The 110,998-nt window shown below is 72.1% G+C and carries 114 protein-coding genes, 3 tRNA genes and 1 pseudogene (2 of these 118 only partly in view); 71 read left to right on the plus strand and 47 right to left on the minus strand.

What is annotated here, in order from left to right; all coding sequences use genetic code 11:
• A protein-coding gene (locus GA0070621_RS26365) for an N-6 DNA methylase (RefSeq protein ID WP_091200779.1) crosses the window boundary here: on the plus strand, positions 1-36 show its end. 1,914 nt of this gene lie to the left of the window's left edge; only the last 36 of its 1,950 coding nucleotides appear in the window; its start codon lies beyond the left edge, outside the window; the stop codon is at positions 34-36.
• Positions 37-198: 162 nt separating this feature from the next.
• Here the strand turns inward: GA0070621_RS26365 and GA0070621_RS26370 are convergent, their stop codons facing one another.
• Positions 199-1,095 carry an HNH endonuclease gene (locus tag GA0070621_RS26370; protein ID WP_167667421.1) on the minus strand — a complete coding sequence of 299 codons (897 nt, stop codon included), beginning with the start codon at positions 1,093-1,095 and terminating at the stop codon, positions 199-201.
• Positions 1,096-1,134: 39 nt separating this feature from the next.
• Positions 1,135-1,617, minus strand: coding sequence for a hypothetical protein (locus GA0070621_RS26375; protein WP_157740065.1), 483 nt, complete (start codon positions 1,615-1,617; stop codon positions 1,135-1,137).
• A 304-nt stretch (positions 1,618-1,921) separates the two neighbouring features.
• Here GA0070621_RS26375 and GA0070621_RS26380 point away from each other — a divergent pair, with 304 nt between their 5' ends.
• From GA0070621_RS26380 to GA0070621_RS26410, 8 genes are all read left to right on the plus strand, one after another.
• The gene (locus GA0070621_RS26380; RefSeq protein ID WP_157740067.1) at positions 1,922-3,346 is read left to right on the plus strand and encodes a TIGR02710 family CRISPR-associated CARF protein; all 1,425 of its coding nucleotides are present in this window, start codon (positions 1,922-1,924) and stop codon (positions 3,344-3,346) included.
• Positions 3,347-3,621: 275 nt separating this feature from the next.
• Positions 3,622-7,233: a DEAD/DEAH box helicase gene (locus tag GA0070621_RS26385; protein WP_167667424.1), complete on the plus strand. Its 3,612-nt coding sequence runs from the start codon at positions 3,622-3,624 to the stop codon at positions 7,231-7,233.
• Entirely contained in the window at positions 7,230-8,405 is a 1,176-nt protein-coding gene (locus GA0070621_RS26390; RefSeq protein WP_091200789.1) for a MarR family transcriptional regulator, read from the plus strand. The genes GA0070621_RS26385 and GA0070621_RS26390 overlap by 4 nt, the downstream gene beginning before the upstream one ends.
• On the plus strand, positions 8,398-9,942 hold the full coding sequence (locus GA0070621_RS26395) for a phospholipase D-like domain-containing protein (protein ID WP_167667426.1): 1,545 nt from the start codon (positions 8,398-8,400) through the stop codon (positions 9,940-9,942). The genes GA0070621_RS26390 and GA0070621_RS26395 overlap by 8 nt, the downstream gene beginning before the upstream one ends.
• Positions 9,943-10,042: 100 nt before the next feature.
• Positions 10,043-11,092, plus strand: a complete 1,050-nt coding sequence (locus tag GA0070621_RS26400; protein WP_157740071.1) for a hypothetical protein — start codon at positions 10,043-10,045, stop codon at positions 11,090-11,092.
• A gap of 455 nt (positions 11,093-11,547) precedes the next feature.
• Positions 11,548-11,635 (plus strand) — tRNA-Thr (locus GA0070621_RS29675).
• 454 nt (positions 11,636-12,089) lie between these two features.
• The gene (locus tag GA0070621_RS26405) at positions 12,090-12,326 is read left to right on the plus strand and encodes a hypothetical protein (RefSeq protein WP_157740072.1); all 237 of its coding nucleotides are present in this window, start codon (positions 12,090-12,092) and stop codon (positions 12,324-12,326) included.
• A gap of 2 nt (positions 12,327-12,328) precedes the next feature.
• A complete protein-coding gene (locus tag GA0070621_RS26410; protein WP_091200797.1) occupies positions 12,329-13,336 on the plus strand; it encodes an RNA polymerase subunit sigma-70 in 1,008 nt (335 codons plus the stop codon).
• A gap of 207 nt (positions 13,337-13,543) precedes the next feature.
• Here GA0070621_RS26410 and GA0070621_RS26415 read toward each other — a convergent pair whose 3' ends face one another.
• On the minus strand, positions 13,544-14,131 hold the full coding sequence (locus tag GA0070621_RS26415) for a dihydrofolate reductase family protein (RefSeq protein WP_167667429.1): 588 nt from the start codon (positions 14,129-14,131) through the stop codon (positions 13,544-13,546).
• Positions 14,132-14,467: 336 nt separating this feature from the next.
• Positions 14,468-14,614, minus strand: a complete 147-nt coding sequence (locus tag GA0070621_RS30205; RefSeq protein WP_167667431.1) for a hypothetical protein — start codon at positions 14,612-14,614, stop codon at positions 14,468-14,470.
• A 19-nt stretch (positions 14,615-14,633) separates the two neighbouring features.
• Between GA0070621_RS30205 and GA0070621_RS29680 the strand changes: the two genes are divergently transcribed.
• Together GA0070621_RS29680 and GA0070621_RS26420 are read left to right on the plus strand one after the other, a co-directional pair.
• Positions 14,634-14,921: a hypothetical protein gene (locus tag GA0070621_RS29680; RefSeq protein ID WP_157740073.1), complete on the plus strand. Its 288-nt coding sequence runs from the start codon at positions 14,634-14,636 to the stop codon at positions 14,919-14,921.
• A complete protein-coding gene (locus GA0070621_RS26420; protein WP_091200799.1) occupies positions 14,914-15,690 on the plus strand; it encodes an HAD-IIB family hydrolase in 777 nt (258 codons plus the stop codon). Before GA0070621_RS29680 ends, GA0070621_RS26420 begins: the two co-directional genes overlap by 8 nt.
• Positions 15,691-15,743: 53 nt before the next feature.
• Here the strand turns inward: GA0070621_RS26420 and GA0070621_RS26425 are convergent, their stop codons facing one another.
• Positions 15,744-16,592 (minus strand): SDR family oxidoreductase, encoded by an 849-nt coding sequence (locus GA0070621_RS26425; protein WP_091200801.1) that lies wholly within the window; start codon positions 16,590-16,592, stop codon positions 15,744-15,746.
• Between the two features lie 123 nt (positions 16,593-16,715).
• Between GA0070621_RS26425 and GA0070621_RS26430 the strand changes: the two genes are divergently transcribed.
• From GA0070621_RS26430 to GA0070621_RS26440, 3 genes are all read left to right on the plus strand, one after another.
• Positions 16,716-17,069 carry a winged helix-turn-helix transcriptional regulator gene (locus GA0070621_RS26430; RefSeq protein WP_091200803.1) on the plus strand — a complete coding sequence of 118 codons (354 nt, stop codon included), beginning with the start codon at positions 16,716-16,718 and terminating at the stop codon, positions 17,067-17,069.
• 126 nt (positions 17,070-17,195) lie between these two features.
• Complete coding sequence (locus GA0070621_RS26435) at positions 17,196-18,986, plus strand: adenylyl cyclase (protein ID WP_091200805.1); 1,791 nt, start codon at positions 17,196-17,198, stop codon at positions 18,984-18,986.
• Positions 18,987-19,180: 194 nt separating this feature from the next.
• Positions 19,181-20,089 carry a trypsin-like serine protease gene (locus GA0070621_RS26440; protein ID WP_091200807.1) on the plus strand — a complete coding sequence of 303 codons (909 nt, stop codon included), beginning with the start codon at positions 19,181-19,183 and terminating at the stop codon, positions 20,087-20,089.
• Positions 20,090-20,134: 45 nt separating this feature from the next.
• Here GA0070621_RS26440 and GA0070621_RS26445 read toward each other — a convergent pair whose 3' ends face one another.
• Together GA0070621_RS26445 and GA0070621_RS26450 are read right to left on the minus strand one after the other, a co-directional pair.
• Positions 20,135-20,728 carry a ClpP family protease gene (locus tag GA0070621_RS26445; protein WP_091200809.1) on the minus strand — a complete coding sequence of 198 codons (594 nt, stop codon included), beginning with the start codon at positions 20,726-20,728 and terminating at the stop codon, positions 20,135-20,137.
• Between the two features lie 133 nt (positions 20,729-20,861).
• Positions 20,862-21,446 (minus strand): helix-turn-helix domain-containing protein, encoded by a 585-nt coding sequence (locus GA0070621_RS26450; protein WP_091200811.1) that lies wholly within the window; start codon positions 21,444-21,446, stop codon positions 20,862-20,864.
• A 145-nt stretch (positions 21,447-21,591) separates the two neighbouring features.
• Here GA0070621_RS26450 and GA0070621_RS26455 point away from each other — a divergent pair, with 145 nt between their 5' ends.
• On the plus strand, positions 21,592-22,605 hold the full coding sequence (locus GA0070621_RS26455) for a potassium channel family protein (RefSeq protein WP_091200814.1): 1,014 nt from the start codon (positions 21,592-21,594) through the stop codon (positions 22,603-22,605).
• 46 nt (positions 22,606-22,651) lie between these two features.
• On the plus strand, positions 22,652-23,371 hold the full coding sequence (locus GA0070621_RS26460) for an alpha/beta fold hydrolase (protein WP_157740074.1): 720 nt from the start codon (positions 22,652-22,654) through the stop codon (positions 23,369-23,371).
• On the opposite strand, the gene GA0070621_RS26465 is transcribed toward GA0070621_RS26460, so the two are convergent.
• Both GA0070621_RS26465 and GA0070621_RS26470 read right to left on the minus strand, forming a co-directional pair.
• Positions 23,368-24,402, minus strand: coding sequence for a 2-oxoacid:ferredoxin oxidoreductase subunit beta (locus GA0070621_RS26465; RefSeq protein ID WP_091200818.1), 1,035 nt, complete (start codon positions 24,400-24,402; stop codon positions 23,368-23,370). The genes GA0070621_RS26460 and GA0070621_RS26465 overlap by 4 nt on opposite strands.
• Entirely contained in the window at positions 24,395-26,242 is a 1,848-nt protein-coding gene (locus tag GA0070621_RS26470; protein WP_091200821.1) for a 2-oxoacid:acceptor oxidoreductase subunit alpha, read from the minus strand. The genes GA0070621_RS26465 and GA0070621_RS26470 overlap by 8 nt, the downstream gene beginning before the upstream one ends.
• Positions 26,243-26,555: 313 nt before the next feature.
• On the opposite strand from GA0070621_RS26470, the gene ndhC reads away from it, so the two are divergent.
• The gene (gene ndhC / locus GA0070621_RS26475; protein ID WP_091200823.1) at positions 26,556-26,933 is read left to right on the plus strand and encodes an NADH-quinone oxidoreductase subunit A; all 378 of its coding nucleotides are present in this window, start codon (positions 26,556-26,558) and stop codon (positions 26,931-26,933) included.
• Between the two features lie 37 nt (positions 26,934-26,970).
• Here the strand turns inward: ndhC and folP are convergent, their stop codons facing one another.
• Positions 26,971-27,840, minus strand: coding sequence for a dihydropteroate synthase (gene folP, locus GA0070621_RS26480; RefSeq protein WP_091200825.1), 870 nt, complete (start codon positions 27,838-27,840; stop codon positions 26,971-26,973).
• A gap of 152 nt (positions 27,841-27,992) precedes the next feature.
• Here folP and GA0070621_RS26485 point away from each other — a divergent pair, with 152 nt between their 5' ends.
• The 4 genes from GA0070621_RS26485 (at position 27,993) to GA0070621_RS26500 (ending at position 30,502) form a co-directional block, all read left to right on the plus strand.
• A complete protein-coding gene (locus GA0070621_RS26485) occupies positions 27,993-28,697 on the plus strand; it encodes a DivIVA domain-containing protein (RefSeq protein WP_091200827.1) in 705 nt (234 codons plus the stop codon).
• The gene (locus GA0070621_RS26490; protein WP_091200828.1) at positions 28,694-29,188 is read left to right on the plus strand and encodes an SRPBCC family protein; all 495 of its coding nucleotides are present in this window, start codon (positions 28,694-28,696) and stop codon (positions 29,186-29,188) included. Before GA0070621_RS26485 ends, GA0070621_RS26490 begins: the two co-directional genes overlap by 4 nt.
• A 46-nt stretch (positions 29,189-29,234) precedes the next feature.
• Entirely contained in the window at positions 29,235-29,819 is a 585-nt protein-coding gene (locus GA0070621_RS26495; RefSeq protein WP_091202878.1) for a DNA-3-methyladenine glycosylase I, read from the plus strand.
• Positions 29,820-29,881: 62 nt separating this feature from the next.
• Positions 29,882-30,502 (plus strand): hypothetical protein, encoded by a 621-nt coding sequence (locus tag GA0070621_RS26500; RefSeq protein WP_091200830.1) that lies wholly within the window; start codon positions 29,882-29,884, stop codon positions 30,500-30,502.
• Between the two features lie 138 nt (positions 30,503-30,640).
• On the opposite strand, the gene GA0070621_RS26505 is transcribed toward GA0070621_RS26500, so the two are convergent.
• Both GA0070621_RS26505 and GA0070621_RS26510 read right to left on the minus strand, forming a co-directional pair.
• A complete protein-coding gene (locus GA0070621_RS26505) occupies positions 30,641-31,432 on the minus strand; it encodes an enoyl-CoA hydratase/isomerase family protein (RefSeq protein WP_091200832.1) in 792 nt (263 codons plus the stop codon).
• A 3-nt stretch (positions 31,433-31,435) separates the two neighbouring features.
• Positions 31,436-32,254 (minus strand): PaaX family transcriptional regulator, encoded by an 819-nt coding sequence (locus GA0070621_RS26510; protein ID WP_091200834.1) that lies wholly within the window; start codon positions 32,252-32,254, stop codon positions 31,436-31,438.
• A gap of 189 nt (positions 32,255-32,443) precedes the next feature.
• Here GA0070621_RS26510 and GA0070621_RS26515 point away from each other — a divergent pair, with 189 nt between their 5' ends.
• Positions 32,444-32,611 (plus strand): DUF3117 domain-containing protein, encoded by a 168-nt coding sequence (locus GA0070621_RS26515; RefSeq protein ID WP_013283866.1) that lies wholly within the window; start codon positions 32,444-32,446, stop codon positions 32,609-32,611.
• A gap of 143 nt (positions 32,612-32,754) precedes the next feature.
• Positions 32,755-34,215, plus strand: coding sequence for a leucyl aminopeptidase family protein (locus GA0070621_RS26520; protein ID WP_091200836.1), 1,461 nt, complete (start codon positions 32,755-32,757; stop codon positions 34,213-34,215).
• Positions 34,216-34,256: 41 nt separating this feature from the next.
• On the opposite strand, the gene GA0070621_RS26525 is transcribed toward GA0070621_RS26520, so the two are convergent.
• Positions 34,257-34,877: an O-methyltransferase gene (locus GA0070621_RS26525; protein WP_091200838.1), complete on the minus strand. Its 621-nt coding sequence runs from the start codon at positions 34,875-34,877 to the stop codon at positions 34,257-34,259.
• A gap of 247 nt (positions 34,878-35,124) precedes the next feature.
• Here GA0070621_RS26525 and GA0070621_RS26530 point away from each other — a divergent pair, with 247 nt between their 5' ends.
• Both GA0070621_RS26530 and GA0070621_RS26535 read left to right on the plus strand, forming a co-directional pair.
• A complete protein-coding gene (locus tag GA0070621_RS26530) occupies positions 35,125-36,441 on the plus strand; it encodes a S1C family serine protease (RefSeq protein ID WP_197674112.1) in 1,317 nt (438 codons plus the stop codon).
• Between the two features lie 72 nt (positions 36,442-36,513).
• Positions 36,514-36,942: a Sec-independent protein translocase family protein gene (locus GA0070621_RS26535; RefSeq protein ID WP_091200842.1), complete on the plus strand. Its 429-nt coding sequence runs from the start codon at positions 36,514-36,516 to the stop codon at positions 36,940-36,942.
• A 114-nt stretch (positions 36,943-37,056) separates the two neighbouring features.
• Here GA0070621_RS26535 and GA0070621_RS26540 read toward each other — a convergent pair whose 3' ends face one another.
• From GA0070621_RS26540 to GA0070621_RS26550, 3 genes are all read right to left on the minus strand, one after another.
• Positions 37,057-38,202 carry a P-loop NTPase gene (locus GA0070621_RS26540; protein ID WP_091200844.1) on the minus strand — a complete coding sequence of 382 codons (1,146 nt, stop codon included), beginning with the start codon at positions 38,200-38,202 and terminating at the stop codon, positions 37,057-37,059.
• Between the two features lie 175 nt (positions 38,203-38,377).
• Positions 38,378-38,989 carry a DUF1003 domain-containing protein gene (locus tag GA0070621_RS26545; protein WP_091200846.1) on the minus strand — a complete coding sequence of 204 codons (612 nt, stop codon included), beginning with the start codon at positions 38,987-38,989 and terminating at the stop codon, positions 38,378-38,380.
• Positions 38,982-40,268, minus strand: a complete 1,287-nt coding sequence (locus GA0070621_RS26550) for a magnesium transporter MgtE N-terminal domain-containing protein (protein WP_091200848.1) — start codon at positions 40,266-40,268, stop codon at positions 38,982-38,984. The genes GA0070621_RS26545 and GA0070621_RS26550 overlap by 8 nt, the downstream gene beginning before the upstream one ends.
• Before the next feature lie 32 nt (positions 40,269-40,300).
• Here GA0070621_RS26550 and GA0070621_RS26555 point away from each other — a divergent pair, with 32 nt between their 5' ends.
• Together GA0070621_RS26555 and GA0070621_RS26560 are read left to right on the plus strand one after the other, a co-directional pair.
• The gene (locus tag GA0070621_RS26555) at positions 40,301-41,170 is read left to right on the plus strand and encodes a PhzF family phenazine biosynthesis protein (protein ID WP_091200850.1); all 870 of its coding nucleotides are present in this window, start codon (positions 40,301-40,303) and stop codon (positions 41,168-41,170) included.
• 12 nt (positions 41,171-41,182) lie between these two features.
• Entirely contained in the window at positions 41,183-41,713 is a 531-nt protein-coding gene (locus GA0070621_RS26560) for a hypothetical protein (protein ID WP_091200853.1), read from the plus strand.
• Positions 41,714-41,774: 61 nt separating this feature from the next.
• On the opposite strand, the gene GA0070621_RS26565 is transcribed toward GA0070621_RS26560, so the two are convergent.
• Positions 41,775-42,479, minus strand: a complete 705-nt coding sequence (locus GA0070621_RS26565; RefSeq protein WP_091200856.1) for an HAD family hydrolase — start codon at positions 42,477-42,479, stop codon at positions 41,775-41,777.
• Between the two features lie 97 nt (positions 42,480-42,576).
• Between GA0070621_RS26565 and GA0070621_RS26570 the strand changes: the two genes are divergently transcribed.
• Both GA0070621_RS26570 and GA0070621_RS26575 read left to right on the plus strand, forming a co-directional pair.
• Complete coding sequence (locus GA0070621_RS26570) at positions 42,577-43,542, plus strand: DMT family transporter (RefSeq protein ID WP_407940318.1); 966 nt, start codon at positions 42,577-42,579, stop codon at positions 43,540-43,542.
• Between the two features lie 90 nt (positions 43,543-43,632).
• Positions 43,633-45,813, plus strand: a complete 2,181-nt coding sequence (locus GA0070621_RS26575) for an APC family permease (protein WP_091200860.1) — start codon at positions 43,633-43,635, stop codon at positions 45,811-45,813.
• A 28-nt stretch (positions 45,814-45,841) separates the two neighbouring features.
• Here the strand turns inward: GA0070621_RS26575 and GA0070621_RS26580 are convergent, their stop codons facing one another.
• A complete protein-coding gene (locus GA0070621_RS26580) occupies positions 45,842-46,663 on the minus strand; it encodes an SDR family NAD(P)-dependent oxidoreductase (protein WP_091200862.1) in 822 nt (273 codons plus the stop codon).
• A 128-nt stretch (positions 46,664-46,791) separates the two neighbouring features.
• Here GA0070621_RS26580 and GA0070621_RS26585 point away from each other — a divergent pair, with 128 nt between their 5' ends.
• On the plus strand, positions 46,792-47,748 hold the full coding sequence (locus tag GA0070621_RS26585; RefSeq protein ID WP_091200864.1) for an HpcH/HpaI aldolase/citrate lyase family protein: 957 nt from the start codon (positions 46,792-46,794) through the stop codon (positions 47,746-47,748).
• Between the two features lie 37 nt (positions 47,749-47,785).
• On the opposite strand, the gene GA0070621_RS26590 is transcribed toward GA0070621_RS26585, so the two are convergent.
• Complete coding sequence (locus GA0070621_RS26590) at positions 47,786-48,340, minus strand: DUF4190 domain-containing protein (RefSeq protein ID WP_091200866.1); 555 nt, start codon at positions 48,338-48,340, stop codon at positions 47,786-47,788.
• A 116-nt stretch (positions 48,341-48,456) separates the two neighbouring features.
• On the opposite strand from GA0070621_RS26590, the gene GA0070621_RS26595 reads away from it, so the two are divergent.
• Positions 48,457-49,347 carry an SDR family NAD(P)-dependent oxidoreductase gene (locus GA0070621_RS26595; RefSeq protein ID WP_091200868.1) on the plus strand — a complete coding sequence of 297 codons (891 nt, stop codon included), beginning with the start codon at positions 48,457-48,459 and terminating at the stop codon, positions 49,345-49,347.
• Positions 49,348-49,351: 4 nt separating this feature from the next.
• Here GA0070621_RS26595 and GA0070621_RS26600 read toward each other — a convergent pair whose 3' ends face one another.
• Positions 49,352-49,765: a DUF4190 domain-containing protein gene (locus GA0070621_RS26600; protein ID WP_091200870.1), complete on the minus strand. Its 414-nt coding sequence runs from the start codon at positions 49,763-49,765 to the stop codon at positions 49,352-49,354.
• A 177-nt stretch (positions 49,766-49,942) separates the two neighbouring features.
• On the opposite strand from GA0070621_RS26600, the gene GA0070621_RS26605 reads away from it, so the two are divergent.
• Positions 49,943-51,139: an acyl-CoA dehydrogenase family protein gene (locus GA0070621_RS26605; protein ID WP_091200873.1), complete on the plus strand. Its 1,197-nt coding sequence runs from the start codon at positions 49,943-49,945 to the stop codon at positions 51,137-51,139.
• A 12-nt stretch (positions 51,140-51,151) separates the two neighbouring features.
• Here the strand turns inward: GA0070621_RS26605 and GA0070621_RS26610 are convergent, their stop codons facing one another.
• The 3 genes from GA0070621_RS26610 to GA0070621_RS26620 all read right to left on the minus strand — a co-directional run bounded on the left by GA0070621_RS26610 (position 51,152) and on the right by GA0070621_RS26620 (position 53,516).
• Positions 51,152-51,904 carry a hypothetical protein gene (locus GA0070621_RS26610; RefSeq protein ID WP_157740075.1) on the minus strand — a complete coding sequence of 251 codons (753 nt, stop codon included), beginning with the start codon at positions 51,902-51,904 and terminating at the stop codon, positions 51,152-51,154.
• Positions 51,905-52,027: 123 nt separating this feature from the next.
• Positions 52,028-52,435: a CoA-binding protein gene (locus GA0070621_RS26615; RefSeq protein WP_091200877.1), complete on the minus strand. Its 408-nt coding sequence runs from the start codon at positions 52,433-52,435 to the stop codon at positions 52,028-52,030.
• A 37-nt stretch (positions 52,436-52,472) separates the two neighbouring features.
• The gene (locus tag GA0070621_RS26620; protein ID WP_091200879.1) at positions 52,473-53,516 is read right to left on the minus strand and encodes an Rv2578c family radical SAM protein; all 1,044 of its coding nucleotides are present in this window, start codon (positions 53,514-53,516) and stop codon (positions 52,473-52,475) included.
• A 91-nt stretch (positions 53,517-53,607) separates the two neighbouring features.
• Here GA0070621_RS26620 and GA0070621_RS26625 point away from each other — a divergent pair, with 91 nt between their 5' ends.
• Positions 53,608-54,027, plus strand: coding sequence for a thiol-disulfide oxidoreductase DCC family protein (locus tag GA0070621_RS26625; RefSeq protein ID WP_091200881.1), 420 nt, complete (start codon positions 53,608-53,610; stop codon positions 54,025-54,027).
• A gap of 91 nt (positions 54,028-54,118) precedes the next feature.
• On the opposite strand, the gene GA0070621_RS26630 is transcribed toward GA0070621_RS26625, so the two are convergent.
• From GA0070621_RS26630 to trxA, 3 genes are all read right to left on the minus strand, one after another.
• Positions 54,119-55,066 (minus strand): HTTM domain-containing protein, encoded by a 948-nt coding sequence (locus tag GA0070621_RS26630; protein WP_157740076.1) that lies wholly within the window; start codon positions 55,064-55,066, stop codon positions 54,119-54,121.
• Positions 55,063-55,503 carry a hypothetical protein gene (locus GA0070621_RS26635; RefSeq protein ID WP_091200883.1) on the minus strand — a complete coding sequence of 147 codons (441 nt, stop codon included), beginning with the start codon at positions 55,501-55,503 and terminating at the stop codon, positions 55,063-55,065. Before GA0070621_RS26635 ends, GA0070621_RS26630 begins: the two co-directional genes overlap by 4 nt.
• Before the next feature lie 166 nt (positions 55,504-55,669).
• Entirely contained in the window at positions 55,670-56,038 is a 369-nt protein-coding gene (trxA, locus tag GA0070621_RS26640; RefSeq protein WP_091200886.1) for a thioredoxin, read from the minus strand.
• A 545-nt stretch (positions 56,039-56,583) separates the two neighbouring features.
• Here trxA and GA0070621_RS26645 point away from each other — a divergent pair.
• The 11 genes from GA0070621_RS26645 to GA0070621_RS26690 all read left to right on the plus strand — a co-directional run bounded on the left by GA0070621_RS26645 (position 56,584) and on the right by GA0070621_RS26690 (position 65,052).
• The gene (locus tag GA0070621_RS26645) at positions 56,584-57,099 is read left to right on the plus strand and encodes a MaoC family dehydratase (protein WP_091200888.1); all 516 of its coding nucleotides are present in this window, start codon (positions 56,584-56,586) and stop codon (positions 57,097-57,099) included.
• Between the two features lie 170 nt (positions 57,100-57,269).
• Complete coding sequence (locus tag GA0070621_RS26650) at positions 57,270-57,758, plus strand: hypothetical protein (RefSeq protein WP_091200890.1); 489 nt, start codon at positions 57,270-57,272, stop codon at positions 57,756-57,758.
• Positions 57,759-57,804: 46 nt separating this feature from the next.
• Entirely contained in the window at positions 57,805-58,428 is a 624-nt protein-coding gene (locus tag GA0070621_RS26655) for a TrmH family RNA methyltransferase (RefSeq protein ID WP_091200891.1), read from the plus strand.
• A 63-nt stretch (positions 58,429-58,491) separates the two neighbouring features.
• Positions 58,492-59,190: a DUF6758 family protein gene (locus tag GA0070621_RS26660; protein ID WP_167667439.1), complete on the plus strand. Its 699-nt coding sequence runs from the start codon at positions 58,492-58,494 to the stop codon at positions 59,188-59,190.
• 116 nt (positions 59,191-59,306) lie between these two features.
• Positions 59,307-59,465 carry a hypothetical protein gene (locus GA0070621_RS30210; RefSeq protein ID WP_007455302.1) on the plus strand — a complete coding sequence of 53 codons (159 nt, stop codon included), beginning with the start codon at positions 59,307-59,309 and terminating at the stop codon, positions 59,463-59,465.
• A 6-nt stretch (positions 59,466-59,471) separates the two neighbouring features.
• Positions 59,472-60,347 carry a PH domain-containing protein gene (locus GA0070621_RS26665; protein ID WP_091200895.1) on the plus strand — a complete coding sequence of 292 codons (876 nt, stop codon included), beginning with the start codon at positions 59,472-59,474 and terminating at the stop codon, positions 60,345-60,347.
• Between the two features lie 103 nt (positions 60,348-60,450).
• Positions 60,451-61,116 (plus strand): SigE family RNA polymerase sigma factor, encoded by a 666-nt coding sequence (locus tag GA0070621_RS26670; protein ID WP_091200897.1) that lies wholly within the window; start codon positions 60,451-60,453, stop codon positions 61,114-61,116.
• A gap of 61 nt (positions 61,117-61,177) precedes the next feature.
• Positions 61,178-62,443, plus strand: a complete 1,266-nt coding sequence (locus GA0070621_RS26675; protein WP_091200899.1) for a hypothetical protein — start codon at positions 61,178-61,180, stop codon at positions 62,441-62,443.
• Between the two features lie 98 nt (positions 62,444-62,541).
• The gene (locus GA0070621_RS26680) at positions 62,542-63,408 is read left to right on the plus strand and encodes a PHP domain-containing protein (protein WP_091200901.1); all 867 of its coding nucleotides are present in this window, start codon (positions 62,542-62,544) and stop codon (positions 63,406-63,408) included.
• A 40-nt stretch (positions 63,409-63,448) separates the two neighbouring features.
• The gene (locus GA0070621_RS26685; protein WP_091200907.1) at positions 63,449-64,063 is read left to right on the plus strand and encodes a MarC family protein; all 615 of its coding nucleotides are present in this window, start codon (positions 63,449-63,451) and stop codon (positions 64,061-64,063) included.
• Positions 64,064-64,206: 143 nt separating this feature from the next.
• Positions 64,207-65,052 carry a RecB family exonuclease gene (locus GA0070621_RS26690; protein WP_231921104.1) on the plus strand — a complete coding sequence of 282 codons (846 nt, stop codon included), beginning with the start codon at positions 64,207-64,209 and terminating at the stop codon, positions 65,050-65,052.
• 4 nt (positions 65,053-65,056) lie between these two features.
• Here GA0070621_RS26690 and GA0070621_RS26695 read toward each other — a convergent pair whose 3' ends face one another.
• Positions 65,057-65,908 (minus strand): oxygenase MpaB family protein, encoded by an 852-nt coding sequence (locus GA0070621_RS26695; protein WP_091200911.1) that lies wholly within the window; start codon positions 65,906-65,908, stop codon positions 65,057-65,059.
• A 46-nt stretch (positions 65,909-65,954) separates the two neighbouring features.
• Positions 65,955-66,383: a Fur family transcriptional regulator gene (locus GA0070621_RS26700; protein ID WP_091200913.1), complete on the minus strand. Its 429-nt coding sequence runs from the start codon at positions 66,381-66,383 to the stop codon at positions 65,955-65,957.
• A gap of 173 nt (positions 66,384-66,556) precedes the next feature.
• Between GA0070621_RS26700 and GA0070621_RS26705 the strand changes: the two genes are divergently transcribed.
• Both GA0070621_RS26705 and GA0070621_RS26710 read left to right on the plus strand, forming a co-directional pair.
• Positions 66,557-67,039, plus strand: coding sequence for a DUF2231 domain-containing protein (locus tag GA0070621_RS26705; RefSeq protein WP_091202880.1), 483 nt, complete (start codon positions 66,557-66,559; stop codon positions 67,037-67,039).
• Between the two features lie 687 nt (positions 67,040-67,726).
• Positions 67,727-67,903 carry a hypothetical protein gene (locus tag GA0070621_RS26710; RefSeq protein ID WP_167667443.1) on the plus strand — a complete coding sequence of 59 codons (177 nt, stop codon included), beginning with the start codon at positions 67,727-67,729 and terminating at the stop codon, positions 67,901-67,903.
• Positions 67,904-67,913: 10 nt separating this feature from the next.
• Here GA0070621_RS26710 and GA0070621_RS26715 read toward each other — a convergent pair whose 3' ends face one another.
• From GA0070621_RS26715 to GA0070621_RS26725, 3 genes are all read right to left on the minus strand, one after another.
• On the minus strand, positions 67,914-68,381 hold the full coding sequence (locus GA0070621_RS26715; RefSeq protein WP_167667446.1) for a flagellar biosynthesis protein FlgA: 468 nt from the start codon (positions 68,379-68,381) through the stop codon (positions 67,914-67,916).
• Positions 68,382-68,692: 311 nt separating this feature from the next.
• Positions 68,693-69,034, minus strand: coding sequence for an FmdB family zinc ribbon protein (locus tag GA0070621_RS26720; RefSeq protein ID WP_091200919.1), 342 nt, complete (start codon positions 69,032-69,034; stop codon positions 68,693-68,695).
• 61 nt (positions 69,035-69,095) lie between these two features.
• Complete coding sequence (locus GA0070621_RS26725) at positions 69,096-69,761, minus strand: 5-formyltetrahydrofolate cyclo-ligase (RefSeq protein ID WP_091200921.1); 666 nt, start codon at positions 69,759-69,761, stop codon at positions 69,096-69,098.
• Positions 69,762-69,844: 83 nt separating this feature from the next.
• Between GA0070621_RS26725 and GA0070621_RS26730 the strand changes: the two genes are divergently transcribed.
• The 7 genes from GA0070621_RS26730 (at position 69,845) to GA0070621_RS26760 (ending at position 77,046) form a co-directional block, all read left to right on the plus strand.
• Positions 69,845-72,172 (plus strand): diguanylate cyclase, encoded by a 2,328-nt coding sequence (locus tag GA0070621_RS26730; RefSeq protein ID WP_167667448.1) that lies wholly within the window; start codon positions 69,845-69,847, stop codon positions 72,170-72,172.
• A 9-nt stretch (positions 72,173-72,181) separates the two neighbouring features.
• On the plus strand, positions 72,182-73,177 hold the full coding sequence (locus tag GA0070621_RS26735; protein ID WP_091200923.1) for a UTP--glucose-1-phosphate uridylyltransferase: 996 nt from the start codon (positions 72,182-72,184) through the stop codon (positions 73,175-73,177).
• Positions 73,174-74,487: a molybdopterin molybdotransferase MoeA gene (locus GA0070621_RS26740; RefSeq protein ID WP_091200925.1), complete on the plus strand. Its 1,314-nt coding sequence runs from the start codon at positions 73,174-73,176 to the stop codon at positions 74,485-74,487. The genes GA0070621_RS26735 and GA0070621_RS26740 overlap by 4 nt, the downstream gene beginning before the upstream one ends.
• A gap of 37 nt (positions 74,488-74,524) precedes the next feature.
• Complete coding sequence (locus GA0070621_RS26745) at positions 74,525-75,169, plus strand: GNAT family N-acetyltransferase (RefSeq protein ID WP_091200927.1); 645 nt, start codon at positions 74,525-74,527, stop codon at positions 75,167-75,169.
• Positions 75,170-75,353: 184 nt separating this feature from the next.
• Positions 75,354-76,139, plus strand: coding sequence for a divisome protein SepX/GlpR (gene sepX / locus GA0070621_RS26750; protein WP_091200928.1), 786 nt, complete (start codon positions 75,354-75,356; stop codon positions 76,137-76,139).
• A gap of 102 nt (positions 76,140-76,241) precedes the next feature.
• Complete coding sequence (locus GA0070621_RS26755; protein ID WP_091200930.1) at positions 76,242-76,802, plus strand: dihydrofolate reductase family protein; 561 nt, start codon at positions 76,242-76,244, stop codon at positions 76,800-76,802.
• A 170-nt stretch (positions 76,803-76,972) separates the two neighbouring features.
• Positions 76,973-77,046 (plus strand) — tRNA-Ala (locus tag GA0070621_RS26760).
• A gap of 65 nt (positions 77,047-77,111) precedes the next feature.
• Here the strand turns inward: GA0070621_RS26760 and GA0070621_RS26765 are convergent.
• The 3 genes from GA0070621_RS26765 to GA0070621_RS26775 all read right to left on the minus strand — a co-directional run bounded on the left by GA0070621_RS26765 (position 77,112) and on the right by GA0070621_RS26775 (position 79,057).
• On the minus strand, positions 77,112-77,306 hold the full coding sequence (locus GA0070621_RS26765) for a general stress protein CsbD (RefSeq protein WP_091200932.1): 195 nt from the start codon (positions 77,304-77,306) through the stop codon (positions 77,112-77,114).
• Between the two features lie 94 nt (positions 77,307-77,400).
• Positions 77,401-78,066 carry a hypothetical protein gene (locus GA0070621_RS26770; RefSeq protein ID WP_157740077.1) on the minus strand — a complete coding sequence of 222 codons (666 nt, stop codon included), beginning with the start codon at positions 78,064-78,066 and terminating at the stop codon, positions 77,401-77,403.
• A gap of 79 nt (positions 78,067-78,145) precedes the next feature.
• Positions 78,146-79,057, minus strand: coding sequence for a LysR family transcriptional regulator (locus GA0070621_RS26775; protein WP_167667450.1), 912 nt, complete (start codon positions 79,055-79,057; stop codon positions 78,146-78,148).
• Between the two features lie 71 nt (positions 79,058-79,128).
• Here GA0070621_RS26775 and GA0070621_RS26780 point away from each other — a divergent pair, with 71 nt between their 5' ends.
• Positions 79,129-80,292 carry a TDT family transporter gene (locus GA0070621_RS26780; RefSeq protein WP_091200936.1) on the plus strand — a complete coding sequence of 388 codons (1,164 nt, stop codon included), beginning with the start codon at positions 79,129-79,131 and terminating at the stop codon, positions 80,290-80,292.
• 118 nt (positions 80,293-80,410) lie between these two features.
• On the opposite strand, the gene GA0070621_RS26785 is transcribed toward GA0070621_RS26780, so the two are convergent.
• Both GA0070621_RS26785 and GA0070621_RS26790 read right to left on the minus strand, forming a co-directional pair.
• Entirely contained in the window at positions 80,411-80,917 is a 507-nt protein-coding gene (locus GA0070621_RS26785; RefSeq protein WP_157740078.1) for a YcnI family protein, read from the minus strand.
• A 321-nt stretch (positions 80,918-81,238) separates the two neighbouring features.
• Positions 81,239-81,895, minus strand: a complete 657-nt coding sequence (locus tag GA0070621_RS26790) for a 4'-phosphopantetheinyl transferase family protein (protein ID WP_091200940.1) — start codon at positions 81,893-81,895, stop codon at positions 81,239-81,241.
• A 199-nt stretch (positions 81,896-82,094) separates the two neighbouring features.
• On the opposite strand from GA0070621_RS26790, the gene GA0070621_RS26795 reads away from it, so the two are divergent.
• Entirely contained in the window at positions 82,095-82,364 is a 270-nt protein-coding gene (locus tag GA0070621_RS26795; RefSeq protein ID WP_091200942.1) for a hypothetical protein, read from the plus strand.
• Positions 82,365-82,417: 53 nt separating this feature from the next.
• Here the strand turns inward: GA0070621_RS26795 and GA0070621_RS26800 are convergent, their stop codons facing one another.
• The 3 genes from GA0070621_RS26800 to GA0070621_RS26810 all read right to left on the minus strand — a co-directional run bounded on the left by GA0070621_RS26800 (position 82,418) and on the right by GA0070621_RS26810 (position 86,547).
• Positions 82,418-83,191 (minus strand): peptidase, encoded by a 774-nt coding sequence (locus GA0070621_RS26800; RefSeq protein WP_091200944.1) that lies wholly within the window; start codon positions 83,189-83,191, stop codon positions 82,418-82,420.
• Between the two features lie 2 nt (positions 83,192-83,193).
• Complete coding sequence (locus GA0070621_RS26805; protein WP_091200946.1) at positions 83,194-84,474, minus strand: VWA domain-containing protein; 1,281 nt, start codon at positions 84,472-84,474, stop codon at positions 83,194-83,196.
• Positions 84,475-84,834: 360 nt separating this feature from the next.
• Entirely contained in the window at positions 84,835-86,547 is a 1,713-nt protein-coding gene (locus GA0070621_RS26810) for a dolichyl-phosphate-mannose--protein mannosyltransferase (RefSeq protein ID WP_091200948.1), read from the minus strand.
• A gap of 92 nt (positions 86,548-86,639) precedes the next feature.
• Here GA0070621_RS26810 and rsmI point away from each other — a divergent pair, with 92 nt between their 5' ends.
• Positions 86,640-87,479, plus strand: coding sequence for a 16S rRNA (cytidine(1402)-2'-O)-methyltransferase (rsmI, locus tag GA0070621_RS26815; protein ID WP_407940362.1), 840 nt, complete (start codon positions 86,640-86,642; stop codon positions 87,477-87,479).
• Positions 87,480-87,514: 35 nt separating this feature from the next.
• Here the strand turns inward: rsmI and GA0070621_RS26820 are convergent, their stop codons facing one another.
• Entirely contained in the window at positions 87,515-88,384 is an 870-nt protein-coding gene (locus GA0070621_RS26820; protein ID WP_231920972.1) for a hypothetical protein, read from the minus strand.
• A 138-nt stretch (positions 88,385-88,522) separates the two neighbouring features.
• On the opposite strand from GA0070621_RS26820, the gene metG reads away from it, so the two are divergent.
• Positions 88,523-90,325, plus strand: coding sequence for a methionine--tRNA ligase (gene metG / locus GA0070621_RS26825; RefSeq protein ID WP_091200952.1), 1,803 nt, complete (start codon positions 88,523-88,525; stop codon positions 90,323-90,325).
• Between the two features lie 51 nt (positions 90,326-90,376).
• Here metG and GA0070621_RS26830 read toward each other — a convergent pair whose 3' ends face one another.
• Entirely contained in the window at positions 90,377-91,228 is an 852-nt protein-coding gene (locus GA0070621_RS26830; RefSeq protein WP_091200954.1) for an alpha/beta fold hydrolase, read from the minus strand.
• Between the two features lie 61 nt (positions 91,229-91,289).
• On the minus strand, positions 91,290-92,513 hold the full coding sequence (locus GA0070621_RS26835) for a hypothetical protein (RefSeq protein WP_091202886.1): 1,224 nt from the start codon (positions 92,511-92,513) through the stop codon (positions 91,290-91,292).
• 82 nt (positions 92,514-92,595) lie between these two features.
• On the opposite strand from GA0070621_RS26835, the gene GA0070621_RS26840 reads away from it, so the two are divergent.
• The gene (locus GA0070621_RS26840) at positions 92,596-93,534 is read left to right on the plus strand and encodes a TatD family hydrolase (RefSeq protein ID WP_091202888.1); all 939 of its coding nucleotides are present in this window, start codon (positions 92,596-92,598) and stop codon (positions 93,532-93,534) included.
• Between the two features lie 54 nt (positions 93,535-93,588).
• On the opposite strand, the gene GA0070621_RS26845 is transcribed toward GA0070621_RS26840, so the two are convergent.
• Together GA0070621_RS26845 and GA0070621_RS26850 are read right to left on the minus strand one after the other, a co-directional pair.
• Positions 93,589-94,785 carry a hypothetical protein gene (locus GA0070621_RS26845; protein WP_091200956.1) on the minus strand — a complete coding sequence of 399 codons (1,197 nt, stop codon included), beginning with the start codon at positions 94,783-94,785 and terminating at the stop codon, positions 93,589-93,591.
• Positions 94,782-95,288 carry a SigE family RNA polymerase sigma factor gene (locus GA0070621_RS26850; RefSeq protein WP_091200958.1) on the minus strand — a complete coding sequence of 169 codons (507 nt, stop codon included), beginning with the start codon at positions 95,286-95,288 and terminating at the stop codon, positions 94,782-94,784. Before GA0070621_RS26850 ends, GA0070621_RS26845 begins: the two co-directional genes overlap by 4 nt.
• A gap of 117 nt (positions 95,289-95,405) precedes the next feature.
• Between GA0070621_RS26850 and rsmA the strand changes: the two genes are divergently transcribed.
• The 5 genes from rsmA to GA0070621_RS26875 all read left to right on the plus strand — a co-directional run bounded on the left by rsmA (position 95,406) and on the right by GA0070621_RS26875 (position 100,621).
• On the plus strand, positions 95,406-96,275 hold the full coding sequence (gene rsmA, locus GA0070621_RS26855) for a 16S rRNA (adenine(1518)-N(6)/adenine(1519)-N(6))-dimethyltransferase RsmA (RefSeq protein ID WP_091200960.1): 870 nt from the start codon (positions 95,406-95,408) through the stop codon (positions 96,273-96,275).
• A gap of 85 nt (positions 96,276-96,360) precedes the next feature.
• Entirely contained in the window at positions 96,361-97,314 is a 954-nt protein-coding gene (locus tag GA0070621_RS26860; protein ID WP_091200962.1) for a 4-(cytidine 5'-diphospho)-2-C-methyl-D-erythritol kinase, read from the plus strand.
• Positions 97,315-97,683: 369 nt separating this feature from the next.
• Positions 97,684-99,483 carry an ABC-F family ATP-binding cassette domain-containing protein gene (locus GA0070621_RS26865; protein ID WP_091200964.1) on the plus strand — a complete coding sequence of 600 codons (1,800 nt, stop codon included), beginning with the start codon at positions 97,684-97,686 and terminating at the stop codon, positions 99,481-99,483.
• Between the two features lie 95 nt (positions 99,484-99,578).
• Positions 99,579-100,034, plus strand: a complete 456-nt coding sequence (locus GA0070621_RS26870; protein WP_091200966.1) for a DUF4383 domain-containing protein — start codon at positions 99,579-99,581, stop codon at positions 100,032-100,034.
• Between the two features lie 113 nt (positions 100,035-100,147).
• Entirely contained in the window at positions 100,148-100,621 is a 474-nt protein-coding gene (locus tag GA0070621_RS26875; RefSeq protein WP_091200968.1) for a DUF4383 domain-containing protein, read from the plus strand.
• Positions 100,622-100,668: 47 nt separating this feature from the next.
• Here the strand turns inward: GA0070621_RS26875 and GA0070621_RS26880 are convergent, their stop codons facing one another.
• Positions 100,669-101,355 carry a TetR/AcrR family transcriptional regulator gene (locus tag GA0070621_RS26880; protein WP_157740104.1) on the minus strand — a complete coding sequence of 229 codons (687 nt, stop codon included), beginning with the start codon at positions 101,353-101,355 and terminating at the stop codon, positions 100,669-100,671.
• Between the two features lie 265 nt (positions 101,356-101,620).
• Positions 101,621-102,601: an acyl-CoA desaturase gene (locus tag GA0070621_RS26885; protein ID WP_091200972.1), complete on the minus strand. Its 981-nt coding sequence runs from the start codon at positions 102,599-102,601 to the stop codon at positions 101,621-101,623.
• 321 nt (positions 102,602-102,922) lie between these two features.
• Between GA0070621_RS26885 and GA0070621_RS26890 the strand changes: the two genes are divergently transcribed.
• The 8 genes and pseudogenes from GA0070621_RS26890 to GA0070621_RS26925 all read left to right on the plus strand — a co-directional run bounded on the left by GA0070621_RS26890 (position 102,923) and on the right by GA0070621_RS26925 (position 110,705).
• Positions 102,923-102,994 (plus strand) — tRNA-Gln (locus tag GA0070621_RS26890).
• Between the two features lie 105 nt (positions 102,995-103,099).
• A pseudogene (gene glmU, locus GA0070621_RS26895) lies at positions 103,100-104,635 on the plus strand (bifunctional UDP-N-acetylglucosamine diphosphorylase/glucosamine-1-phosphate N-acetyltransferase GlmU).
• A 54-nt stretch (positions 104,636-104,689) separates the two neighbouring features.
• The gene (locus GA0070621_RS26900) at positions 104,690-105,670 is read left to right on the plus strand and encodes a ribose-phosphate diphosphokinase (protein ID WP_091200974.1); all 981 of its coding nucleotides are present in this window, start codon (positions 104,690-104,692) and stop codon (positions 105,668-105,670) included.
• A gap of 296 nt (positions 105,671-105,966) precedes the next feature.
• Positions 105,967-106,662 (plus strand): 50S ribosomal protein L25/general stress protein Ctc, encoded by a 696-nt coding sequence (locus GA0070621_RS26905; RefSeq protein WP_091200976.1) that lies wholly within the window; start codon positions 105,967-105,969, stop codon positions 106,660-106,662.
• Positions 106,663-106,875: 213 nt separating this feature from the next.
• Entirely contained in the window at positions 106,876-107,466 is a 591-nt protein-coding gene (pth, locus tag GA0070621_RS26910) for an aminoacyl-tRNA hydrolase (RefSeq protein ID WP_091200978.1), read from the plus strand.
• A 100-nt stretch (positions 107,467-107,566) separates the two neighbouring features.
• Entirely contained in the window at positions 107,567-108,400 is an 834-nt protein-coding gene (locus tag GA0070621_RS26915) for an inositol monophosphatase family protein (RefSeq protein WP_091200980.1), read from the plus strand.
• A gap of 80 nt (positions 108,401-108,480) precedes the next feature.
• A complete protein-coding gene (cysD, locus tag GA0070621_RS26920; RefSeq protein WP_091200982.1) occupies positions 108,481-109,392 on the plus strand; it encodes a sulfate adenylyltransferase subunit CysD in 912 nt (303 codons plus the stop codon).
• Positions 109,392-110,705, plus strand: a complete 1,314-nt coding sequence (locus tag GA0070621_RS26925) for a sulfate adenylyltransferase subunit 1 (protein WP_091200984.1) — start codon at positions 109,392-109,394, stop codon at positions 110,703-110,705. The genes cysD and GA0070621_RS26925 overlap by 1 nt, the downstream gene beginning before the upstream one ends.
• A gap of 77 nt (positions 110,706-110,782) precedes the next feature.
• Here GA0070621_RS26925 and galK read toward each other — a convergent pair whose 3' ends face one another.
• Positions 110,783-110,998, minus strand: the 3' end of a protein-coding gene (galK, locus tag GA0070621_RS26930; protein ID WP_091200987.1) for a galactokinase. The gene runs 984 nt beyond the window's last position; the window shows 216 of its 1,200 coding nt (coding positions 985-1,200); the start codon falls outside the window, past its right edge; its stop codon occupies positions 110,783-110,785.

The raw sequence follows: 110,998 nt of genomic DNA on the forward strand, positions 1-110,998 counted from the left end.
CACGACCTGGGTTACGAGTGGCCCCGCGGTGGATGACCAATGCCCGCGGTCATTCACCGCGCGTCCACCGAGCAACCAGCGGCTCAAGAGGCGAGCAGCTCCAGCAGCGACGATGACAATGCGCCGGGACGGCGTGCCCGCTGTCAACACCGGCTCAGCCTCTTCAGGCGGAGCGAACTGGTACTGGCGAGCGGCCGGCTACGCCCGACGCCGACCGGCCTGTGGTGGCGGCTGGGGATGAACGGACGCCACGTCGCCGCGCACCGAAGCGTCGACCTGGAGTTGGTAGACCAGACGACCGGACGGCGCGGCCGTCGCTTCGCTCCACGATGACGATGCAGAGACGAACACCCGGCCTGCGAGGAGGAACCCCAGTAGCGGCCCAGTCTCCGACTGGAGCTCAGCCAACACCACAGACTCCTCCGTGATCGGGTCCCCCCAGTGCCGAAGCACGGTCAGTCCCAGCGCAATCGGACTGACCGGCACGTCCGCCTTGCGCTTCGCGTCGCGCACCGCGAGCAGTTCGGCCCGCAGCCGATCCGCTGGCTCGCCTTGGGGAACGCCGGCCTTGATACACAGCGCCAGATACATCGACTTGAGTAGGGCCAGGTGGCACCGATTCTGATCCGGTGGCGACACCTCCAGAGTCACATCACCGCCAGCCGCCAGGATCCCGCCGACGGCAGGATCGCAGCGCCCTTCAGGCAGGAAGATGAACTGTCCGTCGGATGTCCACCGTCTCAGCAGCCGGCTCGTCTGCCGCCTGCCGGCGACCGCGTCCGACTGGAAGGACGACGTCGACCAGGCTTCGTCGAACCAGTCGACCAGGTCGGCTTCCAGGAGAGTCCCGAAGCTATTGTTGCACCGGGCGCAGGTCCGGGTCATCCGCGTACCGCCGAGCCGCTGCGGTGGCACGTGCTCCTCCGTCGTCGCCGGGTCACCGCAGATGGGGCAGTCATCGAACATGCGCGGGCGCAGCACCTCGATCAGCCGCAGCGGCACCGTCTCCGTCGGCCCCGGCGGCTCGATCCCGAAGTCCAGCGGGCCGCCGCTCGCGCGATTCACCGACATTGCCTCGGGAGGCCGCTTACGCAAGGGAGCACCCCTGCCCCGACCAGGCAGCGTACGGGGGCATCACAGGACGGCGCCGATCACTGCGTTGATCTGGTCCAGCCCCTGCTGCGCGAGCTGACGCGCTTCCTCTGTCGCCGCCTCCCTTGCGATTGGGAACAGGAAGCCCTTGAGCATGGCGACGCCGCGACGAAGCTGGCCCGGCTCAGGCTGCTCCTGCTGCACCTCGACGAGCACCTCGTTGGCCGCAGCCTCGATGTCCTGCTGATCCCGCGGCGTCAGCCCGTAGCCGGGAAGCTGCTGGAGGATCGTCACAACCGCCTCCGCGAGCGGCTGGAACTCCGGTGAGACCTGCTCGGCAATGTTCTGCTGCTGCGTCACATCGCGGTTGCCCCACGCGAACTGGCCACCCTGAGAAGCGCCGTGGAATACCGGTCCGTGGTTGATCGTCGGGCCGTATCCCTTCTGGTCACGTAGGTAGTCCGCCACGTTGCCCTGCCAGTCGGTCGCGCAGTCGATGCCGTCAGTGGTGATCTCCGCCTGCACTGGACCGTGAAGCTGGTCGACCTCGGTCCCCTTGATCAGCCCCTTGGCGGACAGGTACTCGGCTGCATCTTGGATCTCAACGTCCGTGAATCGGGCACCCCCCCCAGAGCGATCCGTCGTCCTTGCCGAACTCCTCGCCCCTCTCCTCGCAAAGACGAAACGGCGCCGCCGAGTATGCACCACCCGCGCCCGTCCTCGCATAGACGACGGCGCTCCTCCTTCAGCCGCCGAGCTCGTACCTGTGATGCGCGCAGGGCTGTGCCATCTACGGCTTCGTCGATAGAGTTCCTCTCCGATGGGAAGCTTGGACGAGAAACACGCCCGCATGCGGCGGATCTTCCGTGGCGAGGAGAAGTACGGCGAGGGCACGTCGGCGGAGCAGGCTCAGGCCTTCCGGTTGGCCGAGATCTACGACGAAGCCGTCGAGGTCGCACGGACCAACTCCGCGGACGTCGAGCGGCCAGCAGTCGATCTGCTGATCAGCCTTTCTGGGTTCTCCCCGGAGACGACGTTGCTCGCCTTCGCGCTGACCCGGCCGGCAAGGATCTTGATCATCACGTCAGAGGGCACCCAGAAGACGATCGACGCAATCTGGGAGAAGCTCGCTGGCAAAATCAAGTTTTCCGAGGCCCGGCATGTGACCTGCGATCCCGTCGATCCGACCAGCATTTATGACATCGTACTGAAGGAGGTCCGCTCCCTGCTGACCGCTGGGCGGCCGCCGCACGTGATTATCGACATCACTGGCGGGAAGAAGGCGATGAGCGCTGGTGCGGCACTGGCCGCTTCCCAACTGGACCTTCCGATGTGCTACATCGACAGCACTTTCGACCCCGAGATTCGCCAGGCTCTTCCCGGTAGCGAACGGCTATGTGTACTGCCGAATCCGACGGCACTGTTCGGGGATAAGGACTTGACCGCCGCGATGGCCATGTTCCGCAGCGGCGTGTATTCCGGTGCTCATGCACTGTTCGAGAAGCTGAGCGAGTCGATCGCCGAGCCGACCCGGGTGCGGTTCCTGCGTGACCTCGCCGCTCTGTATGAGGCCTGGTGCAATCTCGATGTCGACGGATTGCCGGCGCTGATCGTTCGCGTTCGGGAGCATCTGCGTGAGAAACGGATGGCACTCGCGGCCCCCATCACGCAAAGGATCATGAAGCAACTTGAGTTCGCGGAGGCGCTCGCAGGCCGGGACGGACCGACGATGCTGCTCAACTTCTTCCTTCTAGGCGAGCACTATCGAGTCCAAGGCCGTCATGACTTCGCCGCGCTTCTCTACTACCGCAGCATTGAGAAGGCGTTCGAGGAACGGCTTTCCAGCGAGTTCGGGCTCGACCCGGTCGATCCCGACTACACCAAACTGGGGGATGTGGACGACCTGGCGGCCCGGTATGCCGTATTGACCACCGAGGTATATGGGGAACCGACACCCTCCCTACCCCGCAAGATCGCGCTGATGGATGCAATGCTCCTGCTGTGCCTGAAGGACGACGCGGTGTTGAAGCGAATTGGTTGGACGACACCGTCCTCGATCAGCAGCATGCGTGGTGTCGTTGACACCCGAAACCGGTCGGTTCTCGCCCATGGCACCGCATCGGTGTCAATGGAACAGAGTGTTCAGCTCAGCGGGCGGGCCCGTGCTCTGATGCGGTTCTTTTGGCAAGTTCACGAACCAAACCAAAATATCACTGAGCGTATCGAGACGCTACGGTTCGTTAGCGAGCTCTGATGGCACCGCCCTTACTCGAGCCTGATCAACCGAACACTGGCCACCCACCGCCCATGAGGGTCGCTGAACTCCTGCTGTCCACACAGCAGAGACTGGCTCTACCGGATGACACCACGCTGGATCAGGTGGTCGATGACATGGCCGGCGGAATCTGGATCGCTCGATACCTTTCGTCGGGACAGCGGGGTCCTCGGACCTACCGGCTCGGTGGCTCCCGATTCGAGGCCCGAGTCCGACGTCGGAAGGGTCAGTCGTCGGGTGCCTGGCTGGCCGAGGTGACGGCCATCGAGGTGACGTCCTCGATGCCTCGCCGGTATGACCGCATCGTGCCGGCCGTCGTCTCATTCGAGCCGAACTATCGCGAGCTCGCCTTCGACATGGAAGATCTCCTCAGACAGCTGGAACAGTGGCGCCAGATTCACCAGGGCCGCGTCGTTGCGCCCGCTTCCGAACAGCTCAAACGCACGGTCCACTTGGAATACGGCCGACTGAAGCGGCTCCTGGAGATCGTTGAGCAACGTCCAGAAGTCGCCGAACAAACCGTCTCGGGCGTCGTCCTCTCCGTCGAGGAGGGCCTCGACGGAGCGGACACTGTGGTTCTCGATGTCAAGCCCCCCACGGACCTGGCCGACTTCGACCGCCGCCGGGTGACGATCACGGCCTCGAACGGCGTCACGGTGAACACCAACGTCCAACGAATCCGCGCCGGGCGGATCGCGGTCCGGCAACCCGGTAACTGGTTGCCCAAGCGCGGGACCGAAGTGACCGTCAATCTCGTCAAACCATTCGGGATGCGACAGAACGCTCTTGCTCTCAAGAGCTTTCTCAATGGAGAGGTGGAGGGCTCCTGGGACGATTTGGCCCGCTTGTTGTGTCAGGCCCATGGCCTCACTGCCCAGGGACCGCTCGCGTTGCCCCAGCGGTTCTTCTGCGATGACAGTGACAGCAGCGTGCCCTTGAACGACGAGCAGCGGCGCGCTGTCGCCGGGGCGGTGTCGACCCCGCACGCGTTCCTGGTGCAGGGTCCGCCGGGAACTGGCAAGACCGAGGTCATCTGTGAAACCATCAGGCAATTGACCGCGCGGGGCGAGCGGGTGCTGCTCCTGGCGCCGACTCATGTCGCTGTCGACGAGGTGCTTGGCAGGATCGGGCACAAGCCCGGCGTCCGGCCGCTTCGCATCACCTGGGACGACGACCGGGTGCACGAGTCCGTCCGCGACTACCTCGAGCCCAATGTCGGCGCCGGTCTGAAGGGCCTCGTTGCCCGACCCGCCAAGGGTGCCCGCGACCCGCTGTGGGCCGCAGAGCTGATTCAGGTCGAAGAGCGCATCCAGGATGCCCGGCGAGCGATCTCCGCCATCGCAGACAAGCGCCGTCAGGCGATTGCCCTGGCCCACACGCGGGTCGCGCTCGCGGCGGCCGCCGAACGCCTCGACCTCAGCCGCTCCCGGGCCAGTCAGGAGTTGGGCACTCTGAATGAGGCGGCGAAGTTGGCGACAGCGCGTGTCGACGCTGCCGCTAGCACCCTGAGCCGAGCCGTTCGCACTCACGGTGACCTGCTCACGACGGCTCGTCCGATACTCGAGCCGCTGCCCCCGCTCGCGCGGAGCTGGCAGGCCGCAATGCGAGTAGCCTCGACCGCCGCGATCGCTCTCGACGCCGCGAACAAAGAACTTGACCGGGCAACAGGGCTGCTGAACCACAATGTGACAGAGGCGAGGAACGACGTAGCACGGGCCGGCCTGGATAACCACGCTGTGATGGCACGGCTGGAGGACGCGCTGGCTGAGTTGCGGCGGGCGCAGCTGGACCTGGACAACGCGGTCTCCCATCAAAACCAGCTCGGGCGGATGCTTACGGCAATGAATCTCGGTCGCGTCACTGCCGCTCGCCGCCGGGCGGACGAGGCAGAGGCAGCGGTCACCTACTGGCGGAACCGGTCACGCTCAGCCACGGACTGGCAGCGCGCGGCCGAACGTCACATGGCCGCTGTCGAGGCCAACCGCACCAACGATGTCGTGGCCGCACGCGAACGGGCCAGCAACGCTCGACAGCAGATGGATGCGGCTGTGCGGCAAAGCACCTTGCGATGGACCCGGCTCGCGGAGGCTGCCGGCGACGCTCAGCCTGCCATGACAGAGGTAGCTAACATGAACGAGAGGCGGAGAGTCGCTGCGTTTCTAGCCGGAACGGTTTCGGCTCTCCTCGCCGGGAAGCCGCCAGTAGGCGCGGACCATGGGACGCTGGCCGCGCTGGGATCGGTTGCTCAGATTGCCGGGCAGCTGTCACAGACAGTGACGGACCTCGTTGCGGCGCGCCGGGAGCAGCGATCCGCCCTGGAAGACCAGACCTGGTGCCAGCGGGAGCTGCAGGTGGGAAGAGACCGCATCGAGAGCTCTCTTGCCGCCGCTGAGCAGGATTTCACCGCGACCCAGAGCCGCTACGATGCCGCAGTCAAGCGAGTCGAGAAGATCAGCCAGATCCTTGCCGGGAGGTCCGAGGATCCAGCGGACCACAGCCGGGACATTGAGCAACTCGAGCGTCGCCTACACGTACTACAACGACTTCCGGCACTGCACCAGCGTTGGTACGAGTTGACCAGCGGCCAGTCCGACGACCTGCTCTTGGCCGACATCCGCGAGTCGCTGGTCCGAGCCGCGAACCTTGTGTGTGCCACCACCAAAGGAATCGTCGGACGAGGCAGCCAGGTCGTCCGGTACGCCGACTACGACACCCTAATCGTCGATGAGGCGAGCCGTGTGACCGAGAGCGAGTTCCTCATCGGCGCCACACGGGCGCGTCGGTGGATTCTCGTCGGCGACGAGCACCAACTGCCCCCGCATGTCGATCAGCGCGACGAGCATTTCCTGCACGCGCTGACCGCCCTGCATCGCTTCCACCGCGGCGCCGGTGAGAGCCTCGAAGCCTCCGTGCAATACCTGGCACAGGTCTGGGCCGAAGACGAGGAACTCCACAAGTTCCGAGCCGAGAGTGTGCTGGCCGTCGCGGAAGAGTTAAGTTCCAGCGGTTTGTGGGCCACGAGCTTCCGGGACCCTTTCGAATCGGCGTACCTTCGCGTCCAGTCATCCGGCAACCGAAACGATCCGGACCGGCAGGTCCTCACTGCCATGCTTCGCCACCTGGTGCAGAGCCTGTTCCAGCGGGTGGCTCCCCGGGTTCCCGCCGGCTTGCGGCAGGAGCTCGTCTGGCAGCGGCGCATGATCGAACCACTGGCCCGGATCGTTGCCCAACCGGTCTATAGAGGGCAATACCGGACACCGCCCGCCGCTGATCTCGCTGCGATCGGGCTGACTCCGCTGGTGCTCGCCGAGACGCTGACGCAACCGGTGACGTTCGTCGACACCAGCCACTTTCGGGACTGCGGCGACACGCCACAGGACCACGGCTTCGTCAACGAACGAGAGCAACACTTCGTGGAACGTGTCTGCCGCCTGTACAACGAAGATCTCGGGCGAAGTGGCTCCAAGCCCGTCACTGTCAGCGTTCTGGCGTTCTACCGGGCTCAGGCACAACAACTGTCGCGTCGGCTACGCAGACTGGACCTGCCACACCTTGAGTGGGAGGTCATCGATGTGATCGACCGTATTCAGGGCCAGCAGAGCGATCTGGTCATCATCAGCTTCACCAGGGCACACACCGGGCGGATCGGCCCAGGGTACGGCCAGTGGCTGCAAGACATCCGCCGCCTCAACGTCGCCTTCACCCGAGCACGTCGCGCCCTCGTGTTCGTCGGTCATGGCCCTACTCTCAGCGCGCTCGGTGCCCCCTCCGCCGACGCAGAGCCCAGTCCCGCGCGGATCTTCTACGAGAACCTCTTCAGCCTCGTCGACCAGGACGACGAATTCATGCGAGTTCGCCGGCTATGACGGTCCGCTTCCAGTTCCAGGCCGCACGGCAAACCGAAACCAAGGCAACCGTCGTCGTACAGGAATCGCTCATCGGTCTTGACGTTTGGCCGGATGTGCCGATGGTCCGCAAGTTCGAGGAGGACCTGACCGCAATCGACCGGCTGGTCCTCGAGGCGGCGATAGCCCTGGATCCCGTCCACGCTGCCGAAATCGAGGAGATCACCGGCATTCCGGCCGAAGCCGTGGACGGCATTATCAGTAGGCTTGTAAGCCTCGGCCTTCTCCAGACCGACGGGTACGGCGCGGTCGCGACGGACTATGCCCGGCCCGCACTGGACCAGGCGGCTGCGGTGAGACTGCGCCAGACTCCGGTCACGCTGCTGTACCTCGCGGACACCGACGAGATCGTGGCTCTTTCGTCCGCTGAGGGCCGGCGGGCACCGCGCCTGCACCATACGAAACCGGCCGGCTTCGTCGATGTTCCGCGAGGCGCCGGTCTGACCAGCCAGCACGATCTCATCGCCGAGCGCATCGCGGCACAAGCAATCCGAGGGCTCCCACAGGACATCGTCAGTCCGGTAGTCACCGAGACGCAAATCACCGACGTGTGTAAGCAGTACCGCTGCAGCGGACATGTGCGAGTTGGCTCCGACGGCACGTACCGCGCCTACCTCAAGATCGAAGTAGGGCGCTCCAAACGACTTAATCTGCAGATCCCGTACGCGAACCAGCTGGCCAGCCGGTGGGAGGACCTTGCCCAGCTGGCGGCTTCGGCCGCCGACGCGTGGGGACCCGTGGTGGCGACGAGAACGGGCGGGAGTTGGCTCTACGAGCTGGGCCAGGAGGCAGCCACTTCCGCCGCTGCGGACAGAATCCGGCTGGGCCACCCCGGTGGCTTGCTGATCCATGGTGAACGTGACGTCGTCTACGTCGATGTCGAGTTCGTTCCGGGCGACGAGCGGGCGTCACGTATCTTCGCGCTCCAGCACGCCGTAGCCGAAGTCTCGGCCAGATCGGTCGCCAACATCAATTCCGCAGAGCTGGCAGCCATCACGGCGGCCAGTGCGGAACGGTACGGGCTCCCGACGGACGGTCTGACCGTGGCCCATGTACGTAGCGCGCTGTGGACCGGACAGCACTACCAGCACGTCTACGCCCTGCGACGAGAAGAGGACTTCCCCGGTGAATGATCTTCCGGCAGGCAACCCGGGCCAGATCATCGACCTGGGAAAGCGAACTGTGGAAGGCGCCTTCTTCCTCAGACGCCAGGACGGCCCGCCCATCCGTAGCCCCTTCATCCCCCGCGATACCGGATCACAGGACGGTGTACGGCACTGCCTCACCTACGACGGTGGCGGGTCGAACATCCGCGAGGAACTGGTGCGTCTGATCGACTCGGCGACCCGGCGAGTGTTCGTCGCCACCCTGTTCCTCGGTGACGAGCAGGTCCGGCAGGCCCTCGAACGGGCGGTCGACCGGCTTCAAGGTGGCGTCTATGTCGTCTCGGCGCTCGACGATCGCGGGCTGAACAAGGCCATCAACGACGCATCCGACACCTTGGACGTCGACACCCAGATCGAGTTCCGCAACTTCACTCGGCTGACGACCAGCGGCATCTACGTCCGCGGCTATCCGGGGCTCCACGCGAAGTTCGCCGTCGTGGACGATGCTCGTGCCTTGGTCTCCAGCGCCAATCTGGTCACGCGTTCGTTCACTTGTGTCGGCGAGAACGGCATGGTGCTGGAGGGAGTCGACGAGGTCGCCGTGCTGGCCTGGGCATTCCGGCGCCTGTGGCGGCAAAGTCCGTGGGACATGCCGCCGGCACCGTCCTACCACTCAGTCCGCGACCGGAGCCCGGCCGACGATGCCCTGAACGAGGTCGCCGAAACCGGCCGCCTGCTGTGGACCTGGCAGGACCAGCATCGCATTCTCGACGACATCCGACGGACCATCGACCAGGCCGAGCATGAACTGATCCTGGGCACCTTCAGCATCGGCAATATGACCTTCGACATGCCGAAGGCGCCCGCGCGACCCGAGATCCTCTACGACCCGGTGTGCCGTGCTATCGAACGTGGCGTACGGGTGCGCATGCTGCTGCGTGGCCGAAACCACGTTGAATCGTCACGTGCCGAGGCAGCCGCGTTCCAGGCGGCCGGGGTGAAGATCTACGCGGACACTTTGACGCACGCCAAAGGATGCCTCGCGGATCGCCGTATCGGCTCCCTCTTCTCCGCGAACTTGATGACCACGATGGGCCTGACCGGCGGCATGGAGCTTGGTATGCGCCTCGACGATACGGGTGCACTCGGCGAGGCCTGGCGCTACTTCGAGCACTACATGGCGGAGACCGACCTGGAGCTCGCCGTGAACCCGCTGGCTGGCGTCACCGCCGACCGGCTACTGGCCGACTCGCTGCGACCTTGGCCCCTTCCTGGCCACCGACATGTGACATGCAACGGTCAGACCTGGGCTCAGCTCGCCACCCACACCGGTCCTGCCTTATGGGAGCAGGACGGCGACCATCAACTGGTGTACAGCGGGACGCGCTGCTACCGGCTCAGCGGGGAGGGAGCCCGGTGGCGCATCGAGCCAGCCAAAAGCCCTGCGGGATATCGGAACAGTCGTCAACTGCTCGAAGGTTGGATCTCGCCCCGACGCGGCAACAGATCCGGCCACCCCATCAGTCGCGGCATCTTCGCGCCCGTCCTCAGCCGAGACGGCTGATCCTCGCACCGACAGGCACCCGGACGGGACCTGGCTTTTCGACCGCCACACCCCGTGCTACGGCCGGGAATCCGGTTGCCGCGTCACGGAGGATGGAGTTGTGGAAGGCCACGGCCGGTTCGGCCCAGACTTTGTGACAGCACACCGGGCGACGCACGGCGTGCGCACACCGGAGCAGCGGCAGCTGACCTACGACATCGCGGTCGACCCCGGTTTCGAGCACTGGCGGCGCTGGTACGGCGCGCAACTGGCGCTGCTGCCCAGCCCGCAGGCCGACGCGCTCGCCCGGCGCCTCTGGCTGGACGAGCACTTCTGGCCCGTCACCTTCGAGCTGGCGGCCGGCGCCGCGATCCGATCAGCCGGCTACACCGCCGTGTACGAACACGACCACGGCGGCCTGACTCCCGACTGGACCGCACACACCCCCAGCGGAGAGCTGGCCTTCCTCGTCGAGGTCCACACCGACCAGCCTGCCAAAGAAACCTTCGGGCGTATCCGCGCGTGGAAAGCGCTCGAAAGACGCATCGCGGAGATCCCCGTAGGCGTCGTGCTCGTACTCCAGGGCACCCGGCACCTCGCGCCGAAGCCACCCGACGCAGGAACCGCCAAGAAGATCGCCCGCGAAGTACGCGCCCGACTGCTGGACGGACCCAGCACCGCGAAGATCCACGCACACGGCTACACCCTTGCCGTGCTCGCCGACAGGTTCGGACGACCCCTACAGTCAGCGAACGGGATCCGCGCCCAGTTCGCCGCACCAAGCGGTGTCGCCGGACCAGTCGACGCCAGCCGGCTAGTCAAAGCCGTCGACGAGAAGGTCAGCAAGTATGCAGACCTCGCCAACCATCACAACGTGCCCCTGGTTATCGCCGTCGGATCGCACCGCTTCACAAGCGTCGACCTGGCAGATCTCGACGACCTACTCGCCGGCGCCTCCACGATCGGCTTCCATTTCAACGTCGGAGACACATACATCGGCACCAAGACGGTCAACCCGGCACGGCCTACCCAGTGGACGATGCCGACCAACCTCGCCGGCCTGCTGTGGCTACACAACCAGCCGCCGTTCAACGCCACCGCACGTCCGAACCCTGACGGCCACCGCCAGATGCCACAGCGCCTTGCCCAGATGACGACCGCCGCGCAATAGGGCTTACGACCCCGGTCGCGAAGAGCGAGACGGTGCGGAAGCGAGGAGAATCGGCCAGCCAGGGATGGCGGGATCATGTGGGGGCGGCCGTCCGCCCACCGATGGTCCAGGCAGGCCGCCGACACTGACCTGGGTCGACGACATCTCCCTGGCAGTCACGCCCGCGTAGGTGATCGTTGCTGGCGACGGTGCCCGCCGCCGACTACGCGGCGGCGGGCACAGACCCGCAGGGCTGCTGACCGTGGTCGTTCGCCATTGCAGACGGGACGAGTTACCCGTGCTCGCCCTGGCCGTCGGCGCGCTCGCCCCTTGCTGCCTCTCCCAGGGCACCAACCTGCGCCAGCATCCGTTCGCTGGTGGTGCCGGGCAAGGTGCCCCCGTTTACCCCCCGAAAACCCTTCCCAAGAGTTGACTACCAGTGATAAGTAGCGAGCAACGCTAGACGACGTTTGCGCAGCTCAACGCGAAGATATGACTAGCGATGACAAGCCCGGCGGAGCTACGGATGGTAACCGTGTGTCGCAGGTTCGAATCCTGCCGGGGGCACGTCACAGAACTGTAAACGCGCAGCGCGTCCGACCGATCACTGATCGTAGCGGCCAGTTTCGCGTTCGAGTGGACGTTTAAGGATGCCCCCGGCCGAGCGGCTGGGGGCATCCTCGCGTTGGCTCGATGTACGGGCGCGGAACGCGCCGGGATCGCTGCTACATGTTGACTGGCGGTACGACCGCAGCCCGGCCAGGCTTGGTCGAGGTGACCGCGGGATCGCTCCTATCGCGGCTGCCCACCGAAATTTGGTGTGGCTCTCATCCGGCATGCGTCCTGCCTGATTTCGGCAAGTTGAAGTGGCCCCGGTATCTGGGTTGCGGGGGCGGGCGGTATCTCGATTTGCCCCACTCGCCAGTCGCTGCGAAGTGCGGCACTCTGATTGGGCCTCACCTCGTTTGGGTATTTCCGCCGGCCGCCGTGAACCGGCCGCCGTGAAGTTGCCAGCCCGGTGACGATGGCGTGGTGGAAAGGCAAGTTTCTGGCCCGGGTGATGCTGATGTGGGTCCTGGACGAGGTGTTCATCGGGTACCACGGCGGCCTGTGTCTGACCTGGAGCACCTACCCTGGATCGACCCGACCCATCCGCCCTGACGAACGGCCCGGTGTCAGCGGCTTCACCGATCAGAATTCTTCCGCCACGTCGTCGGTTCTGGTAGCCCCCTCGCACCGGTGGAAGGATTGGTGACCATGACCGACGCTAGACCGCTGGGCGCTGACGAGGCCTCGTTCATCGCGGTGGTTCGCTCAGGCGATACGGCGCGGTTTGCGCTCATCACGGAGCGCCACCGGCGTGAGCTGCAGGTGCACTGCTACCGGATGCTTGCGAACTACGAGGACGCCCAGGACATGACGCAGGAGACGTTCCTGCGAGCGTGGAACAAGCGGGAGTCGTTCAAGGGCCACGCTGCGCTGCGGACCTGGCTGTACCGGATCGCGACGAACGTCTGCCTTGACTTCCTGGAGAAGCGCAATGACCGCACACCCGTACCGTCCGGGCTGGCGGACTCCGGCTCCGAGGTGCTGTACCTGCAGCCGTACCCCGACCGGATGCTCCCCGAGGACCCGCAGGAATCGGTGGTGGCGCGAGAGACGATCGAGCTGGCGTTCATCGTCGCCGTCCAGCACCTGCCGCCGCGGCAGCGGGCGGTGTTCATCCTGCGCGACGTCGTCGGCTGGCCGGCGTCGAAGGCCGCCGACGCCCTCGAGCTGACCATCGCATCGGTGACCAGCGCGCTGCAGCGGGCGCGCGTGACGATGCGCGAGCAGCTGCCCGACCGCCGCCTCGACTGGCGGAGCCCCGCCGCCCACGAGCTGTCGAATGACGAGCGCGGCGTGGTGAAGTCGTACATCGACGCCCATGAGCGCAACGACCTCGACGGGCTGATGTCCCTGCTCCGCGACGACCTGCGCTTCGTGATGCTGCCCGAGGCGGGCACCTCGGTCATCACGGCCAAGGACGCGGTGGACGGCTGGGTCTCCGGTGGGCTCTTCCAGCCCGGCTACGACGACTGGCGCTGTATCGCCACGACGGTCAACCGCATGCCCGCCGCCGCGCTGTACCTCCGCACCCCTGACGACCCGGAGTACCGGTTGTTCAACATCGCGGTCCTGCACATCGTCGACGGGAAGATCGCCGAGCTCACCGGATTCGACGCCACCGACAAACCATGGCTGGACCTGCCCCCGACACTGTGATCAGACAAGTCCCCGTCGTCGACGAGTCCAGCGCCACGGGCCGGCGTCACCGAGTCACCGCGGAATGAGCACCCCGACCAGCTGAACACCAACGCGACAACGCGAACACCACCGCCCCGCCGGCGTTGCCGGCGGGGCATCTTGATGCCCGAAGAACGTCAGGAAGTATTTCGACCCGGCCTCACGAACCGAGCAACTGACCCGCGCTCATCGCCTCGTCTCGTATCGGGTCAGCACGACGCCGCCGGGAAATGTCCGCGTCTCCACGAGGTTCAGGTTCACCCAGCTGTCCAGCGCGGTGAAGAACGGCGTGCCGCCGCCCACCAGGACCGGCACGGTGACCAGCATGTACTCGTCGATCAGCCCGGCCCGCATGGCCGCCCCGGCGAGCGTCGCGCCGCCGATGTCCATCGGGCCGGCGTCCTCTGTCTTGAGCCGGGTGATCTCGGTGACCGCGTCGCCGGTGACCAGGCGGGTGTTCCAGTCGACCGTGCTGGTCGTCGAGGAGAACACCACCTTCGGCATGTCCCGCCAGCGGCGGGCGAACTCGATTTCCGCCTGTGTGGCGCCGGGCTGCTGGTCGGCGGTCGGCCAGTGGGAACTCATCACCTCCCACAGCTTGCGCCCATACAGCGCCAGGCCCGTCGCCCCCACCCGGTCGGACCACCACTGGAACAGCTCGTCGCTCGACGACGAGTCCGGCCCCTCACCGCCACTCCAGCCGAGGTCGTCGCCGGGCGCGGCGATGTAGCCGTCCAGGGTCACATTCATGCCGAAGGTCAGTTTCCGCATCATGCCAGCCTCTCGTAGGTCGATTTCATACGTACAGACGGGCGCTGCGCGAAAACCTCATCGGTGCGCGCTGCTGGCAGACACAAGGTCACCGCGCAGACATGGCCAGCCAACCGCATCGGCGAAGACGGAAGCACCGTTCGGAACCGCCAACCTGCAACCGCCTTGGCAGCTCGAACACGAGGTCAGCCCGCGCATCGGCGCAGCTCAACCCAGGCAACGTCACGGTCAAGCCGTGCAGGTTCGTCGCTAGCCGGGGGCGCCTCTTGGGCTGGGCGTCGCCGGGCTGCCCGGCCCGATCGGCAACCTGCGCCACGCCATGAGACGCGACCGAGGCGATCAGGCCCGAGACTCGCTGATCGCGGCCTCGACGCGTAGCCCGATCCCGGTCGCGACGAGGAAGCCCGCCAGGATGTGCGGCTGGGTCGTCCCGGTACCGGTCGACAGGGTGATGGCCGAGACCAGAAGACCGGAGGCCAGGGCCACGGTTCCGAGCGTTCGAACGGTGGAGGCACGCCTCGAAGCGGGGGTCACCGGGCGAACCGTACCGGAGATCCGGGGTCTGCGTTGCCGGGACGTGTACGGGTCGGTGCGGCGAGACGATCGCGAGGAGCGCGTGATGTCGATCGGCTTCCGGCTCCGCTTCCGGGCACGGGCAACTCGATCCACTGCTACCCTCCGCGATGAGGGGCTGCGCAGCGTGACGCTCGGGGTTCGCGGCTGGCGGATGGTCACCGTCGGTACCCTGCAAGTCCTGGCCTGCCCGCGAGACATGGTGGTACTTGATGAATGATCTTCGAGTGGTGGCGTTCGACCTGGACGACACCCTGGCTGTCTCCAAGTCCCAGATCGATGGTCGGATGGCGGAACTCCTCGGCCACCTGCTGGGCGAGGTGGACGTTCTGATCATCTCCGGCGGCCGGTTCGAGCAGTTCGAGGCGCAGGTGCTGGCCCACCTCGACCTCACGGAGGAGCAGTTGCGCCGGCTGCACCTGATGCCGACCTGCGGCACCCGGTACCTCCGGTGGCAGGACGGCGGGTGGCGGCTGATCTACGCCGAGGACCTGAGCGATGCGGACAAGGCCCGCGTCATCGCGGCGCTCACCGAGTCGGCGAAGGCGCTCGACCTCTGGGAGACGAAAACCTGGGGGGACATCATCGAGGACCGGGGCAGCCAGATCACCTTCTCCGCGCTGGGCCAGTCCGCCCCGCCCGCGGAGAAGTACGGCTGGGACCCGGACGGCAGCAAGAAGCGGCGGCTCCGCGACGCGGTCGCCGAGAAGCTGCCCGACCTGGAGGTACGCGGCGGCGGCTCCACCTCGATCGACGTCACCCGCAAGGGCGTGGACAAGGCGTACGGCATGCGCAAGCTGCTGGAGTGCCTGGACCTGAAGCACGACAACGTGCTCTTCGTCGGTGACCGGCTGGACCACGGTGGCAACGACTACCCGGTCAAGGCCATGGGCATCCAGTGCCACGCCGTCACCTGCTGGGAGGAGACGGCCGACTACGTGCGGGTGCTCGTCGACGACCTGGTCCGGCGGCACGCCCAGCGGGCGTAACCGCCGAGGACGGAAGTGGGGCCGGCGCGCGCCGGCCCCACTTCGCCGGCGTCCTACAGGGCCGCGTCGATCGCCTCGGCGAGCGTGGTCGGCCGGCGGCCGAGCAGCTTCGTCAGATCGTTCCCGGCCACCTCCAGCTCGCCCTGGGCGAGGCCGCGGTCGCCGTCGGCGAGCACGGCCGCGTATCCCTCCGGCAGGCCGGCCGCGACCAGCAGCTCGGTGTACTTGTCGACCGGCAGGTCGAGGTACGACACGGTGTTGCCGCTCTGCCGGGAGACCTCGGCGGCCAGCTCGGTCATGGTGAACGGCGCGCCGCCCAGCTCGTACACCCGGTTGGTGTGGCCCTCGGTGGTGAGCACCACGGCGGCGGCCTCGGCGTAGTCGGCGCGGGTGGCCGCGCTGACCCGGCCGTCGCCCGCCGCGCCCGCGACGCCGTGCTGGAGGTACGTGGGGAGCTGGGCGGTGTAGTTCTCCAGGTACCAGCTGTTGCGCAGGAAGACGTGGGGCAGCCCGGCGTCCAGGATCAACTGCTCGGTGGCCTTGTGTTCGGCGGCGAGCACCAGGCTGGAGGTGTCCGCCCTGGGGATGCTGGTGTAGGCGACCAGCCCGACGCCGGCCGCCTTGGCGGCGGTGACGACGTTGCCGTGCTGCACCACGCGCCGGCCGACCTCGCTGCCGGAGACGAACATCAGCTTCTCGGCTCCGGCGAAGGCGGCCTGCAGCGAATCCGGGTCGTCGTAGTCGGCCCGCTGGGTGACCAGCCCGCGCTCGGCGAGGCGGGCCAGCCGGTCGACGTCGCGGCCGACCGCCACGATCTGGCCGGCCGGTACGCCCCGGTCCAGCAGCGACGAGACGATCAGGCGGCCGAGGTGGCCGGTGGCGCCGGTGACGACGATGGACATGGGAACTCCCTGTGGTCGTTCGGTAGAACACTGTCATCGCACGGCAACGGGAACATCGCGGCCTTACTTCCCGTTGGAGAGTAGGCACCTTGAAGTTCGGTACGCACTGAAGGAGAGTGAGCTGTGCGGGCGGACCCGTTCAACCGGAACTGCGGCAGCCGGAAGGTCCTCGACCGGATCGGCGACCGCTGGAGCGTGCTGGTCGTGCTCACCCTCGCCGAGGGCGACAAGCGCTACGGCGAGTTGGCCGGACGGATCGACGGCATCAGCCAGAAGATGCTCACCCAGACCCTGCGCGGCCTGGAGCGCGACGGCCTCGTGACCCGTGCCGTGCAGGCCAGCGTGCCGCCCCGGGTCGACTACGCGCTCACCGACCTCGGCCGCAGCCTGCTCGACCTGGTCGCCGGCCTGGAGACGTGGGCGACCACCCACCTGGCCGAGGTGGAGGCCGCCCGGGACCGCTACGACGCCCGCTGACGGTTCCGGAACCGACGCGCCCTGGCGCGATCGCCGTCGATGGGGTAGGAACAGGACGTCCGATCAGGAGAGCGCTCTCACGTCGCTCCTGGTCGATTCCTACCCCACCATCGACAGGGCAGGCAGATGACATCACTCGACCCGTCCCGCCGCCGCTTCCTCACCCTCACCGCCGTCTCGGCCGCGTCGCTCACCGCCCTCGGGCTGCCGGCCCTGCCGGCCGCCGCCGCGCCCGACCGCCGCGGCGACGCCGAGCCCGACTTCGGCCCCAACGTCTTCGTGTACGGCCCGAACACCCCGACCGCCGAGATCCAGTCCAACCTGGACCGCCTCTTCGCCGCGCAGGAACACAACGAGATGGGCGCCGACCGGTACGCCGTGCTCTTCAAGCCCGGCCGGTACGAGGTCGACGCCAAACTCGGCTACTACACCACGGTCGCCGGCCTCGGCGCGCACCCGGACGACGTGGAGATCCACGGCGCGGTACGGGTCGTCGGACAACCCGACCCGAACTCGGCGGCCGGGATCTCCGCCCTCACCAACTTCTGGCGCTCGGTGGAGAACCTCGCCGTCGCCCCGACCGACTGGTCGAACCAGTGGGCGGTCTCCCAGGCGTCCCCGATGCGCCGGGTGCACGTCAAGGGCATCCTCTGGCTGGAGCCCGGCAACGGCGGCTACTCCAGCGGCGGCTACATCGCCGACTCCAAGGTGGACGGCATCACCATCAACGGCTCCCAGCAGCAGTGGCTGACCCGGGACAGCGAACTCGGCGGCGACTGGACCAACGGGGTGTGGAACCAGGTCTTCTCCGGGGTGATCGGCGCGCCCGCGCAGGGCTTCCCGAACCCGCCGTACACCACCCTGCCGACCAGCCCGGTCACCCGGGAGAAGCCGTACCTCCTCGTCGACGGCGCGGGCCGCTGGCGGGTGGCCGTACCCGGGTTGCGCCGCGACACCGCGGGCACCACCTGGGGCGCGGGCGCCCGGCCGGTGCCCACGCTGCCGCTGGCGGACTTCTTCATCGCCAAGCCGACCGACTCCGCGAAGCGGATCAACCAGGAGCTGTCCCAGGGCCGGCACCTGCTGCTCACCCCGGGCGTCTACCACCTGGACCGGGCGCTGCGGGTCAAGCACCCGGACACCGTCGTGCTCGGCCTCGGCATGCCCAGCCTCGCCCCGACCACCGGCGACGCCGCGCTGCGCATCGAGGACGTGGACGGCGTACGCGTCGCCGGGGTGCTCGTCGACGCCGGCCCGGTCGAGTCGGAGGTGCTGGTCGAGGTCGGCAAGCGGAACAGTCACCGGTCGCACGCCACCAACCCGATCTCGCTCCAGGATGTCTTCTTCCGGATCGGCGGCCCGTACGCCGGCCGCGCGGTCACCAGCCTGGTGGTCAACAGCCGGCACACCCTGATCGACAACATCTGGGCCTGGCGCGGCGACCACGGCAAGCCGGGCACCATCGGCTGGACCGTCAACACCGCGGCGACCGGCGTGGTGGTCAACGGTGACGACGTGATCGCGTACGGGCTCTTCGTCGAGCACTACCAGCGGTGGCAGACCGTCTGGAACGGCGAGCGCGGGCGCACCGTCTTCTACCAGAGCGAGCTGCCGTACGACCCGCCGAGCCAGGCCGCCTGGCGCAGCCCTACCGGCCAGGGCTGGGCGTCGTACAAGGTCGCCGAGCACGTCCGCGAGCACGAGGCGTGGGGGCTCGGCGTCTACTCGTACTTCAACCAGAAGGTGGACATCCGCTGCGACCGGGCGATCGAGGCGCCGCGCCGGGCCGGGGTGCGCTTCCACGACGCGATCACCGTCTTCCTCGACGGCAGTGGCGGCATCGAGCGCACCATCAACGAGGCCGGCACCCCGGTCGTCGGCTCGTACGGCACCAGTCCGGTGATCAACTACCCCTGAGTCGAGCGCGGGTGCGGGCGCGGCGCCCCGGTGATGTAACAAAAGATCACCGGAAGGCGCTGCGCCCGCTGCCCGGTGCGCGAAGCGCGTCCCGGCCCTAGGCTCCGGCGTACATCGACGACCGGCGCGTCGCGGTTGCTCGTGACGGGTGTCGGAGGCGGTAGAGGGGGCGTGTCCGACGCCGGCCGTCGTCGATGTTCGAACCCGTCCCGGTCACCCTGCTCGAACCGGAGGATCCGTTGCGTCGTTCCGCACTACTGGCAGCCCTGACCACGGCGGCGGTCGCCGCGGCGCTGACCGCCACCACCCCGGCGTCGGCCGTCAGCGCCTACAACGCCCAGCCCGCCCCGGAGCGCACCGAGGTGGGCGCGCTCGTGGTGCAGTGGGACCGCGACGGCGACGGCACGGCCGAGGTCGTCGACTGGTACTGCTCCGGCACCATGATCGACCGGAACACGTTCCTGACCGCCGCGCACTGCACCACCGACTGGCCCGCCGGCACCCGCTTCTACGTCTCCCTGGCCCAGGACGTCCAGGCGGCGCTCGACGCCGCGACCACCCCGGCCGCGAAGGCCGCCGTCGGCGTGGAGGGCACCGCCCACACCAACCCCGCGTACCCCGGCAACTCGGCCAACTCGCAGGACATCGCGGTCATCGAGTTCACCGACGCGCAGGCCGCCACGCTCGCCCAGCGCTGGCCGTTCACCCCGGCCACCCTGCCCACCGCCGGCCAACTGGACGCTGTCGGCTCCCATACCCTCGACGCCGCGTCCTGGCAGGTCACCGGGTACGGCACCGAGGAGGCCAAGCGCGGTCCGGGCGGCCACACCCACCCGGGCGGCGGCGTACGGAACAAGGCCCCACTCGGCTTCAACGCGCTCAACAAGACCTGGGTCCGGCTGGCGATGAACGAGAGCCGGGGCTACGGCGGGGCCTGCTACGGCGACTCCGGCGGCCCGAACTTCGTCACCCTCGGCGGCGGGCTGATCCTCGCCGGCACCACGATCACCGGCGACGGCCCCTGCTACGCCACCAACGTGGCGTACCGGATGGACACCCCCAGCGCCCGCGGCTTCCTCGCCCCCTTCGTCGACCTGCCCTGATCAGCCGGCGTGAGGGGCCGGCGGGAACCGCCCCGCCGGCCGCCCTCACGCCGGAAGCTGCTCGGCGCGGGCGATGACCTGGTCGATCAGGCCGTACTCGCGGGCCTGCTCGGCGGTGAACCAGCGGTCCCGGTCCCAGTCGTCCTGGATCTCGTCCAGCGTGTGGCCGCTGTGCCGGGCGATCAGCTCCTGCATGGTCCGCTTCACGTGCAGCATGTTCTCCGCCTGGATGGTGATGTCGGCGGCCGTGCCACCCATCCCGCCGGACGGCTGGTGCATCATGATCCGCGAGTGGGGGAGCGCGAAGCGCTTCCCGGCCGCGCCGGCGCAGAGCAGGAACTGCCCCATCGAGCCGGCCATCCCGAGCGCCAGGGTCGCCACGTCGTTGTTGACGTACCGCATGGTGTCGTAGACGGCCATCCCGGCGCTGACCGAACCGCCCGGCGAGTTGATGTAGAGGAAGATGTCGCGCTCCGGGTCCTCGGCGGCGAGCAGCAGGATCTGCGCGCAGATCTGGTTGGCCGAGGCGTCGGTGACCTCGGTGCCGAGGAAGATGATGCGCTCCTTGAGCAGCCGCTCGAAGACCTGATCACCGAAGGACGGCTGCCCGCCGTCCAGCATCCAGATGCCATACCCCATGACCTGACCACCCTCCGTGCCGGCGGGCGACGGACCGCCCGGCAACCGGCGGTCTCCAGCCTCCGGCGGACGGCAGCCCGGGGACCAGCGCTTCTGCCGGCGGCAGATCCGCCGTGGGCAGAACCGGGCGGGCCTACGCGGCGGCCAGCCGAAGCCGGCCGGCCCGGGCCCGCCGCCGGGCCAGCGTGACCGAGGTACGCGGCCGGCGGCGCGCGGCCGGTGGGGACGGGATCAGCCAGATCCGGGTGCCCGACCCGAAGAACGTCGGCGACGCGTACCCGATCGCGGGGCCCACGGCCGCCGGCCCGGCGGCGGGGTGCCGCAGCGCCCCACCGAGGAGCGGGATCGGGGCGGCCGGACGCCGGGTGACGTGCAGCCGTGGCCCACCGCCGGCCCGTAGCTGCGGGCCGGTACGCCCGCCCGGCCCCGCCGGCGCCCGGTCCAGCCGGGCCAGCGTCAGCCCGGAGGCCACCGGCGTCCGCCGCTCGACCCGGCGCAGCTCGTCGCGGGCCTCCTCCAGCAGGTCGGAGAGGTGGATGCCGAGCGCGCGGCAGATCGCCGCGAGCACCTCCGAGGAGGCCTCCTTACGGCCGCGCTCCACCTCCGAGAGGTACGGCAGCGAGACGCCGGCCGCCTGGGCGACCTCGCGCAGCGTCCGGCCCTGACGCAGCCGTACCCGGCGGAGCACCCCGCCGATCACCCGTCGCAGCAACGACATGCGGGCCTCCTCGCGGTCGTCGTCCCGACGTCCCCCATCATGCCCCGTCCGGCCGCCGGGAGGGGAACGTGGCCCGAGCGGCCGGGAAGCCGAACACGAGCTATCTTGTCCACGTGCAGGCGAGGGTTGCGGGGCGAGGCCGACGGTGATCCATTTTCCGGCGCACCGGCGGGCGCCGTTGCGCGCCCTCAGCCTGCGCGTGCTCGCCGCCCTGGCCCTGGTCTGCGCCACGGTGGCCGTGGTCTGGCTGGACCGGGACGGCTACCACGACGCGAACGAGGACGGGATGACCCTCCTCGACTGCTTCTACTACGCGGTGGTCTCGCTCTCCACCACCGGCTACGGCGACGTCACCCCGGCCAGCCAGTCGGCGCGCCTGGCCAACGTCCTGTTCGTCACCCCGGCCCGGGTGCTCTTCCTGATCATCCTGGTCGGCACCACCCTGGAAGTCCTGACCGACCAGTACCGGAACGGCCGTCGCCTGATCCGGTGGAGGAGCACCGTGAAGGACCACGTGATCATCTGCGGCTACGGCACCAAGGGCCGCAGCGCCGTCTCCGCGCTGCTGGAGGACGGGCTGCAAAAGTCCCGGATCGTGGTGGTGGAGCGGAACGGCACCGCGCTGCGGCAGGCCACCTCGGCGGGGCTGGTCACCGTCGAGGGCTCCGCGACCCGCTCGGCGGTGCTGGAGGAGGCACACGTACGGACGGCCAAGGCGGTGATCATCGCGACCGACAGCGACGACTCGTCGGTAATGGTGGCGCTGACCGCCCGGCAGCTCACCGCCGGCCAGGTCCGGATCATCGCCGCCGTACGCGAGGCGGAGAACGCGCCGCTGCTCAAGCAGAGCGGCGCGCACCACGTGATCGTCTCCTCGGCGACCGCCGGCCGGCTGCTCGGCCTCTCCACCTCCGCCCCGCCGCTGATCGACGTGGTGGAGGACCTGCTCACCCCCGGGCAGGGCATGGCGCTGGCCATGCGCTCGGCCGACCGGGGCGAGGTGGGCCGGTCGCCGCGCGAGCTGGAGTGCCTGGTCATCGCCCTGGTCCGCCGGGGCCGGGTGGTGACGCTCACCGACCGGGCCGGCGCGGAGATCGAGACCGGCGACATGCTCGTGTACGTGCGCGACGACCGCGCTCAGTCGGTCGCCACGGGCTGAGTCGCCGGAGCAGCGCCGGTTGACGCGCCCTGGTAGAGACGACGGCGTGGAGACGATCATTCTGCTGCCGCCGCTCGCCGCTACCGCCCGTACCTGGCGCCGCCAGGTGGACGCGTTCGGTACGGACTTCTCGGTGCTGACTCCCGACCTGCCCGGCCACGGAAGCACTCCCGGGCCGTTCACCCTCGATCGGGCGGTCGCCGAGGTGACCGGCCTGCTCGACCGCGAGCCCGGCCCGGTGCACCTCGTGGGGCTGTCGCTGTCCGCCACGGTCGCCGTGCAGGCCTGCCTGGCCCGTCCGGGGCGGCTCGACAGCCTGGTGCTCTCCGGCGGCATCGCCGCCCCGCCGCCCGCGCTGGCGGTGCAGCGGGCGGTCGCCGCCCTGGTCCCGGCGCGCGTCATGGCGCAGCTGGCCGCCCGCGTGCTCGCGCCGACGCTCGGCGGGCTGCCGGAGAGCGAACGGGCGCGGACCGTCAGCGAGGCGACCGAGGACTTCCGGGCCGTCGGCCGCCGTACCTACCTGGACGCGCTCCGGGAACTCGCCCGCACCGACCTGCGTCCGCGGCTCGGCGAGGTGACCACGCCGACCCTGGTGCTCTGCGGGTCACGCGACAAGGCCAACCTGCGGGGTGCCCAGGAACTGGCCGAAGGGATTCCCGCCGCGCGGCTGGAGATCGTCCCAGGCGTCGGACACCTGTGGCACCTGGAACGGCCGGAGATTTTCTCCCGGACGATCGGGGACTTCGTCCGGGAGAACGCACTCTAGGCGATGGTCCAGGTGTCGCCGGTGGCGAGGAGGCTGGTGAGTTGTTGTTCCGGGGTTTCGTCGGTTTTGGCTTTGGCGGTGGTGACTTGTTCCTGTACTAGTGCGTCGTAGGTGGGGCGGGTGATGGAGCGGAACACGCCGATGGGGGTGTTGCGTAGGTTGAGGTCGGGTAGGCGGGTCAGGGCGAAGGCGTAGGCGGGGTCGGTGACGCCCTGGTTGTGGACCAGGATCTGGTCGGTGGGGGTGGTGGCGGTGTCGCGGACTTCGAGGCCGAAGCCGCCGGGTGGGTGGACGACGCAGTGTTGTCCGTCGGTGCCGAAGGTGATTGGTTGGTCGTGTTCGAGGCGGATGAGGTAGTCGTCGCGGGTGGTGGGTTCTTTGAGTGGGTCGAAGGCGCCGTCGTTGAAGATGTTGCAGTTCTGGTAGATCTCGACGAATGCGGAGCCTTGGTGTTGCGCGGCGGCGCGTAGGACGGATTGGAGGTGTTTGCGGTCGGAGTCGATGGTGCGGGCGACGAAGGTGGCTTCGGCGCCGAGGGCGAGGGACAGGGGGTTGAACGGGGCGTCCGCGGAGCCGACGGGTGTGGATTTGGTGATTTTGCCGGTTTCGGAGGTGGGGGAGTATTGGCCTTTGGTGAGGCCGTAGATCCGGTTGTTGAACAGCAGGATTTTGAGGTTGACGTTGCGGCGTAGCGCGTGGATGAGGTGGTTGCCGCCGATGGACAGGGCGTCGCCGTCGCCGGTGACGACCCACACGGACAGGTCGGGGCGGGTGGCGGACAGGCCGGTGGCGATCGCGGGGGCGCGGCCGTGGATGGAGTGCATCCCGTAGGTGTTCATGTAGTACGGGAAACGTGATGAGCAGCCGATCCCGGAGATGAACACGGTCCGCTCGCGGGGGATGCCGAGTTCGGGCATGAAGCCTTGGACGGCGGCGAGGATGGCGTAGTCGCCGCAGCCGGGGCACCAGCGGACTTCCTGGTCGGACTTGAAGTCCTTCGCGGTCAGCTTGAGGGCGACGGGCTCAGACATTCTTGCAGACCTCTTCCAGCATTGTCTCCAGCTCGGCGGCGGTGAACGGCAGGCCGCGGACCTGGTTGTAGCCGATCGCGTCGACCAGATATTTGGCCCGGATCACGTGGGCGAGTTGGCCGAGGTTCATCTCGGGAATGACCACCCGGTCGTAGGCGGCGAGTACGTCGCCGAGGTTGCCGGGCATCGGGGCGAGGTGTCGCAGGTGGGCTTGCGCGACGGGCAGGCCCCGCTGGCGTAGGCCGCGGCAGGCCGCGCCGATCGGCCCGTAGGTGGAGCCCCAGCCGAGGACGAGGACGCGGGCGTCACCGTCGGGGTCTTCGACCTCCACGTCCGGGACGGGGATCGTGTCGATGCGGGCGGCGCGGGTGCGGACCATGAAGTCGTGGTTGGCCGGGTCGTAGGAGATGTCACCGGTCTTGTCGGCCTTCTCCAGGCCGCCGATACGGTGTTCCAGGCCGGGGGTGCCCGGGACCGCCCACGGCCGCGCGAGGGTGTGCGGGTCGCGTAGGTACGGCAGGAACGTGGTGCCGTCCTCACCGTTGGGGGCGGTCGCGAACCGCACCCGCAGGTCCGGCAGCGAGGCCACGTCGGGCAGCAGCCACGGCTCGGAGCCGTTGGCGACGTAGTTGTCCGACAGCAGGATCACCGGGGTGCGGTACGTCAACGCGATCCGCGCCGCCTCCAACGCGGCGTGGAAGCAGTCCGCCGGGGACCGGGGGGCGATCACCGCGACCGGGGCCTCACCGTGCCGCCCGTACAGGGCCATGTTCAGGTCGGCCTGCTCGGTCTTGGTCGGCATGCCCGTGGACGGGCCGGCCCGCTGCACGTCCACGATCACCAGCGGCAACTCCAACGCCACCGCCAGGGAGATCGTCTCACTCTTGAGCGCCACACCCGGGCCGCTGGTCGTCGTCACACCCAACGAGCCGCCGTAGGAGGCGCCCAGAGCCGCGCCCACCGCGGCGATCTCGTCCTCGGCCTGCATCGTGACCACACCGAACCGCTTGTGCTTACTCAACTCGTGCAGAATGTCCGACGCCGGCGTGATCGGATACGCCCCCAGGAACACCGGCAGCCCCGACCGCACCCCCGCGGCCACCAAACCCAACGACAACGCCTGGTTACCGGTGATGTTCCGGTAGGTGCCCGCCAACATCCGCGCCGGCGCCACCTCGTACCGGACCGAGAAATCCTCCGTCGTCTCCCCGAAATTCCAACCCGCCCGGAACGCCGCCACGTTCGCCGCGACCAACTCCGGCCGGGCCGCGAACTTCCGCTCCAAAAACCGCAACGTCGACGCGTACGGCCGCGAATACATCCACGACAACAAACCGAGCGCGAACATGTTCTTCGCCCGCTCCGCGTCCTTCTTCGACACCGCAAGCTCCGCCAACGCGCCGATCGTCATCGACGTCAACGCCACCGGATGCACCACATACCCGTCCAACGACCCGTCCTCCAACGGCGAGGACGTGTAGCCGACCTTCGTCAGGTTCCGCTTCGTGAACTCATCGGTGTTCACGATGATGTCCGCCCCACGCGGCAGATCCGCCAGATTCGCCTTCAACGCCGCCGGATTCATCGCCACCAACACGTTCGGCGCATCACCAGGAGTCAAAATATCGTAATCAGCGAAATGCACCTGAAAACTCGACACACCCGGCAACGTCCCCGCAGGCGCCCGGATCTCCGCCGGAAAATTCGGCAACGTCGAAATATCATTACCCAACTGGGCCGTCTCCGACGTGAACCGATCACCAGTGAGCTGCATACCATCGCCCGAATCACCAGCAAACCGGATCACCACCCGATCCAACTGACGGATCTGCTTGGTCACGCCCGCACCTCGCTTCGCTCAGCGCCGTCGCAGGGGCGGCTGAACATGATGGTGACCCCGCCTTGCCCGGCCACGTGCCCTCCTAGACGAGCTGTTGCCGCCGGCCGTCCGTCCCTGGGCTCGGCCCGCTCCATTTCTCACGTCAGAGCCTACGTCGGCCCGTTAGGGCAACCTTGGTCGAGGTCCGACGTATGGGACCCGATCTGGTTACTGTATGCCCGGATTTGCGGGGTTTGGTAGCGCTGCTCGTAATTCACATCACCGCACGACCGGACACGGGCCGGCGTGCGGTCGGCCCGGTACGCTGCCGACCGTGACCGGTTACCTCGGCTCGTACGCCACGCTCGGTCTCCTGCTGCTCGCCGCCGTGCTCTTCTTCGTCACCGCGTTCTCGGCCAATCGGGTGCTACGCCCTGGCCGCCCCGCCGAACCGTGGGGCAAGCGGTCCACGTACGAGTGCGGTCTCGACCCGGTCGGCGGCGACTGGGCGCAGATGCAGATCCGCTACTACGTCTACGCGTACCTGTATGTGCTCTTCGCGGTGGAGGCGGTCTTCCTCTTCCCCTGGGCGTTGATCTTCGACCGGCCCGGTTTCGGCGTGACCACCGTGGTCGAGATGGCGGTCTTCGTCGCCGTGGTGGCGCTCGGCATCCTCTACGCCTGGCGCAAGAACATCCTCCGCTGGACCTGACGCGGCTCCGAGGGGCCGCGCCGGAGCCGTCGTCTGCTCAGGCCAGGCCCCGGCGGGTCAGCGCCGGCGGCCGGTCCCCCCTGATCGACGCCACCATGTCCAGCACCCGCCGGGTCTCGCGGACCTGGTGGGCGCGGAACACCCGGGCGCCCAACCAGGCCGACACCGCGGTGGCGGCCAGCGTGCCCTCCAGCCGGTCCGGCACCGGCAGGTCCAGCGTCTCGCCGATGAAGTCCTTGTTCGACAGGGCGACCAGCAGCGGCCACCCGGTGTCGGTGAGTTCGGCCAGCCGCCGGGTGATCTCCAGCGAGTGCCGGGTGTTCTTGCCGAAGTCGTGCGCCGGGTCGATCAGGATCCCGTCCGGTCGTACGCCGAGCGCGACCGCACGCTCGGCGAGCCCGGTCACCGTCGTGACCACGTCGGCCACCACGTCGTCGAAGGCCGCACGGTGCGGCCGGGTCCGCGGCGCGAGGCCCCCCGCGTGCGAGCAGACCAGCCCGGCGCCGGTCTCGGCGGCGACCCGGGCCAGCGCCCGGTCCGCCCCCGACCAGGTGTCGTTGAGCAGGTCGGCGCCGGCGGCCACGGCCTCCACCGCCACCTCGGCCCGCCAGGTGTCGATCGAGATGACCACGTCGGGAAAGGCGGCCCGGACCGCGGCGATGGTGTCCACCGTCCGGCGGACCTCCTCGGCCACGTCCACCTCGTCGCCCGGCCCGGCCTTCACCCCGCCGATGTCGATGATCTCCGCGCCCTCGGTCACCGCCCGCTCCACCGCGCGCAGCGCGCTGTCCGCGGCGAAGGTGGCCCCCCGGTCGAAGAACGAATCCGGCGTGCGGTTGACGATCGCCATCACCACCAGTTCGCCCGGGGAGAACGTCCGCCCACCGAGCCGCAGCGCACCGGCCATGCCAGCCCTCCTGATCCCCGGTCGTCCGCCGGCCGTTCCCGACGCTATCCGGTCCCGCTCCGGCCGGCCCGCCCGGTACGGCGAGGCATCGAAACACGATCGGAGCGCTTGGAGGGCTCGCCCGATCCCGGCGCGCATGCCACGATCTCCCCATGGGTCAGGTTCTGCTCCTCTTGGTCGTCGCGCTGACCGTCGCGGCAGTGGTGTTCGGAGTGACGGTGCTGGTGTCCGGACGGGATCCGGGCCTGGTGCCCACCGAGCCGGACGGGCGGGCGGTGCCCCTGCCGGGCGGCCGCCCCCTGGACGAACTGGACGTCACCGAGGTGCGCTTCGACACCGCGCTGCGCGGCTACCGGATGGCCCAGGTCGACCAGGCCATGCGGCGGGCCGCGTACGACATCGGCTACAAGTCCGAGCTGATCGGCGTGCTGGAGGCCGAGGTCGCCGCGCTCCGCGAGGGGCGGACCGAGGAGGCCGAGGCGCTGCGCCGTACCCGGGAGGAGGCCGCCCGGACGGATCCGGCCGGCGCGCCGAGCCCGGCCGGCGACACGCCGTCGGCCGTGGACCGCCCGGCCGACGGCACCACCCCGGACGCCGACCGTCCGGCCGCCGAGGCCGGGGTGGCCGCCGCGCCGGCTGCGGCCGCCGTCGAGGACGAGACCGTGCCCGGCGCGGACGTCTCGGCGCCGGCCGGTCCGCTCGCCCCGGTCGCCGCGCCCGTCGACCAGGAGCCGGCCGAACGGCCGGCCGCCCTGCGTCCGCCGGCCACCGGGTCCACCGGCGAGCAGGCCGCCGACGATGCCGATGCCGAGGACGACCGGGAACGTGGCGGGGTGGTCCGGTCGGAGTCGGCGTGACCGGCCCGCAGGGCGACGGCTTCGCCGAGGCGGCCCAGCCCGGTGCCGGGGAGGTCACCGCGACGGTGATCGTCAACGCGCGCGCCGAGCGGGTCTTCGCCGCGCTGACCGCCTGGGAGCGGCAGTCCGACTGGATCCCGTTCACCACCGTCCGGGTGGTCGAGGGGGACGGCGGCGAGGGGAGCCTGGTCGAGGCGGTCACCACGCTCGGTCCGGCGGTGCTGCGGGACGAGCTGCGGGTGGTCCGGGTGGACGCCCCGTACGAGGTCGGGGTGGTGCACTGCGGCAAGCTGCTGCGCGGCCCCGGCGTGCTGCGCTGCACCCCGGTCGAGCAGGACCGGACCCAGGTCGTCTGGCACGAGTGGTTCCACCTGCCGAGCGGGGCCGCCGGCCGGGTGACCCGGCCGGTGCTCTGGCCGGGCTCGAAGTTCGGCCTCACCCAGGCACTGAAGAGGTTCGCCCGGCTGGTGGAGCAGGGCCGGCTGCCCTGACCGGTGAGCGACCCCGCTGTCGGTGGGTTGCCCTACCGTGTACGGCGTGACTGACCTGGTGATCGGCGCCGACGGGCTGCCCCGCTGCGCCTGGGGGGCGAGCACCCCGGACTACGCCGTCTACCACGACCGGGAGTGGGGCCGGCCGCTGCGCGGCGACGACGCGCTCTACGAGCGGCTGACCCTGGAGGCGTTCCAGTCCGGCCTGTCCTGGCTGACCATCCTGCGCAAGCGTCCGGCGTTCCGGCTCGCCTTCGACGAGTTCCGGATCGAGAAGGTCGCCGGCTACGGCGAGGCCGACGTCGCCCGGCTGCTCGCCGACACCGGGATCGTGCGCAACCGGGCCAAGGTCGAGGCGGCCATCGCCAACGCCCGGGCCGCCCTTGAGCTGCCCGACGGCCTCTCCGCGCTGCTCTGGTCGTACGCGCCGCCACCCCGGCCGGCCCGGCCGGGGTCGTTCGCCGAGGTGCCGGCGCTCACCCCGGAATCCACCGCGCTGGCCAAGGCGCTCAAGAAGCGCGGCTTCCGCTTCGTCGGCCCCACCACGGCGTACGCGCTGATGCAGGCCACCGGAATGGTGGACGACCATCTCGCCGACTGCCACGTCGGCGCCGAGCCGGCGCGGGCGTGACCTGAACGGCGTCCGGCGGATGTGCCGGCACCGGCACCCGCCGGGCGTGGTGGGATTGGACCATGACCGACACCGTGCTCCGGACGAGCGGGACGATCGACGGCACCACGACCGGCGCCTGGGCGGTGCTGCTGCCCGCCGAGCGGTACGAGGCCGAGCGGCTGGTGCACCACGACACGCTGGAGCTGACCGGGCTGGACGACGCGGTCCGGCCCCGCCCCGGTGACCTGGTCGCGGTGCTGGTCGACGAGCCGCTGCGGCTGGTGGCGCTCGGCCGGGTCGCCCTGGCCACCACGGAGACCCGGGAGGATCCGGACGACCCGCAGTCCGATGCCGGGCCGGGGACGCTCGTGGTGTCGTACACCCGGCGGGCGCTCGACGAGCCGGTGCCGGTCGACGGGCTGGCCCTCGACGGGCCGGTGACCGGGCTCGACGAGGCGGTCTGGCGGAAGTTGGCCGACCGGCTCGGCCCGCCCCCGGCCCGCCGGTCCTGGCTGGTCAGCCTCGACCTGCCGATCGAGGCGGCCTCGCCGGCCGAGGCGGTCCGGATCTTCTGGTCGTACGTGCAGGAGCTGGGCCCCCGGGAGCTGCCCGCCTTCGTCTCGCCCAGCGGCGACGAGCTGGCCATGCAGGCTTTCGTGCTCGGGGTCGAGGCCAACCAGGACCCGGAAGAGGACGACTGAGTCTGCCCCGCCCCGCCCGCCACCACGGGCACAGTTCGCCCGTTTCCTGGAAATAGTGGCTACCCATGCCGGAAATGGCCACTATCTCCAGGACGATGTGCGGATCTTGAGCGGCGCGCGGCGGCGGCGTACGACGGGTCAGCGGCCGGCGAAGGTCGGCTTCTGCTTGTTGACGAAGGCCATGGTGGCCGCCTTGTGGTCGGCGGTGGCACCGCAGATCGACTGCGCCTGTGCCTCGGCGGCGAGCGCGTCGGCGAGGGTGCCGGCGTCGGCGATGGAGAGCTGCCGCTTGATCGCCCCGTACGCGACGGTGGGGCCGGCGGCGAGCCGGGCGGCCAGCTCCTGGGCGGTCGGCAGCACCTGCTCGTCGTCGTCCATCAGGCGGGTGAGCAGGCCGAGTCGGCTGGCCTCCTCGGCGCCCACCGGCTCGGCGAGCATCAGCAGCTCGACGGCCTTGGCGTGGCCGACCAGCCGGGGCAGCGTCCAGGAGGCGCCGGTGTCGGCGGCGAGCCCGACCCCGGCGAAGGCCATCAGGAACCTGGTCTTCGGGCCGCCGATCCGGAAGTCGGCGAGGAACGCCAGCGACGCGCCCGCCCCGGCGGCCATGCCCCGCACCGCGGCGACCACCGGCTTGGGCAGGTTGGCCAGCCGGGCGGCGATCGGGTTGTAGTGGGCGTGCACGGTGGCCAGCGGGTCGGCCTCGCCGGACTCCAGGGTCTGCACGTGCTCCCGCAGGTCCTGCCCGGCGCTGAACGAGCCGCCCGCGCCGGCCAGCACGACGGCCCGGCAGGAGCGGTCGGTCTCCAGGTCGGCCAGGGTGTCGCGGAGCGCCTCCTTGAGCGCGACGTCGAGCGAGTTCATCGCCGTCGGGCGGTTCAGTGTCAGGGTGACGACGGCGTCGGTGCGGTCGACGAGCAGCGGCTCGGTCACGTTCTAACGACCCTTCTGTCGGGCGAGGCGGTTGTTGTTGTCGAGGCACAGCTCGACGTACCGGTCGGCGGCCGGCCGGAGCCGGGCCGCGTGCCGGTCGAAGAAGCTGGCCGCGCTGGCGCCCGACCAGCGCTCGGGGAGCAGCGCCGGGGGCAGCTGCGGGTCCCGGAAGAGGAAGGTACGCCACGCGTGCACGAGCCGGAACCGGGCCGCGTACGCGTCCTCGTCGCTGCTGCGCGCGGTGACGCCGGACAGGAGGGGCTTCTGCTGGGTGACGAACCGCTCGTACGCCCGGCCGATCTCGGCCAGGTCCCAGGCGCGGCGGACCACCCCCATCGCGCCGGGGGTGCCGGCGGCGTGGGCGGCGGTGAACCGCTCGTAGTGCACGCCCGCCTCGGCGAGCAGCACGTCCACGTCCTCACCCGGCCGGGTGGCCACCCAGGTGCAGTCGTCGAGCGTGCCGTAACCGAGGAAGGTCAGGTTGGCGGCGAGCCGTTGCCGGTCCCGTCGGGAGGCGGGGGCCTCCAGCACGAGCAGATCGAACCGGCCGTCCCAGCTGTGCCGGCCGGTGCGGTAGATCCGGGCCGCCGCCTCGTCGAGTCGGCGAGCCGCCTTGGGTGTGATCGAATATCCCGGTCCGGAGGCGAGCCGGAGGGGTTCGAGCCAGCCCTGCCGGACCATCCGGGATACTGCGGTGCGTACCGCCGGTGGGGCGATTCCCAACGGCGCCAGCAGCTTGACCAGGGCGGCGACCGGTGCCCGCCCGCCCCTGGCCCGGAGGTGGTCGCCGTACAGGTCGAAGAGTGCCGACCGTGCCTGCATGACCGCACATTGTGACAGGCCTACCCAAGATATGCTAGGCGCTGTTATACCAATGCTGCTTCGGTTTGGGTCCGGCGGTGTTCATCAGGGAAAATCGTTGGTCGACGCCCCCGTGATGGTTGCGGTGGCTATGGCGAAGTGGCTGTGGGGCAACCCACCGACCCTGGTGTAGGTCTGAGGGGAGACAACATGGCGGCGATGAAGCCGCGGACGGGCGACGGTCCGCTGGAAGTCACCAAGGAGGGCCGGGGCATCGTCATGCGGGTCCCGCTGGAGGGCGGTGGCCGGCTCGTCGTCGAGATGACTCCCGACGAGGCCACCGCGCTGGGTGACGCGCTGAAGGCGGCCGCCGGCTGATCGAGGAGCGGTTCGCGCGGCACGCGTCGCGCGAACGGTTCGTTCGTCCCTGAGCCACCGGCGGCGCTGGTGGCTCAGGGACTTTGCCGGCCGAGGAGCGGCGAATAGTCCCGCTCTGAGAACTTTCGGAGGTACGGTCCAGCGTGCTGGCCATTCGTCTGGTGAACGAGCCGGTACGGCTCGACACCCTCGTCCTGCCCGTTCGTCCCGAAGGGCCGGACGCGCCGGCCGCCCTGGTTCCGACCGCCTCGCCGCCCGCCGACGAGATCCGGGCCGAGGCCACCGCGTTGCTCCCCGCAGCCCGGCTGACCGGCGATGCCGGCGAGGTCCGGGAGCACCTGCGCCCCGGTGGCGCACCGTCGCGCCTGGTCCTGCTCGGCGTCGGCGCGGGCGACGAACCCGCGTGGCGGAGCGCGGGCGCGGCGCTGGCGCGTGCCGCCAAGAATGAGACGCACATCACTGTGGTGCTGCCGGCCGATGACGTGCCGGCGCTGCGTGGCCTGGTCGAGGGCCTGCTGCTGGGGTCGTACCGGTTCCGGCTGACCGAGGCCGGCGAGGCGCCCGCGCTGGCCGAGGTGGACGTCGTGGTGGCCGACCCGGACGCCCTCGCCCCGACCCTGGCCACGGCCCGGACCGCCGCTGAGATGACCCGGCTGGCCCGCGACCTGACCAACACCCCCTCGTCGACCAAGAACCCGGCCTGGTTCGCCGCCCAGATCGAGGCCGCCGCGGCCGGTCACCCCGACCTGCACCTGCGGGTACGCGAGCCGGCCGAACTCGCGGCCGAGGGCTTCGGCGGCATCCTCGCCGTCGGCGGCGGCTCGGCCAGCGGACCCCGCCTGGTCGAGCTGGACTGGCGACCGGCGGACGCGCGTACCCACGTGGTGCTGGTCGGCAAGGGGATCACCTTCGACACCGGTGGCATCTCGATCAAGCCGGTGCCGGCGATGAAGCTGATGCGCAAGGACATGGCCGGTGCCGCCGCGGTGGTCGCCGCGACCCTGGGCGCCGCCGCGCTGCGGCTGCCGGTGCGGGTCACCACGCTCGCGCCGCTGGCCGAGAACATGGTCAGCGGCTCGGCGTTCCGCCCCGGCGACATCGTCCGCCACTACGGCGGCCTGACCAGCGAGAGCACCAACTCCGACGCCGAGGGCCGGCTGGTGCTCGCCGACGCCATGGCGTACGCGGCCCGCGACCTCAAGCCCGACCTGCTGGTCGACCTGGCCACGCTCACCGGTGCCAACGCGGTCGCGCTGGGCAAGCGGCACGGTGCCCTCTACAGCGAGAACGACCAGCTCGCGACCGACCTGCTGACCGCCATCGCGGCGGCCGGAGAACGCGCCTGGCGGATGCCGCTGCCCGCCGACTATGTCGAGTACCTGGGCAGCGAGGTGGCCGACCTGCACAGCTCCCCGGACCGGGGCGCCGGGTCGGTGGTGGCCGCGCTCTATCTCCGCGAGTTCACCGGCGACCTGCGCGACCGCTGGGTGCATGTGGACATGTCCGCCCCCTCCTGGTCCGACGACGAGCACGCCGAGCTGACCCGGGGCGCCACCGGCTGGGGCGTACGCGGGCTGCTGCGCTGGCTGGCGACGCTGGGCTGACCGCGCTCGGGACCCGGCGCCCGGCGGCGGCCGGCGCCGGGTCAGCCCTTCACGGCGGCGAGCAGGCCGTGCCCGACCGGCAGCAGTGCGGGGACCCACTGCTCCGACTCCCGGACCGCCTTGATGGTCTCCCGGACGGTGACCGTCTCCACGTCCCGGGCGGCCGGGTCGCCGATCCGGCCGCTGGCGAGGACGCCGTTGAGCGCGAGCACCCCGCCGGGCCGCAGCAGCCGCAGCGCGGCGTCCACGCAGGCGCTGAATCCGGTCGCCTCCGCGTCGACGAAGACCAGGTCGTAGGCGCCGTCCGCGAGCCGCGGCAGCACGTCGAGGGCCCGGCCCGTGATGATCCGGGTACGCCCCGACGGGACGCCCGCCTCCACGAAGATCCGGCGGGCGATCCGCTGGTGCTCCACCTCCACGTCGATGGTGGTGAGCACCCCGTCGGGGCGCATGCCGCGCAGCAGCCAGACCCCGCTGACCCCGGTGCCGGTGCCGATCTCCACCACCGCGCGGGCGTTGCCGGCGGCGGCGAGCAGCCGCAGTGCGGCCCCGGCCCCCGGCGTCACCGCGTCCACACCGACCTCGTGGGCGAGACTGCGGGCCGTGCGCAGCACGAGATCCTCGGTGACGTACGACTCGGCGAACTGGAGTACCTGGGCCATCGAGTTGCCGGGGTTGGCGACCGTGGCGATGGGACACCTCCGGGCGGCGGGAGTGATGCGAGGGGCGGGTTTGCGGGTATGAGCCTAGAGGCGGGCTGCGACGGGCGCAGCCGCCAGTCGGCCCCCGATAATGATCACGGCGGGCAACCCCTGACTCCATTCGGGGCATCCGTGCAATCCTGGACGGTGTCCCGGGTGTCACGGCCGGTCGGCTCCGCCGACCCCGACGCGGGACGCGCGCGACGGACTGGGAGGCACCGACGTGACCGACGGCTGGGACGGGCGCCGGCCCGGCGGGTACCCGGCACCGGCGGGAGGGCCGGCGCCCGGGTGCCCGGCTCCGGGCCCTCAAGGCACCGCGGGCGGCCCGACGTCGCCCTGGTGGTCCGACGCGCTCGCCGACCCGTGGCGCGATCCGTACGCGCCCGCCGCGGTGGTGATCCCCGCCGCCCCGCCCGACCCCGCCAGTGAGCCCGAACCGGTCAGCGACCCGGACGCACCTCGCCCGCCCGGGCTGCGGCAGGTCGTGCTGGTCTCGCTGATCGCGGCCCTGCTCGCCGGCTCGCTCGGCAGTGCCCTGACGTACGCCTTCCTGCGCGGCCCGGCCGTGCCCCGCCTCGGCGCGGAGTCGGGGCAGGCCCCGGCGCTCGCCCAGCGCAAGCCCGAGTCACTGGCCGGCGTCGCCGAGAAGGTGCTGCCCAGCGTGGTGACCATCCGGATGGCCAGCCTGGGCGGCATCAGCGAGGGCTCGGGCTTCGTGGTGAGCACCGACGGGCACATCGTCACCAACGACCACGTGGTCTCCGGCGGCACCGGCAAGGCCACGGTGATCTTCAACGACGGCAGCTCGGCGCCGGCCACGGTGGTCGGCCAGGATCCGGAGTCCGACCTCGCGGTGATCAAGGCGACGCGTACCGGGCTGAGGCCGGTGGAGTTCGGCGACTCGGACGGGCTGGCCGTCGGCGACCCGGTGCTCGCCATCGGCTCGCCGCTCTCGCTGGCGAACACCGTCACCGCCGGCATCGTCAGCGCCCTGGACCGGACCATGCAGGCGGGCGAGCCGGGCGGCCCGACGCGCTACTACGCGGCGATCCAGACCGACGCGGCGGTCAACCACGGCAACTCCGGCGGCCCGCTGGTCGACGGCGCCGGGCGGGTGGTCGGGGTGAACTCCACGATCAAGTCGCTGGTCGCCGACGGGCAGGAGGCCGGCAACATCGGGCTCGCCTTCGCCATTCCGATCAACCAGGCCAAGCGGGTCACCCAGGACATCATCGGCACCGGCAAGGCACGGCGTACGGTGATCGGCGCCCAGGTGGGCGGCACCGGCGTGACCACCGGGGGCGTACGCCTCAACGCGGTGGAGCCCTCCGGGCCGGCCGCCGCGGCCGGGCTCAAGGCCGGCGACGTGGTGCTGAGGCTGGACAGGCACCCGCTGACCGAGCCCGCCGACCTGGTGGCGCTGGTCCGCAAGTACGCCCCCGGCTCGGTGGTGACCGTGGAGTACCGGCGGGGGTCGACCCGGCAGAACGCGTCGGTGACTCTCGCCGCAGATGCGAAGTGAGCAGCCGTCACCCCCTCCCGGTCGACCCCGTGTCGTGCGTAGTCTTGCCCTGACGCGGACGAGGAGGCCGGAGTGTTCGAGAACCTGAACTGGTGGGAGATCGGCGCGCTGCTGCTCCTGGCGCTGCTGATCTTCGGGGACCGGCTGCCCACCGTGATCAACGACGGTCTCCGGATGGTCCGCAACCTGCGTGCCATGGCCCGCAACGCCACCGGCGACCTGAGCCGCGAGCTGGGCACCGACATCCAGCTCGAGGACCTGCACCCGAAGGCGTTCATCCGCAAGCACCTGCTCAGCGAGGAGGACGAGCAGGCCATCCGGAAGCCGCTGCAGAGCATGTACGACGACCTGCGCTCGGACGTCAGCGGCGTGCACGAGGACCTGAAGGGCGTCGCCAAGGCGGCGGATCTGCGTACCAACGGCACCCGCCCGACCACCGCGACCGGCGGCACCACCTCGGCCGCCCCCGCCCCCCGCGCCAGCTACGACGACGTCACCTGACCCGCCGCCCCGTCCGAGACGGACCTGGGCGCGGGCGGTGCCAAGCTTGTGATCAAACGACACCGACCCCTCCTCGGCCGGGCCGAGGAGGGGTCGGTTCGGAAGGGTGTCGGGTCAGCGGGCGGAGGGCTTGAGGCCGAGCGGCTTGCCGAGCAGGGACTCGCGGCGGACCGCGAGGCGGTCGGCGACCTGGGCCAGCGCCCGGGCGGCCGGGGCGTCCGGCTCGGCCAGCACGATCGGGGTGCCGGCGTCGCCGCCCTCGCGGACCCGGGTGTCCAGCGGGATCTGCCCGAGCACCGGCACCTGCGCGCCGATGGTCCGGGTGAGCGACTCGGCGACCGCCGCGCCGCCGCCGGCCCCGAAGACCTCCATCCGCGAGCCGTCCGGCAGCTCCAGCCAGGACATGTTCTCGATGACGCCGACCACCCGCTGGTGGGTCTGCAGCGCGATCGCGCCGGCCCGCTCGGCCACCTCGGCGGCGGCGGCCTGCGGGGTGGTGACGACCAGGATCTCCGCGTTCGGCAGGAGCTGGGCCACCGAGATCGCGATGTCGCCGGTGCCCGGGGGCAGGTCGAGCAGGAGGACGTCCAGGTCACCCCAGTAGACGTCGGCGAGGAACTGCTGCAGGGCCCGGTGCAGCATCGGGCCGCGCCAGACGACGGCCGAGTTGCCCGGGGTGAACATGCCGATCGAGATGACCTTCACGCCGTGCGCCTGCGGCGGCATGATCATGTCCTCGACCCGGGTCGGGGCGCCCTCGGCGCCGAGCATCCGGGGCACCGAGTGGCCGTAGATGTCCGCGTCGACCACGCCGACCGACAGGCCCCGGGCGGCCAGCGCGGCGGCCAGGTTGACCGTGACGCTCGACTTGCCGACGCCGCCCTTGCCGCTGGCGACCGCGTACACCCGGGTGCGGGAGCCGGGCTGCGCGAACGGGACGACCGGCTCGGCGGTGGCGCCGCCGCGCAGCTTGGACTGCAACTGCTGGCGCTGCTCCGGGCTCATCACGCCGAACTCGATCTCGACGCCGGTCACGCCGGGCACCGCGCCCACCGCTGCGGTGATGTCGGTACGCAGCTTGTCCTTCAGCGGGCAGCCGGCCACGGTGAGCAGCAACTCGACCCGGACGACGCCGTCGTCCCCGATCTCGGCGGACCGGACCATGCCGAGTTCGGTGATCGGCCGACGGATCTCCGGGTCGTTGACGGTTGCCAGAGCGGCCTGAATCGCCTCGGAGACGGTGCTGACGGGTGCTGACATGCCCGCAATGCTACGTCGGTGGTCATCGGCGTCCGCCGCTGGCGGGGGGCGGTGTGAGCGATTCGATGGCGTCGACCGAGGGGTGGACGGGTCGTGCCGCGAAGTGGGACGATCGAGACGAACGTCGCCCGCCTGACCCCTTGAGGCGCGCGGCGTTCAATGCTTCCGCCCCCGCTCAGCCCTCGGTGGGCCGGTCGCGGGCGTGGTCGCCGTCCAGGTCGTCGCGGGGCTCGTCGAGCGGCTCGCCGCCACCGGGCCGCCGGGGCGCCTCACGTCCCTGCTGCCGAAGCTCCCGCCGCTGCCGGCGCTGCGCCGCCTCGTCCAGTTCCTCGGCCAGCCGAGCCAGCTCGGACCGGACGAAGTCCCGGGTGGCCACCTCGCCCATCGCGATGCGCAGCGCGGCGATCTCCCGGGCCAGGTACTCCGTGTCGGCCTTCTGCATCGTCGCCCGCCGCCGGTCCTCCTCCAGCGCGATGCGGTCCCGGTCCGACTGCCGGTTCTGCGCGAGCAGGATCAGCGGGGCCGCGTACGACGCCTGGATGGAGAGAATCAGGGTGAGGAACGTGAAGGTGTACGGGTCGAAGCGCGCGCGTTCGGGGGCGAGGGTGTTCCAGACGAACCACGCGCCGAGGACCAGCGTCATGTAGACGATGAAGAGCGCCGTGCCCATGCTCCGGGCGATCCCCTCGGCCCACTTGCCGAAGGTCTCCTGGTCGACCCGGGGCAGTCGGAGACCCCGGGGTACGTGCGGCTGGTCCAGCCGCTCGGCGCGTCGTCGGTCAGCCATCGGTCCCGTCCAGCGGCTCGTTCGCGGCGGCAGCCGCGGCCCGCACGGCGTCCCGGTCCCGCCAGTCGGGCGGCAGTGAGTGGTCCAGCACGTCGTCCACGGTCACCGCGCCGACCAGCCGGTTGTTCCGGTCCACCACGGGCATGGCGACCAGGTCGTAGGTGGCCATCCGGCGGGTGATCTCGGGCAGCGGGGTGGTCGGGCGGAGCGGGTCGATGTCGTTGACCACCACCCCGCCCAGCAGGTCGGCCGGGGGCTCGCGGAGCAGCCGCTGGAAATGGACCATGCCCAGGTACCGCCCGGTCGGCGTGGTCAGGGGGGAACGGGCCACGAAGACCTGCGCCGCCACGGCGGGGGAGAGCTGCGGCTCCCGGATGCGGGCCAGCGCCTCGGCCACCGTGGCGTCCGGCGGCAGGATCACCGGCTCGGAGGTCATCACGCTGCCGGCGGTGCCCGAGGCGTAGCGGAGCAGCTGGCGTACCGGGTCGGCCTCGTCCGGCTCCATGAGGTCGAGCAGCACGTCCTGCTCGGGCGGCGGCAGCTCGTTGAGCAGGTCGGCGGCGTCGTCCGGATCCATCTCCTCCAGCACGTCGGCGGCCCGTTCCCGGTCCAGCGCGGCCAGGATCTCCACCTGGTCGCGCTCGGGCAGTTCGCTGAGCACGTCGGCGAGACGTTCGTCGTCCAGCGCCGCCGCCACCTCGTTGCGCCGGGCGTCGGGCAGGTCCTGCAACGCGTTGGCCAGGTCGGCCGGGCGCAGTTCCTCCAGCACGGCGAGCAGGTTGGCCGTACCCCGGTTGTCGCCGACCGCGCCGAGGCCGCGGACCCGGTCCCACTCGACCTGGTGGAGGTGGCCGCGGCGGGCGAGACGGCCGGTCTGCTCGCGGACGGCGACCCGGGTCAGCGCCCACTCGCCGGCGCGACCGCACTCCATGGCCACGTCGACCACCGAGCCGGCCGGCCCGTCCTCCAGTTGGACCCGGCGGTCCAGCACCTCCGCGAGCACGAGCAGCTCGTTGGGGCGCTTGGAGAACCGGCGCAGGTTGAGGGTGCCGCTGCCGAGCACCACGGCGTCCGGGTCGATCGAGGTGATCCGGTTGATCGAGAGGAAGATGCGCCGCCGCATCGGCATCTCGGCGACCAGCCCCACCACCTCGGGCGGGCGCTGGTTGGACCGCATCCGGGCGACCGCGTCACGGACCCGGCCCACCTGGTCGCCGTTCGGGTCGAAGACGGCGACTCCGGCGAGTCGCGCGATGTAGACCCGGTTCGGCGTGCTCACGGCACCAGCCTAAGGGCCTAGTGTTTATCAACATGTCGACCTTGGCCTACGAGATCGTGGACGTCTTCACCGACCGCCCGTTCGCCGGCAACCCGCTGGCCGTGGTGTTCGGCGCGGAAGGGCTGGCCACCGAACAGATGCAGGCGCTCGCGCTGGAGTTCAACCTGTCGGAGACGGTGTTCGTGCTGCCGCCGACCCAGGTCGGCGCGACGTACCGGGCACGGATCTTCACCCCGGTCGAGGAACTGCCGTTCGCCGGCCATCCCAGCGTCGGCGCCGCGGTGACCGCCGGCCGCCGCGGGATGTTCGACGTGGGCACGGTCACCCAGGAGTGCGGCGCCGGGGTGCTGCCGATCGAGGTGAGCGGGACCGGGGCGATCCTCACCGGCGGGACGCCCACCCTCGGCCCGGAACTCGACCCGGAGCCGCTGCTGGAGATGGCCGGCCTCACCGCCGCCGACCACGCCGGGCCGGCACCCCGGGTCGCCGGCTGCGGGCTGGAGTTCCCCTACCTTCCGGTACGCCCCGACGCGGTGGCCCGCGCCAAGGTGAACCCGGCGGCGGCCGAGCGGTACGGCGTGGAGCACGTCAGTGTCTTCTCCTGGGACGCCGACATTCGCACCGCGCACGCCCGGGTCTTCGTGCCGGGGCTCGGCGTGCCGGAGGATCCGGCGACCGGATCGGCCGCCCTCGGCCTCGGCGTCTGGCTGGTCGCCAGCGGGCTGCTGCCCGGCGAGGGCCGGGCGGAGTACGCGGTGCGCCAGGGCATCGAGATCAACCGGCCGTCCGCGCTGGCCTGCACGGTGACCGCGGCCGGCGGGGTGGCCCTCGGGGCGACGGTCGCCGGCCAGGTGATGCCGGTGGCCCGCGGCGAGATCGCCGTACCGCCCTTCGTGGGCTGAGGGCCGGCGAGGATGCGGGAGGATGCCAGGGTGAGCGAAGAGGTGGACGAGCGGGTCACCACCCCTCTCGTCGACGAGGCCGTCAAGAAGGCGGCCGTGGCGTGGGTGTCGGTGGCCGGCGGGGCGGCGTACGCGTTGTGGTGCCTGCCGCTCGACGGCGCGCTCCTGGTGGTCAGCGGTCCGGGCGAGCAGTCCGCCCCCGGGCTCGCCGACGCGGACGCGGCGGAGGTGACCCTGCGCGGCGACCACGGCGGCCGGATCGTCACCTGGCCGGCCCGGGTGACCCGGCTGCGCCCGGGCACCGAGGAGTGGGACGCCGCCGCGCCACTGGTCGCGGCGAAGCGGCTCAACGCGCCCGGCCCGGCCGCCGACCTGGCACAGCGCTGGGCCGACGGGGGTTGCGCGCTGAACCGGCTCATCCCGGCGGGCAGCCCGGCCGCCGGCGCCGACCTGCCGGCCGGCTCGTTGGCCGAGCGGCCCCGGGAGGCCCCGGTGGTCCGGACCACCCGCAAGCCGTTCCGGCTGCACAAGGTCCGCCGCTGAGCGTTGGCCGGTGGCACAAGGTCCGGCCGCTGGGCGTCGGCGCACGGCCGGCCGTCGGGCGTCAGGCCCGGACGGTGCAGGTGACCGGGTTGAGCAGGTCGAGCACCCCGGCCAGCGAGGTCAACGCCGGGCCGTGCCAGGACCGGTCGGCGTTGAACACCATGTGGTCGGCCAGGTCCGGGGCGGCCAGCCGGACCGCCGTCATGCCGGCCCGTTCCGCGCCGGTGAGTTCCTGGCTGCCCCCGTCGCCCACGTAGAGGCAGTCGGCCGGGGCGAGGCCGAGCCGGTGGCAGGCGGCCCAGTAGAGGGCCGGGTCGGGCTTGCAGCATCCCAGCTGCACCGAGAAGACACGTACGTCGAGCAGCGGGGCGACCGCCAGTTGGGGCAGGAACGCCGGCAGTTCATGGGTGCAGTCGCTGATCAGCCCGGTGCGTACGCCCCGGTGGCGCAGCGCGGCCAGCACCGGCACCGCCTCGTCCCGCAGCCGGGTGTCGGCGCGTATCGCCCGGTGGCGGGAGGCGACCGCGGCGCGTACCGCCCGCTGGGAGGGGTGGACGCCGGCCTGGTCACAGACCCAGCGCAGGGTCGCCTCGGCGTTGCCGAGCCGGCCGCTGGCGCGCTGGTAGTAGGTGCGGTCGAGCACCTCGATCAGGGTGTCGGGCGGGCAGCCGAGCTGCTCGGCGATGGCCTGATGGGCGGCGCCACGCTGGACGCCGCAGGTGAGCGTGCCGAAGAAGTCGAACAACACCGCCTGGTAGCTGGGCATGGGGGAGTGCCTCCGGGCGTATTGGGGAGGGTCGCCGGGACGGGCATGATCGTAACGGAGCGCTGACCGTCCGTGGTGTCCGCTGATCGTGTGAGGATTGCTCCCCGTGTCGTCCGCTCCGTACCGCCCGCCGCTCGACGCGCTGACCTTCGGCGCGCTCGTGCTGGCCGTCACCGCCGTCTCGTCGTCGGCCCCGCTGATCGCGTTCGCCGCCGCGCCGGCCCTCGCCGTCGCCTGCTGGCGGAACCTGCTCTCGGCCGCCGTGCTCGGTCCGTTCTCGTTGACCCGCCGGCGGGCCGAGGTCCGGGCGCTGACCGTCGGCTCCGGCCGGCGCGAGGGGCTGTACTGCGTGGTGTCCGGGGTGGCGCTGGCCGCCCACTTCGCCACCTGGATGCCGAGCGCAAAGCTCACCACCGTCGCCGCGGCCACCGCGCTGGGCGCCACCCAGCCGGTGTGGCAGGGGCTGATCGCTCGCTGGCAGGGGCGGCGGCTGCCGGTGGCGGCCTGGGCCGGGATCGGGGTGGCCGTGCTCGGCGCGGTGCTGGCCACCGGCGCCGACTTCACCGTCTCCGGCCGGGCCTTCGCCGGCGACCTGCTCGCCATCGTGGGTGGCATGTTCGCCGCGGTCTACACCGCCTTCGGCGAGCGTGCCCGCGCCACCATCAGCACCACCACTTACACCACCATCTGCTACGGCGTCTGCGCGGTGATCCTGCTGGTGGTCTGCCTGGTCGGCGGGGTGCCCCTGCACGGCTGGGCGCCCGGCACCTGGTTGGCGATCCTCGGCCTGGTGGCCGGCGCCCAACTGCTCGGCCACTCGATGTTCAACTACGCCCTGCACCGGGTCTCCGCCACCACGGTCAGCGTGCTGATCCTGCTGGAGGCTCCGGGCGCGGCCCTGCTCGCCTGGGTCTGGCTCGGTCAGCTGCCCCGCCCGCTCGCCCTGCCCGGGCTGGCCCTGCTGCTGGCCGGCGTCGCCGTCGTCGTTCTCGGCGGGGCGCGGGCCGGCCGCCGTACCGAACCGGTCCCGGTCCCCGCCGACGCCGCCCCGCTGGCCGACTGACCCGCCGCCGAGCCCGCGCCGGGTCGCTCTTTTTCGGCAAGTGTGGCCATTCGGCCTCCCGAGAGCCCGCTTTCCGTGAAAGTGCGGAGGGTGGGGACGGGAGCGAAGCAGCCGCGTGGCCCTGAGCCGGATCGGGGGACGCTGGTCACTCCCTCGGCAGAGTTCCCGCCGCTGGGTCCGGAGGAGCGGGCGGCGCTGGGCCGGATCGGGGAGCGCTGGCGGCCGCCCCGCCGCCCCGACGAGCTTCCCGTCGACCCGGCCCTGGGCCGTCGCCGGGCCGGCCCGACGCCGAGCCGGTTCGGGCGGCTGACCCCGATCGACATGTTCACCGTCGAGGAGCCGGGCGAGCTGTGCGCCACCGGGCCGGCCCACGAGCCCGGCTCCCGGACCGGGCGGGCGCTCAGCCGGCTGCGCCGGGCGGTGTTCGGCCCGCCGCTGTCCAGCTCCGCCGTGATCTACGAGCGGATGCGGAAGCTCGTCGCCCTGCCGATCCTCTCCTCGGACCTGCTCAGCTCGGTGGCGTACGGGCCGGAGGCGATGCTGGTCGTGCTGGTGCTGGCCGGCAGCGGTGCGCTCGGGCTCTCCCTGCCGCTGGCCGCGGTGCTGGTGGTGCTGATGATCGCCGTGGGGCTGTCGTACCGGCAGACCATTCCGGCGTACCCGCACGGGGCGGGGTCGTACATCGTGGCCGGGGACAACCTCGGTACGACGGCCGGGCTCACCGCGGCCGCGGGCCTGATGCTCGACTACGTGCTCACCGTGTCGGTGTCCATCGCGGCCGGGGTGAGCGCGATCACCTCGGCGATACCCCGGCTCGCGCCGGCCACCGTGCTGCTCGGGGTGCTGGTGATCGCCGTGCTGCTGGCCGGGAACCTGCGCGGGGTGCGCACCGCCGGCAACATCTTCGTGCTGCCCACGTACGCCTTCGTGGGGGCGCTCCTGGCCGTGCTGGCGGTCGGCTACACCCGCGCGGCGGGCCGGGGCTTCGTGCCGACGCCGCCGCCCCCGGTGCCGGCCACCGAGGGGCTGGGCCTGCTGTTGGTGCTGCGGGCGTTCTCCTCCGGCGCGGTGTCGATGACCGGCATCGAGGCGGTGTCGAACGCGATCCCGGCGTTCCGCCCCCGGGAGTGGCGCAACGCCCGCACCACGCTCGGCTGGATGGTCGGCATGCTGGTGCTGCTCTTCGCCGGCCTGATCGGCCTGATCCACCTGAACGGCCTGGTGCCCCGGTCGGACCAGACGATCCTGTCCCAGCTCGGCCGGCTCACCTTCCCCACCGGGCCCTGGTACGCGCTCCTCCAGGCGTCCACCGCGCTGATCCTGCTGCTGGCGGCGAACACCGCCTTCAACGACTTCCCCCGGCTGCTGTTCTTCATGGCCCGCAACGGCCACGCACCCCGCCGGTTCCTGCACCTGGGAGACCGGCTGTCGTTCAACAACGGCCTGGTCGCGCTCGCCGTCGCCGCGGCGCTCATCTTCGTCACGTTCGGCGGGCACACCGCGTCGCTGATCCCGCTCTACGCCGTCGGCGTCTTTCTCGCGTTCACCCTGTCCCAGGCCGGCATGGTGGTGCACTGGCGCCGCCACCGGGACCGGGGCTGGCGCCGCCGACTGGTGCTCAACGCGGTCGGCGCCGCGCTCTCCGGGATGGTGCTGCTGGTCGCCGCGGTCGGCAAGTTCGCCGAGGGTGCCTGGGTGGTGGTGGTCGCGGTGCCGCTGCTGGTGCTGCTCGCCCGCCGGATCCACCGCCACTACGCCCGGGTGCACCAGGCCCTCGCGCTGCATCCACCGCCCGGCGGTGCCGCCCCGCCCGCCGGTCGGCGTGGTCCCGGCGGGTCCGCCGAGGCCGAGGAACTGCCCCAGGAGGTACGCCACCTGGTGGTGGTGCCGATGGCCCGGCTGAACCGGGCGTCGCTGCGGGCCCTGGCGTACGCGGCGTCACTGGGCCAGCCGACCCTGGCCGTGCACATCGCTCCCGAGGACGCCGAGGCGGACCGGTTCCGTGAGCAGTGGCGGGCGTGGGGCGACCACCTGCGGCTGGAGACGATCGTGTCGCCGTACCGGGCGGTGATCGGGCCGCTCGCGCACTATCTGGAGGCGCTGCACGCCGCTCGGCCGGAGCTGACGCTGACCGTGATCGTGCCGGAGGTGGTGCTGCGCCACCGGTGGCACCGGTTCCTGCACAGCCGCTCCGAGCATCGGCTCCGCGGCGCGCTGCGGGCCCTGCCCGGCGTGGTGGTCACCAGCGTCCCGGTCCACGTCCCCGAGTGACCGTCACCGGTTGCGGCGCGGCTGCTCACTACCCGATCCCGACCGCCTGCGCGCTGGCGGTCCAGAGCCGGGCGGCGAGCGCCGGATCGGCCGCCTTCGACAGCGGCCGGCGACGCTTCCGGTCGCGGTAGTAGCCGCCGGAGGTCAGCCGGGACGGGTCCTGGTTGGCCAGCCAGACCAGGGTCTCGGCGCCCCGCTCGGGGCTGCGGAAGGGCAGCAGCCGCATGCCGAGGGCGACCAGCCGGCTCTCGTTGCCGAACCGGGTGCGCACCACGCCCGGGTGGAACGAGTACGCCGGCACGTCCGGCCAGCGCCGGGCCGCCTCGGCGGCGAAGAGAATGTTCGCCTGCTTGCTGGTGCCGTACGCCCGGTAGGGCCGGAAGTCGCGCAGCGTGGCGTTCAGGTCGTCCGGGTCGAGGACGCCGCTGCGGTGCGCCCCGGAGGCGGTCACCACCGTCCGGCCGATCCGGTCCTGGAGCAGGTGGCTGAGCAGGAACGGGGCGAGGTGGTTGGCCTGCATGCTCAGCTCGAAGCCGTCGATGGTGGTGACCGGCTGGAGCACGATCGCGCCGGCGTTGTTGGCGAGCACGTCGATCCGGTCGTACGCGGCGCGCAGCCGTTCGGCGAGCCGGCGTACGTCGTCCAGGACGGCGAAGTCGGCGCGGAACAGTTCGGGCTGCTCGCCGGAGCTGTCGCGGACCCGCTCCCCGGCGTCGCGGAGCCGGGCCGGATCCCGGCCGACCAGTACCACCCGGTCGCCCCGGCCCGCCAGGTCGACCGCAGCGGCCAGTCCGATGCCCGAGCTGGCGCCCGTCACCACCACGGTCCTACGGTCAGTGAGATCTTCCACAGGTCCATTCACCCCGGTCACGGCACGAGGTTACCGTGGCGTCACAACGCCCTTTGGGATCGTTAAGTTCGCGTACTTCGTCTTTGTCGGCGTCGGCGTGCCCGCCGGACGCTGGAAGGAGCGCATCCATGGCCGCTGTCGGTCGCCCCCGCCGGTCCTGCCTCGCGGTACCCGGCTCCAGCGTCAAGATGCTCGGCAAGGCGCAGGGCCTCCCCGCGGACCAGGTCTTCCTCGACCTGGAGGACGCGGTCGCACCGCTGGCCAAGCCGGAAGCCCGCAAGAACATCGTCGCCGCGTTGAACGAGGGTGACTGGGCCGGCAAGACCCGGGTGGTCCGGGTCAACGACCTGACCACGCCGTGGACGTACCGGGACGTGATCGAGGTCGTCGAGGGTGCCGGCGCCAATCTGGACTGCGTCATGCTGCCGAAGGTGCAGAACGCCGGCCATGTGCAGTGGCTGGATCTGACCCTCACCCAGATCGAGAAGACGCTCGGCCTGGAGGTCGGCCGGATCGGCATCGAGGCGCAGATCGAGAACGCCGCCGGGCTGGTCAACGTGGACGCGATCGCGGCCGCCTCGCCCCGGGTCGAGACGATCATCTTCGGCCCGGCCGACTTCATGGCCTCGATCAACATGAGGTCGCTGGCGGTCGGCGCGCTGATCCCGGACTACCCGGGCGACCCCTACCACTACATCCTGATGCGCATCCTGATGGCCGCCCGGATGCACGACAAGCAGGCCGTCGACGGCCCGTTCCTGCAGATCCGGGACGTGGACGGGTTCCGCGAGGTGGCCGGGCGGTCGGCGGCGCTGGGTTTCGACGGCAAGTGGGTGCTGCACCCGGGCCAGATCGACGCGGCCAACGAGGTCTACTCGCCCGCGCAGGCCGACTACGACCACGCCGAGCTGATCCTCGACGCGTACGACTGGTACACCTCGGAGGCGGGCGGGAAGCTCGGCGCGGTGATGCTCGGCGACGAGATGATCGACGAGGCGTCCCGCAAGATGGCCCTGGTGATCGCCGCCAAGGGGCGTGCGGCCGGGATGACGCGTACCTCGTCCTTCACGCCGCCCGGGGAGTGAGCCGGTGCCGCCCCGGGGCCCGGGGCGGCACCGTCCCTCAGAAGGTGGGCGTGCTGCCGCCGGTGTCGGTGCTGGCGATCGCGAAGATGATCACCACCACGTAGACGGCGATCAGCAGCACCATCAGGCCGGTGAGGATCCAGCCGACGATGATGGCGGCCTTCGCCATCCCCTCGCCCTGCTCGCCCGTCTCCCGGATCTGCTTGCGGGCGACGTGTCCGAGGATCGCGCCGATCGGCGCGGTGATGCAGGAGGCGAAGCCGACCAGCGCCAGCACCAGCGCCACGATGGCCATGGTGTTGGTCTTGGCGGCGGCGGGGGCGTACGCCGGGTAGGCGGGCGGCGGGTAGCCGGCGGCCGCGTACGGGTCGCCGGCGGGCGGGTAGCCGGGGGGCGGGTAGCCGGGGTCGGCGTACGGGGCCGCGGGCGGGGCGTTCGGTGGCGGCTGCGCGCCGGCGTACGGATCCGCCGAGGTCGGCTGGCTCGGGATCGGGCTGCCGCCCATCGGCATGGTCGGATCGGCGGGCGGGCTCGACTGCTGGCCGGGCGCGTACGGGTCGTGCCAACCACCGGACGGCGGGGGATAGCTCATCAGGTCATCTCCAGAGCGTGCGGGTTTCGTCAGGGTAGCCAGTGCCGGGCAACACCGAGAGCCCTCTTTTCGGGTGCCGCGTTGCCCGGAACGTCCACAGCGGGCAGGATCTCGGCATGGCCTTTGACGCGCGCGGCGGTCGGTCGCGACGGAACGTGAGCCGCCCGGGGTTGGTGCGGCGCACTCGCGGCAGCCACCTGGCCGGGCCCGCCGAGCAGGACCAGCCGGCGTCCCTCGCCGAGCCGGTCACCATGCGCCTGGACGGCCGGGTCGCGCTGGTCACCGGCGCGGGCAGCCCCGACGGCATCGGGTACGCGACCGCGCGCCGCCTCGCCGACCTGGGGGCCCGGGTGGCGATCGTCTCCACCACCCGACGGATCCACGAGCGCGCCGGCGAGCTGGGGGTCACCGGCTTCGTGGCCGACCTCACCGACGAGTCCGAGGTGGGCGCGCTCGCCGACGCGGTGGCCGAGCAGGTCGGCGACGTCGAGGTGCTGGTCAACAACGCGGGCCTGGCCAGCCGGGCGAGCCCGGAGGTGCTGCGGCCGGTGGCCCAGCTCAGCTACGACGAGTGGCGCGGCGAGATCGACCGCAACCTGACCACCGCGTTCCTGTGCAGTCGGGCGTTCATCGGCGGGATGGCCGAGCGGGGCTGGGGGCGGATCGTCAACCTGGCCGCCACCGCCGGCCCGGTCAACGCGCTGCCCACCGAGGCCGCGTACGCGGCGGCGAAGGCGGGCGTGGTGGGCCTGACCCGGGCCCTGGCGATGGAGATGATCGCCGACGGGGTGACGGTGAACGCGGTCGCGCCCGGCACCATCCACACCGCGGCATCCACCATGGCGGAGATCAAACAGGGGCTCGGCACCCCGGTCGGCCGGCCCGGCACGCCCGACGAGGTGGCCGCCGCGATCGCCTTCCTCTGCTCGCCGGCCGCCTCGTACATCACCGGGCAGATGCTGGTGGTCGACGGCGGCAACAGTGTCCGGGAGGCGCAGTACCGCTGACGCGTCAGCGGTAGGAGCCGTTGTCGGAGTTCGCCCAGATGACCAGGCCGATCCAGCCGCAGCAGACGAGCACCCCGATCGCGGTGAAGATGTAGCTGAGGATCAGCCCCCAGCTGGCGAGCTGGTCGCCCTCCTCGCCGGTCTGCCGGATCTGCCGCTTGGCCAGGTGGCCGCAGACGATGCCGGCCGGGGCGAAGACGAAGGCGAAGACCAGCGACAGGATCGCCAGCACGTTCGGCCCGCCGCCGCGTGGTCGCGGTCCCTGCCCGGGCGGCCCGTACTGCCCGTACGGGGGCTGCGGGGCGTACGGCGGCTGCTGGCCCCACGGCGGCTGCTGCGGGTGCCCGTACGGCTGCCCGTACGGCGGCGGCTCGTACGGCGACGGCGGCTGGTCCGGCTCGCCGGGTGGTTGGCTCACGCCGCTCGCCCCCTCCGTCGCAGGTCAACGGACCTCTCTCTTGCGGACGCTACCCGCAGCGGTGAACCTTTTCACAGCGGTTGTGTGGACTGGTCACCTTGGCCTCGCCGGTCGTGCGGCCGATACTGACCGAGCGTTCAGTTACCCATGAGTAATGCGCCGACCCCGGAGGCTGAGATGGCCCGACTCGCCCAGACGCCCGGCCTGACCGACGTGCAGCGGTCGATCCTGGAGACCGTCCGGGAGTTCGCCGACAAGGAGATCATCCCGCACGCCCAGCGGCTGGAGCACGCCGACGAGTACCCCGCCGACATCCTCGACGGGATGCGCGAGATGGGCCTCTTCGGCCTCACCATCGCCGAGGAGCACGGCGGCCTCGGCGAGTCCCTGCTCACCTACGCCCTGGTGGTCGAGGAACTGTCCCGGGGCTGGATGTCGATCTCCGGCATCGTCAACACCCACTTCATCGTGGCGTACCTGATCTCCCAGCACGGCTCGGCGGAGCAGCGGGCCCGGCTGCTGCCGAGGATGGCCACCGGCGAGGTGCGCGGCGCTTTCTCCATGTCGGAACCGGAGTGCGGCTCCGACGTGTCGGCGATCAAATCGAAGGCGGTCCGCGACGGCGACACCTTTGTGCTGAACGGCCAGAAGATGTGGCTGACCAACGGCGCGTACTCCTCGGTGGTGGCCACCCTGGTCAAGACCGACACCGGCGCCGACTCGGTCTACGGCAACATGAGCACGTTCCTGCTGGAGAAGCAGCCCGGCTTCGGCGAGACCGCGCCCGGCCTCACCATCCCCGGCAAGATCGAGAAGATGGGCTACAAGGGGGTCGAGACCACCGAGATGGTGCTCGACGGGGTCACGGTGCCCGCCTCCGCCGTGCTCGGCGGCGAGGAGAAGGTCGGCCGGGGCTTCTACCAGATGATGGACGGCATCGAGGTGGGTCGGGTCAACGTGGCCGCCCGCGCCTGCGGCATCTCCATCCGCGCCTTCGAGCTGGCCGTCGCGTACGCCCAGCAGCGCCGCACCTTCGGCCAGCCCCTCGCGAAGCACCAGGCCGTCGCCTTCAAGCTCGCCGAGATGGGTACGAAGATCGAGGCGGCGCACGCCCTCATGGTCAACGCCGCCCGGCTCAAGGACGCCGGCCAGCGCAACGACGTCGAGGCCGGCATGGCCAAGCTGCTCGCCTCGGAATACTGCGCCGAGGTCGTCCAGGAGGCGTTCCGCATCCACGGCGGCTACGGCTACTCCAAGGAGTACGAGATCGAGCGGCTGATGCGGGAGGCCCCGTTCCTGCTCATCGGCGAGGGCACCTCGGAGATCCAGAAGACCATCATCTCCCGCGGCCTGCTCAAGCAGTACAAGCTCTGACCGGCGCGCCGATCACCCGCCGGCCGGCTGTGCGGCCGGTTCCGGCGCGGTGACCGGCAACCCCACCGCCAGCATCTCCGGCCGTGACCGGAAGTGCTCGATCGCCGCGACCAGCCGTTCCTCGGGCACCGCCGTGTCCCGGCCGCCCACCACCGGCTCCGGCTCCAGCGGCTTCCGCACGATCTGGCGCAGCCGTACGCCGTCCACCCGGCCGTCCTGCTTCTTCGGACCGACCCGGTCGATGTTTCCCCAGTCGTACAGCCGGCGGCCGTGCCGGATCCCGCCGGCGGTGAGCGCCAGTCGCCCGGTGAGCCGGATTTCCTCGTAGACGGCCTGCCCGACGGCCGCGGAGACGCCGACCGCGAGCAACGAGCGCCCGGCCTCGGCCCACCGCGCCCCCTCGGGGAGCATGCCGATCAGCGTCACCCCGGTCGCGGTCACCGTCATCATGCCGGTCACCAGGTCGGCCCAGCCGGCGAGGGACCGCCGTGCCACCAGACCGGGCTCCACCGAGTGCCGGCCCGCCACCCGTGATCGCCACACCAGACGGCCGTCGCGTCGGGGCCGCCACCGCCGCGACAGCCACCCCGCACACCAGGCCAGCCACATGAGACAGATGGGGTCCAGCTGATCGCGTGGCGGCAGCCGGAGCAGCCCGGCGGCCATCGGCGCCGCCATCACGGCGGCGGTCGCGACGGCGAGCAACCGGCGTGTCCAGAGGCCGTCGCCGGGCGAGGGCAGCCGGCCCAGCAGGGGGGTGGGCACCAGCGAAGGGTACGGTCCCTCCGCCACCGAGGGGCCCGCTCGTCGGTCCCCCTCCGCCGGGCTGGCCGGGCCAGCCACCCGATGCGGAGGGCTGCACCGCCAGGTGCTCGCGGGCCCGGGCGGTCAGCCGAGCCGGGTCAGGCCCGCCGCGGCCCGCTCGACGATGAGGCAGCGGTCCTCGACGTAGTCGATCCCCGCCTCCTCGGCGACCTGCCGCGCCTGCGCCGAGACGATCCCGAGCTGCAACCACACCGCCGGCGCGCCGATCGCCACCGCCTGCCGGACCACGTCGACCGCGTCCCGGGCCGGACGGAACACGTCCACCAGGTCGACCGGGTGCGGGATGTCGGCCAGCGACGGGTACGCCTTCTCGCCGAACAGCTCGTCCACCGTCGGGTTCACCGGGATGATCCGCCAGCCGTACCGTCGCATCTCCGCCGGCACCCGGTGCGCGGCCTTGCCCGGGTCGCGGGACGCGCCCACGACGGCGATCACGGCGGAGTCGGCGAGGATCTGTTGAGCTGAACGCACCCGACGAGCCTATCCCTGTCGTACCCCGGGGCGCCGCCTAGAGCAGCGTCAACTGGTCCGCCGGGGTCGGTGGCGGCTCGGGCAGCCGCCGGTTGTCGCCGGCCTCGCCCCGGTGCAGGCCGTGCCGGCGGGCCGCCATCCGCACCCGCGCGGTCACCTCCCGCTGGTAGGCCTGCGGCGCGTACGCGCCGGAGCGGTAGAGCTGCCGGTAGCGGGGGACCAGGTGCGGGAAGTCGCGGGCCAGCCAGTGCGCGTACCACTCCCGGGCGCCGGGGCGCAGGTGCAGCGGCAGTGGGGTGACGCCGGTGGCCCCGGACGCGGCGACGGCGGCCACGGTGGCGTCGATCGACTCCTCGTCGTCGCTCAGCCCGGGCAGGATCGGTGCCATCAGCACCCCCACCTCGAACCCGGCGTCGGTGAGCTGGCGTACCGCCTCCAGCCGGCGGCGCGGGCCGGGGGTGCCCGGCTCGACCGCCCGCCACAGCGCCTCGTCGACGAACCCCACCGAGTACGACAGCGCGACCCGGGTGACCTCGGCGGCCTGGCGCAGCAGCGGCAGGTCCCGAAGCAGCAGCGTGCCCTTGGTGAGGATCGAGAACGGGTTCGCGAAGTCCCGCAGCGCCTCGATGATCGGCGGCATGAGGGCGTAGCGCCCCTCGGCCCGCTGGTAGCAGTCCACGTTGGTGCCCATGGCGATGTGCGCGCCGCGCCAGCGTGGGGCGGCCAGCTCGCGACGGACCAGCTCGCCGGCGTTGACCTTGACGATCACCTTCCGGTCGAAGTCCGCGCCGGCGTCGAGGTCGAGGTAGGTGTGGGTGTTGCGGGCGAAGCAGTAGCGGCATGCATGACTACAGCCCCGGTACGGGTTGATCGTCCACTCGAACGGGACGCGGGACTGGCCGGGCACCCGGTTGATGATCGACTTCGCCTGCACCTCGTAGAACGTCATGCCGGCGAAGCCGGGGGTGTCGAAGGTGCGGGCGACGGCGCCGGGGAGCGCCAGCGGCAGGGGTGGAGCCGCCGGCGCTGCCCCGTCGGGAGTCCCCTCGTCCGGGGGAGCGGAGAGGTTGTCCCAGCGCATGGAGCCAATTCGAACACGCGTACGAACGCAGCGCAAGTGACGCGCCGGACATCCGCGACCCGAGCGGGCCGATCGGGTGCAGGATGGTGGCATGGAGACGTCGACCTTCGTCTACGACGGCGACTGCGCGTTCTGCACCCGCTGCGCGCAGTTCATCGAGCGCCGGATCCCCACCGGCGCGCGGGTGGTGCCCTGGCAGTTCGCCGACCTGGCGGCGCTGGGGCTGACGGAGGCCGAGTGCGAGGAGGCGGTGCAGTGGGTGGGCGCCGACGGCTCCCGCGCCGCCGGCCCGGACGCCATCGCCAGACTGCTCGGCGACAGCACGCCGCTGTGGCGGACCGCCGGCGCCGGTCTGCGCTTCCCGCCGGTGCGGGCCGCCGCCTGGCCGGCGTACCGGTGGGTGGCCCGCAACCGGCACCGGATGCCGGGTGGCACGGCCGCGTGCGCGTTGCCCCAGGAGGCCCGGGAACGCCTCTACGGCCCGACCGGCCGTCCCGCCGCCGGATCCTGACCGGCCGCCCCCGCGCCTCGCCGCCCGGCCCGCGCGGCGAGGGTCACAATCTGGATCGTGGCGACGGCGGGTGGGGCGAATGCCCGGCCGGTCAGGTGCCGGCAGCCGGGCCGACGGCCGGCTCGGGGCCCGTCGCCGGGCCGGCGACCGGCTCGGCGTCGGTGGCCGGGGTGGCCGTCGTGGGCGGGGCCGCTTCGCTGCCGGGGGTGCCGCGACCACGGGTCAGCAGCCGGCGGGCCCACACCACCGGGCGGACCTTCTCCAGCGGCAGGAAGCTGGTCATCGCCACCAGGTGCGGGGCGAACGAGATGGTGATCGTCGCGATGGTCACCAGGTGGAACGAGTAGAAGAAGCCCACCGCGGCCAGCCGCCACCGCTGGGGTAGCACGAAGACCAGCGGGCTGAGCAGCTCGAAGGCGAGAATGCCGAACTGCGCGACGACCAGCAGGTGCGGCACCTGGGCGATCACGTCGGCCAGTTCGGTGCCGCGGCGGATGATCGCCCGGGCCAGCACGGATCCGGTCGCCCAGTCCAGGCCGCCGAAGCGGAATTTCGCCCAGGCCGCCAGGAAGTAGGTGCAGATGACCGCGATCTGGGTGACCCGCAACGCCCAGCCGCCAGCCTCCGTGCGGGTGGGGTCGCCGTGCCGGGCGCGCCCGGCGGTGGGCAGGACGGCCAGCGCGACGAGCAGCCCGAACCGGTCGTGGTCGACCTTGCCGTAGCTCATCGCGACGATCATCCACTCGAAGTAGAGCGCGAAGACCGCCCAGCCGAGCAGGCGCGGCGCCCGCCCGGTCGCGGCGAGCAGGGAGAGGGCCAGCAGCCCCCAGAAGATCACGGCGACCAGCGCCGGGGTGGGGGTCGGCAGGCCCAGCAGTCGACCGATCAGCAGCGGCCGGTAGAGGTCGCCGGGCACGTCGACGCGGGTGCGTACCCAGGGGGTGAAGACGACCAGGTCGGCGGCGACGAAGAGGTAGACGAGGGTACGGAAGGCGGCCACCCGGCCGCGCGGGACCGCCTCGGTCAGCCAGCCGGTCACGGGGTGGCCATCCAGCGTACGGCGGTCTCGTCGGTCCACCGGCCGGTGGGACGGCCGCCCTGGATGTCGTACCAGCGGACCACGATGCGGACCTCCACCAGCGCGGGGGCGGTGGGGTGGCGCTCGGTGTACGCGTCGGCGACCTGACGCAGCAGGGCCGGATCGCCGACGTAGCGGCTCTGCTGGCCCTCGATCTCGGCCCGGCGGATGCCGGTGGCGTCCTGGCCCAGCGAGACCACCGCTCCGGTGCGGTCCACGCCCTCGACCCGGGTGTCCGGCGCGGGCGCGTCCGGCGGGTCGGAGGTGGAGTACATCCGGAACGGCCCGAACGGAAAGTCGTCGTCGGTGCCCCGGACGGTGCCGGCGAGGAGCAGCGCCAACCCGAGCACGGTGGCACCCAGCCGGACCGCGCGTGCGCGGGTGGTCAAGGTCTCCATCGGCTGGTCACGATACGCGATGAAAAGCCGGGAGGTGTCCGTCCGTCGTCCAGTTTGCGCTGGCCGTGTCGGCGGGCGGTCGGACCGCGCGGCGGTCCGCCCGGAGACGACACCGGCCGGGCCCTTGAGTCGCGGGCCCGGCCGGTGTCGTAGTCGGCGGTGCGGATCAGTGCTCGTGGCCTTGCGCGGCCAGCTGCTGGCGGACCTCGTCCATGTCCAGCTTCTCGACCTGCTCGATCAGGTTCTCCAGCGCGGACTCGGGCAGGGCGCCCGGCTGCGCGAAGACGATCACGCCGTCCTTGATCGCCATCACCGTGGGGATCGAGCGGATGTTGAACTTGGCCCCGAGTTCCTGCTGCGCCTCCGTGTCGACCTTGCCGAAGACGATGTCCGGGTGCTTCTCGGACGAGCGCTCGTAGACCGGCGCGAAGCGCTTGCACGGACCGCACCAGTCGGCCCAGAAGTCGAGCAGGACGATGCCGTCGCGCTCGGTCACCTCTTCGAAGTTGGCCGTGGTCAGCTCAACCGTTGCCATTGCACTCTCCGATCAGCGCGGATTGCCTACGACCCGTGGAACCAGGGCTGACGCCCTTTAATTCCCGTGACGTACGCGACGAAACGCTGCGCAGCGCTGCCGTCACGCTCCGACCCATCGAGGCTAATCTGTCCGGCCGTTGTGTGAAACGCAAGTGCAGGACGCACTTGCGTGACGGCACGTGATGGGAGCGTTTCCAGGGAGATCACTGCGAGTGTGCGCTACGAAACGGTAACTTGTCGCTTGACAAGGAGCTATCCGGGCTGTGGAGATCGCCTGCGGGGTGGCCGTTCGTCACCGAGCGTATTGTTACAAAAAGATAAATGTGACATCCGTCTCTGTCGGCGCGGCCTTGTCGTACGGCAGAATCTCTCACATCAGAGCGTGGGCGGCGGGTGCCGGGGAGGGCCCCGCCGCTCATTGCGTCTCCACCCGGATCGGTCCGGGTGTGACATTTCCTCGCCCGAAGTGCCCCTGCCGTCGCCTTAACAGGCGGTAAGGCATGCTGTGCCGAACTCCATCGCCGCCCGTCGAAGGGGACAAGGATGCAGTTCGGCCGCTACTACGAGGAGTTCGAGGTCGGCGCGGTCTACCGGCACTGGCCGGGCAAGACGGTCACCGAGTACGACGACCACCTCTTCTGCCTGCTCACCATGAACCACCACCCGCTGCACATGGACGCCCACTACGCCGGGACGGCGACCCAGTTCAAGCGCAACGTGGTGGTCGGCAACTACATCTACTCCCTGCTTCTGGGCATGTCGGTGCCGGACGTCAGCGGCAAGGCGATCGCCAACCTGGAGGTCGAGTCCCTGCGGCACGTCGCCCCGACCTTCCACGGCGACACCATCTACGGCGAGACGACGGTGCTGGACAAGCGGGAGTCCGCCTCGAAGCCGGACCGCGGCGTGGTGGCCGTGGAGACCCGGGGCTACAACCAGGACGGCACCCTGGTCTGCGTGTTCCGGCGCAAGGTCATGGTGCCGAAGAAGGAGTACGCGGCGGCGGCCCTGCCCGAGGGGGTCGACCCGGAGCGACCCAGCTTCCCCGAGCCGCGCTGACGCCCGACGTACGACGCCGGCCCCTTCCGATCCGTGCGGAAGGGGCCCGTTTCCCGTTTCGGGGCATATGCTGACGCCGGAGGTCCCCCGATGAGCGAGCGCCAGCGAGCGAATCATCAGCACAGCGCTGGTGAGCCTCATGACGGCGTCGGGCGAAGCGAGACGCCGGCATGAGCCACTCCGTCGCCGGTGAGCCGCCCGCCGCCGGGCGTCGTGCCGCACCGCCGACCATCGCCGTCTACTCCCCGGCGGAGTGGGATCTGTTGACCGATCTTCCCGGTCGGGTCCTCGTCGCCGCCGCCTCGGCGGGACCCGGGCGCCCACCCCGCGGCGTGGCCGCCGGGCTCGCCGGGCTGGACGCCGTCGCGGCCGGCCGGGGGTTCGACAGCGACCTGGTCCGAGCCGTGGTCTCCGCGATCTACGCCCGGCACGACGGTGCCGCTGAGCGGCACGACCGGCTCACCGACATGGTCGACCTGCTCGCTGCCTGCCGGGCCACGGTACGCGTGCTCAGGCGACGCGCCGACCCGGCCGACTCGGCGGCCTACCGGCAGTGGGTGGAGTCCGTCGCGGCCCGGGTCTGCCGGGTCGGCGACGGGGCCAGCCCGGCCGACCGGCGTTTTCTCGACCGGCTCGGCGGCGCGCTCGACCTGCGCTGACCCTCGCGGCGGCGGGCGCCGGTCCGGGCCGTACGCTCTGGAAACCGTGACCGACGAGCAGCTCGACGTGGGTGTGGGGCCGTGGCCCGGCGACCCGCCGGACGACCCGCGGTACGACCCGGAGCTGCTCGCCGAGGGCGACCGGCGCAACGTGGTGGACCGCTACCGGTACTGGCGGCGGGAGGCCGTGGTGGCCGACCTGGACCGGTGCCGGCACGACTTCCACGTGGCCATCGAGAACTGGCAGCACGATTTCAACATCGGCACGGTGGTCCGCAACGCCAACGCCTTCCTCGCCGCCGAGGTGCACATCGTCGGGCGGCGGCGGTGGAACCGGCGCGGGGCCATGGTGACCGACCGCTACCAGCACGTCCGGCACCATTCGACGATCGAGGAGTTCGTCGCCTGGGCGGCGGAGCGGCAGCTTCCGGTGGTCGGCATCGACAACCTGCCCGGCTCGAAGCCGCTGGAGACGAGCGTCCTCCCCCGGCGCTGCGTCCTCCTCTTCGGCCAGGAGGGGCCGGGGCTGTCCGACGTGGCCCGAGCCGCCTGCGACCAGCTCTTCTCCATCGCCCAGTACGGCTCGACCCGGTCGATCAACGCCGGGGTGGCCAGCGGCATCGCCATGCACGCCTGGGTCCGTGCCTACGCCGGGCCGCCGCCGGACTGACGCCATCCGACCGATCCGCCCGCTCCGCTTGACGCCCCGCCCGTGCGGGGTGACGGTGGGGACGTGAGTGTCGCGATGAGCTGCCCGAGGTGCGGTGGGTCGGTCCGGGGGCCGGACCTGATGCACGGTGAGTCGCGGTGCGTGCGCTGCGGTCCGGTGCCGCCGCTGCACGTACCCGAGCACATCGGCGCCGAGATCCTGGCCAGTGTGGTGGAGCGGGTGGCCGCGGACGCCGACCCGGCCGGCCGGGCGGGCGTACCGCTCTGGTGCCCGTGGCCGCTGCCCACCGGGTGGACGCTGAGCGGGGTGGCCTGGGCCGGCGACGACCCGGGCGGGGTTCGCGCGACCGCGGTGGCCTGCGCCGGCCCGGCTCCGCTCGACGGCGGGCCGGCCGACCTCCTCTTCGTGGCCGAGGAGCCGGGCGTCGGGCTGGGCTCCCGGTTCGCCGGGCTGCCCGGTCCCGACCCGGGGCCACAGGTCGCGGAGGCCCTGTCGGAGCCCGGCCCGGGCCATCCGGAACGGGTGCCGCGCGCGAAGATCCGGGTCGCCGGCCACCCGACTCCACTGTGGCTCGTCAACTCCCCGACCGATCGAAGCGCGTACGCCGGCGAGGCTCGGGGAATGTGGCTTCATGCGATAGCCTGGCCGGCGAGTGCGGGTCACCTCCTCGCGGAAGAAGTCGTGCTGCACGACCTCACCGAGTGGACTCCGCCTGAACTCGTGTACGGCGCACCATCTCCGTACCTGCACGGACGGGCCTGATCGGCCGGCACCGGCGGTTGGAGAACAACACAGATATTCACTGTACGACACCATGCTGATACTCTGGGTGCCACTGCGATAAACGCACCCGGTGCCGCGCGAGAGGATGGCCCGCCATGGTCAAGAAGGTCCTCACCTGGGCCGGCATCGCATTCTTGATCTTCTTCGTTGCCTACCGGCCGAACTCCGCCGCCGACGTCTTCAAGTCCCTCGGCGGCGGCATCATGGACATCGCCCAGGGATTCGGCGACTTCTTCACCAGCCTGGTCGCCTAGCCGCCGATGGGAAGCCCCTCCGGTCCGCCCTTCGACCCCGACGATCCCGACCGGGAGCGCCGGGAGCGCGACACCGAGCCGATCCCCCGGATCGACCCTGACGACGGCCCCGGCTACGGTCCCGGTCCCGGCTACGGCGCCGGTCCCTCCCTTTCGGATGACGCCGCCTTCGGTGACGGGCCGGGCTTCGCCGGCGAGGGCCAGTCCGGGCGGGCCTGGATCCGCGACCCGGAGGGCGGCTACCAGCCGCCGCAGATCTCCGAGGACGAGCTGTCCGGGCTGCGTGTCGACGCCTCCGGCATGGCCCCCCGTCGGGTGCTGCCGCTGGAGGACGAGCCCAGCTCGCTGGTGGCCCGCTATCTCTTCCCCACCGAGCGCTACCGGGGCGAATGGAAGCGGCACTGGATCCACCTCTCCACGCCGATCATCATCGGCGTCGCTGCCACCTTCGTCCTCGGCTACCTTTCCGGCTTCCTGGCCGGGCGGAACGTCGGGGCGCTGACCACCGTCGCGGTGCTGCTCTGGTTCGCCGTGATGGGCTGGGTCGCCTGGCGGGTCGCGGACTGGTGGTACGACCGGTTCATCCTCACCAACAAACGGGTGATGGTGGTCAACGGCATCATCACCCGCCGGGTGGCGATGATGCCGCTGGTCCGGGTCACCGACATGAAGTACGAGCAGACCCCGGCCGGGCGGGCGCTCAACTACGGCACCTTCGTGCTGGAGTCCGCCGGCCAGGAGCAGGCGCTCCGCGAGGTCAAGAACCTGCCCAACCCGAACGAGCTCTACCTGCGTGTCGTCGAGGAGATGTACGAGCCGCAGGCGGTCGAGGCGCGGTTGGGCAAGGAGGCGGACGAGGCCAAGGCGGACGACGGGGCCTGAAACTTTTCGTCCGAACATCGGATGAACTGCGCACCATTTGCCGTCGACCCGACCCACCCGGACGTGGCAGCCTGCCATGCAAGACGGGGCGCGGAGGTGAGCGGTGGCGAGCAGGGACCCGCTGGAGGAGGAGTTCCGCGAGTTCGTCGCGGCCCGGTCCAGTGCCCTGCTGCGTACCGCGTACCTGCTGGCCGGCGACTGGGCGACGGCCGAGGACCTGCTCCAGACCGCGCTGACCAAGACGTACCTGGCCTGGAAGCGGCTCGGCGGGATCGAGGCCATCGAGCCGTACGCCCGCCGGGTCCTGGTCAACACCTCGACGAGCTGGTGGCGGCGTCGCTGGCACGGTGAACGCCCGACCGAGGTGCTGCCCGAGCGGGCCGGCGTCGACGAGATCGAGCAGCAGCTCGACCGGGACGCGCTCTGGCGGCACCTCCAGGCCCTCCCGGCCCGGCAGCGGGCCGTACTGGTGCTCCGGTTCTACGAGGACATGTCCGAGGCGCAGACCGCGGCGCTGCTGGAGATCTCCCCGGGCACCGTGAAGAGCCAGACCTCGCGCGCGCTGAACACGCTGCGCCGCCGGCTGGGCTCCGCGGCGGCCCTCGGTCTGCCCGCCGAGCAGGAGGCCGCGCCCGCGCCGCGTACGCCGTCGGTGCCCCGCGCCGTGCCGCCGCCGGCCGCGCGCCCGCCGGCGGTCCGGCCGGCCCCGCTGCCCGCCGGCCCGGCCATCGCCCGCCCCGCCACCAGCGTGCCGGTGGAGACCCGATGAGCGAGCGAATCGTCAGGGTACGGCGAGGTGGCGCCATGAGCGAGCGCAGTGAGGTGGCGGCATGAGCCGTTCGCCGTACCGCGGTGACAACCAGACGGGCGGTCTGGAGCGTCCACTTCCCGTGACCGACGACGAGCTGGAGCGGGCGCTGCGGGACACCTTCGCCCGCCAGGTCGCCACACCGCGACCGCTCGCCGCCGACCCGGCCGGCGTGGCCGTCGGGCGGGCACGGCGGAGCGGCCACCGCCGTACGCTGGCCGGGCTCGCCCTGGCCGGGGTGGCCACGGTGCTGGTCAGCACCGGCACGGCCCAGTTCGGCGGATCGTCCGCTCACCAGGACACGCCGACCGTGGTGCTCGGCGATCCACGCGGATTCTCGCCCTCTCCGCTGCCCACCGAGTCCGCCGTGGCCCCCACGGCCGGCCCGGTCCGCCCCGAACTCGACATGATCGTCGGCCCCTGGCTCTACACGAACGGTGGCGAGCGGTGGGAGCTGACCGGGGTGAGCAGCGTCGAGCAGGCGCAGCGCGTCTCCGACCACGGGGGCTGGCTGCTCACCTCGGGGGTCACCGCGGCCGGCCGTACCCTCTGGTGGGTCCCGCCGAACGGCGGGTCGACGCAGGTGCTCCTCGCCGGCGCGGACGCGGTCGCGGTCGCCGCGGACGGACGCCAGGTCGCCTGGCGCGACGGCCCGGAGATCTTCTTCGCCGGCATGGTTGCCGGCCAATTCCTCGCGAACCGCCGTACGGCGGCCCCCGAGGGGGCCGTGCCGGTCGCCCTCGCCGGCGACGCCGTGCTGATCCGACTGGCCGACCGGGGCGGATTCAGCGTCTGGCACGCGCCGGTCGACGATCGGCTGGGCATCGCGAACCGGGACGTACTCAACGTCTACGGCACGCTGCCCGACGGTCGGGTGGTCGGCGAGATCTCGGCCGGTACGCCCCGGCGGCCCTGCCTGGCCCTGCTCGACCCGGCCCGGGACCTCACCCCGGTCCGCACCGGCTGCGGCCCGGACCTCGCCACCGACGGCCGTGGCGAGGTCTCCGTCGACGGGCGGTGGCTGCTGGTCAACGGCGCGCGGGACGACGCGCTCCTGGTCGACCTGCGCACGCTCGGCTCCGGCACCTCGGCCCGGCCCGCCGGACCGGCGGCGACCGGGGTGGTGAGGTGGACCGGGTCGGGCGCCGCCCTGCACGTCGACGCCACCGGCGGGCTGATCCGGGTACGCCCCGAGCGGGTGGCGGACGGCGAACGGCCGACCGCCTCGCCGGTCGACGGAGTGGCCCCCGGCGAGCAACCGGTCGTGGTGGCCGACAGCCGCCCCTGAACCGACACCCGCCCTGAACCGGCGTCCGCTCGCGGTGCCGGCGGCGGCGTCGGGCGGCGGGCGGCCGGCGGCGGCACCGGGGCGGTAGCGTCGGCGAGGTGACCGTTGCCGCCCGGATCGACCTGCACGCCCACTCCACCGCCAGCGACGGCACCCTCAGCCCGGCTGAGCTGGTCCGGGCCGCCGCCGACACCGGCCTCGACGTCGTCGCGATCACCGACCACGACACCACCGCGGGCTGGGACGCCGCGGTCCGCGCCCTGCCGGCCGGGCTCATCCTGGTCCGCGGCGCGGAGATCTCCTGCCGTTGGTACGGCGTCGAGCCGCCGATCCCGCTGCACCTGCTCGCGTACCTCTTCGACCCGAACGAGCCGGAGCTGGTCGCGGAGCTGGCCCGGGTCCGGCGGGCCCGGGAGGAACGTGGCGAGCGGATCGTACGGCTGTTGCAGGCCGACGGCATCGACGTGAGCTGGTCGGAGATCCTGGCCGGCGCGGCCGGCGGAACGGTCGGCCGGCCGCACATCGCCCAGGCGCTGATCCGCGCCGGGCTGGTGGCCACCACCACCGAGGCGTTCGCGCCGGACTGGCTGGGGGAGCGGTACCGGCTGCCCAAGGAGGACATCGACGTGTTCCGGGCGGTGGCACTCATCCGGGCGGCCGGCGGGGTGCCGGTCTTCGCCCACCCCCGGGCCTCCCGACGCGGGCGGATCGTGCCGGACGAGCTGATCGTGGCACTGGTGGCGGCCGGGCTGGCCGGCCTGGAGGCCGACCACGAGGACCACACGCCGGCCGAGCGGGCCCACGTCCGGGGGCTCGCCGCCGAGCTGGGCCTGCTGGTCACCGGGTCGTCGGACTTCCACGGCACGCACAAGACCGTCCAGCTCGGCGCGCACACCACCCACCCCGAGGTGTACGAACGCCTCGTCGCCCTGGCCAGCGGGGTGACCCCGGTCGCTTCGGGGTGACCCGCGTTTTGATCCACTGCGACGCGGCTACCGTGTTCGGGTGGATCTCAAGCTCTTCGGCGCGGTCTTCGTGACCCTGCTGGTGATCGTCGACCCGCCCGGCATGTTGCCCATCTTCCTCGCGCTCACCGGGCCGCTGCCCGCGCGCGACCGGAACCGGGCCGCCTGGCAGGCCGTCGCGCTGGCGCTCGGGGTGATCGTGGTCTTCGCCGTCGCCGGGCAGACCCTCCTGGCCTACCTGCACGTCTCGCTGCCGGCGTTGCAGGCCGCCGGCGGGCTGCTGCTGGTGCTGGTGGCGTTGGAGCTGTTGACCGGCAAGGCCGACGATCCGAGCCAGCAGAGCACCTCCAACATCGCCCTGGTGCCGCTGGGCACCCCGCTGCTGGCCGGGCCGGGCGCCATCGTCGCGACCATGCTCTTCGTGCAGCAGGCCGGTGGGTTCACCGACTATCTCGCGATCGCCCTCGCGATCGTCGCGGTGATGGCCACCGTCTGGGTGGCGCTGCGCTTCTCCGGCGTGATCGTCAAGGTCCTCCGGCCGGGCGGCATCGAGGTGCTGACCCGGATCGCCGGCCTGCTGCTGGCCGCCATCGCGGTGCAGCTCATCGCCGACGCGGTGGCCGCCTTCGTGACCCAGTACGTCACCACGCACTGACCCGCCGGCCCGTCGTCGCCGGCGTGTCGTACCGGGATGGCAGGATCTCAGGCGTGCGACGACCCTCCCCGACCGGACGACCGACCGGCGGCCGGCCGCCCCGGCCCCGCCCAGAGCAGGCCGAGCAGCTCGGCTTCGAGGGGATGCCGGAGCGCCTCTTCGTCTGCACACCCAGCAAGCTCGGCGCGTACGCCGACTGCCCCCGGCGCTACCGCTACTCCTACGTCGACCGGCCCGCGCCGCCCAAGGGGCCACCGTGGGCGCACAACTCGCTCGGCGCCAGCGTCCACACCGCGCTGAAGAACTGGTACGCGCTCGCGCCGGACCGCCGCCGCCCCGAGGCGCTGGGCACGCTGCTCAAGGGCACCTGGGTGCGCGAGGGCTACCGCGACGACGAGCAGGAGCGGGACGCCTTCCGCCGGGCGCTGGCCTGGCTGGAGTCGTACGTGGCGGGGCTCGATCCGGCCGACGAGCCGGTCGGGGTGGAACGGGTGGTCGCCGTCAAGACCGGGGTGCTCGCGTTCAACGGCCGGGCCGACCGGATCGACTCCCGTCCCGGTCCCGACGGGCGGCCCGAGCTGGTCATCGTCGACTACAAGACCGGCCGCACCGGGCTGGACACCGACGACGCCCGCGGCTCGCAGGCCCTGGCCCTCTACGCGTACGCGGCCGAGCGGGTGTTCCGCCGGCCCTGCCGCCGGGTCGAGTTGCACCACCTGCCCACCGGCACGGTCGCCGCGCACGAGCACACCGCCGAGTCGCTGCACCGGCAGTTGACCCGGGCCGAGGAGACCGCCCGGGACATCATGGCCGCCGAGCGGGCGGTCGCCGACGGCACCGACCCCGACGAGGCGTTCCCCACCACCCCGGGGCCGCGCTGCGGCTGGTGTGACTACCGGCGCACCTGCCCGACGGGGGCGCAGACGCCCGGCAAGGAGCCGTGGTCGGCCGTGGAACGGCCCGCCGACCCGATCTCCGGCCTCGACTGATCCGTCAGGCGGTGGTGAGCCGGGCCGCGCGTTCTCTGGCGGCCTGCTGCAACGGCCCCTCCCGATAGCGGCGCGGCAGCGCCGCCAGGGCCAGCCGCAGCGCCCGGACGCTCAGATCCGCCGACAGCGCGGTGGTGGGCAGGCCCAGGCCGCCGTACAACCGGCGGGCCCAGGCCGGCAGCAGCGCCAGCGCGGTGCCGGCGATCCCCAGGTACGCCCAGCGCGGCGGGCCGAGGTGCAGGCCGAGCCGCGCCGGCAGGCTGAGCTTCCACGGGATCGGCGGGGCGGTCAGGAAGAGGGCGGTCTCGGCCGCCTCCCTTGTCATCCGCAGCTGCGGACGGATCCGCCGGTAGTAGTCGGCCACCTCGGCGGCGGTGCCCGGCACGTCGGCCGGGTCCAGCCCGACCAGGGCCGCCGTCCGGCGCTGCTCGGTGTAGTAGGCGTCGACCTCGGCGTCGGTGAGGGCGAGCCCGGCCCGACGGGCGGTGCTGACGAACGACTCGACCTCGGCGACGTGCACCCAGCGCAGCAGCTCCGGTTCGTCGATCCGGAACCGCTCACCGGTGAACGGGTCGGTGGCCCGCATCCGGCCGTGCAGCGTACGCAGCCGGTGGCCGGCCGACTCGGCCTCGGCCACGGTGCCGTAGACCGTCGTCGCCACGTAGTTGGCGGTCCGGACCAGCCGGCCCCACGCGTCGGTGCGGTAGTTGCTGTTCTGGGCCACGCCGGCCATCGCCCGGGGGTGCAACGCCTGGAGGTAGAGCGAACGCAGGCCGGCGACGATCAGGATCGGCTCCGCGTGCACCTTCCACGTGACCGATCCCGGACCGAACAGGCCGAGGTCATCGGTGTCCACCGCCCAAGGGTGCCACGCGCCGGACCGGCCTCGTACCGGCCCGCTGTCAGTCGTCGGCGGAGCGGCGGGTCTGACAGGTGGGGCAGAGACCCCAGAAGGTCACCTCCGCCTCGTCCACCTCGAAGCCGTGCGTCGTGTCCGGATCGAGGCAGGGGGCGCTGCCGGTCGCGCAGTCGATGTCGGCGATCTCGCCGCAGCCGCGGCACACCACGTGGTGGTGGTTGTCCCCGGCGCGCGCCTCGTAGCGGGCGGGACTGCCGGCCGGCTCGATACGGCGGGAGAGCCCGGCCCGGGAGAGCGCCGCGAGCACGTCGTACACGGCCTGCGTGGAGACCGAGTCGAGGCGCTCCCGCACCCGGCGGGTGATCTCGTCGACCTCCAGGTGGCCGCCGTCGGCGAGGACGTCCAGCACGGCGAGGCGCGGTCGGGTGACCCGCAGGCCCCTCGACCGGAGCAGTTCCTCACCGCTGGACATGAGCTAATGACAGCACGCGTTTCCGGAGGCGACAACCGAGCCGGAACCGGGGTGGCCCGGGACACAGGGTGAACCGCACCGGTGAAACGCGCGTGGGTCGGTGTGACGAACGGCGACGGCGGGAGCCCCGTCGTACGCTGACCGCGCGGTTCGGTCTACTCGTGGGGGTGTCGGTGTTCAGGGAGATCAGCGGGCTGCCGGGCCACGTCCTGGTCATACACGCCGTCGTGGTGCTGGTGCCGCTGCTGGCGTTGGCCTCCGTCGCGTACGGGGTGCTGCCCCGGTGGCGGTCCCGGCTCGACTGGGCGGTGGCGGGCCTCGCCGTGGTGACTCCGATCGCCACCTTCGTGGCGAAGGAATCTGGCGAGGCGTTCGAGGAGGCGCTGCGGCAGCGGGGCCTCGGTGGCGAGTTGCTCAGGAAGATCGAGGAGCACTCCGAGTACGGCAGCACCCTGCTCTGGTTCACCATCGGGCTGGCGGTGGCGGCGCTGCTGCTCCTGCTGGTCACCAGCGGCCTCGCCCGGGTACGCGCCCTGCCCCGCTGGCTGGCCCCGGTGCTGACCGGGGTGGTGATCGTCCTCGCGGCCTTCGCGCTGGTGTACGTCTATCAGACCGGCGACACCGGCGCACAGGCTGTCTGGAGCGGAACACTCTGACCCTCGGTCAGAAGATCACCCGCGAGCAGAGCAGGCACGTCAGGATCACCAGCACCACCCCGGCGACCGCCCCGATGCCGTAGGTGAGCCGCTGGGACTGCTGCTCCGCCTGGTCCATGGCGGCCATGTTCTGTGGCGGCAGCTGCCGAGGTGGGGTGGGCCGTACGTGCACGGGCGGTCGCCAGCCGGGCGGGGGAGGAGTGGTCGGCGGTGGACCGGAATATCCGCCGGCCGGGGCACCGCCGCCGGACCAGCCACCACCGGCCCCACCACCACCGGGCCAGTCGCCATCAGCGGACCGTGGCTGGCCATTGACGGGGTGCCCGTCCGCGCCCGGTGCGGGCCTTGCCCACGAACTGTCCGCCTGACCCGCGGCCGACCACGGACTGGGCGACTGCCCCGGGTCGGGCCGGGGAGCGGCGGGCGGGCCGACATCGGTCGCCGGCTCGCCGGGCCGGTCGGCGACAGCCGGCTCGTCGGGGCGGCCGCCGCCGAGCCTGCCCTCCGGCTGGTCCGGTGTCGGGTGTCGCCAGAACTCGTCCTCGGGGCTGCCACCGCTGGGCGTCGTCACGCCGTCCGACGCTACCAACGCCCCGGCCGGTCGGCTCGCCGGACGCGACGGGCGAGCCGACCGGCGGCGCGTCGGACGATCGGGTTGCTTCCCTCGCACCGGTATCCTTGCCGCTCGTGAGCGATCCCGGCATTCGTGGCGCCCGCGGCGACGACGACCGCGTGGTCGACCTCAGCGACGACTTCGTGGTGCTGCCCGAGCAGACCACCGACGACACGGACCGTGGCTGGGGCGAGCGGTCCGGCGGCAACGACGACTGGCTGTTGGCCGAGCGCCCACCGCACTGGGACTGAAACTGGCGGATCATCCGCGTACCACCACCGCGAAGCGGCTGCCCTCGGGCACTCCGACGGCCCGTTGCGCCTGCTCGGGCCGGAGCGCCAGGTAGAGCGCGGAGGACCCGTCGAGCGCCCCGGCGCCCACCACGTCGAGCACCAACGCCCGCGGGGCGAGCAGGGTCGCCTCCCCGGCCGCCGTGCCGGCCGGTACGACCAGCAGGTCCACCCGGGCACCCGGACGGAGCACCGCGAGGGCAGCCGGCTCGGCCAGCCGGACCGGCACCCCGACCGATCCGCCGGGCAGTGGCAGCGCGTCGTTCGGGCGGCCGTCGGCCGGTGACGAGGAAGGCGCGGCCGGGGCGGGTGGGGCCGGGGTCGCGCCGGGCGGGCAACCGGCCGGGGTCTGGAGGACCGCGGCGGCCAGGCCGAGCAGCGCCGCGACCAGCACCACCCGGAGCAGGCTCCCGCCCCGCGGCAGGCCCCGCCACCGCACCGGCCGCAGTGATCCTTCGCCCGCCACCACCCGCGCCTCCCGCTCGCCGACTCGCCCGAACGCCGGCAGCCTAGGAACGCGGAGCGAACTTACGCCGGCCGGAGGCGGCACCCTGTGGATAACCCAGCGGCCTGTGGACAACCCCCAAACCTCGCCCGCCTCTGCTAGTCACCCCGGGTCCGTTCTCGGCCGTCCGGTGGCTCTTGGCAGGAAAAGGTGGCCATTCGCGCCGGAATGACCACCTTTTCGCAAATCGCGCAGATCTTGAGCGGGTGGGCGCCGGTGGGTGGTGCGGGCGCCAGCGGTGGGTCTCAGGAAGAAGAGGAGGAACTGGTGGAGCTGCTGGCGGCCGGGGCCTTGGCGGACGATCCGCCGGTCGAGGCCGCCGAGCCGTTGCCCGACCCGTTCGACGAACTCGACGACGACTCGGACTTGGCCGGCTTGCTCGTGGTGCTCGTCGCGCTGTCGGACCCCTTGGAGCGCGAGTCGGTGCGGTAGAAGCCGGAGCCCTTGAACACGACGCCGACCGAGTTGAAGACCTTGCGCAGCCGCCCCTCGCACGCGGGGCACTCGGTCAGCGGCTCGTCGCTGAAGGACTGCACCGCCTCGAGCTGGTGGCCGCACGCGGTGCAGGCGTACTGGTACGTAGGCACGTTCTCCTCCGGATCTGGCACGGCCGGTTGGCACTCGACGGATTCGAGTGCCAATGGTGCGTCATGGCACCCGGGTTCGTCCAGCGGAAGCGTTCGGTTCCACACCGGGCACCACCGGCAGCGTACGCAGCCGGCCGGCGGGGGTGATCACAGCGCGTACCGGCCGGTCGTGCGGCTGTGCCGGCACCGCCTCGACCAGCTCCCCGTCGTGCAGCAGGGCCACCGTCAGGGCGGCCGCGGGCACCCGGGCCAGCACCCGGTCGTACGAGCCGCCGCCCCGTCCCAGCCGCCGTCCCCGGTGGTCGACGGCCAGGGCCGGGACGATCACCAGCTCCGCCGTGGCCACGGCGGAACGGCCCAGCCGGGGCCCGGTCGGCTCGCGCAGCCCCCGCCCGGCCGCCCGCAGCGACGCCGTGCCGGCGTATGCGGCCCAGTCCAGGTCCAGGTCGTCGCGGAGCACCGGCAGCAGCAGCTCCGCCTCCGGCGGGAGCGCCGCCCGCAGCACCTCCGGGAGTTCGCCGCCGCCCGGCTCCGAGCCGACCGGCACGTACCCGGTCATCCGGGCCGGGCGGAGCCGGCGTACCAGGGAGAGCAGCTCGGCCTGAACGCACGCCGCCGCCTCCGCCCGCCGGGCGGCGGACAGCGACCGGCGGTGGGCGAGCAACGCCACCCGCAGGTCGCGCTTTGCCTCATGTGCGACATCCGCTCCATCAGAAAATTCCGGCACGCAACACTCCTGACACAACGCTTGCCTCCCGGTCGCTCTGTGTCAGCATCGCAACAAGGGGCGCGGAACTTCCGGGGGGAAGCTTGACGCTACGCGGGCGGTTGACGGCGGCCTTCCTCGCGGTGGTGCTCGGCCCGATACTGCTCGGCGCGTTCTTCGTCGGATCCATGATGTCGGCCGTCGACCGCAGCCGCTCCACCGAACGGCTGGGCCTGGCCGCCGCCGGGGTGCGTACCTCGGTGGACGCCCTCTGCCAGCAACTGCGCGCGGCGGCCGACGCGGTCGCGCTGGTCAGCGACCCGGCCGCCCGGCCCCGCGCGGCGGACCAGGTGGTGGGGCGTGGGCTGGCCGCCGCCGTGCTGATCACCGACAACGCCGGCCGGACCAGCTACGCCACCCCGGATGGTCCGGCCGGGCCCTGGCAGGACTGCGCCGGCGAGTCGTCGGTCGCCGGCCCGGTCCGCGCGCTCGCCGCCCGGGTCCAGCTCCGCGACGCCGCCGGCGTCGACCTGGGCACGGTCGCCGCCGCGCAGCCCGTCGACCCGGCCTTCGTCGCGCGGCTCGCCGCGGTGACCGGCGTCGCGGTCACCCTCCTCGACGAACCCTCCGGCACCGACCGGGTCACCCACACCACCGAAACCCAGGAGGTACGCGAGGCGGTGCTGGCCGCCGCCCGCACGGTCGACGGAGACCGGGTCACCGAGACCACCGACGGCCGGTACGTCCGCCGGCTCGGCCCGTCCCCGCGGCAGCCGCTGCCGCTGGTCCTCTCGGTCCCCGGCGAGCGCCCACCGGGCCTGTACGCCGTCCTCGTCGGCGCGGTCGCGCTCGCCGCGGCGCTGGCCGTGCTGGCCGCCGGGCGGCTGGCCCGGGTGACCACCCGTCCCCTGGTGGAGTTGGCCGGCGCGGTGGACCGGGTGGCGCACGGCGACCTGACCGCCCGGGTGCCGGTGCGCAGCCGGGACGAGATCGGCCGGTTGGCCCGGGCGTTCAACCGGATGACCCGGGAGACCGGCAGCTACGTGGCGGCCCTGACCAGCAGCCGGGACCAGTTGCGCGGTCACCTGGCGGTGCTCGGCGACACCCTGGCCAGCACCCACGACCTGCAACGCATCCTGCGGGTGATCCTGCACAGCGCGATCGCCGCGACCGGCGCGCGGGCCGGCGCGGTGCTGCTGCTCGACGGTGACGGCGTGCTCGTCGGCCGGTGCGTCGAAGGGCTGGACGGGCGCTGGCCCACCACCGACCGGTCCGACCCGGCGACGCTGCGGGTCCCGGTCGGGACCGGGGTGGTCGGCACGGTGGCCGCGACCGGCGAGCCGCTGCGCGGCCGGTGGGAACCGGCGCACGTCCCGAGCGGGGAACCGACCTGCGAGACGTACATCGCGGTGCCGTTCGCCGCGTCCGGGGCGGCGGAGCTGGGCGGGCGCGCCGGCTCCGACCGGCCCGGCCACCCGCCGGCCGACGATCCGGGGTCGTCGTCCGACCCGGGCGGCTCCGACAACTCCAGTGCGGCCGGCGGCCATAATTCGGCCTCCGCGCCGCTGGGCGGCGCTCCGGACCGAACGAAGGCCGGTCTGACGCCGCGCCGCGACCTGGAGCCGTCGTCGGGCGCGCTCGGGGTGCTGGCCCTCTACGACCGGCTCGGGGCGGACGAGTTCGACGACGACGACCTGTTCACCCTGCGGACCTTCGCCGGGCACGCGGCGGTGGCGGTGGAGAACGTCCGGGTGCACGAGGAGGCGCAGCGGCTCTCCCTGACCGACCCGCTGACCGGCCTGTGGAACTACCGCTATCTGCGTGAGTCGATCCGGCGGGAGGTGGAGCGGGCGAACCGGTTCGGTCGGATGCTCAGCGTCCTCGCCCTCGACCTGGACCGGTTCAAGGACGTCAACGACACCTGGGGCCACGCCGCCGGGGACGCCGTGCTCGTCGAGTTCGCCCGCCGGGTACGCGGCGAGATCCGCGAGGTGGACCTGGCGTTCCGGCAGGGCGGCGAGGAGTTCGTGGTGCTGCTGCCGGAGACGGACGCCCGGGGCGCGGCCATCGTCGCCGAGCGGCTCGGCGCGGTGGTCCGGGAGCATCCGGTGCCGGTCGACGGGCACGGCGGGCTGCGGGTGCCGGTGACCGTCTCCATCGGCATCGCCGTCTACCCCGACCACGCCGCCACCGGCCAGCAGGTGCTCGACGCCGCCGATGACGCCCTCTACGCGGCCAAGTCCGCAGGTCGGGACGGTTACCAGCTGGCCCGGCAGCCAGACCCGGCAGCCACCCGGGAGATCCCGGTGGTGTCCGCCGCGGTCAGCCCACCCGACGGGCTGCCCAGGGCCGGCGCGGCGGACCCCGCCGGCGCGGGTCAGGGCGGCGCGTCTTCTGGTCCTCACCCGCCGCGGCAGAGCCGTGGCCGATAGTCTCGCGACATGTCGGAGCACTCAGCGAACCCCTCAGCGGCCGCCGCGTCCGGTCGCTCCCGCGCGGTCAAGGCCGTCATCCCGGCCGCCGGCCTGGCCACCCGGTTCCTGCCGGCCACCAAGGCGGTCCCGAAGGAGCTGCTGCCGGTCGTCGACCGGCCGGTGCTGCAGTACATCGTCGAGGAGGCCACCCAGGCCGGCATCAGCGACGTGCTGCTGATCACCGGGCGCGGCAAGACGGCCATGGTGGACCACTTCGACCGCCGCCCCGACCTTGAGGAGCGGCTGGCGAAGAAGCCCGAGCTGCTGGCCGCGGTCAGGCGCACCGAGGACCTGGCCGAGATCTACACCTGCCGGCAGCCCGAGCAGCTCGGCCTCGGCCACGCCGTCGGGTACGCCGAGTCGCACGTCGGCGACCAGCCCTTCGCGGTGCTGCTCGGCGACGAGTTCGTCAAGATGGACGAGCCGCTGCTGCCGGCCATGCTGGAGCTCCAGGCCCGTACCGGCGGCATCGTGCTGGCGTTCTTCGAGGTCGACCCGGCCGACACCAAGCGGTACGGCATCGCCTCGGTCGAGCCGGCCGAGCCGGAGTTCACCGACATCGCCGAGGTCGTCAAGGTCACCGGGATGGTGGAGAAGCCGAACCCGGAGGACGCCCCGAGCAACCTCGCCGTCCTCGGCCGGTACGTGCTGCCGGGGCGGATCTTCGACGCGATCCGGCGGACCGAGCCGGGCAGCGGCGGCGAGATCCAGCTGACCGACGCGATGGAGCTGCTGCGTACCGAGGGGGTGCCGGTGCACGCGATCGTCTACCGGGGCACCCGCTACGACACCGGCATGCCGCTCGGCTACCTCCAGACCGTCGTCCAGATCGCGGTCGAGCGCGAGGATCTGGGCGCCGAGTTCCGCAAGTGGCTGGCCGAGTTCGTCAACCGGGGCGACGAGACGGTCACCTCGGCGATCCTGGACGGGGTACGCAAGGCGTCGGGCGGTCCCAATACATGACCGCGACGGCCGACGCCGAGGCGGCCGCGAACGAGTTGACGCCGCTCGCCGACTACCTGGGCAGTGTGCTGCGCAGGTTACGCGCGCTGCCTCCGCTCGACCTCGACCTCACCCAGGCGTACGGCAACGTCCTCGCCGAGGACGTCGTCGCGCCGCACTCGTACCCCGCCTTCGACCAGGCGGCGGTGGACGGGTACGCCGCGCGGTGGGAGGACATCTCCGGAGGGAGCCGGGGTCCGGGCTACGGCCCGGCCCCCTCCGGCGTGCCCGGTGGCCGCGTCATTCGGCTGAACGTGGTCGGCGACCTGGGCGCGGTGAGCTGGCGACCGGTCCGGCTCACCCCCGGGTCCTGCTTCTCGGTGGCGGCGGGGGCACCGCTGCCCATCGCCGCCGACGTGGTGGTCCCGGTGGAGTGGACCGACCAGGGCATGGCCGTGGTGGAGATCTTCCGCACCCCCAAGCGCGGTTACGGCGTCCGCCGCGCCGGTGAGGAGCTGCCCGCCGGCAGCCTGCTCGCCCGTGCCGGCGCGTACGTCTCACCGGCCCTGGTCGCCGTCTTCGCCGCCACCGGCATCGGGCACGTGGTGGTCCGGCCCAGCCCGCGCGTGGTCATCGTGGCCACCGGCGACGAACTGGTCGACGTCGGCCGGGCCAGCCAGCCAGGCCAGGTGGTGGACACCAACTCGCACGCGTTGACGGCCGCCGCGGCCGAGGCGGGCGCGCTGGCCTACCGGGTGGGGATCTGCGACGACGACCCGGAGGCGCTGCGCGGCCTGCTGGAGGACCAGACGCTGCGGGCCGACCTGATCATCACCACCGGCGGCACCGGCACCGGGCCCGGCGACATGGTCCGCCGGATCCTGTCCCGACGGGAGGGCGGCCGGGCCGGGCCGGTGGCCTTCACAGAGGTCGCCCTCTATCCCGGAACCGCTCTCGGATTCGGTACGGTCGGCGCCGAGGAGGTGCCGGTGGTCTGTCTACCCGGTGAGCCCGGCGCGGCGCTGATCGGCTTCGAGGTGCTGGCCCGTCCGGCCATCCAGCTGCTGGCGGGCGCCGAGCCGGTGTTCCGGCCCAGTGTCCGGGCGCACCTGCTGGAGACGGTCTCGTCGCCCGGCGGGCTGCGCGAGTTCCGCCCCGCGCACGTGGCCGAGCGGCGTGGTGGCGGTTACACGGTCCAGCCGCTCGCCGGCGGGCCGTTCACCCTTTCCGGTCTGGCCGAGGCGAACGGCCTGCTGGTCCTCGGCGAGCGGGTCACCACCGCCGCGGCCGGGTCCACGGTGGACGTGCTGCTGCTGGACCGACGCAGGTGAGCCCGAGCCCCACGGCCGCGAGCGGAAGGCCGACCCGGTGAGCCTGTTTCGACGTCCGCCCGGCTGGCCGGTGGTGCTGGTGGACGGTCCGGTGGTGCTGCGTCCGTACCGGCGCTCCGACGCCGCCGCCTGGTCGGAGATCCGGCGCGCGAACCGGGCCTGGCTGTCCCCCTGGGAGTCCCATCTGCCCGGCGGTTGGGACGAGCTGAACTCGCCGGCCGCGTTCCGCTTCGTCCACGCCGACCAGCGCCGCTCGGCGCGTACCGGCGACGGGATGCCGTTCGCCGTCTGCCTGCGTGAGGACGGGCAGGAGCGGCTGGTCGGGCACGTCAACCTCGGCAGCATCGTCCGCCGGGCGTTCTGCTCCGGGTACGTCGGCTACTGGGTGGACTCCCGGGTGGCCGGTCGCGGCGTGATTCCCACCGCCGTCGCGTTGGCCGTGGACCACGCGTTCGGCCCCGGCGGGCTGCACCGGATCGAGGTGAACATCCGGCCGGAGAACAAACCGTCCCGGCGGGTGGTGGAGAAGCTGGGCTTCCGCGAGGAGGCGTACCACGTCCGCTACATGCACATCGACGGCGCCTGGCGGGACCACATCGGATACGCGATGACCAGCGAGGAAGTGGCCGCCGAGGGCGGACTGCTGGCCCGCTGGCACCGCGTACGTGACAGTCGCGGGTGAAGCGTCCCACCTGCCACGCCCGGCGCGGCGTACGGTCAACCCGGTCGGCGGCCCGTAACCTCAAGTAACTGCAAGCTGTGGCAAGCGCTGCGTGACTGCATGATCTGCGCCGTGACCGATGGTTGACGGAACAAGTTGCGGTCGTATGGCGCGGGCCCGAATTTTGGTGACGGGAGGGGTGAGGGTGCCGACCTCGGTGCTCCTCGCCGTCCTCGCCGCCGCCGGCCTGCTCGCCCTCGCGCCGGCGCTGGTTCGCCGGTACGACGCCACCGAGCGGCTGGTGGCGGAGCGGGCGCAGTCGACGGCGCGGGTGCTCCAGCGCCACCGTCGGCGTCGTACCGTGCCGGGACGGCGACCGGTCCGGCCGCCCCGCTCCCTTGTCGTCACGCTGAGTGAGAACGCGGATACGAAGGGTCTGGTCGCACCGGTCTCCGCGCCGCCCGCAGCCCGCCGGTCCGGGCGGCTCCGATCGGTGCCGCCCACCCCGGCCAGGTCCCGTCGACGGCACCCGCCGAAGCGCCGCCACACCCCGGCGATCTACCGCCGGCGCCGGGTGCTGGCCGCGCTGCTGCTGCTCAACTTCGTCGAGCTGATCGGCGTGGTGCTGGTCGGCCCCGGGTTCTGGATCAGCGTCTCGGTGACCGGCACCCTGCTCGTGGCGTACGTCGTACACCTGCGGAAGCTGGCGCTGGCCGACCGCCGGCGGCGGCGCGCGGAGGCCCGGGAGGCGGCCTGGCTGGCCGCCCGCCAGGCCGAGGTGCGCCGCGAGCAGGCGAGGCGCGCCGCGGCCCGCCGGGAGGCCCAGCGGCGGCTGGCCGTCCAGCGCGAGGCGGTCCGGCGTACGGCGATGGGGCTGGACCTTCCTTCCGACCTGCCCCGGGCCGCGAGCGGGGGCTCGGTCTCCTACCGGCGGGCCGGCGGCCTGCGCGGCCGGGCCTACGAGGCCGGACGCGGTTCGCACAGCGCCTGAGAAAAATCTTGGGCCGGGTTGTCGAATCCGGCGGGCGCCGTTCGACGGGTTGATGAAGGCCGGCGCGGAGCCGGCCACGACCGACGAACAGGAGCGCGGGCCATGGCCAAGATCGTTTCGAACTTCTTCATCTCGCTGGACGGCGTCGTGGAGCGGCCGGACCAGTGGCACTTCCCCTACTTCGACGACGAGATGGGCGCCGCCGTCGGGCGCGGGGTGGAGGCGACCACGGCGTTCCTGATGGGGCGCCGGCAGTACCAGGAGTGGGCGGAGTTCTGGCCGAACCACGGCGGGGGCGAGGACGCCGGCTTCGCGACCTTCATCAACTCGGTGCCGAAGTACGTCCTGTCCAACACGCTCACCCAGGCGACCTGGCAGAACTCGACCCTGCTGTCGGGTGACCCGGCGCAGGTCGCCGCGCGGCTGCGGGAGATCAAGGAGCGGGCCGACGGGGAGATCGCCATGTCGGGCAGCGCCACCACGGTCCGGTGGCTGCTGGCCAACGGGCTGCTGGACGAGCTGCGGCTGCTGGTCCACCCGATCGCCGTGGGGCGGGGCCAGCGGCTGTTCGAGGACACCCCGACGCACCCGCTGCGCCTGGCGAGCCACGAGACCTTCAAGTCCGGCGTCCTCAACCTGACGTACGTCCCCGAGGCCGCCTAGCGGGCCCCGCATGTTGAGATCTTGGTAGGTTCGGGCCCCTCGGGGGCCTGTTCCTACCAAGATCTCCTCATCGGGTGGGGCGGTTCGCGTCGGAGGTGCCGGACCTGTTAGCCTTAGCGCCGGCCCGCCCGGTGCAAGCCGGGTGGGACCGACGCTGGTACGCCAGCGGAGGGGCTGTGGCGCAGACCGGTAGCGCACCTCGTTCGCATCGAGGGGGTCAGGGGTTCAAATCCCCTCAGCTCCACTTCAGTTGAAAGGCCGCCTCCCAGTCCGGGAGACGGCCTTTTTGATCTTCTGGGCGTTTTCGAATCAGCTGCTGAAGTCGTCCCGCGCGTCCCGTGCGTCCTCCTGGACGTGCTCACCGGGCTGCTCGCCCCGGATCTCATCCCGCCGCGCCACCCGTTCCGCTTCCGACCGCTCGTTCTGGGCCATGTTGCCCATTCGGGCCCGCGCCGCGCCGGCCACCCGCTCGACCTTGTCCTTCGCCCGCTCGGTAGAGCTCATGTCGGCTCCCTGTCGTTGTGGCGAACCGGGGGCGGCGTCCGCCCCCTCTCGGTTCCGGATTCCCCGTTCGTCCGTGGGTGGAAACCCTGGTCGGCTACTGAGCTGGCACCCGCACGACCCTGAGCTGCGGGGGTGGCAGACACACGGACTCGTACGCGTACTGCCAGGGGCGGGGCGGCACCTGGTAGGTGAGGTCGCGCGGTTTTCCGTCCGCGGGGCGGACGGATATCACGACCGGGACGGACTCGTTCGGCACCGGCGTGGTGCAGTCGACCGTCACCCAGGCGGCGAACGACCGCAGCCCTGGCCGTACGACGTCGGGGCCGACCGCGCTGAGTGCGAGGCTGCCCTCCACGGCCTGGATGTCGGTGACCTCCACCGGCAGGGGGCCGGTGTTCGCCACGATCACCGATGACTTGATTCTGGCCAACGGCCCGTCCCGCTCGACGCCGGCTATCTCGGCTTGCGCGAGGACATACACGGAAGCAGCCGACTCCTCGGCCAGACGCTGATGCCGGGCCTGCCACCGGTAGGTGCCGACAGCAGCCGCGGCTGCCGTGCCCAGCAGGAGGGCAAGGACCAGCGGCAGGGAGACCTGCCTCGACCGGAGCGCCTGCCAGCCGTGCCGTTGCCCGTCCGGATCGGGACACGCGGGCTGCTCCCGCGTGGCGTCCAGGTCGATCACCGGCGTATCTCGCTGGTCGGGGCGCTCATGCGTCGACACGAACACCTGCCGCCCGTTGCCCGTCTGCTCCCGCACGTAGGGCACGCTACCCCGGTGTCCGGCATCCCTTGTGGCCACGCATCTCGCCGCGCTGACCGGTCTCGCCGGGCATCGATTACCTGTGCCGCCCCGCGATCGCGTAGAGGTCGCGGGCGGGGCCGATGAGCTGCGCGCCGGCCGGCCAGGCGGCGCGGAGCCGGCGGTGCAGGGCGAGGCCGGTGACGGGTACGCCGGTCAGGGTGCCCGCCGCGAGTTCGGTGCTGACCGCCAGCGAGCTGAGTACGGCCGGGCCGCTGCCCGCCGCGACGGCGTGCTTGATGGCCGTGGTCGAGGACAGTTCGAGCAGCGGCGCGGCGAGCACGTCGATGTGGTGCTCGCGTAGGGCGGTCTCCAGGGCGCGGCGGGTGCCGGAGCCGGCCTCCCGGGACACCAGCGGGGTGGCGGCGAGTTCGGCCGGGGTGATGCCGCGCCGGCGACGGGCCCACGGGTGGGTGGGGGCGACGACGACGGTGAGCCGGTCGGCGGCGACGGTGGCGGCATCCAGGCCGGGCGGCAGGTCGGGGCCCTCGACGAAGCCGAGGTCGACGTTGCCGGCGAGGAGCCGGGCGGCCACCTCCGCGGAGTTGGCGGCCCGCAGCGTGACGGTCAGGTCCGGGTGCCGGGCGCGCAGCGCCACCAGCCACGCCGGCAGCAGGTACTCGGCGACGGTCTGGCTGGCGGCGATGGTGAGCCGGCTCTCGTGCGAGCTGCGCAGGGTCTGTACGGCGGCGGCGAGCGAATCGGCGGCCTCCACCACGCCACGGGCCCAGTCGGCGATCAGGGCTCCGGTGGAGGTGAGGACGGTGCCACGGGGAGTGCGGTGCAGCAGGGTGAGGCCGAGGCGACGTTCCAGGTGACGGAGCCGGGCGCTGGCGGCCGGTTGGGAGACGCGGTGTTCCGCCGCGGCCTGGCCGATGCTGCCGAGGCGGGCGACGGACAGCAGCAGGTCGAAGCTGGTCAGGTCGGTCACCTGTGGCGGCAGAGGCATAAGGGCAGGTTATGGCTCGGTACGGAATCGATGCCTACCGGCCCGGTCGCGGCGGCCCGACAGTCGATCACATGAACACCCTGCCCCAGCCACCTACCCTGCCGCGTCGTCGCCCCGACGTCGTCGGGCGGCCCGCGCCGCTGTCGGCGCTGGCGCAGCCGCGCGACGTCTTCGCGTACCTGGGGCCGAACTGGTTCGCCTCGGTGATGGGCACCGGCATCGTGGCCACCGCCGCTGCCGGCCTGCCGCTGCGCCTGCCGGGCCTGCGGTTCGCCGCGACCGTGGTCTGGGCCGCTGCGGCGCTGCTGCTGGTGGCGCTCATCGCGGCGTGGGCGGTGCACCTGCGCCGGCACCGGAACACCGCGCTCGGGTACGCGGCCGATCCGGTGATGGCGCAGTTCTGGGGCGCACCACCGATGGCCCTGATGACCGTCGGCGGCGGTGCGTTGCTGCTGGGCGGTGCGTGGCTCGGCGAATCGGCTGCCGTGGCGATCGACCTCGTGCTGTGGAGCGCCGGGACCGGGCTGGGCCTGCTGACCACGGTGGCGATCCCGTACCTGATGATGACCCGGCACCGGATCGGGCCGGACGCGGCGTTTGCCGGCTGGCTGATGCCGGTGGTGCCGCCGATGGTCTCGGCCGCCAACGGGGCGCTGCTCGTGCCGTACCTGCCGCCCGGGCAGGCCCGGCTCGACCTGGTGATCGCCTGCTACGCGATGTTCGGCATCAGCCTGGCCGCCACCGTGATCATCCTGCCGCAGCTCTGGGCACGGCTGGTCACCCACCGGGTCGGCGCCGCGCGGATGGTGCCGACGCTGTGGATCGTGCTGGGGCCGCTGGGCCAGTCGATCACCGCCGCGCATCTGCTCGGCCGGGCCGCCGAAGGGGTCCTGCCCGACCCGTACGCGGCCGGCGCGCAGATGCTCGCTGTGCTCTACGGCGTACCGGTCATGGGTTTCGCCCTGCTCTGGCTGGCCCTGGCGGCCGCGATCACGGTGCGCACGGCGCGCGCCGGCCTGCCGTTCTCGCTCACCTGGTGGAGCTTCACCTTCCCCGTCGGCACCCTGGTCACCGGCGTCACCGGCCTGGCCGCCCGGTCCGGCTCGGCCCTGCTGGCCGCCCTCGCCGTGCTGCTGTACGCGCTGCTGCTCGCCGCCTGGGCGACGGTCGCGACCCGCACCGTCCGTGGCGCGTGGCACGGCCACCTCTTCCTCCCACCCACCACACCCGCCTGACCAGCTCCCCCGCGCTCACCACCCCCCAAGCCGTCGATCATGGAGTTGTGGACCGTGCAAAGCGCCGGTATCCCGACGGATCGGGCGCCACAACTCCATGATCGACGCGAGGGCGGGACTACCAGGCCGCGTTGATCACGTACGGGGCCGGGTTGGGCACACTGTGCCACTCCGCCACGCTGGGCGGGATCTCCACCCAGCGGTTCTCGCCCACCTCGCACTCCTGGACGGTGGGGAACCACAGCACCTCGGGCGCCTTCCGGTCGATCCGGAAGCCCAGGCCGAAGAGTTGGACGTCATGGTCGGGCAGCGGCCCGCCGACCCACGCCACCTCGACCACCTGGCCGTAGCCGTGGCCGTTGCCGTGCGCCCGGGTGACCTCGACGGTCCAGCCGGGCACGGGGTCCGGGTCGACGAGGTGCACGCCCTCGGGAATCCGCACCCGTACGGCCGTCGTCGGGGAGCCGTCACACCCGTGCCCCACCCGGAACGCGGTGTGGAACGATTTCGTGTCGGCCGTGTTGGGGGTGGTCACCACGTGCGCGCTGGCCGGCACCGCCGCGACCCCAACCGCCACGGCGGCTGCGACCAGCACGACACCGGCACGTCGCATCAGTTTGCTCATTCGTCTCCTCCAGACGCTGTGGATGCGCGTAGCCGCCAGCCGGTCGGCTCCCGGCCCTGCACCGGGAGTCAGCATCGTGAGGGTCCGGGGCTGTGTCTTCGCTCAGATTGCTGCGTTCGCCCGGGATGGTGGTGAACGATCACCAACGCGGTGGGACACCCGCTCCGGCCGCCGCCACAAGCCCTGCCGATCCGTCTTGACCAGCGCAAACACGACCCGTCCGGGTGATGTCACGGACGCGGCCGACGGTGCCGACCACCCCCAGAAGCAGCCCGTCCACACCACGATGCCACCGGGCCGCCGGATAGGGGTGGTGCGGCGTCAGCGGGGTGCCAGCACGGCGGCGGCGCGTACCAGGCCGGTGTCGACCGTGAACCGGCCGGTGATCGATGCCGGGGGATCGGGCACCGGGGCGGCGGCGACCCGCGCCGGCGCGATCCGGGCGGTGAAGGTGCCCGCCTCCGGGTCGAGCGTCACCCGGGCGTCGTGGAAGTCCAGCCATGTCCCGACCACCGGGTGCCAGACCTTGTACACGGTCTCCTTGACGCTGAACAGCACCGTCGGCCAGGGGAGACCGGCGGGCAGCCGGGCGAGGTCCGCCTCCTCCTCGGGCAGGCAGATCGCCCGGCGTACCCCAGGGTTCAGCTCGCGGGGCCGCTCGGCGTCCATGCCGACGGCGCGGAAGTCGGTGGCGCGGGCGGCGGCGGCCGCGCAGTAGTCACGGGTGTGGGTGATGGTGCCGACGGCACCGGCCGGCCAGACCGGGGAGCGGTCGGCGGCCGAGGTCACCGGCACGGCCGGCAGCCCGAGCCCGGCCAGGGCCCGGCGGGCGCACACCCGGCCGGCGGTGAAGTCCCGGCGTCGGCTGGCCACCGCCCGGTCGCCGAGGCAGGCCCGCTCGGCCGGCAGCAGCACGCCGGACCAGTCCTCCGGACCGGCCACGGCCACCGCGACCGCCGGTGGCAGGAGGTCACGCACCGGACAGCCGCGTGGGGCGTCGTCGCAGGTGGGAGGGGTTTTCCGCGCCTGCGGCGTGGTTCGTGGCGGCCATGGATGGTGAACGTACCGTAGGGATGTAACGCCACAGCGTTGGGTGGCGCTGTTGGGACGTCACGGGGCTGGCCACGTCCATTGGCGACGGCCGACAGGACCCGTCCACTTGCGAGAGGAAGTGCCGATGACGCCTGGTGCGAAGGCGTCGGGCCCGGGACCGGACGATCACGCGCCGGTGACCCCCGACTGGAACTGCGGCTCGTGCGGCGAGGAGTGGCCCTGTGCCACCAAACGCATCCGGCTGTTGGACGAGTATCAGGTGGACCGGGCCGCGCTGAGCGTCTACCTGGGTTCCTGCCTCGCGGCGGCGACGCAGGACCTGCACGCCGCGCCGGTGGTGTCGTTGCAGGCCCGGTTCATCGGCTGGGTGCCGCGCGGCGGGCGTACCTTCTGACGGTTGCTCCGGTGGCCGCCGCGTCCACTCGCGCGACGGCCACCGGAGGTCCCTCAGGGGCGGCGGGGTCGCCGGGTGAGCGCGAAGCCGACCACGCCGGCCACAGCGGCGAGCACGCCGCCGGCGGTGGTCCAGACCCAGCGCGAGCCGGCCTCCGGGAGCCAGCCGGTGAGGCTGGTCTCCGCCTCGGCGACCGGTTCGGGCGTCGGCTCGGTGGTGAGCACGGTGCCGGCCCGGGTGTTCGGCACCAGCGGCGCCTCGAGCTTTCCGTCGTCACCGGACGCGCCGCCCTCGCCGTCCACGCCGACCAGCAGGTCCACGTCGATCGGCAGGCCCAGGTCGGGCTCGGGCAGGTCGGTCACCGCGAGTCGGACGTAGTAGGTGCCGGGCAGCGGGTCACCGGACCACGGCTCCGCCCACGGCCGGACCCGGCGCAGCGTGCAGCCCAGGGTGACGCTGGTCGCCGCCGCGTCGGCGGTCGGGGTCTGCGCCCCGGCCGTGCAGGCCTGCCGGCGGCGCAGCCCGTCGAAGACGTCGACGGCCCAGGTGGACTTGCCGGTGCGGCCCTTCGGGAAGGAGACCGTGGCGGTGATCTGGTGGGTCTGCCCGGCGTCGGCCCGGAACGACCAGTAGAGGTGGTCGCCGGTCGACGCGCCCACCTGGACGGGCTGCCCGGCGGTGATGGCGGTGGCGGTCAGGAACGAGGTGCCGGACTTGGTGACCGTGGTCGCACCGGGGGAGGGCGTCGGGTCCGCCGAGGCGGCGGCCGGGGCGAGGGTCAGCCCGGCGGCGGCCAGCGCCGCCGCGGACCGGATCAGCGTACGCATCCTCAGTTCTCCCTCCAGGTGGCGACCCACCAGCGGGTGAGCAGCCCGGTGACCAGCCCGGTGACGAGCCCGGCCAGGGTGAGCAGGAGCAGCAGGGCCCAGCTGCGGCCGAGGTCCGGCCCGTCCGGGGCGGGGGAGGCGGCGACCACGTCGACGGTCAGCTCGACGGGCATGCCCGGGGTGGCCTCGGTGCCGGGGCGGGGGGCGAACGAGTTGCTGACCACCAGGCACACCGTCTGCGCGGTCACGGTGCCGGTCGGGGACGGGGTGGGGGTGTCCTCCTCGACCGCCGACCAGCGCAGGCCGGCGGAGACCACGTCGGTCCGCCCGCTGCCGGCGTCGACCCCCCGGACCAGCTCGCGCCCGTCCGGCGCGGTGGCCCGCAGCAGTACGCCGTAGTCGGGGTTGACCGGCCGGTCCAGCGCCACGCTGACCGAGGCGCGCAGTTCCTGGCCGGGCCGCACCGGCACCCGGTACCAGCGGTGCTCGGAGAACGCCTCCCGGTCGGTGTAGACGCCGGGGCCGAGCAGTGGCGCGTTGGCGCACTCGGCCGACCCGCCGACCACCGTCGGGGCGGCGGTGTACGTGTCCCGGGCCCGGTCCACGAGCTGCTTGATCCGGCCGGTCAGCTCGTCGGCGCTCTGCGCCGCCGTGTACGTGCCGCCGGTCGCGCCGGCGATGCAGAGCAGTTGCCGGCGTACCTTCTCGTCGGGGGCGAGGCCCAGCGTGTCGACGACCAGCTTGGTGCCCTGGGCGGCCAGCTCGCGGGCCACCTCGCAGGGGTCGGGCGGGGCACAGGTGTCCTCGCCGTCGGTGATCAGGACGATCCGGCGGGCGGTGCTGCCGGTGCCGAGGTCCTGCGCGGCGGAGCGGAGCGCCAGCCCGACCGGGGTGAAGCCGGTCGGCCGGAGCGTGGCCACGGCTGCCTTGGCCTGCGCCCGGTTCACCGGGCCGACCGGCACGATCTGCTGGGTGTCGAGGCAGCCCTGCTTCTTGTCCTTGCCGGTGTAGGTGGCCCCGAGCACCCGGATGCCGAGTTGGGTCTCGTCCGGCAGCGCGTCGACGACCTCGTTGAACGCCTGTTGGGCGACGGAGATCCGGCTGCGTCCGTCGATGTCGCGGGCCCGCATCGAGCCGCTGACGTCGAGGACGAGTTCGACCTTGGGCGGCTCGGCGGGGGTCTCGGTGGGGTTGTCGACGGCCTTGGCGGGCGCCGGACCGATCAGCGCGGTCGTCGCCAGCAGTCCGAGCAGGACGGCCGTCGATCGTCTCTTGTTGATCACCGGGCGAAGTGTAGTGAGATCCACTTTGGAAGATCATCCGGGTCCGCCGACCGCTGGTCGGCCGGCGCGTCGGCGGATGATCGCCGGTGATGGTCCGGTCACCGTGCGCGTCCGGAGGCGGTAAGGAATTCGTACTGTTCCGACCGTGTCACCCACGGTTAGTTGCCCGCTGTGGGGCAACTGTCGGAAGGGGTATTCGTCGGAAATCTGACTGGAGTCGACCCGTTGTGCGACTGCTCGAAGTGTGGTTAAGCTTCATCTGCGCGCCCCAATCGCCCGCTTCCCCCGTGGCAGGCGATCGGGGCGCGTCTTTTTGTGCGCCGGGACCGCCCGGTCATCCGTCGACCGGGCGGTCCCGGATCAGATCCAGCGGCCGTCCAGCCACATCCGGGCGGACCAGTCCGCGTAGGTCATCAACCGGCCCACGAAGATCGGGTAGAAGTAGCCGAAGCAGAGGGCCACCAGCAGCACGTACGCGCCCGCGATGACGCCACCCACCAGCCGGCGATCGGCGACGTCCTGCTGACTCGGTGGTGGCGCGCCGGCCGGGGCGGTGGCCGGCGCCGGTGCGGCGATCGCGCCGAGCACGTAGGTCACCGCCAACACCAGGAACGGCACCACCGGGGCGGTGTAGAAGGAGAACATCGTCCGGTTGTCGAGGGCGAACCAGAACCACGGCAGCAGGCCGGCGGCCACCGTGAGCAGGATCGCGCCGGCCCGCCAGTCCCGGCGGGCCAGCCCGAGCCAGGCCAGCGCAGCCAGTGCCGGCAGGAACGACCACCACAGCAGCGGGGTGCCGAGCAGCAGGATCTCCGAGGCGCAGCTCGGCGCGCCGCAGCCGCCGTCGCCGGACCAGTAGAAGGCGACCGGCCGGCCGAGCAGCAACCACTGCCACGGCCAGGACTGGTACTTGTGCGGGTCGTCGAGCTGGGTGTGGAAGCCGTACGCGGCCCGGTGGTACTCCCACAGGTTGATCAGCGGCCCGATGACCGGGGCGTCACTCAGCCCCGCGTTCGGGTAGCGGCTGGCCAGGCGGTAGTAGCCGTCATCGCTGAGCAGCCAGCCGGACCAGGTGGCGACGTAGGTCGCGACCATCAGCACCCCGGCCAGCAGCAGCCAGGGCAGCTCGTCCAGCAGGGCGTCCCGCCACGGGTGGCGTACGCCGGCCGACCGGCGTACGCCGACCTCCCAGAGGATCACCAGCAGCGCGAAGGCGGGCACGAAGTACAGCGCGCTCCACTTCACCGCGCAGGCGCAGCCGAGCAGCACGCCGGCGAGCAGTCGCCACCACGGCCACTCCCGCCAGGTCGAAGGCGGCCGGCCGGCCCGCCCCGGCCGAGACGGATCGAGCCCCGCCTCCAGCGCGCGGGTCCAGCGGCGTCGCCGGGCGTCCCGGTCCAGCACCAGGGCGCCGAACGCGGCCAGCACGAACAGCAGCAGGAAGATGTCGAGCAGCGCGGTGCGGGAGAGCACCAGGTGGAAACCGTCCAGGGCGAGCAGCAGCCCGGCCGCGCAGCCCAGCGTGGTGGAGCGGAACATCCGCCGGCCGATCCGCACCAGCAGCAGCACCGACAGGGTGCCGGCCACGGCCGCCGCGAACCGCCAGCCGAACTCCGGGGCGGTGGTCATCAGGTGCCCCGGCACGGAGATGTTCGTCTCCGGGTCCTGGTAGCCGAAGGCCCACTCGCCGAGCCCGATCAGCCACTTGCCCAGTGGCGGGTGCACCACGTACGAGGGGCCGTTGTCCTTGTAGTTCCACTCGACGCCCCGGTCGATCAGCCCGTACGCGTCCTTGGCGTAGTAGACCTCGTCGAAGATCTTGCCCTTGGGGCCGCTGAGCCCGAGGAACCGCAGGATCCCCGCGATCGCCACGACGACCGCGGTGGCCAGCCAGGCGTGCCCGTCGAGGCGGGCGTCGACGGTGGCGAGCCGCCGCCGTACGACGGCCGGGATACCGCCCCCGCCACTCGTCTCGGAACCGGCGGCCTGCTCGGTGGTGGACAGGTCGGCGGCCGGTCGGTCCGTGCCGGCCCGATCCGCGCTCGCGCTCTGTGCAGTCGACGCACTCGTCACCCGGCGATCGTAGGCTGCGAAGGTGCCCGGTGGCGCCTGTCGTCTCCGAGATTGGTACGGCTATCGATGAAGGAGCGCACTTGGTGGGTGAAATGTCCGAGGCTGGGCGGCTGGTGTTGCTCGGCGCACCGCTCGGCAATCCGGCCGACGCCTCGACCCGGTTCCGCGAGGTGCTCGCCACCGCCGACGTGGTCGCCGCCGAGGACACCCGGCGGCTCACCCGGCTGGCCCGCGACCTCGACGTGACCGTGCCCGGCCGGATCGTCTCCTACTTCGAGGGGAACGAGGAGCGGCGTACCCCGGAACTGGTCGAGGTGCTCGCCGCCGGCTACACGGTCGCCCTGGTCACCGACGGCGGCATGCCCAGCGTCTCCGACCCCGGCTACCGGCTGGTCCGGGCCGCCCTCGACGCCGGCGTTCCGGTCACCGCGGCCCCCGGCCCGAGCGCGGTGACCACCGCGTTGGCGCTCTCCGGGCTGCCCTGTGACCGGTTCTGCTTCGAGGGCTTCCTGCCCCGCACGCCGGCCGCCCGCCGGTCCCGGCTGCGGGCCCTCGCCGCCGAAGAACGCACCCTGGTCCTCTTCGAGGCGCCGCACCGCATCGCCGGCGCGCTGGCCGACCTGGCCGCCGTGTTCGGCCCGGACCGGTCCGCCGCGCTCTGCCGGGAGCTGACCAAGACGTACGAGGAGGTGGTCCGCCGGCCGCTCGGCGCGCTGGCCGAGTGGGCCGCGGCGGGTGAGCCGCGCGGCGAGATCACCCTGGTCGTGGCGGGTGCGCCGCCGGTCGCCGCGGTCCGGCCCGACGACGACACGCTCCGCGCCGCGGTGGCCGAGCGGGAGGCGGCCGGGCTGTCCCGGCGGGACGCGATCACCGAGGTCGCCACCGAGCACAACCTCCGCCGTCGCGACGTCTACGCCGTCGTGCACAGCTGACGGAAGGGCGCCCCGTCAACCCCTCCTGACGCCGGTCACCAGGCGGCGGCGAGGAAACCGGCGGTGATCAGCAGCGGGCCGGTCACGGCGACGCCCACCGCCCAGCGGCGGTGTCGCCGGTCCGGCAGCCGGGTGGCGCCGGTCCACCGGGCGATCCCGGCCGCGCAGCCCAGCACCAGTAGCAGCCCGAGCAGCCAGCGCAGGTGCCGGCCGACCCCGGTGTCCGCGTACGCGGTGCCCCCGCCCGGCCCGGTCATCCGGGCGGGCAGGGCGCTGCCGGTGGCGCTGTGGTCGGCCGGCACGCCGCTGACCCGTACCCCGTGCGCGACGAACCGTTCGCCGCCGGCCAGGAAGATCCCCCGGCAGCGCTGGGTCAGGCCGCCGCCGGCACAGTCGGTGATCACCACCGTCCCGCTCGTGGCGTGCCCCGCGGCCAGCCAGAACGGCTCGGCGCTGACCCAGGCGAAGAACGCCGCGAGCAGGCTCAACACCACCAGCACCACCATCGCCGGCAGCGGCTCCGGTGGGCGGGACGGGCGCTGCCGGGACGCCGGCCGGAGCCGCTGCCGGCCCGCCCGCCGGGATGGCTCCGCGCGCAGCGGCGTGCCGTCCCAGTGCACCTCCTCGATGGGTGCCCAGGAGATCCCGCCGACCGGCGTGCCGCCCGGGGTGGGCTGCTGCCAGTGTGGCTGTCGGACCGGCACCCGGCGCGGCACCGCGTCCACCGGCGCCCCGGTGGTCGGCTCCACCTCCGCGGGCGGGTCGGCCGGCTCGACCCGCGGCTGCGGGGCGACGGACCCGCCGCGCGCCGCCGCCCCGGTCCGGGGCGCGGCGGCGTCCTCCGCCGGGGTGGCGGCCGGCCCGTCCTGCTCCGGCGCCGCTGGTCTGCTGGTCACGCCGTTCATTTCACACCGGTACGCGGGGGCGATCGGGCAGCTCAGGCCGCGTGTCGACGACAAATCGGACGACCTGTCCGGGTTGGCTGGCGGGACGTGCCCTATTGGTTCGCGGTCGACCGGAGGCAATCACTACGCTTGCTGCTCATGAGTCACGTTCTCGCCGCGGTTGCCTGGCCCTACGCCAACGGCCCGCGCCACATCGGCCACGTATCCGGATTCGGCGTTCCCTCCGACGTCTTCGCCCGGTACATGCGCATGGCCGGCCACGACGTGCTCATGGTCTCCGGCACCGACGAGCACGGCACCCCGATCCAGGTGCAGGCCGACGCCGAGGGGGTCACCCCGCGCGAGCTGGCCGACCGGTACAACCGGGTGATCGCCGAGGACCTGCGGGCGCTGGGACTGTCGTACGACCTGTTCACCCGCACCACCACCCGCAACCACTACGCGGTGGTGCAGGAGCTGTTCCTCGGGCTGCACCGCAACGGCTACATCATCCCGAAGGTCACCACCGGGGCGATCTCGCCGTCCACCGGCCGTACCCTGCCCGACCGCTACATCGAGGGCACCTGCCCGATCTGCGGCTACGACAGCGCCCGCGGCGACCAGTGCGACAACTGCGGCAACCAGCTCGACCCGATCGACCTGATCAACCCCCGATCGAAGATCAACGGGGAGACGCCGGAGTTCGTCGAGACCGAGCACTTCTTCCTGGACCTGCCGGCCCTGGCCGACGCGCTGCGGCAGTGGCTGGACACCCGGCAGGGGTGGCGGCCCAACGTGCTGCGGTTCTCCAGGAACCTGCTGGACGACCTCCAGCCCCGGGCCATCACCCGCGACCTGGAGTGGGGCGTGCCGATCCCGCTGGACGGCTGGCGCGACCGGTCCGACAAGCGGATCTACGTCTGGTTCGACGCGGTGATCGGCTACCTGTCCGCCTCCATGGAGTGGGCCCGCCGCACCGGCGACCCCGAGGCCTGGCGCAGGTGGTGGTCCGCCGACGCGGAGGGCAAGGACGCCCTTGGCTACTACTTCATGGGCAAGGACAACATCGTCTTCCACTCGGTGATCTGGCCGGCGCTGCTCGGCGGCTACTCCGGGGAGGGGTCACGCGACGGCGAGCCGGGCGAGCTGGGCCGGCTCAACCTGCCCACCGAGGTCGTCTCCAGCGAATACCTGACCATGGAGGGGCGTAAGTTCTCCTCCTCCCGCAAGGTCGTCATCTACGTCCGGGACTTCCTGGAGCGGTACGACGCCGACGCGCTGCGCTACTTCATCGCGGTCGCCGGCCCGGAGAGCAACGACACCGACTTCACCTGGTCGGAGTTCCTCCGCCGCAACAACGACGAGCTGGTCGCCGGCTGGGGCAACCTGGTCAACCGGTCCGTCTCGATGGCGGCGAAGAACTTCGGCGCGATCCCGCCGGTCGACCCGGCCGGGCTCACCGACGCCGACCAGGCGCTGCTCGCCACCGCCCGGGCCGGCTTCGCCACCGTCGGCGACCTGATCGCCAAGCACCGGCAGAAGCAGGCCATCGGCGAGGCGATGCGGGTGGTGGCCGAGGCCAACAAGTACCTGTCGGAGCAGGCGCCCTGGAAGCTCAAGGGCGAGGACGACAAGCCGCGGATGGGCACCATCCTGCACGTCGCCCTCCAGGTGGTCAGCGACGCCAACACGCTGCTCACCCCGTTCCTGCCGCACTCCGCGCAGAAGATCCACGAACTGCTCGGCGGCACCGGCGTACACGCTCCGATGCCGGTGATCGAGGAGGTCAAGGACCTCGACGGCGGGCCGGCGTACCCGGTGCTGACCGGCGACTACACCGTCGGCGCGCGCTGGGAGCCCGTACCCCTGGAGGTGGGTCGGCCGCTCGCGGCGCCGAAGCCGGTGTTCCGCAAGCTCGACCCCTCGATCGTCGACGAGGAGCTGGCCCGACTGGCCGGCTGACCGTACGCGCGGCGGCGCGGCCCGGACTCCCGGGCCGCGCCGCCGGCACGTTCAGGCGCGCGCCATCCGCGACACGCCGATGAATTCCATGATCGCCTGGTTGACCTCTTCGGGGTGGGTCCACGGGATGCCGTGCGGTGCGCCCTTCAGGGCGATCAGCTTCGCGTTCGGCAGCATCGGCGCCAACCGCTGACCGGTCGCCGGGTGGGGCAGCACCGCGTCCTTGTCGCCCTGCACGATCAGCACGGGTACGTCGATCCGGGGCAGGTCGTTGCGGAAGTCCGTCTGCCACGCGTCCACGCAGTCGTGGGTGCCCTTGGCCGACGCCCGCGCGCCGATCTCCCAGTGCCCCCGGAACGCATCGTCGCTGACCCGCTTGCCCTTGTTCTCGTCGAAGTTGAAGAAGCTCTGGCAGAACTGGGTCAGGTAGGCGAACCGGTCGTCGATGATCGCCTGCTGGAAGCCGTCGAAGAGGCCCTTGTCGACCCCCTCCGGGTTGTCCGCCGTCTTCAGCAGGAAGGGCGCCAGCGGGGCCAACAGCACTGCCCGGTCCACCCGGTTCGACCCGTACGTGCCCAGGTAGCGGGTTATCTCGCCGGTGCCCATCGAGTGCCCGATCAGGATCGCGTTGCGCAGGTCCAGCTCGGTCATCAGCACGTCCAGATCGGACGCGAAGGTGTCGTAGTCGTATCCCATGACCGGTTGGGCGGAGGAGCCGAAGCCGCGCCGGTCGTACGTGATCGTCCGGTATCCGGCGTTCAACAGCGGGATGGACACCTTCTCCCAGGTCGCGCCGTTGAACGGGAAGCCGTGGATGAGCACCACCGGCTGGCCCGAGCCGTGGTCCTCGTAGTACAGGTCGATGGGCGCGGAGTTCTCCGTGCCGACGGTTACGAAGGGCATATCGGGTCTCCTGAGCTGGGATGCCGTCGCGGACCCCGGCGGATTCCCGCACTGCCCCCGGTTATGCCCGCGGGTACGGCAGGTCCACCACCTGGTCGTCGGTCACCTCGGCGCCCGGCGCCCAGGTCTCGTAGACGCCCCGCTCGTGGCACTGCGCCCCGGTGGCCACCACCGCGTCCGGGTCCGGCCGGCGCAGCCGCAGCCGCAGCCAGCCCGACTCCTCCCGCAGCACCAGGCAGGGCACCCCGCGCCAGGCGGCGTAGCGCAGCCGCCGGGCCGCCGCCTCCACCGGGTACCGGGCCGCCCGGGTCATCGCCAGCACCCGGAACCCGCCGGGCTGGTCGGCCACCGCCTCGTACTCGTGGTTCCGGTACGCGCCGACGAGCCGCGTGGAGCGGGGCGCGTCGCCGGTCGGCACGTACTCCTGGTCGGGGGAGAGCCCGGGCACCGCGGACAGCAGATGCCGCCACTGCGGGCCGACCATCCGCAGCCAGCCCCGCTGCTCCGCCTGGTAGGTGTAGAGCACCACCTCCACCCCCTCGGCCGGGTAGGCGACCAGGGCGGCGTTGGCCGGCATCGGCAGGTCGGCGAAGTCCCGGGTGACGAACTCCGGGACGAGCTGGGCGTTGCTCGGCACGAACCCGGTACCCAGCACCGGTGGCCCGAGCCGGTCCCGGGGCGGCAGCGCGATGAGCCCCTGGTGCGCCGACCCGACCGGCACGTCGTAGTCGGCCGGATCGGCGGCCCGCCAGCGCAGCGCGTACGCCACGTCGCCGCCCTCGCCGTCGCCGCGCAGCACCGCCAGCCCGGCCGGCGTACGCAGGTGCGCGACATCGTGCTCCCGGTAGCAGAAGCCGTGCGGCAGCAGGCCCCGCACGTAGCCGGCGAGCTGGCGGGCGGACAGCACCTTCACCATCCGGGTGCCCGGCCGGATCACCGCCGAGCCGCGCACCGCGGCCAGCGTCGCGTCCCCGGCCGCCGCCGGCTGCTGGCTGAGCTGGTGCACGTACGACCAGTCGTGCTCCCGGTGCACCGGCATCAGCAGCGGCGCGTCCGCCTCCTCGGTCGGCGGGGTCCCGCCGTGCACCGCGCTCACCTCGGTGGCGTGCACGAACCTCCGCCACGGATGCGCCACGCCCGGCCGGGGCGCCCACTCGAAGCCGGGCACCTCCTCGGCGCTGAACAACTCGTACGCCGCACCCCGGGCGATCTCGTCCGCCGGATGGACGCGGCCGTCGTACGTCACATGCAGCCCGGTTCCGCTGGCCTGAGGGGTGACGGTCACGATCCGCACGGTAAGCGCGACACATGTTGGGGGTGTGAACAGGCGGTGGCGGTCCGGGAACACCGGCCACCGGCGGTGTGTGATGCTGGCCGCGATGACCGAGCAGACCGAAACCCGCAGACAGCGGGCCGCCCGCCGGGCCGGGGAGTTCCCGCCCGCCCCCGAGGCGCTGCCCGTCCCCGTGCTGGACAGCCACACTCACCTCGACATCACCGTGAGCGAATACGGCGTACCTCCGGGCAGCGAGCCGCAGCCGCGTGCGGACGGCGGCGCGAGCGGCGGACCCGTCGACGACCCGGTCGCCGTGGCGGTCGCGGTGGCCGCCGCCGTCGGCGTGGACCGGCTGGTCCAGGTCGGCGTGGACGTCGAGTCGTCCCGCTGGGGCGCCGACGTCGCCGGGCGCCACAGCGCGGTGCTGGCCACCGTGGCGCTGCACCCGAACGAGGCGCCCCGGCTGTCCGACCTGGACGAGGCGCTGCGTGAGATCGAGTCCCTCGCCGCCCGGGACCGGGTACGCGGGATCGGCGAGACCGGGATGGACTTCTTCCGTACCGGGGACGAGGGGCGGGCCGCGCAGGAGGAGAGCTTCCGGGCACACATCGCCATCGCCAAGCGGTACGGCAAGGCACTGGTCATCCACGACCGGGACGCGCACGCCGACGTGCTGCGAATCCTCGACGACGAGGGTGCCCCCGACACCGTCGTCATGCACTGCTTCTCCGGCGACGCCGACTTCGCCCGCGACTGCGTACGCCGGGGCTACCTGCTCAGCTTCGCCGGCACGGTCACCTTCGGCAGCGCCGGGACGCTCCGCGAGGCCGCCGTGGTGACCCCGATCGACCAACTGCTGGTGGAGACCGACGCCCCGTACCTGACCCCGATGCCGCACCGGGGCCGGCCGAACGCGTCGTACCTGATCCCGCTCACCGTCCGGGCCCTGGCCGAGACCACCGGCACCGACCTCGCCACCCTCTGCGCCGCCATCTCCGCCACCGGCGACCGCGCCTTCGGCCCCTGGTGAGAGGAGGGGCCCTTGTCAACAGACGCCTGTCGACAAGGACCCCCTCCTTTCCGGTCAGACGGTCTGGCCGCGCACCCGCAACCAGACCACGCCGTCGGCGACGCTGGTGATCACCTCCCGATCGCCGCTGCGCAGGTCGAGTACCTCCACCGCGTGCGGCGGGGGACCCTGGTAGTGCACCAGCACCGCCCCCTCGGCGAGCGCCGAGACGAGCGACCGGTGCTGGCCCCCGGTCGGGCCGGTCTCGTGGCCGCCGTCCGTCCGGCCCGGCCGGACGTCCGCGTCCCCGACGGGCAACCGGAACCGGGCGCGGACCGAGCCGTCGGCCAAATCGACGCGGACCAGGTCTCCCGGTGCTGCGAGCCCGTCCCGCACCCGCATCACCTGGAACAACACGGTCGTTCCGTCGGCGGCGAGCACCGGGCCGCCCGACAGCTCCTCGTCCGGCCCGAACAGGTCGGATGTGTCAACCCGGACGGTACGCGTGGCACCAGCGGCGTCGATGATCCGCAAGTCGACCGGTGCGTCGTTCGCCCGTGCCTCGGTGGGCCCGAACACAACTCCGCCATCCCTGGTCAACCCCGCCAGCGGTCGCTGCTCATCGGCCGGCAGCGTCACCGGCACCTCCCGCGCGTCCGCCGCCGACAGCAGCGCGGTGACGTCCTCGTCGTCGGCGTCGGCGAGGGCCGCCCAGCGGCTGTCCGCCGACCAGCCAACCACCCGCCGGGTTCCCGTCGGCACTGTCCGGGCGTCCGTGAGGTCACGCAGGACGTATCGACCCCCGGCGTCGGGGTAGGACAGCCATCGTCCGTCCGGCGACAGCGTCGGCACCCGGGGCGCCGCCGGCGGCATCGTCTCCGGCCCGGGAAGCTCGTACTCCCGGCCGTCCTCGGTGATGAGCCGGGGGGCGCAGGGCAGGGCGCACCGCGCGTACAGGACTGAGCCGGCGCCAACGCCCCGGTTGGTGGGCAACGGCGCGGCCTTCCCGTCGTCCTCGCCCACGGTGGCCGGCAGCCACGGCAGGGAAACGGCCAGCGCGGGGCGGTCGGCGGCGACGATCGGCACGTCGCCACCGAACGGGGCCGTCGCCGCGACGACCCCGACCACGGCCAACACCCCCGCCAGTGTGGCCACCGGCGCACCCAGCACCACCCGCCGCCGCCGGCGGGCCGCCCGCAGCACCTGCCCGCCGACGTCGTAGCACGGCACCTCGGCGGCCTTCGTGTGCAACAGCTCCCGCAGCTCGTTCACGCCACAACCTCCAGTTCGGCGAGTTCGGGCGCGATGGCACGTAGGCGCGCCAACGCGTGGTGGGTCTGACTCTTCACCGTGCCGACCGAGCAACCGAGCAGGTCAGCGGTCTCCTGCACCGAGCGGTCCTCGTAGAACCGCAGTACCAGCAGGGCCCGCTGACGGCTGGTCAGCCGGCCCAACGCCTCCCACAGCACCACCCGGCCGACCGCTTCGGCGGCGTCATCGGGCCGGGTCCGCTCCGGCACTCCCCCGACCGGGTGGATCCTCAACCGGCGCCACCGGCGCCACCGACTGGTGGCCTCGTTCACCATCACCCGCCGGACGTAGGCCACCGGATCGTCGTAGCCGGAGACCCGGCGCCAGCGCACCGCGGTCTTCGTCAACGCGGACTGCACCAGGTCCTGGGCGTCGGCATGATTGCCGGCCAGTAGATAGGCCAGCCGCGACAGCGTCGCCGTGTTGCTTCTGACGAACTCCGACAAGCCTTCGAAGGCATCCATCAGCGCCTCCTTTCGGACCTACACACGATCCACAACCCGATCGGGTTGGTGGGGTGCGCCGCTTTCTGCCCCACCTGGCCCGCCCGACCGGGGTCGCTGGCCGTAGGCTCTGGTTCCGTGACCGGTCTCCTCGGCCCGGCGGAGATCCGGGAACTCGCCGCGCGCCTCGGCGTGACGCCGACCAAGAAGCTCGGCCAGAACTTCGTGCACGACCCCAACACGGTCCGCCGGATCGTCGCCAGCGCGGGGCTCGCCCCCGACGACGTGGCGCTGGAGGTCGGCCCTGGGCTCGGCTCGCTCACCCTGGCCCTGCTCCCGGCCGCCGCGCACGTGCACGCCGTGGAACTCGACCCGACGCTGGCCGCCGCGCTGCCGGAGACCGCCGCCCGGTTCGCCGGCCCGGACGCCGCCCGGCTCACCGTGCACCCCGCCGACGCGCTGCGGGTCACCGCCGCCGAACTGGCCGACCCGGCGCCCACCGCGCTGGTGGCGAACCTGCCGTACAACGTGGCCGTGCCGGTGGTGCTGCACCTGCTCGCCGAGCTGCCCACCCTGCGGCACGGCCTGGTGATGGTGCAGAAGGAGGTCGCCGACCGGCTCGTCGCCGGTCCCGGCTCGAAGGTGTACGGCATCCCCTCGGTCAAGCTCGCCTGGTACGCCCGGTCCCGAGCCGCCGGCAAGGTCCCGCCGAACGTGTTCTGGCCGGTGCCGAACGTCGACTCCGGGCTGGTCGCCTTCACCCGCCGGGAGCCGCCCCGCGCCGACGTACGCCGGGAGGCGGTCTTCGCGGTGGTGGACGCGGCGTTCGCGCAGCGCCGCAAGACCCTGCGTGCCGCCCTGGCCGGCTGGGCCGGCGGCGCGGACCGGGCGGCTGCCGCGCTCACCGCCGCCGGCGTCGACCCGGGTGCCCGTGGCGAGTCGCTGACCGTGGAGCAGTTCGCCGCCGTCGCCGCGTCGGCCCCGACCGCGCCCGGCCCGGCCCAGTAGGCTGGGCGCCGTTGCCCGACCCCGCCGAGGAGTTGATCGTGGAGAAGCCGTTCGACATCCGCCTGTGCCCGCGGGACATCGTCCCGTGACCGAGGCCTGGCGACCGGACGACGAGGGCGAGCAGCGGCGCGGGGCCGGCGGGCCGGTCAAGGTCCGGGTGCCCGCCAAGGTCAACCTGCATCTGGGGGTGGGGCCGCTGCGCCGGGACGGCTACCACGAGCTGAACACCGTCTACCACGCGATCTCCATCTACGACGAGTTGACCGCCCGGCGCGGCGACACCCTCACCCTCACCATGGAGGGCGAGGGCACCGGCGAGCTGGCCCTCGACGACTCCAACCTGGCGATCCGGGCCGCCCACGCGCTCGCCGGTTACGCCGGTGTCCTGCCACACGCCCGGCTGCACCTGCGCAAGCAGATCCCCCTCGCCGGCGGGCTGGCCGGCGGCAGCGCCGACGCCGCCGCCGCGTTGGTGGCCTGCGACGCGCTCTGGGGCACCGGACTGTCCCGGGAACAGTTGGGCGGCATCGCCGCCGATCTCGGCTCCGACGTGCCGTTCCTGATCCATGGGGGCACCGCTCTCGGCACGGGCCGGGGCGAGGCGGTCAGCCCGGTGCTCGCCCGACCCACGTCCTGGCACTGGGTGGTGGCGGTCGCCGACGGCGGCCTCTCCACCCCGGCCGCATACCGGGAGCTGGACCGGCTCCGCGACGCCGGCGCCGCCGGGGAGCCGCTGGGCAGCACCGACACGTTGCTCGCCGCGTTGCGCCAGCGCGATCCGCGGGTCCTCGCCGCCGCCCTGGGCAACGACCTCCAGGACGCCGCGCTGGCCATGCGTCCCGCGCTCGCCGAGACCCTGAAGGCCGGCGAGACGGCCGGCGCGCTCGCCGGCATTGTCTCCGGCTCCGGCCCGACCTGCGTCTTCCTCGCCACCAACGAGGCGGACGCCGGGCGGATCGCCGCCGAACTGGAGGCCGCCGGGGTGTGCCGGGAGGCCCGGGTCGCCCACGGCCCGGTCGCCGGCGCCCGCGTCGTCTGACCGCCGGGACGCCCGGTCCGGCCGGCCCCGCCCAGCCGGGCTCCGGCCCGTCCAGCCGGTTCCGGCCCGTCCGGCCAGGGGTCGGCACCCGTCCGGCCCAGCAAGATCGGCTCGGCGTCGCCGATGTGGCGGTATCCCGGTGACCTGGATACCGCGAGGTCGGCGATCTGGCGGTATCCCCGTGAGCCGGACACCGCCAGGCCGGCGATCTGCGTGCGGAGCGCCCGGCGGGCGGAACAAACCGGGCGGCGGGGGTCGTTGAGCCGCAACGGGGCCTGACGTCCGTCGGGCGGATCCGCGTACCCTGAGGGGCCAGGCGTCCCCAGGTGCCACCGGCACCGGGACGCCTTGATCATGAAAGGTGGGGGAGTGGCCAACATCGTCAACCTGGACCGGGTGTCCAAGGGGTACGGCGCCGCCGGGCCGCTGCTCACCGACGTCTCGCTCGGCCTCGACGACGCCGACCGGGTCGGCGTCGTCGGCCTCAACGGCGCCGGGAAGTCCACCCTGCTGCGGCTGCTCACCCGCATCGAGGAACCCGACGACGGCCGGGTCACCCACCGCCGCGACCTGCGGGTTTCCTGGCTGCCGCAGACCCTGAACCTAGCGCCCGACGCCACCGTCCGCGACGTCGTCCTGGGCACCGCCTGGCTCGGCGAGAGCATGGGCGCCGAGCACGAGTGGGCCGGCGACGCCGGCGTGCGGGCCATCCTCGACGGCCTCGGCATGCCGCATCTCGGCCTCGACGCGCCCGTCGGCCCGATGTCCGGCGGCGAGCGCCGCCGCGTCGCCCTCGCCGCGCTGCTGGTCCGCGACGCCGACCTGCTCATCCTCGACGAGCCCACCAACCACCTCGACGTCGGTGGCGTCGACTGGCTGGCGAGACACCTGGTCACCCGCAAGGGCTCGCTCGTCGTGGTCACCCACGACCGGTGGTTCCTCGACGCCGTCTGCACCACCACCTGGGAGGTCGCCGACCAGACCGTCCGGGCGTACGAGGGCGGCTTCGCCGCCTGGACCCTCGCCCGGGTCGAGCGGCAGCGGGTCGCCGCGGCCACCGAGGCCCGCCGGCAGAACCTGCTCCGCAAGGAGATCGCCTGGTTGCGCCGGGGTGCGCCGGCGCGTACCTCGAAGCCCAAGTTCCGCATCGAGGCGGCCAACGCGCTCATCGCCGACGTCCCGCCGCCGCGCGACACCATGTCGCTGCAACGGCTCGCCACCGCCCGGCTCGGCAAGCAGGTGTACGACCTGGACCAGGTCACCCTGTACGCCGGGCCGAAGGAGATCCTGCACGACGTCACCTGGCAGGTCGGCCCCGGCGACCGGGTCGCCATCCTGGGCCGCAACGGCGCCGGCAAGACCACCCTGCTGCGGATGCTGGCCGGCGTCACCCGCCCCGACGGCGGGCGACTCACCACGGGGCAGACCGTGCGGCCCGCCTTCCTCTCCCAGGAACTCGCCGAACTCCCCGGCCACCTGCGCGTCCTGGAGGCCGTCGAGGAGGTGGCCCGGCGCGTCCAGTTCGGCGACCGGGAGATCAGCGCCGCCCAGCTCGCCGAGATCTTCGGCTTCGACGACCGGCGGCTCTGGACCCCGGTCAGCGACCTCTCCGGCGGCGAACGCCGCCGGCTGCAGCTGCTCCGGCTGCTCGCCGGCGAGCCCAACGTGCTCCTCTTCGACGAGCCCACCAACGACCTGGACACCGACACCCTCGCCGCGCTGGAGGACCTGCTCGACTCCTGGCCCGGCACCATCGTCGTGGCCAGCCACGACCGCTATCTGATCGAGCGGGTCGCCGACGTGGCGTACGGGATGTTCGGCGACGGGCGGCTGGTGCACCTGCCGGGCGGGGTCGACGAGTACCTGGCCCGGGCCGCCGCGGGCGGAGGCCCGGCGCCCGCCGACCTCACCCCGGCCGCGGCCGTTCCGGACCGCGAGGGCATGTCCGCCGCCGAGGTACGTACCGCGAAGAAGGAACTCGGCAGGCTGGAGCGGCAGATCGCCAAGCTGGAGCAGAAGGAGGCCGACCTGCTCGACCGGCTCGCCACGCACGCCACCGACTACGCGAAGGTGGCCGAGCTGGACGCCCAGCTGAAGGAGCTGCGGGCCGAGCGGGAACGCACCGAGGATGCCTGGCTCAGCCTCGCCGAGGAACTGCCGGCCGGCTGACCTCGACCTTGGGGTGGGGGGTGTGCGGCGTCACAACCCGTCGTGCGGGACAATCGCTGGCGACCCCGCATCCGAACGGTCTTGGAGACGCAGAGATGGCCCACACCCCCGTCAACCACCCCGCGCGGCCGGTCTACCGGGCGATCGGCGGGCTCGTTGGTCTGTACTTCGTCCTCTTCGGCGTGATCGGCCTCATCGCGAGCGCCGGTAACGACGTGCTCGCCCAGGACGACACGAAGGCCCTCGGCCAGGGCACCAACCTCGGCTTCTCGCTGCTCTCGATCGTGCTCGGGGCCGTGATCCTGCTCGGCGTCGTGATCGGCCGCAACCTCGACGTCGCCATCAACCAGTGGCTCTCCTACGCGCTGATGGCCCTTGGCCTGGCCGAGCTGGCCTTCCTGCAGACCGACGCCAACATCTTCAACTTCTCGATCATGACCGTGGTCGTGGTGCTGACCCTCGCCATGGTGCTCCTGATGGCCGGCATGTACGGCAAGGTCGGCACCGACGAGGAGAAGGAAGCCTGGCAGAAGGCCCGGCTCGTGCTCTGACCGCAGTCCTGTCCGAAGGCCCGGCTCGTGCCGGGCCTTTGGCGTTTCCGGGTACGCAGCCGAGTGACACGGAGGACAATCTCCCCGAAACGGTCATTCGGCTGGAGGTCCCCATGGCGCACATCCCGGTGAACCACCCCGCACGGCCGCTCTACCGGGTCCTGGCCGGACTGATCGGGCTCTACATCCTGACGTTCGGGGTGTACGGGGTCGTCCTCACCTGGGACAGGGGCCTCTTCGGCCGGGGCAGCGACTGGGCGCTCGGACTCCGGACCAACCTGGCCTTCTCCGTGGTCTCCGTGGTCTTCGGCGCGTTCCTGCTGATCGGGGCGTCCCGGCGCGGCAACCTCGGCCACTACATGAACCTGACCGCCGGGGCGGTCTTCCTGTTCACCGGCCTGCTCATGATGTCCCTGCTCCAGACGCAGGCGAACTTCCTCAACTTCTCGATGTCCACCGTCATCGTGTCGCTGCTGTTCGGGCTGGTCCTGCTCGCCACCGGCCTCTACGACAAGGTCGGTCCCCCCGAGCACGCGACGACGGAACTCGAACGCCGCCTCCACCCGGTCGCCGAGCAGCACCGCTGACCCGGCCGCCGCCACACCGTCACTACGCACCCGGCCCGGCCGGATGCTCAGCCCGGCTTCCGGAACGTGATCAGGCCCGGCTTCGCCTCCAGATGCGACAGCCCGTTCCAGGCCAGGTTCACCAGGTGCGCCGCGACAGTCTCCTTCCGCGGCTTGCGTACCTCCAGCCACCAGCGGCCGGTCAACGCCACCATGCCCACCAGCGCCTGCGAGTACAGCTCGGCCAGCTTCGGGTCGTACCCCCGGCTGGAGAACTCCGCGCCCAGGATGTGCTCCACCTGGTGCGCCACATCGTTCATCACGCTGCTGAAGTTGCCCGTCGCCGACATCAGCGGAGACTCCCGGACCAGCACCCGGAACCCGCTGGTCTCCTCCTCGATGTACGTCAGCAGCGTCAACGCCGCCTGCTCCAGCAACTCCCGCGGATGCCCCGCGGTCAGCGCGCTGGTGATCCGGTCCAGCAGCGACCGGACCTCGCGGTCCACCACCACCGCGTACAGGCCCTCCTTGCCGCCGAAGTGCTCGTACACCACCGGCTTGGAGACCTTGGCCCGGGCGGCCACCTCCTCGATCGAGGTGGCGTCGAACCCGCGCTCGGCGAAGATCTGTCGGGCGATCGAGATCAGCTGCTCACGGCGCTGCGCCGCGGACATCCGTACCCGGGAAGAGGACTTGGCCGCCGGGACCGCCCGCCGCCGGGCCTTGCCGGCGTCGTTGCCCGGAACCTCGGCCATCTCGTCCCCTCGCCGGCGCTCGGTGACGCCCTGCCGTGGGATCTGCCCGCTCATGCCGCCGCCTCGCTTCGCTCGCCGCCGTCATGAGGCTGCCCAGCGCTGCACTGATGATTCGCTCGCTGACGCTCGCTCATCGGGATGCCTCGCCGGTCCGTGGCCCGGCCGGGTCGCCAGCCGGGCGGCGCTGAAGCTCGGTCACCCGGCCATCCTGCCAGGCCGCCGCACGGTTGGCTGGCCGATCACCGCCGCGCCCCCGGGCGACCGGTCACCGATGCGGCTCCGTCGGCGTGCCCTGGGCCTGCCCCGAGTCCACCAGCTTCGCGGTGATCCGCTCCGGTTTCGGCCACCGGACCGCCCACACCGCGCCGGTCCGCTCCAGCAGCCAGATCACCCGCGCCGACGGGTCGAACTGACCCCGCAGCACCCCGTGCCGCGCGCTGGTCGGCTCGGCGTGGTGCAGGTTGTGCCAGCTCTCTCCGAACGACAGCAGCGCCAGCGGCCAGAAGTTCGCGGCCCGGTCGCCCTGGCGTACCGCGAACGGACGCTCCCCGTAGACGTGGCAGACCGAGTTGATCGCCCAGGTGACGTGATGCAGCAGCGCGATCCGGACCAGCCCGCCCCAGAAGAACGCGGTCAGCACACCCTGCCATGATCCGGTGAGCAGCCCGCCCATCGCCGCCGGCCCGAGCAACGAGACCAGCACCAGCATCGGGAAGATCCGGTCGACCCGGCGGATGGCCGGATCGGCGAGCAGGTCCGGGGCGAAGCGCTCCCGGTTGGACAACTCCCGGTTGAACAGCCAGCCCACGTGCGCGTGGAACATCCCGCGGGTCAGCCCGCGTACGCTCTCCCCGAACCGCCACGGCGAGTGCGGGTCGCCCTCCAGGTCGGAGAAGGCGTGGTGCCGGCGGTGGTCGGCCACCCACTGGATGACCTCGCCCTGCACCGCGAACGAACCGGCCACCGCGAGCGACATCCGCAGCCCGGGCTTCGCCTTGAACGAGCCGTGGGTGAAGTAGCGGTGGTAGCCGACGGTGACGCCGAGGCCGGAGAGCATGTACCAGAAGACGGCCACGCCGATGTCGCTCCAGGCCAGCCAGCCGCCCCAGGCCACGGGGACGGCGGCGAGCAGGGCGACGAACGGGATGACCACGAAGGCCCAGAGTGCGATCAGGATGCCCCGGGACTGGTGACCCTGGGTCAGTGGCTTGGGTCCGGTGTTCGGGTCGGTCAGGGCGGTCGCCATGACACCTCCCAGGAAGACTGGTTACGCCTACGTCACCGTAACCAGCGGGCGGCCACGCCGCATCGGACAGTCCCAATCGTGAATGGCCGACGTGTCGTACGCCCGTACGGGTTTGCCGCGGCGTTCCCCCGCCCGAGCGGACCCGCGCTCCGCCAAGATCCACACCGAGAACCCCGAAAATGGCCTTTCAGGCAGGCGGCGACGCCACACCTTCCCGGAAAACGGGTGCCTCGGGAGTGCCGTGGACGGCCTGGCGGCAGGTGCGCCGCCAGGTGCGGGTAGCCCGGGACCGGACGTCACGCGCTAAGCTGTCGGCGACCTTCGGCCGTGGTGTAATTGGCAACACCCAAGATTTTGGCTCTTGAGTTTCAGGTTCGAATCCTGGCGGCCGAGCAAGTTCCGGGTGCGAATCCCGCCTTGTCGGGGTATTCGGTGGCCTCCACCGCGGTCTGGTTAGCATGGCCGCGAGACTGTCGCCGTCCCGACGGGAGCCACGTCGTGTCCCAGCCCCACCTCCGCACCGTTGTCGTGCTCGCCGCCGGTGAGGGCAAGCGGATGAAGTCGTCCCTGCCCAAGGTGCTGCACCCGCTGCTCGGTCGTACTCTGCTCGGACACGTACTGGCGGCGGCCGATCCGTTGGCGGCGGACCGCACGGTGGTGGTGGTCGGGCACGGCGCCGACCAGGTGCGGACGCACCTGGCCGAGGTCGCCCCCGAGGCCACTCCGGTGCTCCAGGAGCGACAGCTCGGCACCGGGCACGCGGTCCGGATCGCGCTCGACGCGGTGCCGGACGTCACCGGCACGGTGGTGGTGATCAACGGTGACGTGCCGCTGCTGCGGCCGGAGACCGTGCGGGCCCTGGTCGAGGCGCACGAGGACGCCGACGCCGCCGCGACCGTGCTCGCCGCCGAGGTGCCCGACCCGACCGGACTGGGTCGGATCGTGCGGGACGCCGAGGGGCGGCTGGAGCAGATCGTCGAGGAGCGCGACGCCACCCCCGCCCAGCGCGCGCTGCGCGAGATCAACGCGGGCATCTACGCGTTCGACGTGGCGCGGCTGCGGGACGCGCTGGGCAAGCTCTCCACCGACAACGACCAGGGTGAGGAGTACCTGACCGACGTGTTCGGGCTGCTCCGGGACGCCGGTGAGCCGGTGGCGGTGCACTGCGCCGCCGACCACGTGGAGACGCTGGGCTGCAACGACCGGGTCGAGCTGGCCGGGCTCCGCCAACTGCTGCGGGACCGGGTGAACGAGGGCTGGATGCGGACCGGGGTGAGCATCCTCGATCCGCACACCACCTGGATCGACGTGACGGTGACCGTCGAGCGGGACGCGGTGATCGACCAGAACACCCAGCTCCAGGGCGCGACCGTGGTCGGCGCGGGCGCGATGGTCGGCCCGGACACCACGTTGATCGACACCACGGTCGGCGCGGGCGCCAGCGTGCTGCGCAGCCACGCGGTGGGCGCCGAGGTCGGTCCGCGGGCCACCGTGGGGCCGTTCGCGTACCTGCGGCCGGCCGCGCGCCTCGCCGAGAAGGCCAAGGTGGGCACGTTCGTCGAGGTGAAGAACTCCCAGGTGGGGGCGGGCGCCAAGGTGCCGCACCTGTCGTACGTGGGGGACGCGACGATCGGGGCGAAGGCGAACATCGGCGCGGCGACGATCTTCGTGAACTACGACGGGGTGAACAAGCACCACACCACGGTCGGCGAGGGCGCCTTCGTCGGGTGTGACACCAACCTGATCGCGCCGGTCGAGGTGGGCGCCGGGGCGTACGTCGCGGCGGGCAGCGCGATCAGCCAGGACGTCCCGCCGGGAGCGCTCGGGGTGACCCGCGCGCCGCAGCGCAACATCGACGGCTGGGTGGCCCGGAAGCGGCCCGGCACGGTCTCGGCCGAGGCGGCGGAACGGGCCCAGCGGGCCGGCGAGGATGCGTCGGGCGGGGGCGGGGCCGCAAGTGAAGGTGACTGAATCCACGAGGGTGCCGAGTCCGTAGGCGGCTCGGTGAACCCGGGGGATACTGCAACCGAATAGTCCCCGGCTCCACCGCCGCCGGGAACGACCGACAAAACGGGAGCAGACGGGCCCATGGGCAGCATCGTCGCCGAAAACCGCAAGAGCCTGATGCTCTTCTCCGGACGGGGCTTTCCGGAGCTGGCCAAGGAGATCGGTGAGGTGCTCGGCGTCGCGCCGACGCCCACCGACTCGTACGAGTTCGCCAACGGTGAGCTTTTCGTACGGTACAAGGACTCGGTGCGCGGTTCGGACGCCTTCGTGGTGCAGTCCGTGACGCACGGGGTGAACACCTGGGTCATGGAGACCCTGATCATGGTCGACGCGCTGAAGCGCGGCTCGGCCAAGCGGATCACCGTGGTGCTGCCGTACTACCCGTACTCCCGGCAGGACAAGAAGCACCGGGGCCGGGAGCCGATCTCGGCGCGGCTGGTGGCCGACCTGCTGAAGACCGCGGGTGCCAACCGGATCCTCACGGTCGACCTGCACACCGCGCAGATCCAGGGCTTCTTCGACGGCCCGGTGGACCACCTGTTCGCGATGGACGTGCTCGCCGAGTACGTGGAGCACAAGTACGCGGGCCGTCCGATGACGGTGGTGGCGCCGGACTCGGGCCGGGTACGGGTGGCGGAGCGCTGGACGGACCGGCTGGGCGGTTGCCCGCTGGCCTTCATCCACAAGACCCGGGACCCGCTGAAGCCGAACCAGGTGGTGGCGAACCGGGTGGTCGGTGAGGTGGAGGGCCGGGTCTGCCTGATCGTCGACGACATGATCGACACCGGTGGCACGATCACCAAGGCCGCCGACATCCTGAAGGATTCCGGTGCCGCGGAGATCCTGGTCGCGTCCACCCACGCGCTGCTGTCGGACCCGGCGACCGAGCGGCTGAAGAACAGCCCGATCAGCGAGGTCGTGGTGACCAACACGCTGCCGCTGCCGCCCGAGAAGCAGCTCGACAAGCTCACCGTACTGTCGATCGCGCCGCTGCTGGCCCGGGCGATCCGGGAGGTCTTCGACGACGGGTCGGTGACCACCCTCTTCGGTGGCCTGAGCTGACTCTCCGCCGCCCGGCGGTCGTCGCGGACGGCCGCCGGCGGTGCGGCGGTTGCCCTGCGGCCCCGTCGGAACGGTGATATGGGGGACTGCCGGAAAGCTCGGAATCGGCTCGGGTAGACTGGTGCGGTTGCCACGGCGAGGGTGCCCTGCGGGCCGCTGAAGAAGCGCCGCACGGAGGCGCCGTCATCGACGCGGTGCTCCGGGCAGTCGATCATGACGCATGAGCCCCCAGCGAGCCCCTCGCCCAGCACCGCCAGACGACAAGCCGCCAGCAGCGAAGCATCAGGAGTTTCCCCGTGTCCGAGGTAAAGATCAGCGCCGAGCCCCGTACCGAGTTCGGCAAGGGTGGTGCCCGTCGTACCCGCCGGGCCGGCAAGGTGCCCGCCGTGCTGTACGGCCACGGCGAGAAGCCCAAGCACATCGCGCTCCCGGCGCGTGAGTTCGCCGCCGCGATCCGCAAGGGCGGGGCGAACCAGCTCTTCGCGATCGAGGTCAGCGACGGCACCCAGGTGCTGGCGCTGCCGAAGGCGATCCAGCGTGACCCGATCAAGGACACCTTCGAGCACGTCGACCTGCTGCTGGTCCGCCGCGGCGAGAAGGTCACCGTCGAGGTTCCGGTCGAGCTGACCGGCGAGGCCGCGCAGGACACCCTGATCGTGCACGACCACGACACCCTCTCGGTGACCGCCGACGCCACCAAGGTGCCGGACCACCTGGAGGCCTCGATCGCGGGCGCCGAGCCGGGCGTCCAGGTCACCGCCGCTGACGTCCAGCTGCCGGCCGGTGTCGAGCTGGCCGCCGACCCGGAGCTGCCGGTCGCCACGGTGACCGCCGCCCCGACCGCCGAGCAGCTTGAGGCGACCCTCCCCGAGGTCGAGGAGGCCGCCGAGGAGGCCGAGGCGGAGGTCGGCGAGGAGACCGCCGAGGCGCCCGAGGGCGTGCCGGCCGCCGAGGCCGAGGAGGCCGCGGCCGAGGCGAAGACCGAGGCCTGATCGGTCCACTGGCTGTGCGACAGGCGTCCCCGGTTCCCGGGGGCGCCTGTCGGCGTATCGGGGACGGCCGCCGGGTGACGGCCCGCGCGACGGCTTCCGGCCGTGGCGCGGCGGCGGACGCGCCGGGCCGGGGTGGTCGGACGACGGCTTCGAGGGCGTGGCGCGGCGACGGACGCGCCGAGCTGTCGTCGCAGGTGACGGAAGGGGCGAGGCGTGACGGACGAGGCGGGGCCGTGGCTGGTGGTCGGCCTGGGCAACCCCGGCCGGGAGTACGCGGGTAACCGGCACAACGTCGGCTTCATGGTGGCCGACCTGCTGGCCGGCCGGGTAGGGGCCAGGTTCGGGCGGCACAAGCGCGTGGTGGCGGAGGCCGCCGAGGGGCGGCTCGGGTTCGGCGGGCCGAAGCTGGTGCTGGTGAAGCCGCTGACGTACATGAATCTTTCCGGCGGCCCGGTGGCCGGGCTGGCGCAGTTCCACAAGATCCCGCCGGCGCGGGTGATCGCCGTGCACGACGAGCTGGACATCCCGTACGGGCAGGTGCGGGTGAAGTGCGGCGGCGGCGAGGGCGGGCACAACGGTCTGCGCTCGATGTCGAAGTCGCTGGGCACGAAGGACTACGTGCGGGTGCGGTTCGGCGTCGGCCGGCCGCCGGGGCGGCAGGATCCGGCCGACTTCGTGCTGTCGGACTTCTCCTCGGTGGAGCGCAAGGAGTTGGAGTTCCTGGTCGACCGGGCGGCCGACGTGGTGGAGTCGGTGGTCACCCGCGGGGTGGAGCCGACGCAGAACCTGTACCACGGCGGGTGAGTTCCGGGCGGGCCTGCCTGGTCCGGCGGGTACGGGCCGATAGTCTGCGCCTTTCCGCCGGCTGAACGGCCGGCTGACGGCGGACGACGGGAGCGGAACCATGGGCAGTCCTCCGATGATCGACGGAGCGTTCGCCCGGTGGCTGGCGGCGCGGGCCGGGCAGGCGCTGATGAACCTGCGTGCGGAGATGGGCTTCGCGGACCCGGGGGCGTTGAAGTCGGCCGGGGACAAGGTCTCGCACGACCTGATCCGTACCGAGCTGGCGAGGTGGCGGCCGGCGGACGCGGTGCTGTCGGAGGAGGACGAGGGCTCCCGGCTGGCCTGGACCGCCGAGGTGAGTTCCGACGTGGTGTCCCGGCTGACCGCGGACCGGGTGTGGATCATCGATCCGCTGGACGGTACCCGGGAGTTCGCCGAGGACGGCCGGTCGGACTGGGCGGTGCACGTGGCGCTCTGGGCGCGGAGCGCGCCGACGCCGCACGGCCTGGTCGCGGGCGCGGTGGGGCTGCCGGCGCAGCACCGGGTGCTGGGCACCGACTACCCGCCGGCGTACCCCCCGATGACGTTGGAGGCGGCGACCTCGGGCGGCGCGCGGACCATCCGGTTGGCGGCGAGTCGTAGCCGTCCGCCGGTATTCCTGACCGATCTGGCAGCGGACGTCGGCGCTCATCTGGTGCCGATGGGCTCCGCGGGGGCGAAGATCGCCGCTGTGGTCACCGGTGAGGTCGACGCGTACATCCACGCCGGCGGCCAGTACGAGTGGGACTCGGCCGCCCCGGTCGCTGTGGCGACGGCCACCGGACTGCACGCTTCCCGGATCGACGGTTCTGCGCTGAAATACAACGAGGCCGATCCCCGCCTGCCGGACCTGTTGGTCTGCCGGAAGGATCTCGCCAGCCGGTTGCTTGCAGCGTTGCAGCGGCATTCCGGGTAGCCTGAGCGTTCATCTTTACGACTCCGACCGGAAAGGTCTGGAATCCCGATGTGCGGATCCGAGCGAAGCGAGTTCGTGTCATGACGTCCCCCGCCGCGTACCAGGTATCCCACCTCGACGCGCTGGAGGCGGAGAGCATCTTCGTGATGCGTGAGGTCGTCGCCGAGATGGAGCGTCCCGTGCTCCTCTTCTCCGGCGGCAAGGACTCGATCGTGATGCTCCGGCTGGCTCAGAAGGCGTTCGCCCCGGCCAACATCCCGTTCCCGGTGATGCACGTCGACACCGGGCACAACTTCCCCGAGGTCCTGGAATACCGGGACCAGCGGGTCGCCGAGCTGGGCCTGCAACTCATCGTGGCTAGCGTGCCGGAGGCCCTGGCCAAGGGCCTCGTGCGCGAGTCGGCGGACGGGATGCGCAACCGGATCCAGACGCCGGTGCTGCTCGACGCGGTGGAGAAGCACCGCTTCGACGCGCTCTTCGGCGGCGCCCGCCGGGACGAGGAGAAGGCCCGGGCCAAGGAGCGGGTGTTCAGCTTCCGGGACGAGTTCGGCCAGTGGGACCCGAAGAACCAGCGCCCGGAACTGTGGGCGCTCTACAACGGCCGGCACCACCCGGGCGAGTCGATCCGGGTCTTCCCGCTGTCCAACTGGACCGAGCTGGACGTCTGGCACTACATCGCCCGCGAGCGGATCCCGCTGCCGTCGATCTACTACGCGCACGAGCGTGAGGTGATCGAGCGCGACGGCATGCTGTACGCGGTCAACGAGTTCTTCCGGGCGCGTTCCGGTGAGCAGCCGGTCAAGGCCCAGGTGCGGTACCGGACGGTGGGCGACGCCTCCTGCACCGCGGCGGTCAGCTCGGAGGCCGACACCGTGGAGAAGGTGATCGAGGAGGTGGCCGCCACCCGGATCACCGAACGCGGCGCGACCCGCGGCGACGACCGGGTCAGCGAGGCCGCCATGGAGGACCGCAAGCGGGAGGGCTACTTCTGATGAGCACCGAGACGCTGGCCACGGACGCCCGGGCTGCCGCCGGGCCGGAGTCCCGGCCGATGGATTTGCTGCGGTTCGCCACCGCCGGCAGCGTCGACGACGGCAAGTCGACCCTGATCGGCCGGCTGTTGTACGACACCAAGTCGCTCTTCACCGACCAGCTCGCCGCCGTCGAGGCGGTCAGCGCGGCCCGGGGCGACGAATACACCAACCTGGCGCTGCTCACCGACGGCCTGCGCGCCGAGCGGGAACAGGGCATCACCATCGACGTGGCGTACCGCTACTTCGCCACGCCGCGGCGGAAGTTCATCATCGCCGACACCCCCGGGCACATCCAGTACACCCGGAACATGGTCACCGGCGCGTCGACCGCCGACCTGGCGCTGATCCTGGTGGACGCGCGCAAGGGCCTGGTGGAGCAGTCCCGGCGGCACGCGTTCCTCTGCTCGTTGCTGCGGGTGCCGCACCTGGTTCTCTGTGTCAACAAGATGGACCTGGTCGACTGGTCGCAGGAGGTGTTCGAGCGGATCGCCGACGAGTTCACCGCGTTCGCCGCGAAGCTCGACGTGCCGGACCTGACCGTGGTGCCGATCTCCGCGCTCCGGGGCGACAACATCGTCGCCCGCTCGGAGCACATGCCCTGGTACGAAGGCCCGTCGCTGCTGCACCACCTGGAGCGGGTGCACATCGCCTCCGACCGCAACCTGGTCGACGTGCGGTTCCCGGTGCAGTACGTGATCCGGCCGCAGTCCACCACGGTCACCGACTACCGGGGGTACGCGGGCCAGGTGGCCTCGGGCGTGCTCAAACCCGGCGACGAGGTGATGGTGCTGCCGTCCGGCTTCACGAGCCGGATCGCCTCGGTGGAGACGGCCGACGGTCCGGTCGACGAGGCGTTCCCGCCGATGTCGGTGACGGTCCGGCTGACCGACGAGATCGACATCTCGCGCGGCGACATGATCTGCCGGCCGAACAACTCCCCGGCGGTCGCGCAGGACATCGAGGCGATGGTCTGCTGGATGGACGAGACCCGTCCGCTCCAGGTCGGCGGCAAGTACGCCATCAAGCACACCACCCGTTCGGCGCGGGCGATCGTGCGCGGGCTGCACTATCGGCTGGACATCAACTCGCTGCACCGGGACGAGGCGGCCGGCGAGCTGAGGCTCAACGAGATCGGCCGGGTCCGGCTGCGCACCACCGTCCCGCTGCTCGCCGACGAGTACCGGCGCAACCGCACCACCGGCGGCTTCGTGATCATCGACGAGGCCACCAACCGTACGGTCGGCGCCGGCATGATCGTCGAAGCCGGCTGACCCACCACGCTCCGCCAAGGCCCGTGCCGGGTTCCCCGGCGCGGGCCTTTCGGCGCGGGCCCCGCGCGGCGCGCGGGTCAGCCGAGGCGGGCGGCTCCGTCGGCGGGGAGGACGGTCAGGGTGCCGGGGGCGGCGAAGCCGCGCTCGGCGTACGCGGTGGTGACGGCGTCGGCGACCGCCGGGGCGCGGTCGGCGTCGACCAGGGCGAGCACACAGCCGCCGAAGCCGCCGCCGGTCATCCGGGCGCCGTACGCCCCGGCGGCCAGGGCCGCGTCGACGGCGGTGTCCACCTC

The sequence above is a fragment of the Micromonospora narathiwatensis genome (assembly GCF_900089605.1).
Classification (GTDB): domain Bacteria; phylum Actinomycetota; class Actinomycetes; order Mycobacteriales; family Micromonosporaceae; genus Micromonospora; species Micromonospora narathiwatensis.

What these genes read in the sequence shown, in the direction of transcription:
- GA0070621_RS26775 (WP_167667450.1), bottom strand. Translation starts at nt 79,057, where the DNA reads ATGCCTCTGCCGCCACAGGTGACCGACCTGACCAGCTTCGACCTGCTG.
- GA0070621_RS26540 (WP_091200844.1), bottom strand. Translation starts at nt 38,202, where the DNA reads ATGTCAGCACCCGTCAGCACCGTCTCCGAGGCGATTCAGGCCGCTCTG.
- GA0070621_RS26485 (WP_091200827.1), top strand. Translation starts at nt 27,993, where the DNA reads ATGGGTCAGGTTCTGCTCCTCTTGGTCGTCGCGCTGACCGTCGCGGCA.
- GA0070621_RS26755 (WP_091200930.1), top strand. Translation starts at nt 76,242, where the DNA reads ATGGCCAAGATCGTTTCGAACTTCTTCATCTCGCTGGACGGCGTCGTG.
- GA0070621_RS26700 (WP_091200913.1), bottom strand. Translation starts at nt 66,383, where the DNA reads ATGTCCAGCGGTGAGGAACTGCTCCGGTCGAGGGGCCTGCGGGTCACC.
- GA0070621_RS26545 (WP_091200846.1), bottom strand. Translation starts at nt 38,989, where the DNA reads ATGGCTGACCGACGACGCGCCGAGCGGCTGGACCAGCCGCACGTACCC.
- cysD (WP_091200982.1), top strand. Translation starts at nt 108,481, where the DNA reads ATGACGTCCCCCGCCGCGTACCAGGTATCCCACCTCGACGCGCTGGAG.
- GA0070621_RS26560 (WP_091200853.1), top strand. Translation starts at nt 41,183, where the DNA reads ATGCGGGAGGATGCCAGGGTGAGCGAAGAGGTGGACGAGCGGGTCACC.
- GA0070621_RS26595 (WP_091200868.1), top strand. Translation starts at nt 48,457, where the DNA reads ATGGCCTTTGACGCGCGCGGCGGTCGGTCGCGACGGAACGTGAGCCGC.
- GA0070621_RS26645 (WP_091200888.1), top strand. Translation starts at nt 56,584, where the DNA reads ATGCAGTTCGGCCGCTACTACGAGGAGTTCGAGGTCGGCGCGGTCTAC.
- GA0070621_RS26875 (WP_091200968.1), top strand. Translation starts at nt 100,148, where the DNA reads ATGGCGCACATCCCGGTGAACCACCCCGCACGGCCGCTCTACCGGGTC.
- GA0070621_RS26665 (WP_091200895.1), top strand. Translation starts at nt 59,472, where the DNA reads ATGGGAAGCCCCTCCGGTCCGCCCTTCGACCCCGACGATCCCGACCGG.
- GA0070621_RS26850 (WP_091200958.1), bottom strand. Translation starts at nt 95,288, where the DNA reads ATGGATGCCTTCGAAGGCTTGTCGGAGTTCGTCAGAAGCAACACGGCG.
- GA0070621_RS26465 (WP_091200818.1), bottom strand. Translation starts at nt 24,402, where the DNA reads ATGTCTGAGCCCGTCGCCCTCAAGCTGACCGCGAAGGACTTCAAGTCC.
- GA0070621_RS26435 (WP_091200805.1), top strand. Translation starts at nt 17,196, where the DNA reads ATGACATCACTCGACCCGTCCCGCCGCCGCTTCCTCACCCTCACCGCC.
- rsmI (WP_407940362.1), top strand. Translation starts at nt 86,640, where the DNA reads ATGTCCGAGGCTGGGCGGCTGGTGTTGCTCGGCGCACCGCTCGGCAAT.
- GA0070621_RS26585 (WP_091200864.1), top strand. Translation starts at nt 46,792, where the DNA reads ATGGCCGCTGTCGGTCGCCCCCGCCGGTCCTGCCTCGCGGTACCCGGC.
- GA0070621_RS26925 (WP_091200984.1), top strand. Translation starts at nt 109,392, where the DNA reads ATGAGCACCGAGACGCTGGCCACGGACGCCCGGGCTGCCGCCGGGCCG.
- GA0070621_RS26880 (WP_157740104.1), bottom strand. Translation starts at nt 101,355, where the DNA reads ATGGCCGAGGTTCCGGGCAACGACGCCGGCAAGGCCCGGCGGCGGGCG.
- trxA (WP_091200886.1), bottom strand. Translation starts at nt 56,038, where the DNA reads ATGGCAACGGTTGAGCTGACCACGGCCAACTTCGAAGAGGTGACCGAG.
- GA0070621_RS26565 (WP_091200856.1), bottom strand. Translation starts at nt 42,479, where the DNA reads ATGCCCAGCTACCAGGCGGTGTTGTTCGACTTCTTCGGCACGCTCACC.
- GA0070621_RS26410 (WP_091200797.1), top strand. Translation starts at nt 12,329, where the DNA reads ATGACCGACGCTAGACCGCTGGGCGCTGACGAGGCCTCGTTCATCGCG.
- GA0070621_RS26605 (WP_091200873.1), top strand. Translation starts at nt 49,943, where the DNA reads ATGGCCCGACTCGCCCAGACGCCCGGCCTGACCGACGTGCAGCGGTCG.
- GA0070621_RS26650 (WP_091200890.1), top strand. Translation starts at nt 57,270, where the DNA reads ATGAGCCACTCCGTCGCCGGTGAGCCGCCCGCCGCCGGGCGTCGTGCC.
- GA0070621_RS26415 (WP_167667429.1), bottom strand. Translation starts at nt 14,131, where the DNA reads ATGATGCGGAAACTGACCTTCGGCATGAATGTGACCCTGGACGGCTAC.
- GA0070621_RS26390 (WP_091200789.1), top strand. Translation starts at nt 7,230, where the DNA reads ATGACGGTCCGCTTCCAGTTCCAGGCCGCACGGCAAACCGAAACCAAG.
- GA0070621_RS26555 (WP_091200850.1), top strand. Translation starts at nt 40,301, where the DNA reads ATGTCGACCTTGGCCTACGAGATCGTGGACGTCTTCACCGACCGCCCG.
- GA0070621_RS26840 (WP_091202888.1), top strand. Translation starts at nt 92,596, where the DNA reads ATGCTGGCCGCGATGACCGAGCAGACCGAAACCCGCAGACAGCGGGCC.
- GA0070621_RS26500 (WP_091200830.1), top strand. Translation starts at nt 29,882, where the DNA reads ATGACCGACACCGTGCTCCGGACGAGCGGGACGATCGACGGCACCACG.
- GA0070621_RS26795 (WP_091200942.1), top strand. Translation starts at nt 82,095, where the DNA reads ATGACGCCTGGTGCGAAGGCGTCGGGCCCGGGACCGGACGATCACGCG.
- GA0070621_RS26735 (WP_091200923.1), top strand. Translation starts at nt 72,182, where the DNA reads ATGTCGGAGCACTCAGCGAACCCCTCAGCGGCCGCCGCGTCCGGTCGC.
- GA0070621_RS26590 (WP_091200866.1), bottom strand. Translation starts at nt 48,340, where the DNA reads ATGAGCTATCCCCCGCCGTCCGGTGGTTGGCACGACCCGTACGCGCCC.
- GA0070621_RS26510 (WP_091200834.1), bottom strand. Translation starts at nt 32,254, where the DNA reads ATGCAGGCACGGTCGGCACTCTTCGACCTGTACGGCGACCACCTCCGG.
- GA0070621_RS26870 (WP_091200966.1), top strand. Translation starts at nt 99,579, where the DNA reads ATGGCCCACACCCCCGTCAACCACCCCGCGCGGCCGGTCTACCGGGCG.
- GA0070621_RS26830 (WP_091200954.1), bottom strand. Translation starts at nt 91,228, where the DNA reads ATGCCCTTCGTAACCGTCGGCACGGAGAACTCCGCGCCCATCGACCTG.
- GA0070621_RS26420 (WP_091200799.1), top strand. Translation starts at nt 14,914, where the DNA reads ATGAATGATCTTCGAGTGGTGGCGTTCGACCTGGACGACACCCTGGCT.
- GA0070621_RS26690 (WP_231921104.1), top strand. Translation starts at nt 64,207, where the DNA reads ATGCCGGAGCGCCTCTTCGTCTGCACACCCAGCAAGCTCGGCGCGTAC.
- GA0070621_RS26525 (WP_091200838.1), bottom strand. Translation starts at nt 34,877, where the DNA reads ATGGCCCAGGTACTCCAGTTCGCCGAGTCGTACGTCACCGAGGATCTC.
- GA0070621_RS26625 (WP_091200881.1), top strand. Translation starts at nt 53,608, where the DNA reads ATGGAGACGTCGACCTTCGTCTACGACGGCGACTGCGCGTTCTGCACC.
- GA0070621_RS26915 (WP_091200980.1), top strand. Translation starts at nt 107,567, where the DNA reads ATGGGCAGTCCTCCGATGATCGACGGAGCGTTCGCCCGGTGGCTGGCG.
- GA0070621_RS26780 (WP_091200936.1), top strand. Translation starts at nt 79,129, where the DNA reads ATGAACACCCTGCCCCAGCCACCTACCCTGCCGCGTCGTCGCCCCGAC.
- GA0070621_RS26620 (WP_091200879.1), bottom strand. Translation starts at nt 53,516, where the DNA reads ATGCGCTGGGACAACCTCTCCGCTCCCCCGGACGAGGGGACTCCCGAC.
- folP (WP_091200825.1), bottom strand. Translation starts at nt 27,840, where the DNA reads ATGGCCGGTGCGCTGCGGCTCGGTGGGCGGACGTTCTCCCCGGGCGAA.
- GA0070621_RS26425 (WP_091200801.1), bottom strand. Translation starts at nt 16,592, where the DNA reads ATGTCCATCGTCGTCACCGGCGCCACCGGCCACCTCGGCCGCCTGATC.
- GA0070621_RS26785 (WP_157740078.1), bottom strand. Translation starts at nt 80,917, where the DNA reads ATGAGCAAACTGATGCGACGTGCCGGTGTCGTGCTGGTCGCAGCCGCC.
- GA0070621_RS26450 (WP_091200811.1), bottom strand. Translation starts at nt 21,446, where the DNA reads ATGTCGTTGCTGCGACGGGTGATCGGCGGGGTGCTCCGCCGGGTACGG.
- GA0070621_RS26515 (WP_013283866.1), top strand. Translation starts at nt 32,444, where the DNA reads ATGGCGGCGATGAAGCCGCGGACGGGCGACGGTCCGCTGGAAGTCACC.
- GA0070621_RS26885 (WP_091200972.1), bottom strand. Translation starts at nt 102,601, where the DNA reads ATGGCGACCGCCCTGACCGACCCGAACACCGGACCCAAGCCACTGACC.
- metG (WP_091200952.1), top strand. Translation starts at nt 88,523, where the DNA reads ATGAGTCACGTTCTCGCCGCGGTTGCCTGGCCCTACGCCAACGGCCCG.
- GA0070621_RS26800 (WP_091200944.1), bottom strand. Translation starts at nt 83,191, where the DNA reads ATGCGTACGCTGATCCGGTCCGCGGCGGCGCTGGCCGCCGCCGGGCTG.
- GA0070621_RS26440 (WP_091200807.1), top strand. Translation starts at nt 19,181, where the DNA reads ATGTTCGAACCCGTCCCGGTCACCCTGCTCGAACCGGAGGATCCGTTG.
- GA0070621_RS26445 (WP_091200809.1), bottom strand. Translation starts at nt 20,728, where the DNA reads ATGGGGTATGGCATCTGGATGCTGGACGGCGGGCAGCCGTCCTTCGGT.
- GA0070621_RS26765 (WP_091200932.1), bottom strand. Translation starts at nt 77,306, where the DNA reads ATGAGCTCTACCGAGCGGGCGAAGGACAAGGTCGAGCGGGTGGCCGGC.
- GA0070621_RS26820 (WP_231920972.1), bottom strand. Translation starts at nt 88,384, where the DNA reads ATGAACGGCGTGACCAGCAGACCAGCGGCGCCGGAGCAGGACGGGCCG.
- GA0070621_RS26900 (WP_091200974.1), top strand. Translation starts at nt 104,690, where the DNA reads ATGGGCAGCATCGTCGCCGAAAACCGCAAGAGCCTGATGCTCTTCTCC.
- GA0070621_RS30210 (WP_007455302.1), top strand. Translation starts at nt 59,307, where the DNA reads ATGGTCAAGAAGGTCCTCACCTGGGCCGGCATCGCATTCTTGATCTTC.
- GA0070621_RS26740 (WP_091200925.1), top strand. Translation starts at nt 73,174, where the DNA reads ATGACCGCGACGGCCGACGCCGAGGCGGCCGCGAACGAGTTGACGCCG.
- GA0070621_RS26635 (WP_091200883.1), bottom strand. Translation starts at nt 55,503, where the DNA reads ATGGAGACCTTGACCACCCGCGCACGCGCGGTCCGGCTGGGTGCCACC.
- GA0070621_RS26675 (WP_091200899.1), top strand. Translation starts at nt 61,178, where the DNA reads ATGAGCCGTTCGCCGTACCGCGGTGACAACCAGACGGGCGGTCTGGAG.